The sequence below is a fragment of the Streptomyces sp. NPDC107521 genome, assembly GCF_055598485.1.
On the sequence record NZ_JBVKAT010000011.1, the window covers coordinates 80,041 to 193,084 of the forward strand.

A 113,044-nucleotide genomic window follows, 5' to 3' on the forward strand; every position below is an offset into this window, starting at 1 on the left:
GGGTGCCGGGGGTGCCGGGGGTGCCGGGGGTGCCGGGGGTGCCGGGGGTGCCGGGGGTGCCGGGGGTGCCGGGGGTGCCGGGGGTGCCGGGGGTGCCGGGGGTGCGGCGCGGTGATCGGGTTTCGTGGTCGGGCGGGGGTGGGGGCGAGGGTCGTGCGGGTCCGGCGCGCCCTCCGGCGGCGCGTACGCTCGCGCCGGTCGCCGTCAGGTGGCGTCGGGGTCGTACGGCGTGCCGGTGCGGGCGCCCTCGTCCGGCCCGTTCCCGGCCGCCGGCGCGCCGCCCGGCGGGGTCCCGCCCAGGGAGGCTCCGCCCGGCCGCGTTCCCCCCGTCGGCGCCGTCCCGCCCGTGACGTGCTCCCGGGCCGCGGGGGCCGGTGCGGGCTCGCCGCTCGCCGCCTCCCGCAGGGTGTCCCCGATCTCCGTCAGTTCCCTCCTCGGGTCGAGCGCCTCGCGGACCCCGTCGAGCCCCAGCCGGTCGTCGTCCAGGAGGTGCCTGCGGACGAGGGTGTCGGGCCGCCGCAGGTCCTCGAAGCGGAAGTCCTGGAACTCCGGACCCAGTTCGGCGCGGATGTCCCGCTCGGCCCGGTCGGACATCTCCCGCACCGCGCTCAGGAACCGCCGCACCGTCCGCAGCGAACCCGCCAGCCGCTCGGGGCCGAAGAGGAGCACGGCGAGCGCTCCCAGCGTGACCAGTTCCATCGGACCGACATCGGAGAACACCGTGACACCCTCACTCTCGCCCACCCTCCACCGCGCGCCGCGGATTCCTACACTTTAGAGATTGCGCAAGTGTAGGAATCATTGGGGGTGCCGGAGTGGGGTCGGCCCCGGGGGCCGGCCGGGCGCGGCCCTGGTCAGGAGTTCCGCAGGAGGCCGTCCACGATGCGGTGGACCATGCCGACCACGTCCTCGTCCCCGAGCCGCAGCGCCGAGTTGGCCGCGCACAGGGCGGCGTCGATCTGGAAGACCGCGAGCCCGACGTCGAGTTCCGCGATCTCCCCGGCCGCCACGGCGGTGCGCAGCTCCACCGCGAGGGCCTTGCGCCACTCCCGCTCGTGACGCACCAGGGCGTCCCGGACCGCTCCCCGCCGGCTGTCGAAACGGGCCATGTTGGCGGCGCGGAAGCAGCCGCCCTCGAGCAGCGGGATCCTGGCGTACGCGAGCCAGTGCTCGACCAGGGAGCGCAGCCGCGCGGCGCCGGGGGGCGCGGTCCGCGCCGGACGGACGACCGCGTCGACGAACATGCCGCGCGCGAAGTCGGCCGTGGCGAGCTGGAGCAGTTCCTTGCTCCGGAACAGGGTCTGGATACCGGCCTTGCTCATCCCCGTGTCGATGGCCAGGCGTCCGAAGGTCACGTCGTCCAGCCCGTCGACGGAGGCGATGTCGACGGCGCGCCGCAGTACGGCGCGGCGGGTGCGTGCCCCCCGGAGGAGGCGCTTGTCCGTGGTGTCCGGCGCTTCCCCGTGCGCCGGTCGCTCCCCGTGCGCGGGGGCGGTGCGCGCCTCAGTACCCATACGGCCGATCGTATCCTTTGGGGACGGTCCGGAAGGAGCCGGGCGGGTCCCTCCGGTCCAGGGGGCTCCGGCCCGGGGCGGGCCCCTTCGGCCCCGGGCGGTCCTTTCGGTCCGGTCGGTGCGGCCGGAGGGGCAGGCGGGTGGCGAGCGCCCGGGTCATCTCGCTCGCCAGGACGGCCTGTCCCGACGTGGCGAAACGGGCGCCGTCCGAACTGATCAGGTTCTCGCGGGCGTTGACGGGGTGGTCCCCCATGTCGACCACCACGGCGCCGTGTTCGGCGGCCGCGGCGTGCGTGAGGGCGTTGAGGGCCGTGACGCGCTCGGACCGGTCGGCGAAGACGGGCACCGCAGAGGAGCGGCCCAGGGTGAACGTGGTGAGCAGCGCGCCCGTCGCGGCGGCCCGTCCGTGCAGCGCGCGCAGGTCCCGTTCGATCCCCGCGAAGTCGGGGGAGCGGCGCAGGAGGCCGTTGGCGCCGCAGGGGAGGTGGAGCAGGTCGGGGGCTAACTCCCGCACCGCGTCCATCTGATGGGCGAGGGTGTCGGCCGTGGTGGCGCCCGCGGTCGCCGTGTTCAGCCGGGCCGGATCGGGGCGCACCCGGGTCAGGATCCGGCCGAACCGCTCGGACCAGCCCAGGTCCCCGTACCCGGCGCCGCTGTCGCCGATCCCCGCCGACAGGCCGTCCCCGGCCACGGCGTAGCGCCGCCAGGGCATGCCGAAGAGCAGCGCCGCGGCGTCGAGCGGGGCCAGGCGGTAGGGGTCGGTCTCTTCGGTCGGGGGCGTCGAGGCCACCGGTAAAGCGTGCGGTCGACCGTATGTCTTGTCAGGGGAGCCCGCCCCGTCGGCCGGATCGGGGCCGGACGGTGGGGCGGTGGCGTGGAGTCAGTCCGGGCGCGGGGAGTCCGGGGCCGGGCGGGGGCGGGGGGTGTACCGGGGTTCGCCGCGGCGGACGGAGCCGGGGGCCCGGGCGACGGGGCGCTTCACATGGGCGGCGGACGGCAGTTGCCACGGCACGCTGGTCACCGTGACGCCGGGGATGAAGAGGAGCCTGCTCTTGAGCCAGAGCGCGGAGTGGTTGTGGAGGAGGTTCTCCCACCACCGGCCGACCACGTACTCGGGGACCAGGACGGAGACGACGTCGTGGGCGCCCTCGCGGTGGAGGGAGCGCACGTACTCCACCGCGGGCCGGGTGATCTCGCGGTAGGGCGACCGCAGGATCTTCAGCGGCACCTGGATGCCGAAGTCGTCCCACTGCTCCCGCAGCGCCGCCAGCGACTCCTGGTCGACCGCGACGGTCACCGCCTCCAGCGTGTCGGGCCGGAAGGCGCGGGCGTAGGCCAGGGCGCGCAGGGTCGGCTTGTGGAGGGTGGAGACGAGCACGATCGCGTGGACCCGGGACGGCGGGACGCTCTCGGCGCGGGGGTCGGTCACCGCGAGTTCGGCGGCGGTCCGGTCGTAGTGGCGCCGGATGCCCCGCATCATCAGCCACAGCAGGGCCGCGGCGAGTACGGCGATCCAGGCGCCCTGGGTGAACTTGGTGGCCAGCACGATCACCAGGACCAGGCCGGTGATCACGGCGCCGGTGGCGTTGACGGCTCGGGCCAGCCGGTGGCGGCGGCGCCCGACGGGGTCGGTCCCGGCCCGCAGCACCCGGTTCCAGTGCCGGATCATGCCGGTCTGGGAGAGCGTGAACGAGGTGAAGACGCCGAGGATGTACAGGTGGATCAGGTTGCTGACGTTCGCCCGGAAGCCGTAGAGGAGGAGTCCGGCGACGGTGGCCAGCGCCAGGATGCCGTTGGAGAAGACGAGCCGGTCCCCCCGGTTGTGCAACTGGCGCGGCAGGTAGCGGTTCTCGGCGAGGAAGGAGGCGAGCAGCGGGAAGCCGTTGAAGGCGGTGTTCGCGGCGAGGATCAGGACGAGGGCCGTCGCCGCCTGGATGTAGTAGAAGCCGGGGCTGGTGCTGCCCCCGAAGACGGCCGAGGCGAGCTGGGCGATGACGGTGCGCTGGGTGTGCCCGCCGCAGCCGGCCAGTCCGACGAGTCGGCAGGGGTCGTCCGTGATGTGGACCTCGGCGATGATCGCGAGGGTGGTGATCCCGGCGAACATGGTGACCGCGAGCAGCCCCATCGCGGCCAGTGTGGTCGCGGCGTTCCTCGACTTGGGGCGGCGGAAGGCCGGCACGCCGTTGGAGATGGCCTCCACCCCCGTCAGCGCCGTGCACCCGCTGGAGAAGGCGCGCAGCACCAGCATCACCAGCGCCGCGCCGGCCAGTGACGCGTCCCCCTGCGCGGGGGCGATGCCGTAGCGGGCGCTCTCGGCGACGGGGGCGTCGCCGAGGAGCCAGCGGAGCAGCCCCGTGCCCACCATGATCAGCACACCGCCGGTGAACAGATAGGTGGGGGCGGCGAAGACCCGGCCGGACTCCCGCACGCCGCGCAGGTTCATCGCCGTCAGCAGGGCCACGAACCCCAGCGCCATCAGCACCCGGTACCCCGCCAGCGAGGGCAGCGCCGAGATGACGTTGTCCACCCCGGAGGCCACCGACACCGCCACCGTCATCACGTAGTCGACCAGCAGCGAGGCCCCCACCACCAGCCCCGCCGAGGGGCCGAGGTTGGTCGTGGCGACCGTGTAGGAACCGCCGCCGCTCGGATAGGCGTTGACGACCTGGCGGTACGAGAGCACCACCACGGCCATCAGCAGCACGACCGCGGCCCCGATCCAGGGCGTGAAGTGCAGGTAGGCCAGTCCGCCCAGGGTGAGGACGAGCAGGATCTCCTGGGTCGCGTAGGCGACGGAGGACAACGGGTCGGACGCGAAGATCGGCAGGGCGAGCCGCTTGGGCAGCAGCGTCCCGCTCAGTTCCTCACTGCGCATGGCCCGCCCGATGACCAGGCGTTTCAGCGTTTCGGTCACCCTCGGCACGGCGTGATCGTAGACCGGTGCCATGGGCACCGGGGGCGGCGACGCGCGGTGCGGGCGCCCGGGCGTCCGGTGCCGCCGCACCGCGCCGGACACGGTTTCGTCCGTCGGACACCCGTGCGGTACGGACACCCGTGCGGTACGGGCGCGGGCGACGGGAGGGGCCCGGCGTCCCGGCCCGGGGGCCGGGACGCCGCGGCTCAGTTCCGGGTCATCGCGGCTCCCGGTGCTGGGCGGGAAGGACCGGGCGCGGCGCGGGCACGGCGTCCGTACCGGGGGCGGGGAGCCCGTACTGCGCGGCCTGGGCGGTGAACATGCCCCGGTACACGCCGTCCGGGTGCCGCATCAACTCCTCGTGGGTGCCGTCCTCGACGACCCGTCCGCCGTCCAGGACGTAGATGCGGTCCGCGTTCATCGTCGCGGCCAGCCGGTGCGTGACCAGGACGACCGCGTGCCCCTCCCGGGCCAGCGACCAGAGCCCCTGGAAGGCGGTGATCTCCGCGTGCGGGTCCAGCGCCGAGGTGGGCTCGTCGACCAGCAGCACCGGAGCGCCGCGGTACCGGGTCCGCGCGCTGCCGAGCCGCTGCCACTGCCCGCCGGAGAGCTGGACGCCGCGCTCGTACCCCTTGAACACGATCGAGTTCCAGCCGTGCGGCAGGCCCTCCACCAGATCGAGCACGTCGGAGTCCCGGGCGGCCGCCCGCACGCGGTCCATGTCCCGGGGGCGGTCGCCCGCGCCGATGGCCACGTTGGCCGCGGCCGTCATCTCCCAGCGCGGGAAGTCCTGTCCGAGCAGGCCGACCGCGGCGAAGACCTGCGCCCGGTCGGCCGCGCGGAGTTCGACGGACCCGCCCGAGGCGCCCTCCCACCACACGGAGCCCTCCGTGGGCAGCAGCAGCCCGGCGAGCACCTTGGTCAGCGTGGTCTTCCCCGACCCGTTCGCCCCGACCAGGGCCGTCACCTCGCCCCGGCGCACCCGCACGCTCACCCCGTCGAGCGAGGGGGCGGCCGCGCCCGGATAGGTGTACGACACCCCCTCGGTCCGCACCTCCCGCACCGGCGAGGGCAGCGGTGTGCCCGTCCGGGGGATCGCGTGCCGGGACGCCGTCTCGATGGCGTTCTCCGTGTCGGTGAGGAAGAGCAGTTCCTCGTAGAGCCGGTTGACCTGCTGCACCAGGGAGGTCAGCCGCGAGGTCGAGGTGCGGATCGCGATCACCGCCGTGCCGCCGACCGCCAGCGGGAGGCCGCCCCCGGCGAGCAGCCACCACAGCATCCCGTAGCAGGCCAGCGAGGCCGCACCGGCGAAGCCGCCCGCGACCAGATCGGTGCCGGCCTGGGCGCGGGCCAGTCGCCGCTGTTCCGCCTCCGTCTGCCGGGACATCTCCTCGTAGCCGCTCAGCAGCCTGCTCCCGGCCGCGTGCACCCGGATCTCCCCGGCCGCGTGCGGGCGGGTCAGATAGGCCAGCAACGAGGCGACGGCCCGCCGGTGGTCGACCCAGGTGAGCCGCGACACGTGGTCGCGGCGCGCCGAGCGCACCGCCCCCCAGCCCTTGGGCAGGGCGATGGCCAGCAGCATCGGCAGCAGCGTCCAGTGCAGCGAGGCCAGGACCACGGCGGCCGCGGCCATGCCGATCACCACGTTGCCCACCCCCACGGACAGTCTGAGCATGCTGCGGGCGGAGTCGGTGCCGAACCGCCCCGCCTCCAGGATCCGCTGCACCTCGGGCCGCTCGGTCGCCTCCACCTCGACCCGGGTGACGGCGGTGTAGTACCGCGCGGAGACCGCCCGTTCCACCTGGGGCTCCAGGCGGCCGGACATGGCCGTCGACCAGGCGGCGAGCAGGGCCGTGGCCACGGCGGCCGCCGCCAGGACCGTCAGGGACGGCAGGGCGTCACGGAGCTTGCCGGCGGTCGGACCGTCGGCGAACAGCCGGGCGAGGACGCCGTTGACGGCCACCAGCCCCCATCCCGCCGTCACGCCCTGGCCGAACTGGGCCGCCACGACGCCCAGCAGCGCCCGCCGGTCGGTGCGCAGGCCGGTCCGCAGCACCATCGCCATCATGCGCGGCAGCGCCGCCGCCATGTGCCCGAAGCCGAGGCGGGTCAGCGGGCCCTCGTGCCGGGCGTAGCCCTGGTCGTGGCGGAGCCGGCCGCCGTACAGCTCCCGCTCCGCGTCGGAGATCGCGGCCCCCGCCCCGGCGCGTCCGCCCCGTACCCCCTTCCGCCCGGCGCCCCGCCTCCCACCGCGCGCGGCGCCCCGCTCCGTGTCCCCGCTGTCGTCCCGCGGTCCGTCCTGCTCCGCGTTCTCGTGTGATCCGGGTGAGGTCAACGTCGGCCCTCCGATCGACGGTCGTGATCCGGTCGCCGGGTCCAACGACCCGTCCCGGCTTTCGAACACATGTCTTTCGGTCGCGCCGCGGGCCCGGGGCTGAGCGGTTCGTGAAGGTGCGGCGTACACCGACCCTTGCCCCGTGGGCTCTCCGGGCGTGAGCCCGATGGCCGAAACGCCGAGGGTGGCCGCGGCGGGGGAGCGCCGGGCCCCGGAGCGGCGGCGGACCGGGGACGTGTCGGAGTGAGTGACGTGGCGTCAGATGTGCGGGACCGGCGCCGTCTTCGGGTGTCCACCGGTCCGAGTCCCCGGCCGTACCGGGGGTGTCCGGCGCCGCCGGGTCCGCCGCCCCGGGGAGGCGGGACCGAGCCCCTGGAACGCCGAGCCGGTGAAGACGATGTGACTGTATGTCGGCGACTGCCTTCTCTCGGTGGATCTTCGTCCCGTAACGTGGTGCCGCCTTCCCCGCCTCACTCCCTGGAGTGCCCGCATGCCCGCTCCCGCCGCCCCGCCCGCCCCGGACGGAAGACGTTCCGATGTGAGCGGCAGACTGCCCGCCGTCCTGCTGATGGCCGGAAGCTGTCTGCCGATCCTCGGCGCGGTGCTGCTCGCCCCCGTACTGCCCCGGATGCAGGACCACTTCGACGACGTCGCCGGGAGCGCCGCCCTGGTGCCGCTGGTGCTCACCGTCCCGGCGCTGTCCCTGGCCCTGCTCGCGCCGTTCGCCGGGTTCGTCCTCGACCGCTTCGGCCGCAAGCGCCTGCTGGTCGTGGCCACCGTCCTCTACACCGTGTTCGGCACCGTCCCGCTGTGGATGGGCTCGCTGCACGGCATCCTGGTCAGCCGCGTCCTGCTCGGTGTCACCGAGGCGGCCATCATGACCGCCTGCACCACGCTGATAGGCGACTACTACACCGGCAGGGTCCGCGACCGGTACCTCGCCCTCCAGACCATGTGCTCGGCCGCCTCCGCCACCCTGTTCTTCGTGCTCGGCGGCGCGCTGGGCGCGGCCGGCTGGCGCGTGCCCTTCTGGCTGTACGCGGTGGGCCTGCTGCTCGCCCCCGTGATGGCCAGGGCGCTGCCGGACCCGGCGCCGTCGGCCGCGGCACCCGGTCCTCCGGCCGCCGGGGCGGGGCGGCGGCCCTTCCCGGTGCGCCGCATGGCCGGTGTCTGTCTGCTGACCGTCTTCGGCGCGGTCGTCTTCTACACCGTGCCGGTGGAGATGGCGTACCTCCTCGACGACCTGGGGGTGGAGAACACCGGGGCCATCGGTGCCGTCACCGCCGTCGCCAGCGCCGCCACCGTTGCAGGATCGATTCTCTTCACCCGGCTCACCGGGGGTCCCCGGCGCCGGCTGCCGGCCGTCTTCCTGCTCTGCGGCGCCGGCTTCGTCGTCATGGGGCTGGCCGGGAGCCTGCCGCTGCTGATCGCCGGCGCGGTGCTGAACTGCGTCGGCACGGGTCTGCTGCTGCCGTCGCTGCTGACGCTGGCCATGTCCCGGCTGGAGTTCGCCGACCGGGGCCGCGGCACCGGGCTGTGGATGTCGGCGTTCTTCCTCGGCGAGTTCATCTGCCCGCTGGTCCTCCTCGCGGGCAAGGGCGCGCTCAGCGGCCTGGCCGCGGCCGTGGGCGTGCTCGGCGGGGTGACCGCCCTGCTCGCCGCCGTTTTGCTGCCCCTGGTCCGCCGCACCCCGGAGCCCGGGGACGGGACGGCCCCGGCCGCCGTTCCCGGCGCCGCCGCGCCGCAGGCCGCTCCGGGGACGGCCCCGGTCCCCGGGACCGCTCCGGCCGCCGTCGCCGAACCATCCTGACGGACCGCGGCACGCCGTCGAGGGCCCGCCCCGCCGGGGGCAGGGCCCTCCGCGCCGTCAGGGAGCGGGCCGGGAGGCCGGTGAGAGGGTCGCGTCGCGGCCCGCGCCGAGCCCGATGACGGCCATCAGCACGCAGAGTGCGACGAGCACGGCCAGCGGCACCCCCCAGCCGCCGGTCACCTGGTACAGCACCCCCATCCCGAACGGTCCGGCGGCGGCGAGCGCGTAGCCGATGCCCTGGGACATGCTGGAGAGCCCCGCCGCGCTGTCGCCGTCCCCGGCGCGCAGGCCGATGAGGGTCAGCGCCAGGCTGAAGGCGGCGCCGCCGACGAGGCCGAGGACGAGGGCCCAGAACCAGAGCGTCCACATCGGCGCGAGCACGACCCCGGTCAGCCCGGCGGCGGTGCCGAGGGAGACGGCCACGCAGAAGCCGCGCTGACCGCGCCCGCCCCGGCCGACGAAGAACGGGACGGCCATGGAACCGGCGGCCTGGAGGAAGGTGATCGCCGACATCATGTACCCGGCGGCCTCCTCGCCGAGCCCCCGGTCGACGCAGATCGCGGGCAGCCAGCCGAAGGTCACGTAGGCGAGCAGCGCCTCCAGCCCGACGAAGGCGGTCACGAGCCAGGCCAGCCGGTCGCGGAGCAGCGGGGCGACGGTGGCCCGCCGGACACCGCCGCCCCCGCGCACCCGGTGCCGCCCGTACGGCAGCCAGGCGAGGGCGCCGACGGCGACGGGGACGGCGAGCAGGCCGAGGGAGCCGCGCCAGTCCGTGCCCGCCACGCGCTCCAGCGGGATGACCGCTCCGGCAGCGGCGGCGCCGCCGAAGGTGAGGGCCATGGTGTACGTGGCCATCATCAGCGGCACCCGGTCCGGGAACTCGCGTTTGATCAGGCTCGGCAGGACGACGTTGGCCACCGCGATGGCCCCGCCGATCACCACCGTCCCCCCGTAGAGCAGGGCGGTCGGGGTCGGCAGCCGCAGCAGGATGCCGACGAGCAGCACGGGCAGGCAGCCGAGCAGGACGCGGTCCTCCCCGAACCGGTGCCGCAGGGTGGGCCCGAGGGCGGCGAACGCGCCCAGGCAGAGCACCGGCAGCATGGTGAGCAGGCCGGCGCCGGTGCCCGAGAGCCCGAGGTCCGCCCGGATCTGCGGGAGCAGGGGGCCGAGGCTGGTGATGGCCGGGCGCAGGTTGACGGAGACCAGGATGATCCCGGCGATCAGCCCCGCCCGGCGCAGGCGGTGCGGCGCGGGCGCCGGGCGGGCCGGCGCGAGGTCCGGCGGGGAGCTGGACGGGAGGGCCACCGGGCTTCTTCCTTCTGCTGCGGGCGAGGGCATCAGGGCACTCTGCCACCGCTCCCCGGGGAGCACCACGCCTCCTCCCGGTCCGCTCTGCCGCGCCGGGCGTCCGGACCACGGGTGCCCCCGGGCGGGGCACCCGGCGGCGGAGGACTCAGCGGGGAGTCGCCGCGGCGGTGGTGCGGGCGACCGGAACCACCACCGGGGAGCCGTCGGACGGGGCCGTGAGCACCTCCGCGTCGACCCCGTACAACTCCCGGACCAGGGAGGCGTCGATGGTGTCGCGGGGCGCGCCGCAGGCGACCACGCGGCCGTCCCGCATCGCGACCAGGGAGTCGGCGTACCGGGCGGCGGCGGCGAGATCGTGCACGACCATCACGACCGTACGGCCGTCGGCGGCGATCTCCCGTACCAGATCGAGGACTTCGACGGCGTGGCCGATGTCGAGGGCGCTGGTCGGCTCGTCCAGCAGGAGGACCGGGGTCTCCTGGGCGAGGGCCATCGCGAGCCAGCAGCGCTGCCGCTGGCCGCCGGAGAGTTCGTCCAGGCGCCGCTCGGCCAGGCCGGTGGTGCCGGTGGCCGACAGGGCGCGCTCCACGGCCAGTTCGTCCGCGCGGGACCACTGGCGGAACAGGCCCTGGTGGGGATGGCGTCCGTAGCGGGCCAGCCCGGCCACCGTGACCGCCTCGGGTGCCTGGGGGGACTGGGGGAGCAGGGCGATGCGGTGCGCGGCCTCGCGCTGGCGCATCCGCCAGACGTCCTCCCCGCCGACCAGCACCCGGCCCGCCTCGGGGGCGTGCAGCCGGGCCATCGCGCGCAGCAGCGTGGACTTCCCGCAGCCGTTCGGCCCGACGATCGCGACGACCCGGCCCGAGGGCACGGTCACGTCGACTCCGCTGACGACCGTTCGGCCGGAGTAACCCGCGATGAGCCCTTCGGTGCGCAGTTCCACCTGGACCGTCCTTTCGAAAGTGAGACGATCCCCTTGCCGGACCGGCATGAGGTAAGGCTAACCTTATCCGCAGCAGGGGGGTTGTGAGGCGGCCCGCGGCCGTCGGCGTCCCCCGCCGCCGTCGTACGTCCCCGTGAACCATGGAGTTCCCCATGACCCTGCCCCGTCGTCCCTCCCCCATGCTGCCGCGCCGCGCCGTCCGGACCGCGGCGGCGCTGGGGGCCGCGGCACTGCTGCTGACCGGCTGCGGATCGGACTCCGGCGGCTCGGGGACCAAGGACGCCGAGGGGGCGGGGGACAAGGGGTCCGCCGCCTCGGGCACCCGTACGGTGAAGGACGCCACCGGGCGCGCGGTGGAGGTCCCGGCCGATCCGCAGCGGATCGTGACGCTCACTCAGGAGGACCTGGACATGGTCCTCGCGCTCGGGGTGAAGCCGGTCGGCATCACCAACGGCCAGGGCCTCGACAAGCCCCCGGCCTACCTGGCCGGGAAGGTCGGGGGCATCGAGGTCGTCGGCAACCTGCTCCAGCCGGTGATGGACAAGGTGGTCGCCGCCAGGCCCGACCTGATCCTCGCCGGCGACATGCAGGACGAGCAGGTGCTCAAGCAGTTGCGCGAGATCACCCCGGCCACCCTGGTCACCATGGCACCCACGGACGACTGGAAGCTCTCCTTCCGTGGCATCGGCAACGCCCTGAACAAGCTGGACACCGCCAACAAGGTCATCACCGACCACGAGTCGGCGGCCAGGGCGGCCGGGGAGAAGCTGGGCGCGAACAAGGGCGCCGAGGTGTCCATCGTCCGCTGGAACCCGGACGGCCCGAGCTGGATGGAGAACAAGCAGTTCGCCAGCGGGATCGCCCTGGAGATGGGCCTGAAGCGGCCCAAGAACCAGAACAAGGACGGCAACGCGCACACCCCGTCGCTGAGCCTGGAGAAGATCAACGAGATCGACGGCGACTGGCTGTTCCTGTCGACCCTGACCTCCGACGGCGAGAAGGCGCTCGGGGACGTGCAGTCCAAGCCCGCCTACAAGGAGCTGAACGCGGTCAAGAAGGGCCATGTCGTCACCGTCGAGGGCTCCGTCTGGTCGACGCGCGGCGGCCCGCTCGCCGCCGACGTGGTCATGGACGACATCAGCGAGGCGCTGAAGGGTTCCTGACGCTCCGTTGACCGGCGGCCGGCCGCTCCGGGGTCCTCGGCCCGGACCGGCGGGCCGTCCTCCCGGCCCCCGGGCGCACCGCCGCCCGGACGCGGCCGGGGGCCGGCCGGCGTGTCCGGGCGCGGTGTCCGCCGGGGCAGGCCGGCACCGCGTCCGGACCGCGTGGCCGGACGCGGTCCGGCGGTGATCAGGCGCGCCGGACCCGCGCGAGGTCGGCGGCGGTCCACGCCATCGCCGTCGCGCCGTCGAGCAGCGCGCGCTCCCCGGCCGGGCCCGCGGCGGCCTCGGCGAACGCGGCCTCGTGCGGCCCGCAGGCACCGCCGCTGATGTCCAGCACCGGATGGATCGACGGCACCGCGTGCGAGACGTTCCCCATGTCGGTGCAGGCGAACGGCGGCCGTCCGGCCGGCTCCGGACGCCCGAGCGCCCTGGCGTTGGCCTCCCACAGGGCGGTCAGCGCGGGGTCGCCGCGGAAGTCCAGGTAGTCCGGCTCGGGCCGCTCCAGTGTCACCTCGCACCCGGTCGCCAGGGCGCCCGCGCGGAAGCACGCCTCCACCCGCTCGCGCAGCTCCGCGAGGTCCTCGGACGCCAGGGCGCGCAGTTCGTACTCGGCGCGGGCCCGCTCCGGGATCGCGTTGGGCGCGCTGCCGGCCTCGGTGGTGACGCCGTGCACCCGCCACTGGGGCGGAAGGTGCTGGCGCAGCAGGCCGATCGCCACCTGGGCCACGGTCAGCGCGTCGGCGGCGTTGCGCCCCTCGTGCGGATTGAGGCTCGGGTGAGCGGCGCGGCCGGTGTAGGACACCGACAGGGTGCCGAGCGCGAAGGAGCGGAAGTCGGACATCTCGAACGGGCAGGGATGCACCATCATGGCGGCGTCCACCCCGTCGAAGGCGCCCGCCTCCAGCATCAGCGCCTTGCCGGCGCCCCGTTCCTCCGCCGGTGTGCCCAGGACGCGTACGCGCAGCCCGAGTTCGTCCGCGAACGGGGCGAGGCCCAGCGCCGCCCCGACCCCGGCGGCGGCGATCAGATTGTGCCCGCAGGCGTGCCCCAGATCCGGCAGGGCGTCGTACTCGCACACCATCGCCACCGTCAACGGGCCCCGGCCCAGGGTGGCTTCGAAGGCGGTCTCCAGTCCGTACGCCGGTGCCGTCACCGTGAAGCCCCGCTCGGCCAGCGCTCCGGCGCACCAGGCGGCGGCGCGGTGCTCGGCGAACGCGGTCTCGGGGTGCCCGTGGATGCGGCGGCTGAGGGCGATCAGTGCCCGGGAGTGCCGCTCGATCTCCTCGCGTACACGGGACTTGAGGTCCTCGGGGCCGGGGGCGGTGGGCGCGCCGGTGGCGCGGGCGTCGGTCATCTGCTCCTCTTCCGGTTCGGGGGGCGCGTGGCGGGGGCCGTGTGCGCGAAGTTCACGGTCGGGCACACCCTCGCATGTTTTTTAGCTTAGGCTTGCCTAAGTAATGGCGTCGTGTGTGCGGCCAGGCTTGCACAAACAAGGAGTTGCCCCCAGATGTACGCGCATCCGGACTCGTTCTCCCTGCTCACCTCGCAGAGCGGCATCCACTACGCGCAACAGCTCGATCCCGGCGGCACCGGACACCACACGGCGGACGTCGTGGAGATCGACGGCGCCCTCGACGAGGACCGCTTCGAACGGGCCCTCGCCCGCACCGTCGCCGAGGCCGACACCCTGCGGCTCCGGTTCACCGGGACGGACGGCGTCCCGGCCCAGTTCCCGGACCCCGACGCGGAGTTCACCCTGCGCCGGATCGACCTGCGCGGCCACTCCGCACCCGCCGAGGAGGCCGAGCGCCTGATCCGCGCCGACCTTGCCCGGCCCGCCGACCCCGCCGCCCCCGGCGGCCTGACGGCCCAGATCCTGCTGCGCCTCGGCGGCACGCGGTACTGGTGGTACCAGCGCGTCCACCACATCGCCGTGGACGCCTACGCCCTGACCCTGATCGGCCGCCGCCTCGCCGAGGTCTACACCGCCGGCGACCAGGAGCCGCCCGCCTGCCGCTTCGCCCCCCTCGCCGAACTCGTCGCCGAGGAGCGGGAGTACCTGGCCGGCGAACAGTACGCGGCCGACCGGGAGTTCTGGACCGGGCGGATGCGCGGCGCCGTCCCGGTCACCCTCGCCCCGCCCGGCGCGAGCACCGCCTCCGGTGCCTCCCCGCTGCGGTCCGCCGCCACCCTGCCCCCGGGTTCGCTCACCCGCCTCAGCGGCGCCGCCGAGGCGGTCAGGGCCACCTGGGCCGAACTGGTCGCCGCCGCCACCGCCGTCCACCTGCACCGCCTCACCGGCGCCACCGACGTCGTCCTCGGACTCCCCGTCACCAACCGCCGGAGCCCCGCCGCCCTGCGCACCCCGGCGATGACCGTCAACGTGCTGCCGCTGCGCCTCGCCGTCCATCCCGGCGACAGCGCCGCCGACCTGCTGCGCCGCGTCGTCCTGGAGATCCGCCAGGTCCGCCGCCACCAGCGCTACCCGCAGGCGGACCTGCGCCGCGACCTCCGCCTGACGGCTCCCGCCGCGCCGCTGACCGGCCCCATGGTCAACATCAAGCCGCACGACGGCGGACCGCTGGACCTCGGCGGACTGCCCGGCACCGTCCGCAACCTCGCCGCCGGCCCCGTCGAGGACCTCGCGGTCGGCGTCTGGCCCGGCCCCGGCGACAGCCTCGCCCTCGTCCTGGAGGCCAACCCCGACCGCTACACCGCGGACGTCCTCGACGGCCACCGCACCACCTTCCGGCACTGCCTGGACGCCCTGACCCACCTGCTGCTGACCGACCCGCACCGCCCGCTCGCCGCCATCGACCTGCTCAGCGCCGACGGGATACGCCGCGTCACCACCGGCCGCGCCGAGCCGCCGCCCGCGCTCACCGTCCCCGGCGCCCTCGCCGCGCGGGCCGCCGCCACCCCCCGGGCCACCGCCGTGCGCTGCGGAGAGGAGACGCTCACCTTCGCGGAACTGGACGCCGCCGCCGACCGGCTCGCCCACCACCTCACCGCCCGGGGCGTCGGCCCCGAGACGCCCGTCGCGCTCGCCCTGCCCCGCTCCGCCGGCATGGTCACCGCCCTGTTCGCCGTCCTCAAGGCCGGCGGCGTCTGCCAGCCCCTCGACCCGGGCCACCCGCCCGCCCGCACCCTCGCCGTCCTCGACGACGCCCGCCCCGCCCTCGTCCTCGGCACCACCGCCACCCTGGCGGCGCTGCCCGACCACGGCCGGCCGGTCACCGCCCTGGACAGCCCGGAGACCGCCGGGGCCCTGCGCGACGCCCCCGCCGGACCGCCCGCCACCACCCCCGCGCCCGGCGACGCGGCGTACATCATCCACACCTCCGGCTCCACCGGCCGGCCCAAGGGCGTCGTCGTCACCCACGCCTCCCTCGCCAACCTGTACGCGGGCCACGGCACCGACCACATCGCCCCCGCCGTCGCCCGCACCGGACGCGACCGGCTCCGGGTCGCCCACAGCGCGTCCTTCGCCTTCGACGCCTCCTGGGACCCCCTGCTCTGGATGGTCCACGGCCACGAGCTGCACCTCCTCGACGACGCCACCCACCGCGACCCGGCCGCCCTCACCGCCTACGTCGACACCCACCGCGTCGACTACCTCGACGTCACCCCCTCCTACGCCGAGGCACTCCTCGCCGAGGGGCTCCTCGGCGAGGGCCACCACCGGCCCGCCGTCCTCGTCGTCGGCGGCGAAGCCGTCCCCGCCCCCCTCTGGCGGCGGCTGGCCGCCACCGAGGGCGTCCACCCGGTCAACCTGTACGGCCCCACCGAGACCACCGTCGACGCCTGCCACTGGACCGGCCCGGACGCCACCGGCAGCCCCGTGCGCGCCACCCGCCTCTACGTCCTGGACACCGCCCTGCGCCCGGCCCCCGACGGCGTCCCCGGCGAGCTGTACGTCGCCGGGGCCTGCCTGGCCCGCGGCTACCTCGGCCGCCCCGACCTGACCGCCGAACGGTTCGTCGCCGACCCCTTCGGCGACCTGCACGGTGAACCCGGCGCCCGCATGTACCGCACCGGCGACCTGGTGCGCCGCCGCGCCGACGGCACCGTCGAGTTCCTCGGCCGCACCGACGACCAGGTCAAGATCCGCGGCTTCCGCGTCGAACTCGGCGAGATCCAGGCCGTCCTGGCCGCCCACCCCGACGTGGACCGGGCCGCGGTCATCGCCCGCGACGCCGCCGGCGGCAAGCGTCTCCTCGCCTACGCCGTCCCCCGCCCCGGCACCGCCCCCGCCCAGGCCGCCCTGCGCGACCACCTCGCCGCCGCCCTGCCCACCCACATGGTCCCGGCCGCCGTGACCCTGCTGGACGCCCTCCCGCGCACCGCCAACGACAAGCTCGACCACCGCGCCCTGCCCGACCCCGCGCCCGTGCCGGCCGACCCCGGGGCGGCCGCCGGAACCGGGGACCCGCACACCGCCGTCACCGCCGGACTCTTCGCCGACCTGCTCGGCCTGGACACCGCCCCCGCGCCCGGCACCTCCTTCTTCGAGCTCGGCGGCCACTCCCTGCTCGCCGCCCGGCTCGCCGCGCGGCTGCGCGAGACCTTCGACGTGCCCCTCTCCGTCGCCGACGTCTTCCGCGCCCCCACCCCCGCCGCCGTCGCCGCCCTCGTCCGCGCCCGGCACACCGGCGCCGGGGACAGCGACGCGGGGCCGCTCACCCCGGTGCCCCGCACCGGCGACCTGCCCCTGTCACCCGCCCAGCAGCGGCTCTGGTTCCTGCACCGGCTGGAGGGGCCGAGCCCCACCTACAACATCCCCCTCGTCCTCACCGTCGAGGGCCCCCTCGACGAGGACGCCCTCGACGCCGCCCTGGCCGACCTCACCGACCGCCACGAGACCCTGCGCACCCTCTACCCGGTCCCCGCCGACGGCCCCGACAGCCTGCCCCACCAGCACATCCTCGCCCCCGGCGACCCCGCCGCGCGGCCCTGCGTCCACCGCGCCGCCGACGGCGACGACCTGTGGGCCGCCGCCCGCCACACCTTCGACCTCGCCACCGAGATACCCCTGCGCGCCACCCTGTTCACCGAACACCCCCGCCTGCACACCCTGCTGCTGGTGCTCCACCACATCGCCGGCGACGGAGCCTCCACCACCCCGCTCGCCCGCGACCTCGCCACCGCCTACCGGGCCCGGCTCGACGGCCGCGCCCCCGCCCTCCCCCCGCTCCCCGTCCAGTACGCCGACCACGCCGCCCGTCAGCGTCGGCTCCTGGGCACCCCGGCCGCGCCCACCGCGCTCGCCACCGCCCAACTGGACCACTGGCGCCGGACCCTGGCCGGACTGCCCGACCAGCTCGAACTGCCCACCGACCGGCCCCGCCCGGCCGTCGCCTCCACCGACGGCGACACCGTCCCCTTCGCCCTCACCGCCGACGCCCACCGGGCCCTCGCCCTGCTCGCCCGCACCACCGGCGCCAGCGTCTTCATGGCCGTCCAGGCGGGACTGGCCGCCCTGCTCACCCGGCACGGCTGCGGCACCGACATCCCGCTCGGCACCCCCGTCGCCGGCCGCGACGACGACATCACCGCCGGGCTCGTCGGCTTCTTCACCAACACCGTCGTCCTGCGCACCGACACCTCCGGCGACCCCACCTTCCGCCGCCTGCTGGAACGCGTCCGCACCGGCACCCTCGCCGCGTTCGAACACGACACGCTGCCCTTCGACCACCTCGTCGAGGCCCTCAACCCGGCCCGCTCCCTGGCCCGGCACCCCCTCTTCCAGACCATGCTCGCCTGGCAGTCGGTGCCCGACGCCGCCTTCGCGCTCACCGACGGCACCACCGCCCGGCTCTCCACCATGACCTCCGGCACCGCCAAGTTCGACCTCACCCTCAACGCGGGCGAACTGGACGGGGGCGGCATCGGCGGCTTCCTGGAGTTCCGCACCGACCTCTTCGACCGCTCCACCGCCCAGGCCCTCGCCGACCGCCTCGCCCGGCTGCTCACCGCCGCCGCCGAGGCCCCCGACACCCCCCTCGGCCTGCTGCCGGTGCTCGGCCACGACGAACACCGCCGCGCCCTGGTCGACGGCAACGCCCGGCACCCGCTGACCGGCCGGACCGCCCCGGCCACCCTCGCCGAACGCTACGAGGACACCGCCCGGCGGCACCCCGGCCGGATCGCCGCCACCCACGAGGGCGCCACCCTCACCTACGCCGAACTCTCCGCCCGCGCCCACCGCCTGGCCCGGCTGCTCGCCGCCCGCGGCATCGGCCCCGGCGAGATCGTCGCCCTCGCCCTGCCCCGCTCCCTCGACCTGGTCACCGGCCTGCTCGCGGTCTCCCTCGCGGGCGCCGCCTATCTGCCGCTCGACCCCGACTACCCGGCCGACCGGCTCGCCTACATGCTGGCCGACGCCCGCCCCGCCGCCGTCCTCACCGACACCGCCACCGCGCCCCGGCTGCCCGCCCACGACCTGCCGTGCCTCACCACCGACGGCGGGGCCGCCGACGGACACGCCGACGGGCCGCTCACCCAGGGCGAGCGCACCCGCCCGCTCACCCCCGACGACCCCGCCTACGTCATCTACACCTCGGGCTCCACCGGCCGGCCCAAGGGCGTCGTCGTCACCCAGCACAACGTCACCCGGCTGCTGACCGCCACCGACCACTGGTTCGGCTTCGGACCCGACGACGCCTGGACCCTCTTCCACTCCTACGCCTTCGACTTCTCCGTCTGGGAACTCTGGGGCGCCCTGCTGTACGGCGGCAAGGTCGTCGTCGTCCCCCACCTGACCAGCCGCGACCCCGGCGACTTCCGGCGGCTGCTCGCCCGGGAAGGCGTCACCGTCCTCAACCAGACGCCGTCCGCCTTCTACCAGCTCGCCGCCGCCGACCGGGACCACGAACCCGGCGAACTCGCCCTGCGCTACGTCGTCTTCGGCGGCGAGGCCCTCGAACTGGGCCGTCTGGACGACTGGTACGCCCGCCACCCCGACGACGCGCCCGTCCTCGTCAACATGTACGGGATCACCGAGACCACCGTCCACGTCACCCACTTCCCCCTCGACCGCGCCACCGCCGCCGCCGCGACCTCCTCCACCATCGGCGTCAACATCCCCGACCTGCGCGTCTACGTCCTCGACGAACGCCTCCAGCCCGTACCGCCCGGCGTCACCGGGGAGATGTACGTCGCCGGGCAGGGCGTGGCCGCCGGTTACCTCGGCCGCCCCGACCTCACCGCTACCCGCTTCGTCGCCGACCCGCACGCCCGTCTGTTCGGCGAGGAGGGCGCCCGGATGTACCGCTCCGGGGACCTGGCGCGCCGCCGCGCCGACGGCACCCTGGAGTACTTCGGCCGCGCCGACCACCAGGTCAAGATCCGCGGCTTCCGCATCGAACTCGGGGAGATCGAGGCCGTCCTCGCCGCCCACCCCGGCGTCGCCGACGTCGCCGTCGTCGTCCGCGAGGACACCCCCGGCGACAAGCGCCTCGTCGCCTACGCCGTACCGGCCGCACCGGGGACGGACCCCGCCGCCGACCTGCGCGCCCACGCCACCGGCGAACTGCCCCTGTACATGGTCCCGTCCGCCGTTGTCACGCTCGAACGGCTGCCGCTGACCAGCAACGGCAAGCTCGACCGCGCGGCGCTGCCCGCGCCGGGCCGCCCCGCCGGCCGCGCCGCCTCCCGGGCCCCGCGCACCCCCCGCGAGGAACAGCTCTGCGCCCTCTTCGCGGAGGTCCTCGGCCTGGACCGGGCGGGCGTCGACGACAACTTCTTCGACCTCGGCGGCCATTCGCTGCTCGCCGTGCGCCTCGCCGCCCGCGTCCGGGAGGCACTCGGCAGCGAGGTCTCCATCGGCACCGTCTTCCGCTCGCCGACCCCGGCCGCCCTGGACGCCGCCCTGGAATCCGCCGCCGACGGCCGCCGCGACGACCCGCTGGACGTCCTGCTGCCGCTGCGGCCCGCCCGCGACGGCGACCGCGCGCCCCTGTACTGCGTCCATCCCGCGGGCGGGCTGAGCTGGTGCTACGCCGGACTCATCCGGCACCTGCCGGCCGACGTGCCGATCTACGGCCTCCAGGCGCAGGGCGTCGGGGCCGCCACCGCCGGCCTCCCGCTCCCCGCCACCCTGGAGGAACTGGCCGCGCACTACGTCTCCCGGATCCGCGCGACCCAGCCCGCCGGACCCTACCGGCTGCTCGGCTGGTCCACCGGCGGCATCATCGCCCAGGCCATGGCCACCCACCTCCAGGACCTGGGCGAGCGGGTCGAGCTGCTCGCCGTCCTCGACGCCTATCCGGCCGAGGGCTTCCGCGAACTGCCGGTCCCCGACCACGCCGAGGCCATGGAGTCCCTGCTGGCGATGGGCGGCCACGGACCGGACGCCCTGGAGGGCGAGCCGCTCACCACCGCCAACGTGATCGACGTGCTCCAGCGCGAGGGCAGCCCGCTCGCCGCGCTGAGCGCCGCCACGCTGGAGGCGCTCGCGGAGATCTACCTGAACACCAACCACCTCGTGCGGGGCTACGACCACCGGCGCTTCGACGGCGACGTGCTGTTCTTCCGCGCCACCGTCGACACCATCGACGACGAGCTGACCCCCGACACCTGGACGCCGTACGTGAACGGGCGCATCGACAACACCGACGTCGCCTGCTCGCACAAGGACATGACCCTGCCCGAACCGATCGCGCACATCGCCCGCGTGGTCTCCGACCGCCTGACCGACCTGGAGAAGTGACAGCCCGATGGCCGTGAACAGCGACGCCCCCGTCAACCCCTTCGACGCCGAAGGCGAGTTCCTCGTGCTGGCGAACGCGCGGACGCAGCACTCGCTGTGGCCCGTGTTCGCCGAGGTGCCGGACGGCTGGACGGCCGTCCACGGGCCGTGCCCGCGCCAGGACGCCCTGGACTGGGTCACCGCGCACGACACCGGTCTGCCGGCCCGGTGACCCCGTCCCCCACCCGCGGCTCCGGGCGCGGCCCGCTGATCGGGCCGCGCCGGGCCGTGGTCCTGGTCTACGTGGCCGCCATGTGCATGAACGGTCTGGACTCCACCATCGTCAACCCGGCCCTCTACACCATCGCGGAGGACTTCGGCCGCCCCGTCGCGGCGGCCAACACCGTCGAGACGGCGTTCCTCGTCGCCCTGGCGCTGGCCCTGCCGGTGGCGGGCTGGCTCGGCGACCGGTACGGCACCAAGCGGGTCTTCCTCGGCTCCCTCGCCGTGTTCACCGCCGCCTCCGCGCTGTGCGGCCTGGCCTGGAACCTCCCGGTCCTGGTCGTGGCGCGGGCGGTGCAGGGGCTCGCCGGGGGGCTGCTGACCCCGGTCGGCATGACCCTGCTGTTCCGGGCCTTCCCGCCGGCCGAGCGGATCCGGCTGGGCCGGGTACTGATCGTGCCGACCGCCCTGATGCCCGCCCTCGGCCCGCCGCTCGGCGGACTGCTCACCGAACACCTCTCCTGGCACTGGCTGTTCTTCGTCAACGTGCCCGTCGGCGCGGCCGCCGTGCTGCTCGGCGCGGTGGGGCTGCGCGAGCACGTCGAGGGCACCGGGGGCCCGTTCGACCGGGCCGGCTTCTGGCTGGCCACCCCCGCCCTGGGCCTGCTCACCTACGCGCTGGGCTTCGGCCCCTCGCGCGGCTGGTCCGACCCGGTGATCGCGCTCAGCGCGGCGGCGGGCGCCGTCCTGCTGGTGGCCACCGTGGTCCAGCAACGCCGGGCCGCGGCACCGCTGCTGGGGCTGCGGCTGTTCGCCGACCGCCACTACGGACCGGCGTCCGCGCTGGCCGCGCTGACCGCCGCAGGGCTGATGGGCGTGCTGTTCGTGGTGCCGCTGCTCTTCCAGGCGGCGCTGGGCGGGTCCGCGCTGGACGCGGGGCTGAGCGTCTTCCCGGAGGCCGTCGGGCTGATGCTGGCCTCGCAGGCGGTGGACCGGCTGCTGCCCCGTCTCGGTCCCCGGCGGCTGACCGTGACCGCGCTGCTGCTGGCCGCCCTGGTCTTCGCCGCGCTCGCGGTGCCGGGCACGGCGGAGAACGCGTGGGCGGTGCGGGGCCTGATGTTCGGCATCGGGCTGGTGCTCGGCACCGCCGTGCTCACCGTGCAGATCGCCGGGTTCGAGACGATCCCGCCCCCCGACATGGGGCAGGCGATGGGGCTGTTCCAGATCGTCCGCACCCTCGGCGGCGCGCTCGGCATCGCGCTGTGCGCGGCCCTCGTCGGAGGGGGCGCCCACCCGGGGGGCGGGGCGATGGACGCGGGCCCCTTCCGCACGGCGGTGTGGGCGACCGCCGCCCTGGTCGCCGTCTCCGCCCTGTTCGCCCTGCGGCTGCCCCGCGCCGCCCCGGAGCCGCCGACGGGCACGGCGCCGGACGACGCCGATGACGCCGACGACGCCGACGACGCCGGACCGGCGCGGACCGAGGAGCGTTCGCCGGCTCCCTGACGCCCGGGCCGCCGCCCCCGCGGGCGCCTCCGCGCACACCGCGCGGAGGCGCCCGCGGCCCTTCGGCGGCCGGTCCGGGACCGGGCCCACCGGTCCGGGACCGGGCGCTACCGGTCCTGCCCGGCGCCCAGCAGCCCCGCCAGGGCGTCGGCCAGACCGCCGCGCCAACAGGCGTAGTCATGGCCGCCGTTGAACTCCCGGTAGGTCACGTCGTAGCCGCGGTCGCGCAGGACGCCGTGCAGCCGCCGGTTCTCCGCGAGCAGCATCCACTCCTGGAGCCCGACCTCCAGCCACAGCCGCACCGGGCGCCGTTCCCCGGTGGCGTACTGCCGGGTCAGCCATTCCGGGCCGCGCTCCGGGTCGTCCTCGGGCCACCAGAAGGAGCCCGACTGCGACACCGCCAGCCCGAACCGCTCGGGCCGCCGGTGTGCCGCGTAGGCCGCCGCCAGTCCGCCCGCGCTCTGCCCGGCCACGACCGTCCGGTCCGGCCGCAGCGGAGCGCCGAACTCCCCTGCCGCCCACGGGAGCAGGGTGTCCGCCAGCCAGTCCGTGAAGGCCCCGTCGCACGTCAGGTCGTCCATGCGGCGCCCCATGGTGTCGACGAGGAGGGCGGCCGTCGGCGGCAGCGCCCCGGCGGCGTGCATCCGGTCCAGGGTGCCGCCGACGTCCAGCACCGGCCCCCACATCTCGCCGTCCAGCAGCACGGCCACCGCCTCCGGCACCACGCCCTCACCGGGCGGCAGCCGCACGGTCACCCGGCGGCCGGTCAGCTCGTGCTCGGTGCTGCTGCCGCGCGGCACGGCGGTCCGCCCGGCGTACGGCTGCGGCGGCGCGTCCGGCAGGGACAGCACCGAGGCGGGACGGCGGGCGCCGAGCGACGGCAGCACCGGTGCCGCGCTCAACGGATCGGGCAGCGCGCGGTCCAGGGCGGACCGCCAGGACGACCGGTCGGTGCGCAGCAGCTCCGCACGGGAGCCGTGGCCGGGGAGGAACTGGTACGAGGCGCGGTGGTCGGAGCGCAGCCGGTGCGAGAGCGCCCAGACGGAGGTGCCGGCCACCCGCCGCATCAGGTGCCGGGTGAGGTCGCCGCCGTGCCGGTCGCGGTCGGTGACGGTGTGCACGAGGAGCAGGACATCGGTGGCGGGCCGGTCGGGGTCGTCCCGCCAGAGGAAGGTGACCAGGCGGTGCGCCGGGTCGCCGTCGGGGTCGGCCTCGACCAGGGGGGTGCCGAGGCGTTCGGCGCGCAGCCAGAACTCCGCCTCGGCGCCCGGTACTCCGGCCCGCACCCCGTCACGCAGGGCACACAGCGCGGGGCTGGGGATCGCGGTCACGGGGGTCCGCCTTTCGTCGTGTCGTCAGTCGTCAGTCGTCAGTCATCGGTCATCGGTCGTCGGTCGTCGGCCGTCGTGTCGCCGGGTTGTCGGTCGTGGGGTGGGGAGGGGCCGCCGGGGGAGGGGAGTGGGGCGAGGAGGCGCCGGTGTCCGGGACAGGACCGCGCGGCGCCCGAGGGGCTTCCGGCACCGCCGGGGGCCGTGCCGGGCCCGGCCGCTCCCGGTCCGCCCCCGCGCCGGACACCCGCGTACGGCTCCGGGTCCCGGCAGCGGAGCCGCACGGCAGGCACCCGCGGCCCGACGCACCGTCCCGGGCGGCCCCGCCGCGCGGCGGCGCACCGGCCCGTGCGCGGCCGTGCGCGGGGTCCCGGGCGGGGGAACCCCGTGCGGCCCCGCTCCCGGGACCCGGTCCGTGCCGCGCGCTCACACCCGGGTCGCCGCCGACCGTCCGAGCAGCACCCAGAGCAGGAAGGGGCCGCCGAGGACGGTGGTGACCACGCCGACCGGGAGTTCGGAGCCGGAGAAGACGATCCGTCCGACGGCGTCGGCGGTCACCACCAGCACCGCCCCGGTCAGCATCGAGCCGACCAGCGGCACCCGCAGCGGTCCGGCCAGCCGCGAGGCGATCACCGGGGAGGCCAGGGCGACGAAGGCCACGGGTCCGCACACGCCCACGGCGAGGCCCGCCAGGGCGACGGCGAGCAGCATGCACAGCGTCCGCACCCGGTCCGGGCGCACCCCCACCGACGCGGCGGTCGCGTCGTCGAAGCGCAGCACCCCCAGGTGCCGGGCGACGGCGAGGGCCGCCGGGACGAGGACGCAGAGCCCGATCAGCACCGGCACCGCCACCGAGTACCCGCGGCCGTTGAGGCTGCCGGAGGTCCACACGTACAGCGAACCGGCCGAGCTGAGGGACCGCCGGGCGAGCATGACCTGGGTGATCGCGGAGGCCAGCGCGGACATTGCGAGGCCCACGACGAGGACCCGGTAGCCGCGTTGGCCGAGCCCCCCGGCGACGGTGGTGACGACCAGCACGGCGGCCAGCGCGCCGAGCGGCCCGGCCCACCAGGCGCCGAAGGTGCCGGTGACGCTGACGGAGAGCAGCACCGCGGCGGTGGCACCGTCGTTGACGCCGAGCAGTTCGGGGGTGGCGAGACGGTTGCGGGCGAGGGTCTGGGTCAGGCAGCCGGCGAGTCCGAGGGCGGCCCCTGCGGCGAGCCCGGCGACGATCCGGCCGAGCCGGAACTTCTGCACCAGCAGGACGTCGAAGCGGTCGCCCTGTCCGAACAGCGCGCGGAAGGTGCGGCCCACGTCCATGTCGCTCTGGCCCGCGTACGCCGAGAGGGTCACCGCGAGCAGCCCCAGGGCGGCGAGGCCGGTGGCGGCCAGCGCGGGGCGCCGGTGCACCAGCAGGGAGACGGGGCCGCGCCGCAGGACGACCGTCCCGGCGTGGGAGGCCCGGGCGGGCCTTCGCGTTCCGCCTCCGCGGGCATCGGCGCCGGTGCCGGCGTCGGTGCCGACGCGGGAGCGGCCGAGGAGCGCGGCGAGCCGGGCCGGGACCGGCGTCCGGCGGCGTCGTGGGGGGCCGTCGCCGGTGGCCGGTTCGGTCATGCCCATCGAGGCGAGCCGCCGGGAGCGCACGATGCCGATCAGGACCGGTGCGCCGATCAGCGCGACGATCACCGACACCGGTGCCTCGAACGGCCGGGCCACCACCCGGGCCGCCACGTCGGACAGGGTCAGCACCCCGGCGCCGATCAGCCCCGCGAGCACGATCCGGGCGGCCGGGCCGGCGCCGGTCAGCGCCCGTGCCAGGAACCCGGCGAGCAGACCGAGGAAGGAGATGGGCCCGGCCAGCGCCACCGCGGCGGCGGTGAGCAGGGTGACGGCGACGGCCACCGACGTCCGGATGAGGGAGGGGCGGTGGCCGAGACCGCGCGCCAGGTCGTCGCCGAGGGCGAGCGCGGAGAGCGGCCGGGTGACGAGGAGGGCCACGGCGAAGCCGATGACCAGGACGGGCAGCAGCCGGCCCAGCTCGCCGTAGCCCTCGACCCCGGCGAGGGAGCCCAGCACCCAGAAGCGGAACCGGTCGTAGGTCTCCGCCGAGTTGACCACGATGACGCTGGTGACCCCGCCGAAGGTGGCGCCGAGCGCCGAGCCCGCGAGCACCAGCCGCATGGGGGAGCCGCCGCCCCCGCGTCCGGCGATCAGCAGGACCAGTCCGCTGGCGGCGACCGCGCCCACGAAGGCGCACACCAGATAGGCGTAACCGGAATCCAGGCCGAGCAGGGCGATGCCCGCCACCACGCCCAGCGAGGCACCGGCGTTGACGCCGAGCAGCCCGGTCTCGGCGAGCGGGTTGCGGGTGACCGCCTGGAGCAGGCATCCGGCCACCCCGAGCGCGCCGCCGACGAGGACGGCGGTGAGTGTGCGCGGCAGCCGCAGATCGCCGATGACCAGGGAGAGCCGGCTGTCGGAGCGGGCACCACCCAGATCGAACAGGTAGTCCAGTGCCCCGCCGGGCCCGACCTCGCCCGCGCCGACGCTCAGGGAGAGGCCGGCCAGGAGGACGACGACCGCCGTGAACGCGGTGATGAGCAGCCCGGTGCGGCGGCGCGCGGGAGCGTGTTCCACGTGACCGTCGGCCGGGTCACCGGAAGCCGGGGGCGAGGCGGGCGGAACGGCTTCGGCCGTCAACGTGCCGGATTCACCGGCGTGTTGGGCGTCGGGTCGCGGTACCTGGGAATGCCCTGTCTGCATGTAGTGAGGTTAGCCTAACCAAAAAAGAGGTAAGGCTGACAAGAGGGTCCGGTTCATTCGCCGGACGGGCTGTCGGCCCGCCTAGATAAGGTTAGGCTAGCCTTATGAACTGGGGATCAGTCATGTCCGAGGACCCATCCGGCGCTTCCGCCCTCCCGGCCCCGCCCAGAACCTCCGGTCGCCCCGGCACCACGGGATCGAGCGGCCTGCTGGCCGGGCGCACGGCCCTGGTCACCGGAGCCGGCCAGGGCATCGGCGCGGCCGTCGTCCGCGCGCTCGCCGCACAGGGCGCCACCGTGGCCGCGACCGACCGCGACGCCGAGGGCGTCGGGAAGCTCGCCGCCGAACACGCCGAACACGCCCCGCTCGACGGCGGCACGGGGGAGCCGGCCGCCGGCGCCGTGACCGCGTACGCCATGGACGTCACCGACGCGGAGGCCGTCCGCGCCGTCGTGGACACCGCGGTCGCCCGGCACGGCCCACTGGACATCCTGGTCAACGTGGCCGGGGTGCTGCGCACCGGCCCGTCTGCCGAACTCTCCGACGAGGACTGGGCGGACACCTTCGCCGTGAACACCACCGGTGTCTTCCACACCGCCCGCGCCGTCGCCCCGGCCATGGCGGCCCGCGGCCGCGGCAGCATCGTCACCGTCGGCTCCAACGCCGCCGGCATACCCCGCGTCCGCATGGGCGCCTACGCCGCCTCCAAGGCCGCCGCCGCCATGTACACCCGCTGCCTCGGCCTGGAACTGGCCCGCAGCGGCGTCCGCTGCAACGTGGTCGCCCCCGGTTCCACCGACACCCCGATGCAGCGCGCCCTCTGGCGGGACCCCGACGCCCCCGGCCGGGTCGTCGACGGCGATCCCGCCGCCTACCGCACCGGCATCCCGCTCGGCCGCATCGCGGACCCCGCCGACATCGCCGACGCCGTGGTGTTCCTCGCCTCCGACCTGGCGCGGCACATCACCCTCCAGGAGCTGTACGTCGACGGCGGCGCGACCCTCCGCTGACCGTCCGCCCCGCGCCATCCGCGCACCCCGTCCCCACCCCCGCACACCCGCCCCGCACGCCCGCCCACCGCGGGCACGGGAGAAACGGAGCCATCGTGTCGACGGCACCCCAGGTCGCCGAACCCCACACCCTCGCAGAGCCGGCCCACCCCGCCGTAGGGGTCGCCACGGGACTGCTCAACTCCTACGCCCCGGGGGCCCGTTTCCTCGGCACCCCCACCCGCACCCTGCTGGGCGAGGGCGTGCACAGCGAGGTGCCGCACGACGGGCGGCCCCCCCACCGGCGGGTCGCCGCCGCCCTCGCGGACGCCCGCGCCGCCGGGCACCCCGCACCGGTCGTCCTGGGGGCGATACCCTTCGACCAGGACGCCCCGGCCGCCCTCGCCGTGCCCGCCACCCTGCACACGGCCCCGCCCCTGACTGCCGACCCGCTCGTCGCCCTGCCCGCCGAACCCCCCTCGCCCCAGGACGAACTGACGGTCCACCAGGAACCGGCTCCGGAGGAGTACGCCGCCTCCGTCGCCTCCGTCGTCGACCGCATGTGGCAGGGCGAGTTCAGCAAGGTCGTGCTCGCCCGCACCCTCCGGGTCGACGCCGCCCGCCCCCTCGACGTCCCCGCGATGCTGCAGCGCCTGGCCCGCCGCGACCCCTCGGGCTACACCTTCGCACTGCCCACCGGCCCCGACCGCACCCTCCTCGGCGCCAGCCCCGAACTGCTGGTCTCCCGGCACGGCGACCGGGTGGTCGCCAATCCGCTGGCCGGCTCCGTGGCGCGCAGCACCGATCTGGCCGAGGACGTCCGCCGCGCCGCCGCCCTCCTGGAATCCGCCAAGGACCTGCACGAACACGCCGTCGTGGTCAACGCCGTCGCCGAGAACCTGGCCCGCCACTGCACCGGCCTGACCGTCCCCGACCGGCCCACCCTGGTGCGCACCGCCACCATGTGGCACCTGTCCACCACCGTCACCGGCACCCTGCGCACCCGGGACACCTCCGCCCTCGAACTGGCCTGCGCCCTGCACCCCACCCCCGCCGTCTGCGGCACCCCCACCCCCCTCGCCCGCCGCGTCATCCGCGAGACCGAGCCCTTCGACCGGGGCTTCTTCACCGGCATGGTCGGCTGGGGCGACGCCGACGGCGACGGCGAATGGGTCGTCACCATCCGCTGCGCCGAGGCGGAGCCCACCTCGCTGCGCCTCTACGCCGGTGCCGGGGTCGTCGCCGCCTCCGAACCGGCCGCCGAGACCGCCGAGACCGCCGCCAAGTTCCGCACCTTCCTGAGCGCCGTGGGAGCCCGGCTGTGACCGATCCGACCACCCCCGCCCCGGCCGCCCCCGGCGCCGACGCCCCCACCTGGCCCGCCGGGTTCGCCGAGCGCTACCGCGCCGCGGGCCACTGGAAGGGGCAGACCTTCGGCGGCATGCTCCGCGAGCGGGCCGCCGCCCACCCCGACCGGATCGCCGTCGTCGACCCCGGGGACGGACCGGGGAGCACCCGCCGCTGGACCTACGGCGAACTCGACATCCGGGCCGACCGGCTCGCCGCCGGGCTGCTGGCCCGCGGCATCGGCAGGGGCGACCGGGTGGTCGTCCAACTGCCCAACATCGCCGAGTTCTTCGAGGTCGTCTTCGCCCTGTTCCGGATCGGCGCGCTGCCGGTGTTCGCCCTCCCCGCGCACCGCGAGAGCGAGATCCGCTACTTCTGCGACTTCACCGGCGCCGCCGCCTACGTCATCGCGGGCGAGCACGGCGGCTACGACTACCGCGAGCTCGCCGCCGCCGTCCGCGCCGACGTCCCCGCGCTGAGCCACGTGTTCGTCGCCGGACCGGACGCGGGCGAGTTCGAGTCCCTGGCCGGCCTGAGCACCGACCCCGTCCCCGTCGACGGACCCGCCCCCGGCGACCTGGCCTTCCTCCAGCTCTCCGGCGGCAGCACGGGCATCCCCAAGCTGATCCCCCGCACCCACGACGACTACCTCTACTCGCTGCGCGGCTCCAACGAGATCTGCGCCGTGGACGAGGACAGCGTCTATCTGTGCGCCCTGCCCGCCGCCCACAACTTCCCGCTCTCCTCGCCCGGCACCCTCGGCGCGCTCCACGCGGGCGCCCGGGTCGTGCTCTGTCCGGCACCCGGCCCCGAGACGGCCTTCCCGCTCATCGAGCGCGAGCGGGTCACCATCACCGGACTGGTGCCGCCGCTCGCCCTGGTGTGGACCGAGGCGGCCCCCGGCACCTCCCACGACCTCAGCAGCCTGGAGGTCCTGCTGGTCGGCGGCGCCAAGTTCAGCGAGCAGGCGGCCCGCCGGGTCCGCCCGGCCCTCGGCTGCACCCTCCAGCAGGTCTTCGGCATGGCGGAGGGGCTGGTCAACTACACCCGTCTGGACGACCCCGAGGAGACCGTCGTCACCACCCAGGGGCGGCCCATCTCGCCCGACGACGAGATCCGCGTCGTCGACGACGAGGACGAGGACCTGCCCGTGGGCGCCACCGGCCATCTGCTCACCCGCGGCCCCTACACCATCCGGGGCTACTGGAGGGCGCCCGAGCACAACGCCCGCTCCTTCACCGCGGACGGCTTCTACCGCACCGGCGACATCGTCCGCCTCACCCCCACCGGCCACCTGGTCGTCGAGGGACGGGCCAAGGACCAGATCAACCGGGGCGGCGAGAAGATCGCCGCCGAGGAGGTGGAGAACCACATCCTCGCCCACCCCGCCGTCCACGACGCCAACGTCGTCGGCGAACCCGACCCCTACCTCGGGGAACGCACCTGCGCCTACGTCATCCTGCGGGCCGGTGCCGAGCCCCCGAAGCCGGTCGCCGTCAAGCGGTTCGTCCGCGAACGGGGCCTCGCCGCCTACAAGGTGCCCGACCGGGTCGAGTTCGTCACCGCGTTCCCGCACACCGGCGTCGGCAAGATCTCCAAGAAGGAACTCCGGGCCGCCGCCGAGACGGCCCCCGGCACCGCCCCCGCCCCCCTCACCGAGAGCTGAAGAAACCCCGCACCATGGCCCTGCCCAGGATCACCCCGTACCCCATGCCGGCCGCCGCGGCACTGCCCGCCAACCGGGTCGACTGGAAGGTCGACCCGGACCGAGCGGTCCTGCTCGTGCACGACCTCCAGACGTACTTCCTGTCCGCCTACGACACCGACGCCCCGCCCGTCCCCGAACTCCTGCGCAACGTGCGGGTGCTGAAGGAGCGGGCCGCCCAACTCGGCGTCCCCGTCCTCTACACCGCCCAGCCCGGCGGCCAGAGCGCCGGGGAGCGGGGACTGCAACAGGACTTCTGGGGTTCCGGCCTGCCCGCCGACCCGGCCGCCGAGGCCATCGCGCAGGCGGTGGCGCCCGGACCCGGGGACGAGGTCGTCACCAAGTGGAAGTACAGCGGCTTCGTCCGCACCGACCTCGCCGAGCGGCTGGCCGCGCTCGGCCGCGACCAGCTCGTCATCACCGGCGTCTACGCCCACATCGGCGTGCTGATGACGGCCTGCGACGCCTGGATGCGGGACATCCGCGCCTTCGTCGTCGCGGACGCCGTGGCGGACTTCTCCGCCGAGGAGCACGCGATGGCGCTCCGCTGGGCGGCCGGCCGCTGCGCCGTCGTCACCACCACCGACACCGTTCTCGAAGGGAACTGACCACCGTGGCCCTCACCCTGGAGCAGTTGCGCGCCGACATCGCGGACGTGCTGGGGGAGTCCCCCGAGGACATCCCCGACGACGAGAACCTCGTCGACCACGGCCTGGACTCCGTCCGGCTGATGGTCCTGGCCGGCCGCTGGCGCGACGCCCACGGCCTGGACGTCGCCGTCACCGACCTCGCCGAGCGGCCGGCCGTGGAGGAGTGGGCCGTCCTGCTGGGCGCGACCGGCTGACCCCGGACGGCGGGCGGCCCGGTCCGGGCGGGGGGACGCCCCGGCCGGACCGGGCCGCCCGCCGCCCGGGTCCGCGCTCAGCGCAGCAGCAACTGCGCGATGGCGAAGCTGCCGACGACCACGATGAAGGCCCGCAGGGCGGCCGGCGGCAGCCGCCGGCCGATCCGCGCCCCAATCTGCCCGCCGAGCGCCGAGCCGACGGCGATGAGCAGCACGGCCGTCCAGTCGAAGTCCGCCACGAAGAGGAAGAACGCGGCGGCGATGCCGTTGACGATGGCGGCGAGCACGTTCTTCACGGCGTTCAGGCGCTGGAGGCTGTCGTTCATCAGCATGCCCATGAGGGACAGGTAGATGATCCCCTGGGCCGCCGTGAAGTAGCCGCCGTACACGCTGGACAGCAGCAGCCCGCCGAACAGCACCGGACCGCCGTCGGCCCGCGCGGGCGTGCCCCGGCGCTCGCGGCGCGCCTGGACGGCCCGGGAGATGCGCGGCTGGAGGATCACCAGGACCAGGGCCAGCGCCACCAGGACCGGGACGATCGTCTCGAAGGCGGTCGCCGGGAGGGAGAGCAGCAGCGTCGCCCCGGCGAGCCCGCCGACGGCCGCCGCCGCCCCGAGGCGCAGCACCAGCCGGCGCTGCCCCTTCAGCTCGGCCCGGTAGCCGATGGCGCCGCTGACCGAACCGGGTATCAGCCCGAGGGCGTTGGACACCGTCGCCGTCACCGGCGGCAGGCCGGTGGACAGCAGGACCGGGAACGTGATCAGCGTTCCCGACCCGACGATGGTGTTGATGGTGCCGGCACCGACTCCGGCGGCGAAGATCGCCGATGACTCCCAGATGGACAACGCCATCTCCTCACTTCGGTTCAGACGCCTCCCCGCCCGTGGGGTCGAGGGGCCGTACCGATCATGCACGAAGAGGGGGCCCGCGGTCGACGGGGCGCGGGGTCCGGAACCGGCGCCGCCGTCAGCCGTCCAGGCTGATGAGGAGCAGAGCGATGTCGTCGCCCGGGGTCGGGGCGTGCCGGATGAGGGCGTCCGCCATGGTGTCGAGGTCCCTGGGATCGCCGTGCTCCAGCAGCCCCGCCAGGGCGGCGGTCGCGTCGTCGATGTCGACCCCGGGGGCCTCGACCAGCCCGTCGGTGTACAGGGCGAGCACGGAGCCGGGGGGCACCGTGACGTCGAGCGGCGGACAGCGGGTGTCCGGCTCGACGCCGAGCAGCAGCCCGGGCGGCACCGGCAGCAGCTCGGTCCGGCCGTCGGCGTGCCGGAGCAGGGGCGGCGGATGGCCCGCCGTGGCCATGCGGGCCCGGCGTCCGGCCAGGTCCAGATGGACGTAGAGGCAGCTGGTGAACAGGCCCGGGTCCAGCTCCATGAGCAGCCGGTTGGTGCGGGCCAGCACGTCGTCGGGGGAGGCGCCGGCCATGGCGTGGGCGTGCACGGCGGTGCGCACCTGGCCCATCAGGGCCGCCGCGTCCACGTTGTGGCCCTGGACGTCCCCGATGGCCGCCCCGGCCGTGTCCGCGCCGATGCGGATCAGATCGTAGAAGTCGCCCCCGATACCCAGCCCCCGGGCCGCCGGCAGATAGCGCGCCGCGCACCGCAGTCCGGGGACGCGGGGCAGGGTGTGCGGCAGCAGGGCGGCCTGGAGGCGGTGGGCGAGGTCGTGCTTGGCGTCGTAGAGCCGGGCGCGGTCCAGAGCCTGGCCGATGAGACCGGCCAGCGCGGTCAGCGCGGCGCGCTCACCGGGCGGGAACACCTGCGGACGCCGGTAGGCGAGCACCAGCGAGCCGATGGGGCGGCCGGAGGCGATCAGCGGCAGGAACGCCCAGGAGGCCATGCCGTCCTCGTGCACCGCGTCCGGGTAGGCGCGGCGCAGCTCGGCGAAGTCGGTGAAGAAGTCCGGGACCCCGGTGACGAGGACCTTGCCGCCCGGCATCGGGGCGGCGACGGGTATCGCGTCGTACTCCTCCATGAGTTCGGCCCGGTAGCCCCGGTGGCCGAGGATGCGCAGCCGCCCGTCCTCGGCGCCCATCAGCACGAGCCCCTGCGCGCCCAGCGCGGGCAGCAGCTGGTCGGCGGTCTGCTCGACCACGTCCTGGACGCCCACCGCCTCGGTGAGGGTGGCCGCCAGGTGCATCAGGTGGTGCAGGACCGTGGCACGGGTGGGGCCCGCCGGGATCACCGACGACGGTTCCGAGCCCTCTCCGGACGGCTCGGCGCGGGTGATGCGGACGCTCACCCCGGAGGCGTCCGGGTACAGGCGGAAGGCGAGCCAGGTGTCCGGCGGGCGCAGCACCGTGAAGGTCTGCGGCTCGCGGCTGATCAGCGCGGCCCGGTAGCGGTCCTCGACCTGCGGCACCGCCATCCAGGGCAGCAGGTCCCAGGGCAGGGCGCCCAGCAGGTCGGCGGGGTCGACGCCGACCAGCTCGGCGGCGTCCCGGGTGACGAAGACGACCCGCCCGTGCGGATCGAGGGCGCAGGAGCCGCCCGGCAGCCGGTCCGCGAAGGCGGAGGCCGCCGCCGTCCCTTCGGGCAGCGGGGGCCGCCCGGCCGGGGGCGCCGTGCGGCGCGGGCGGTCGAAGGGACGCAGCGGCGCGCCCCGGTCCAGGGCCCGCTGGAGCAGCCCGCCCAGGCGGCGGCGGCCCGCCTCGACGGCGGCGTGCTCCGCGTCGTCCAGCCCGGACGGCCGGGCGCCGTGCCAGAGCAGCACCAGCCCGCCCCGCGGCACCGTCCCGGACAGGACCGGGGCCGCCGAGAGGGCGAAGTCGTACGGCAGGGCGAGGGCCAGCCGCGGAAAGCGCCGGGCCATCTCCTCCGGGCCGCCGACCCAGACCGGTCGCGTCTCGCGCACGGCGAGCGCCAGCGGCATCGGGTCGTCCAGCGAGATCCGCCGCCAGGGCGCGGCGGTCTCGTGCGGCGCGCCCGTCATCATCACCAGCCACAGGGCGTTCCCGCCCGGCGGCAGGCTGTAGAGCAGCCCGGCGAAGGCACCGGCCTCGCGCACCACGGTGGCCAGCGTGTCGTCCATCAGCGGCCCGCCCCGTACGCCGCCGGGGCCGGACGGGAGGCGCCCGCCCCGGTCCCGCGCCGGCGGCCCGTGACCGCCGGCTCCGGCAGGACCGGGCCGGACCGGCCGCACCGAACATCACGCATATCAGGACAGTACGCCCATACCGGCGTGCGGGCATCCAGATGCCGACCCGCCCCGGTCGGGGGATCCGGACGGGAGCCCGCCCCGGTCGGGGGCCCGTGCGGGAGCGCGCCGATACCGTCGCCCCATGAGCGACGACGACTGCTTCCGGCATCCGCGGCTCGCCGCCGTCCACGACGCGCTCGATCCGGACCGCCGCGACCTCGATGTGTACGTCGCCATGGCCGAGGAGTTCGGGGCCCGCAGCGTGCTGGACGTCGGCTGCGGCACCGGCGTGCTGGCGCTCCTGCCGGCCGGCCGGGGCATCGCGGTCACCGCCGTCGACCCCGCCGGGGCCTCCCTCGACGTGGCCCGGGGCAGGCCCGGCGCCTGGCGGGTGCGCTGGCTTTCGGGCGACGCCACGGTGGTGCCGCCGCTCGGGGCGGACCTGGCGGCCATGACGGCGAACGTCGCCCAGGAGATCACGGACCCCGGGGAGTGGCGGGCCGGCCTGCGCGCGGTGCGGTCCGCGCTGCGGCCGGGCGGACGCCTGGTGTTCGAGACCAGGGATCCGGACCGGAGGGCCTGGGAGGGGTGGACCCGCGAACGGACGCGGCGGGTGACGGAGATCCCCGGCGTCGGCGCGGTGGAGAGCTGGGTGCGGGTGACGGCGGTGGACGGGCCGCTGGTGAGCTTCCGGTGGACCTACGCCTTCGCCGCCGACGGCGCGGTACTGACCTTCGACTCCACCCTGCGCTTCCGTGGCCGCGAGGAGGTCGGGGCGGATCTGGCCGCCGGGGGCTGGCTCCTCGACGAGGTCCGCGACGCCCCCGACCGGCCGGGACGGGAACTGGTCTTCGTCGCCCGCCGCCCGGCCGGGGAGGACCCGGCACCGTAGGCGGTACCGGTGTCGGTCCGGGCCCGTCGTGACGTCCGGGCTCCGTCGTGAGGTCCGGGCCCCGTCGTGAGGTCCGGGCTCCGTCGTGAGGTCCGGGCCCCGCCGTGAGGTCCGGGCCCGGCTGCTCGGCACGCCCGTTCACCATCGCCCATCGCGCCGTTCCCTTCGGCGGGCCTCCGCCGTTCCTCTCGGCGGGCCTCCGCCGTTCCTCTCGGCGGGTCCTCGGCGGGTCCTCGGCGGGTCCTCGGCGGGCCGCGTGGGTCGGCGAGGGCCGCGCCGGGCGGTTCCGTCGCTCCTGGGTCTCCGCCCCGGCGCCGGCCCCCGCGCCCGTCGCCCGTCCGTGTTCCCGCGCGCCCGTGCCGCCTCCGGCCCGCGTCCCCGGCGGCACACCGGGGGCCGAGCCGGGCCGGGCGGCCGCGGTGGACCGGGGCACGGCGGCGGGCCTGGAGGGGACGGGCCTGGAGGGGACGGGGGCCGCGCGCCCCGCCGGGCCGGAGGGCGGCACGGGCCGGGTGTCGGGTCAGACCCGGAAGAGGGAGCCCACGAACTCGGTCATCAGCCGCTCCTTGAGTCGGTCCGGCAGCGCGTCAAGCAGCGCCAGCACCGGTGCTGTCCGCGTCGGCAGCGGCGCCCCGGGCGCGATCCCCGCGAGGGCCAGCACCGCGGCCGCCTCCTCGGGGCCGAGCCGGTCCGGGTCCAGGCCCGCCGCCGCCCCGGCCACCGCCGGATCGACCGCGACCGGGCCCGCCGCGCGGGCCGCCGCCAGCGAGGCGCGGAGGTCGGCCAGCAGCGCGTCCACCCGGTCGCCGGTGGCCGGGGTGAGCGTCAGATGCAGGTTCGGTGGCATCCCCGCGAAGGAGAGCTGCGGCTGGAGGTACCAGCCGCGCTCCCGCATCCCGTCCGCCGTGTGCAGCACCAGGCCGAGGTCCGGGGCGCCGTCCGCCCCCGTCACGGTGAACGCCACCAGACTCCCGGCCGGTTCGCCCAGCACCTCGACGCCCTCCGTGCCGCGCAGCCCCGGCACCAGCCGCTCGGCGGCGGTCGCGACCCGCTCCGCCAGCGCCGTGTACCCGTCGCCGCCGAGGTGCCGCAGCACCGCCCACGCCTGCGCCAGCAGCCCGGCGGACCGGGTGCCCTGCGCGGTGGGGTTGACCACCGGATAGCCCGGCCACCCGGCGTGCGCGAAGTACTGGTGGCGGCGCAGCTCCGCGTCCCGGTACAGCACCACGGAGGCGCCCTTGTCCGCGTAGCCGTACTTGTGCAGGTCCACCGAGAGCGACGTCACCCCCGGCACCGACAGGTCGAACGGCTCGACCGGGCGGCCGGTGCGCCGCAGGAACGGCAGGTACCAGCCGCCGATGCAGGCGTCCACGTGGCACAGCACCCCGTGCTCCGCCGCCACCGCCGCGATGCCGGCCACCGGGTCCATCACCCCGTGCGCGTACGACGGGGCCGAGGCCGCCACCAGGACGGTCCGCGGGGTGAGCGCCGCCGCCACCGCGTCCGGGTCCGCCCGGAACGTCACCGGGTCGACCGGCACCACCACCGGGTCCACGCCCAGGTAGTGCGCCGCCTTGTGGAACGCCGGGTGCGCCGTCGAGGGCAGCACCAGCTCGGGCCGGTCGACACCCCGCTCGGCGCGGGCGTGGTCCCGGGCCGTCTTCACGGCCAGCAGGACGGACTCCGTGCCGCCGCTGGTGAAGGTGCCCTGGGCGCCGGGCGTGCCCAGCACCGCCACCACCGCGCCCACCACGTCGTTCTCCAGCCGGGCCACGCTCGGGAAGACCGTCGGGTCCAGCCCGTTGACGCTCGCGTGGACGGCGTACGCCTCCGCCGCCAGGCCGTCCAGCCCCGGCAGCCCGGCGTCGTACACATAGGCGAAGGTACGGCCGCCCCGGGTCGGCGCGTCGCCCTCGCGCAGGGCGCGCAGCTCGGCCAGCAGGGCGTCGGCGGCCCGCCCCGGCGGCAGCGGACCGGGGGACGCGGAACCGGAACCGGCGGGATCGAGCGGCATGCGGGGGTCCCTTCCCGGGGGGTGAGGCGGGAGGGACGAGCATGGATCAACGGCCGTCCGCGCGGCAAGAGGGCGGCCCGGCCCTTCGGCCCTTCGTCCCCACGTCCCCCCGGCTCCTCGGTACCCGGCCCAGGTGTCGCACAGCTCCGGGTACCGGGGCGGGGCATCCGGGCACCCCACAACAGCCCCCCGGCATCCGTGGCCCACGCTCCCGGGGTCCGGCCCCGTCGCGCGGACCACCGCGCCCGCGTGCCGCGCGCGCACCACCGCGCCCGCCCGGCGGGGTCCCGCCCGGGCGTCCGGCTCAGCCCAGCGGCCGTACGGTGAGCATCTGCTGGGCGTGCCCGACCGGACCGTCGACGTCGTGCAGGACCGTGCTGGTGATGCCCTGGCCGGTGGGGCCGAAGACCACGGTGGTGTCCAGGCCCGTCCAGCCGCCCCGGGGCTGCCGGTGCAGGTGGACGGTCAGGTCGACGTTGGGGAACATCCACTCCGTGGGCGGGCGGCGCACCGCGATGCCGTTGGCCGTGTCGACCAGCGCCAGATAGGAGGCCAGCGGTCCGGAGGCCTCTCCGGCGACCAGGGCGAGCCCCGTGGAGATCCAGGCCGTGGTCCGGCCCGGCCGCGGCGGCGCCACCGGCCGCACGTCCAGCGAGGCGATGTACCCGCCCGGCCAGGTCTCGTCCATCGCCCAGGGCGCGAGCGTCCCGGGGGCGGGCAGCGCGGCGTCCCCGCCGCCCGCGACGGCGGCGGTGTCCAGGGCGGCCAGCCGCCAGGCCCGCGCCCGCACCACCGGGCGGCCCGCGATCAGCACGGTGGCCTCGAGCAGTTCGATGGTGCGCCCCGGGCGCAGCGTCTCCACCCGTATCTCGGTCTCGTCGAGGGCCGGGCGCCCCAGGATGTCGAAGCCGATCCGGCTCAGCAGCAGGCCGTCCCCGGCACCGCCCCCGTCCCGTCCGGCGAGATGGCGCTCGATGGCGTGGACGGTCAGTCCGCCGAGCGGGCTGAAGTGCTGCTCGTCCGCGCTCCACGCGCCGCTCGCGTGCGCGGTGGGCTTGTACCGGTACGCGTCGACGCGTTCGTAGTAGCCGTCCGGACGGGGGGTGCTGGCGTTCAACGGGCGTCTCCAGGGAACGAGGACACGGGCGGGGGAACCGGGCGCCGCCGCCGTGCGCCGTCCGGACACGCCGCCCAGGATAGGTCCGCCGCCGCGCACCGCCGCGGCGGCCCCGAAGGACGATCACGGAAGGGACCGGCACCGATGGACGACCCGTACCGGCGCCCCGGGGGCGTCAGCGACGAGACCGTGGCGGCGCTCGGCTCGCTCTCCAAGGCGCTGGAGACGACCGAGCGGGCCCGCGGCCACCTCTTCGGATTCCACCAGCTCACCGGAACGGCCGATCTGGAGCTGGACCGCGCGGTGCGGCTGCTGCGGGAGGCCGGGCACGGGGAGTGGGCCGACCGCGTCGAGACGGAGATCCTCGGCCGCAACGTCGTCCCCGGGCACTGGACCTTCCAGCTCGTCGAGTCCTACGACCGCACCTACTACCGGATCTTCAAGGACCTGGAGCGCGCGGCGGTGGAGGCCCTCGCGGACGGACGGGACCATCTGCACGAGGCGGAGATGAAGGAGGCCCGCCGCACCCGGGGCCACCCCGACCACACCGCCCGCCCCGACGCCCGCGACACCTCCGACGCCCCCGACGATCCGGGCCGCCGCGGCACCCGCGATGCCCCCGGCATCCGCGACGCCCCCGATGGACCACCCGGTCCCGGCGCGGCGGACACTCCGAACATTTCGGATGTCCCGGACACCCAGGACGCCTCGGACGCCCCGGCCGGTCCGGGCACCCGAGGCGCCCCAGGATCGCCTGGCGTCCCTGGCATCCCTGGCGTCCCTGGCGCCCCGGGCGGCCCCGGGGAGCGTCCGTCCGCCGGGCCCGGCGACTGAGCCGCCGGGCTCACCGCCCGGTCAGTCCCGCCCCCGGGCGTGCTTGAAGCGGGCCAGGCCCTCCGCGAGGTCCACCACCGGATCCGGGTAGGCGTCGTACGCGGCCCGCTCCTCCCCCCGCAGCTTCCACGGCTCGTGCACGAACGGCGCGGCGAGCCCGGCCAGTTCGGGCACCCAGCGGCGCACGTACGCCCCGTCCGGGTCGAACCGCCGTGCCTGGGCGGTGGGGTTGAGGACCCGGTTGGGCCGGGTGTCGGTGCCCGTGCCCGCCACCCACTGCCAGTTGAGCTGGTTGTCGGCCACGTCCCCGTCGACCAGCAGCTCCAGGAAGTGCCGCGCCCCCACCCGCCAGTCCACGTAGAGCGTCTTGGTCAGGAACGACGCGGCCAGCAGCCGCGCCCGGTTGTGCATCCACCCCTCGTGGCGCAGTTGCCGCATCGCCGCGTCCACCACCGGGTAGCCGGTGCGACCCCGCTTCCACGCCTCGACGTCCCGGCGCGCCCCGGGCCCCTCGCGCCAGCGGTCGTGCCGGGTGCGGTAGTCGTCCCGGGCGGTGTGCGGCCGCGCGGCGAGCACCTGGTGGTGGAAGTCCCGCCAGGCCATCTGCCGGACGAACGCCTCCGCCCCCGCGCCGCCCGCCCGGCGCGCCCGGTGGACCACCTCGACGGGGGAGAGGGCGCCGAGGTGCAGGTCGGGCGAGAGCCGGGAGGTCGCGTCGCCGGGCAGATCGTCGTGCCGGTCGTCGTACCGCTCCAGACCGCTCCGCAGCCAGGCCGCCAGCCGGGCCCGGGCCGGGGTCTCGCCGCCCTGCGGCAGCCCCGGGGAGAGCCCGGTCAGCTCGTCCCGGGAGGGCAGCGGGGCCGAGCGGACGCCCTCCGGGACGGGGACCGCGCGCGGCGCGGCCAGCACGTCCCGCACCCGCTCCCGCGACCAGCGCCGGAAGTACGGGGTGAAGACGGCGTAGTGGTCGGAGGCGGCGGGGGTGACGGTGCCCGGGGCCAGCACCGTGGTCACCGCGTCGTGGACGTGCAGCCGGCGGCCAGTCGCAGCCAGGGCGGACCGCAGCCGCTCCTCGCGGCGCTGCGCGTGGGCGCTGACGTCGGCCGCCATGTGCACCTCGTCGGCACCGGTCTCGTCGGCGACCGCGCACACCTCCGCCACGGTGTCGCCCACCCGGTGGACCAGCGCGCCGCCGCGTCCGCGCAGCCCGGCGTCCAGGTCGCGCAGGCAGTCGGCGAGGTGGGCCAGCCGGTTCGGTGCGGCGAACCCGGCGGCGTCGACGGCCCGGTCGCGCACGAACAGCGGCACCACGCCGCGCGCCCCGGACAGGGCGGCGCGCAGCGGCGGATGGTCGTGCAGCCGCAGATCACGGGTGAACAGGACGACCGACACGGTCATGGACGCTCCTCGCGGGCGGGGACGGAAAGGGGCCCGCCGGACGGCGGACGTACGGCGGCGGCCCGGCCCACCCGGTCAGCGGTGCCCGGCGGGTCCGGACGCGACGGGGGACGGGGCATCGGCCTCGCGGGCGGCGGCGCGGGCGATGTTGCGGGCCATGCCGCCGAAGACCACGGCGTGGAAGGGCCACACGCTCCACCAGTACAGGTGTCCCGCCAGCCCGCGCGGATGGAACAGGGCCCGCTGACGGTACCGCGTGCGGCCCTCCCCGTCGGTCTCCACGTACATCTCCAGCCAGGCCGGTCCCGGCAGCCGCATCTCGGCACGCAGCCGCAGCAGACGGCCGGGAACGATCTCCTCCACCCGCCAGAAGTCCAGCGAGTCCCCGGCCCGCAGCCGCGCGGCGTCCCGTCGGCCGCGCCGCAGGCCGACCCCGCCGACCAGCCGGTCCAGCCACCCCCGCACCGCCCAGGCCGGCGGGAAGGAGTACCAGCCGTTGTCGCCGCCGATGCCCTCGACGACCCGCCACAGCGCCTCGGGCGGCGCGTCGACGGTGAGCGTGCGGTGGTCGGTGTAGAGGCTGCCGCCCGCCCAGTCCGGGTCGGTGGGCAGCGGATCGCTGGGCGCGCCGGGCACCGACGCCGACGACCAGCGGGTGGTCACCCTGGCCTCGCGCACCCGGCGCAGGGCCAGCCGGAGCGCCTCGTCGAAGCCCAGCGGGTAGCCGGGCGGCGGCGGTACGAGGCGGGCGATGTCGTTCTCGTGGCACACCACCTCGTACCGCAGCGACTCGGTGAGCGGGCGGGCGATGGACGCCGGGACGGGGGTCACCAGGCCCACCCAGTGGCTCGACAGACCGGGTGTCAGCATCGGCACCGGCAGGATCAGCCGCCGGGGCAGTCCGGCGACCGCGGCGTAGCGCGTCATCATGTCCCGGTAGGTCAGGACGTCGGGGCCGCCGACGTCGAAGGTCCGGTCGACCGTGTCCGGCATCCCCGCGCTGCCGACCAGGGCCCGCAGCACGTCCCGGACGGCGACCGGCTGGATGCGGGTGAGGACCCAGCTCGGGGTCACCATCACCGGCAGCCGCTCGGTGAGATGGCGCAACATTTCGAAGGAGGCGGAACCGGACCCGATGATGACCGCGGCTCTCAGCACCGTCGCCGGGACCCCGCCCGCCAGCAGGATGCGGCCCACCTCCGCACGGGACCGCAGATGCGGCGACAGCTCCCGCTCGGGCACGTCCGCCGGGGTCAGCCCGCCCAGGTAGACGATCCGCCGCACGCCCGCCGCCTCGGCCCCCTCGGCGAAGATCCGCGCGGCCCGCCGGTCGGTCTCCTCGAAGTCCCGGCCGCTGCCGAGCGCGTGCACCAGGTAGTAGGCCACCTCGACGCCCTCCAGGGCGCGGGCGACCGAGGCGGGGTCCAGGACGTCGCCCCGCACCACCTCGACCCGGTCGGCCCACGGGTGGTCGCGCAGTTTCCCGGGCGAACGGGCCAGGCAGCGCACCCGGTGCCCGGCGTCCAGCAGCTCCGGCACCAGCCGGCCGCCGATGTACCCGGTGGCTCCGGTGACCAGGCAGAGGACCCCGTCCCCGCCGCCGTCCCGGCCCGGGCCCGCGGCCCCGCCGGACGCCCCGGCGGTGCCGCCGCCCGCGCCGCCGCCCCCGCCCTCCGCGGCCCGTCCACCGCCGCCTCCCGCGCCCCCGCCCCCGCCGCCCGACGCACCCGCGCCGCCCGCGCAGCCGCCTCCCGCCCCCGGGGGGCCGCCGTCCGGTCCACCCCCGCCGGTACCGCCGGTTCCGCCGCCGCTGCTGGGTCCCTGTCCGTCGCTCATGGTCTCCGTCTCTCCTCGGCCGGGTGGTGGTCCGGGTCCGGGCGGCCCCGGCGGGGCCGTCGGGTCACCCCTTCCCCGTACGGGCCGTCCCGGACGCGGTGGGGCCCGGTACGGTCCGTCTCTATACGCTGATCGCGTGGTGACAGGGAACCGGGGCGCACAGCGCCCGCGTGAACGGCCGAGCGGAACGGCGCCCGAGGCGGACGGCCTCCAGGTCCTCGCCGCACAGCTGCGGCTGCTGAACGGCGGCATCAACCGCCTCGTGCACGGCTTCGCCGCCGCTCACGGGCTGCACGCCACCGACGTCCAGGCCCTCGCGGCGATCCTGGACGCCCGGGAGCCCATGACGCCCAAGGGGCTGCGCGAGCACCTCGGGCTGACCTCCGGCGCGGTGACGGCGTGCGTGGACCGGCTGGAACGCGCCGGGCACGTGCGCCGGGTGCGGGAGAGCACCGACCGCAGGGTCGTCCACCTGCGCTACGTGCCCGACGCGCGGGCGGCGGCCCGCACGTACTTCATGCCCCTGGCCCAGGCCGCCGCGGCGGCGCGGTCCCGCTTCGACGAGGACGAGATCGCGGCCGTGGCCCGCTTCCTGACGGCCCTGAACGAGGAGCTGCGGCTGCTGCCCGGCACCCCGCCGGACCCGCCGGAGGACCGGGACCCGCCGCGGACCCACGGGGCGCCCCGACCGCCCGGAAGGCCCCGGGCCGCCGGGGGACCGGGGGCCGAAGTAGCTCGATGATCGAGATTGTCTAGGATCGAGCCACCCCGCACGGCCCCCGAGACCTGGAGCCCCGACGATGACCGTCACCCACCGGCGAGCCCGCTGGCTCGTCCCCGTCGTGCTGCTCCTGGCCTGGATCGGCATCGGCGGCGCCCTCGGCCCCTACGCCGGGAAGCTGGGCGAGGTCGCCACCAACGACCGGGTCTCCTTCCTGCCCCGCAGCGCCGAGTCCACCCGGGTCGTCGAGGAGCAGAAGGCGTTCCGGACGGGGGAGACCCTGCCCGTCATCGTCGTCTGGACCGCCGACGGCGGTGGCCCGGTCGGCGCGGCCCGGGAGGCGGCCACCCGCGCCGTCGCGGGACTCGAGGGGACGCCCGGCACGGTCGGCGCCGTCTCTCCCGCGCTGCCCTCGCGCGACGGCGAGGCGCTCCAGGCCGTCGTCCAGATCCGCCCCGACCTCGGCGACGGGCTGCCCGACGTGCTCCAGCGGATCGAGGACGCCGCCGACCGGGTGCCCGGGACCGACGCCCAACTCGCCGGGCCCGCGGCGACCCAGGCCGACCTCTCCGACGCCTTCGCGGGCATCGACGGACTGCTCCTCGGCGTCGCGCTGCTCACGGTGCTGGTCATCCTGCTGCTCGTCTACCGCAGCCTCCTGCTCCCCCTGGTCATCATCCTCGGCGCGGTCTTCGCCCTCGGACTGGCCTGCGCCGTCGTCTACGCGCTGGCCCGGCGCGACCTCGTCCGCGTCGACGGCCAGGTGCAGGGCATCCTCTCCATCCTGGTCATCGGCGCCGCCACCGACTACGCCCTGCTGCTCACCGCCCGCTACCGCGAGGAACTCGCCCGGCACGAGGACCGCTTCCGGGCCGTGCGGGCGGCGCTGCGCGAGTCCTGGGGCGCCATCGTCGCCAGTTCCGCCACGGTCGCCCTGGGCCTGCTGGCGCTGCTGCTCAGCGATCTGACGAACAACAGGGCGCTCGGGCCCGTCGGCGCCGTGGGCATCGTCTGCTCGGTGCTGAGCGCGCTCACCTTCCTCCCGGCCGCCCTGGTCCTGCTGGGCCGGGCCGCGTACTGGCCCGCGCGGCCCACCCGCACCACCCGGGCGGACGGCGCCGGTGGCGGCGCGGCGGACGGCGACGGCGGCGCCGCGCACCCCGTGTGGCACCGGATCGCGGACCTGGTGGACCGCGCGCCGCGCCGCATCTGGGCGGTGTCCCTGGCCGCCCTGGTCGCCTGCGCCGCCTTCGCCCCGGCACTGACCTCCAAGGGCGTTCCGCTGGACGAGATCTTCGTCAACGACACCCCGTCGGTGTCCGCCCAGCGGACCCTGGCCCGGCACTTCCCCGGCGGCTCCGGCAACCCGGCCGTCGTGATCGCCGACGCCGACCGGCTGGACGCCGTCCTCGCCGCCGCCCGGGGCACCCGCGGGGTCGCCTCGGCGGAGGCGGTCACCGCCTCCGGGCGTCCCGGCGACGGCCCCCCGAAGACCGTCGACGGCCGGGTCCGCGTCGACGCCACGCTCGACGCCCCCGCCGACAGCGACGCCGCCAAGGACGCCGTCGCGCGGCTGAGGACCGCCGTCCACGCCGTGCCCGGCGCCGACGCGCTCGTCGGCGGCTACACCGCCCAGCAGTACGACACCCAGCGGACCGCCGAGCAGGACCGGACGGTCATCGTGCCGGTGGTCCTCGCCATCATCCTCGTCATCCTGGTCCTGCTGCTGCGCTCGCTGCTGATGCCGGTGCTCCTCGTGGCGACGGTGGCGCTGAACTTCCTCGCCACCCTCGGCGTCTCGGCCCTGGTCTTCCGGCACGTCCTCGGCTTCAGCGGGACCGAGGCCGCCGTCCCGCTGTACGGGTTCGTGTTCCTGGTCGCCCTCGGCGTGGACTACAACATCTTCCTGATGTCCCGGGTGCGGCAGGAGGCGCTGCGCCACGGGGTGCGGGAGGGCATCCGGCGCGGGCTGACCGCCACCGGCGGTGTGATCACCTCGGCCGGTGTGGTGCTGGCCGCCACCTTCGCCGCGCTCGGGGTGATCCCGCTGGCCTTCATGGTCCAGATCGCCTTCATCGTCGCCTTCGGCGTCCTGCTGGACACCCTGGTGGTGCGCTCGCTGCTGGTCCCGGCCCTGGCCCGGGACATCGGCGCGGTCGCCTGGTGGCCGGGCGCCCCCGGCCGCCGGGCGGCGGACGGCAAGGCGGCTCAGTCCGAGGGGCGGACGGTGCCCAGGTAGCGCCGCACACCGATCTCGATGACCACCCGGGCCGGATTGACCCGGGGCCGCCGGTAGCGGGCCTCGTACCGGGCCTCGGCTTCGCGGACCGCCTCCGGGTCGTCCCGCACGGCAGCCGTGCCCTCCAGCGTGGACCAGCGCCGCCCGTCCACCTGGCTCACGGCGACCAGGGGCCGCTCGGCGCGCGCCAGATGGCGCACCTTGGCGCTGTCCCCGCTGGTGATCACCCGGGCGGTGCGGGTGGCGTGGTCGTACGTCACCCCGACCGGCACCAGATGGGGGCTGCCGTCGGCGCGCGGGGTCGCCAGCAGGCACACACGGCGCTCCTGCCAGAAGCGGACGAAGGCGTCGTCGGGGCCGTCGTGCTCGTCGGTGCTCATCGGTGCTCGCCTCTCCTCGGGGTGCGGCGCGGGCCCGTCCGGTGGGGCCCGGCGCACCGCAAGTCTGCGCCGTGGGGACGGCACCGGGTGCGGGCGGGGTCCCGGAGCGGTCCACCGGGACGGACGGGCGGCGGGGCGGAGAACCGCGAGGGGCCGCGGGGAGGCGCCGGAACCGGGGTCGGGCGGCCTCGCGGCGCGTCCCCCGCTCCCGCCCGGCGCGCGCGGCGCGGCGGGAGTCGCCGCCCCCGGGGAGCAGCCGCAGCGGTCGGTGCCGGGCGTGGCGGGCCGGGCCCGCGCCGCCGAACATCCGGTCCTCCAGGACGTCATGGCGCACAGCGGCAGCCCGAGGCCGGGCAGCAGCAGAACGGCAACGATGACCACGCCGCCGCCCCCTCCCTCCTGTCGGTGATGCCCCCACGGGTGCCCCCGGACGCGCCCGGCATGGGCCGGCACGGCGTGAGGACGGCGCGCGGTCCGGTCGAACGGGGGCGAAGCCGCACGTTCCCGGAGCGCGGGTGGGGCCGTCGCGAGGTCATGTTCCGGCCCTGCTTGGGTAGGTGGCCCCGACGGCCGGGCCCGTCCCGGCCCCGGGGCCTCCGGCCGCGTCCGCGACGCGCCCGGGACGCCCCGGACCGTCCCGAGAAACGGAGTACTGGAGCAGATGACGCACACCCCCGCTTCCGGCGGCCCCGCCGCGGGTCCGTACCTCGCGGTCCCGTGGTCGGACTGGATCGGCGAACACACCGCGGCGCTGATCGGGATACCCCTGCGCATCGCGCTCATCGTCGTCGTCCTGCTGGCCGTGCGCGCGGTGGCCAAGCGGGCCATCACCCGCGTCGTCCAGCGGGTCCTGGAGCCCGGCGGCGCGGAACCGGAGCGCGTCCGCGTCCGCCGCCCCGGCCGGGGCGCCACCGTCCTGCACCGCGACCGGGGCCGGGCGAGGCAGCGGCGCGAGCAGCGGGCCCGCACCATCGGCTCGGTGCTCAGCAGCGCCATGACCATCGTGCTGTTCATGCTCGGCGTGGCCATGGTCCTCGACCAGGTGGGCATCGCCCTCGGCCCGCTGCTGGCCAGCGCCGGGGTGGTCGGCCTGGCCATCGGCTTCGGCGCGCAGAGCCTGGTGGCCGACTACCTCTCCGGACTGCTCATCATGATCGAGGACCAGTACGGCGTCGGCGACTCCGTCGACCTGGGCGAGGCGGTGGGCGAGGTCGAGCACGTGGGCCTGCGGCTGACCCATGTGCGCGACCTCAACGGCGGCCTCTGGCACATCCGCAACGGCGAGATCATGCGGGTCCGCAACGACAGCCAGGAGTGGGCGCGCGCCGTCCTGGACGTCACGGTCGGCTACGAGGCCGACCTGGACACCGTCTACCGGGTGCTGGAGGAGGCGGGCCGGACCCTGCGGGAGGACCCCGACTACGAGGACCTGCTCCTGGAGGACGTCGCGGTCTGGGGCGTCCAGTCCCTCGACGCGGAGGGCGTCGTGGTGCGCGTGGCGGTGCGGACGGTGCCGCTCCAGCAGTGGGGCGTCACCCGCGAGTTGCGCCGCAGGGTCAAGGAGGCCCTGGACGCGGCGGACATCGAGATCCCGTTCGCGCGCAACGTCTGGGTGCGCGGGGAATCCCCGGAGCCGGACGCCGGGGGCACCCGGCGCTGACCTCGGGAGGACGGACGACAGCACCGGGAGGCCGGCGCAACGGCGGCCCCTCCGGGCACAGGGCCGGGCCCGGAGGTGTCGGACCGGCGCGACCGCCCGAGGCGTCCGCCCGGACCGCTCACGCGGTGCCCTCCGCCCCGGCCCGGCGGCGGGAGACGGCGGGGAACGCCGCGTGGCCCGGGCAGCGGGGCGCCGGGAGCGGCAGTACGGCACCGGGGTCCACCCGGACCGGCACGAGGCCGTGGTCCGCGTGGCACCTCCCGTGCGGCGGGAGCCGGCGCGCGTGCTCCTCGGCGTCGGCCCTGCGGGACGCCGGCTCATGGCGCTCGTCCGCCCGCGGGCGGGGGTCCTCGCGACGGGCGGCCGGGTCGCCCCGCCGCCGTGACGGGGTCCGGGCGGCCGTGACGGTGCCGCCGGGGCGCGGCCGGGACCTCCCGGCGGCACGCGCGCGGCGGCGGTCCGCCGGTGGTTTGCCGGTTCGGCAAAGGCGTTCGCCGCCGGGGCCCGGCGGGGTGCAGCCTGGACGCGTGGCCGGGCCGCACCGCGCCCGCGCCCGGCCGAGCAGTCGACCCGCCCCGGAGGCACTGATGACCGCCGACACCCCCGCCACCGCCCCCGCCGAGGAGTTCTGGGAGTCCCGCTACCGGGGCGCCGACCGCGTCTGGAGCGGCCGTCCGAACGAACTCCTGGTCCGCGAGGTGGCGGGCCTCGCCCCGGGCACCGCGCTGGACCTGGGATGCGGCGAGGGCGCGGACGCCGTCTGGCTGGCCCGTGAGGGCTGGCGCGTCACCGGCGCGGACATCTCCGCCACGGCCCTCCGGCGCGCCGCCGGACACGCCGCCGACGCCGGGGTCGGCGACCGGACCGGCTGGGAGCGGCACGAACTGGGCCGCACCTTCCCCGAGGGGGTCTTCGACCTGGTGAGCGCCCAGTACCTCCAGTCCCCGGTGGAGCTGGACCGGCGCGCCGTGCTGCGCCGCGCGGCGCGCGCGGTCGCCCCGGGGGGCACTCTGCTCCTGGTGATGCACGCGGCCTGGCCGTCCTGGCAGACCGAGCCGCCGTTCGACGCGGTCTTCCCCGCCCTGGACGAGGTGCTCGCGGAACTCGGCCTCCCCGGGGACGGATGGACCGTCGAGACCGGGGAGACCGTCCGCCGCCCCAGCGCCTCGCCGGACGGCGTCCCGGGCCACCGCGACGACCACGTGTGGCGCCTGCGCAGGGCGTGAGCCCGCACCCGGTGCCGCCCCCGGGCCCGGTGCCGCCCACTCCGCGCCCCGGTACCGTCCGTCGCCGCGCCCCGGTGCCGGGCGCGCCGCCTCGCCGGACCCGGCCGGCACCGGGGCGCCCGGTCAGTCCCGGCCCTCCCGTGAGGCGTCCTCCCGCGGAGCGCCCCGTCGCCCGGCGACCGCCCCGGGGCCCCGCGGCCCGGCGGCCGGAGCCGTGCCCGTAACCGTGGTGTCCCCGGCGGTCCCCGTGTCCCCGGCCGTCCCCGTCCCGGCGGTCGTCAGCGTGAGCCCGAAGGCGTCGAGCAGCGGGTTGACCGGCTGGAAGTACGTGGTCCCGCCCCGGACGCAGTCGCCCGACCCGCCCGAGGTGGTGCCCTGCGCCTGGGTGCCGGAGACGAACGGGCCGCCGGAGTCGCCGGGTTCGGCGCACACCGTCGTCCCGGTCAGCCCGTTCACGGTGCCCTCGGCGTAGCGGACGCTCACGTCCTGGTGCTCGACGGTGCCGCAGTGCCAGCCGGTGGTGGAGCCCGAGCGGCAGACGGAGGCGCCGACCAGCGCCTCCGCCGAGCCGGTGACCTCCACCGTGCCGCCGCTCCCGTCCCGCACCCCGGGTGTGGCGGTCCAGCCGGCGTCCACCCCCACCCACGCCATGTCCGCGCCCGGGAAGACGGACGCCCGGAAGGTGCCCTGGGCGGTGCCGTCGTACCCGGTGGTGCTCGCGCCCGGGGTGCCGCAGTGGCCGGCGGTGGCGAAGCCCGGCTCGCTCCCCCGGGTGACGGAGAAGCCGACGGAGCAGCGGGCCCGGCCGTCGATGACGTACGGGTCGCCGCCGACGAGGTCCTCCAGCAGCCGGGGCCGCTCCGCGGACAGTTCGACGCCCAGCTCCGCCGGGTCCACCCCGGCGGCCTCGGCGAAGGACGCGGCGGCGGCCGGGTCGGCGGCGCGCACCACGACCCGGTTGGTCCGCACGTCCACGGACCACACCGGGGTCCGCGCGGTGTCCAGGCGGAGGGCGGCGGCGTCCAGCCTCGCCCGGACCGCCCGCAGCGGACCGAGCCCCTGCCGCACGATCCGCGCGCGGGCGCCCTCGGCCTCGATCGCGGCCGTGTCCGCCGCGTCGGTGGTGGCGACGGTCAGCTCGGCCGAGGTGGCGCCGCTGAGCCAGGCCCCGCCGAAGCGTTCGCCCAGCGCCTCCCGCAGACGGCCCGCGCGGACACCGGCCTCCGCCTCGTTGGCCAGCCGGGCCGTCGCCCGGTCCGGCGTCAGCCCCAGATCGCGTTCCAGGGCCGCCGGCATCCCGGGCGGCGGCCGGTCGGCGCCCGGGGTCCGGGACACACCGGAGGGGGTGCCCGGCTCGTGCGGTGACGCGGCCGAGGCGGCCGGGGGGAGCGCGGTCACGAGCAGGGCGCCGAGCGCGGCCAGGGCGGCGCGGCGGGGGCCCGGTCCAGGTCTGCCGACCATGCGGGGTGCCTCCTTCGGGGGCGGTGCGGACCGGTGGGGCCGGTGCCCCCGGCACGGGCCGGGGGCACCGGCGGGTGCCGGTGGCGGAGCCACAGTCCTTGCCGCCGGGGCGGCCGGGAATGCCCCGGACGCGTCCCTTTCGCGCGATGGGGGACGCCGGGGGTGCCAAGTGCAGTACGCCCGGCGCGGTCCGCCGCGCCCCGGCCGCCGCGGGCGGTCTCACAGGGGGTTCAGTCCCGGCCGCCCCGCCTCGGTGACGAAGGACGCGGCGGTGGTGACCGGGGCGCCGGGCGTGCTGATCGCGGACACGGTGCGGAAGTCCAGGCGCGCCGTCTTCCGGTCCAGTTCGGCCCGGAGGTAGCCGCGGCGGCCGTCGTAGAAGCGCAGGTGCGGGTTGGCCCGCATGTACGTGTCCCAGTTGGCCGGGCGCTCCGCCCCGTCCCGGCCGCTGGCGACGGAGGTGCAGGTGACCTCGGTGCCCACGGTCCGCGAGCCGGGGTCGTCGAAGTCCTCCTTGACGTCGAAGGCGTAGCCCACGTGCACATCGCCCGTCAGGATCAGCCAGTTGGCGATCCCGGCCGACCGGGCCCCGGCGACCACCCGGTCCCGCGAGGCGCGGTAGCCGTCCCAGGCGTCCATGGAGAGCGGGGCGTCGGTCCCCTCGGCGAACCGGCGCCGCGAGAAGCAGACCTGCTGGGGCATCAGGTTCCACAGCGCGGTGGAACCGCGCCAGCCGTCGAGCAGCCAGCGCTCCTGCGCGGCGCCCGTGATGGTGCGGGCCGGGTCGTCCGCATCGGGTCCCGGGGCGTGCGGCCGGTCGTCGTAGGCCTGGTCGGAGCGGTACTGGCGGGTGTCCAGCAGGTCGAACTGGGCGAGCGAGCCCCAGTGCAGCCGCCGGTAGACGCGGGCGTCCGGGCCCTGCGGCAACTGGGCGGCGCGCAGCGGCTGGTTCTCCCAGCAGGCGCGGTAGGCGGCGGCCCGCCGGACCAGGAACTCGGCGGGCGGGACCGCGTTCTCGGGCCGGTCGGCGGCGTAGTTGTTCTCCACCTCGTGGTCGTCCCAGGTGACCGCGAACGGGTGGGCGGCGTGGGCGGCCCGGAGGTCGGGGTCGCTCTTGTAGAGCGCGTAGCGCAGCCGGTAGTCGGCGAGCGTCACCGTCTCGCGGTCGAAGACGTCGGGCAGGGCGGTCCCGGTGTAGCGGCGCTCCCCGCCCACGGCGTTCACCGCGTACTCGTAGAGGTAGTCGCCGAGATGGAGGACCACGTCCACGTCGTCCTCCGCGACGTGCCGCAGCGCGGTGTAGTAGCCGTCCTGGTACGCCTGGCAGGAGACGGCCGCGAGCCTCAGCGAGGGGGCGGCGGAGCCCGGCGCGGGCGCGGTGCGGGTGCGGCCGGCCGGGCTCAGCCAGCCGCCGGTGCGGAAGCGGTAGTGGTAGACGGTGCCCGGTGCCAGGCCCGCCACCTCGACGTGGAGGCTGTGCGCGTACTCGGGCAGGGCCTGGGCGCTGCCCCGGAACACGACACGGGCGAACCGCTCGTCGAGCGCCACCTCCCACTCCACCGTCACCCGTCGCTGCCCGAGGCCCCCGTCCGCCTCGAACGGCTCCGGCGCCAGCCGGGTCCACAGCAGCGCCGAGTCCGGCATCGGGTCGCCGGAGGCCACCCCGAGGGTGAACGGGTCCCGGTCGATCCGGTTGGCGTCCAGCCGCCGGGGGGCCGACGCGCCCCGGGCCGGAAGGTTGGTGGAGAAGGCCAGCGCGGCGGTGGCCGCGGCGACCGTCAGGAAGCGCCGGCGCCCCGGATGCCGGGCGGCGGCGGCGAGTACGGCGTCGTGCGGGGAGGAGGCGTGTTCGGCCGGTGCGCGGTGACGGCCCGTGGGCGCCATCTGGTGTCCTCTCGTGCGGGCGGAGGGAGGCCGGGGGCGAGCGGCACGGGGCCCTGCGGCCCGGTGCGGTCGTCCCACGCACGCCGGCACGGGTGCTGGGGGCCGCGCGCGCCGGTGTACGCCGTCCACACCCCGTGGCCGCCCTGCTCGGCGGTGCCGGTCCGTGTGACGCGGACTCCGCATGCTTAGCAGGCAATCCCCGCGAAACAGGCAGGACTTGCGGGCCGATCACACGGGAGGCGTACCTCCGTCACCGGCTCCGCCCGCACCCGGCCGCCCGGTCCCGGGTCCGGCGGCGGTCCCGGCGCGCGCCGCGCCGCGGGCCGGGACCACCACCGCGCGCCCCCCTATCCGGGCAGCGGCGCGCGGCCGACCCGGATCTTCGACTGGCCGTGCGGGCGGCTCTCCCAGTCCTCCATGAACCGCGCGTGCAGTCCGTGCCGCTCGGCGAGGGCGAGGAGGGTCTCGGTGCGGTAGTAGAAGTCCTCGCGGAGCACCTGGTGTTCGGTGCCCTCGGTGCGGTCGAAGGTGAAGTCGAAGAACCCGGTGGGGGTGAGGACGCGGCCGACGTGCGCCAGGCACTCGTCGATGACGCCCAGCGGCGAGTGGGAGAACACGCTGTGCGCGTGGATGACGTCGAAGTGGCCGTCGGGCAGGAAGTCCAGCGTGAGGTCGCCGGTGATGGTCAGGTGGGGCAGCTTGGCCTGCAGTCCGCGCTCCGCGAGCGTCGCCTTGGCGGCGATCAGGATGTCGGGGGAGATGTCGATGCCGTAGTAGTGCCCGGCGTCGAGGTGGTCGATGAACCGCCAGCCGCCGCGCAGATTGCCGCAGCCGATGTCGAGCATCCGGTGCCCGGGGCGCAGTCCGTGCTCCACCAGGTAGTCGAACTGCATCCGGCCGAGCGCCAGCCAGCGGTCGTGGGTGCGGCTGCCGACGGCCGCCTCGGGGTTGCGGCGGGTGTCGGAGGCCATGACGGCCCGGTAGTAGCCGACGTGGTCGGGGTGCTTGAGCCGCAGCCAGGCGTCCCGGCCGGCCCGGCGCACATAGGGCCCGACCCGCTCGGGATGGCGCAGCGCGTAGCCGACCTTGTGGGTGAGCGCGGCGCGGTTGCTGCGCAGTTTGGCGGGGGACTTGGCGTCCTCGGGCATGACGGATCGACCTCCGTGACGGGGTGGGGAGAGGGGATGGCGGGGCGGTGGGCGCGGGGTCGCGCGGGTGTCAGAGGCGGCGGCGCAGCAGCAGCGCCGAGGCCGCGACGAGGAGGAGGGCGAGCCCGCCGAGGAGCACCGTGTCGGTCCACTGGAAGGCCCAGTAGTCGCCCGGGGGGTTGGCCCGGTAGAAGCGGGCGGTGTACCCGTGCTCGGTCATGCACGCGCGCAGTTCCCGGCCGGAGGGGAAGGCGCAGCTCAGTACGGAGTCGGCGCGTCCGGAGGCGGTGAGCAGACCGTAGTCGCCGGTGGACCACTTCTCGCCCATCGGCGGCTTGGGCGCCCAGCCCTGGCTGACGTAGCGCCGGGGCGGGACCAGGAGACGGGCCCGGTGGCTCCACTGCACCAGCACCGCGGTCACGGCGGTGGCCAGCAGCGTCCACGCCATCGCGGACAGCACCCGGCGGGCCAGCAGACCGGCGAGGGTGCCCGCCGCCAGGCCGAACAGGGCGGCGGCGACGGCGGCCGGTCCGGAGCCGGTCAGGGCCGTGGCCTCGTACCAGAACACGCCGTAGCTGCGGTCAGCGGCGGGCTCCCGCCACCAGCGGAACAGCAGGACGAGACCGCCCGAGAGGACCGCGGTGCCCACCGCGGCGAGCGCGAACCGGGCGATGAACCACTGCCACCGGCTCACGCCCTGGGCCAGCACCATCCGGTGGGTGCCCAGTTCGCGGTCGCGGCCCAGCAGCGGCGCGCCCCAGAACATGCCGATGAGTACGGGCAGGACCGTGACGAGCGCCCCGAGCAGCCTCAGCGGCGCCACGTCCAGGGTCAGCGGCAGCCCGTCCTCCGGGCGGGTGCAGTGCAGCGGACCCGGGGCGCAGTGGTCGTAGAGGCCGCTGCTCAGGTCGTCCAGCATCGTGGAGCGGTGGTGGGCGGCGAGCAGCGCGGCGGCCGCCAGGACGGCGACGGCGCACAGCACCAGTACCCGCTGCTGGCGCCAGGCCAGCCACAACGAGCCCTTCACGCCGCCTCCTTCGGGTCCCGCGCGCCGGTGGTGCCCGGGGTGCGGTCGGTCGCAGGGGTGTCAGCCCGCAGGCGGGCCAGGAGGATGTCCTCCAGGCCGGGCCGCTCCACCCGCAGCCGGCCCCGGAGCGGACCGCGGGTCCGCACCAGCGCGGTGAGCTGCCGGCCGTGGGTGCTCCGGTGCACGACGGTGTGGCCCGCGAGCGCGGGCTCGTCGTCGATGTGCCCGGTGACCAGGGCGTGGGCGTCGCGGAGCGCGTCGGCGTCCTCGCTGAGCTCGATCCGGCCGTCCCGCAGCAGCAGCACCCAGTCGCAGGTCTGCTCCAGGTCGGGCAGGACGTGGGAGGAGAGCACGATGCTCATCTCGCGCTCGGCCGCCTCGGTCATCAGCGTCGCCATGATCTCGCCGCGCACCACCGGGTCGAGGTCCGCGAGCGGCTCGTCCAGCAGCAGCAGTTCGGGCCGCTTGCCGAGGGCCAGGGCGAGCGCCACCCGGGTGCGCCGGCCCGGCGACAGCTCGCCCACGCGGGCCGTCGGCGGGATGCCGCCCTCGTACGCCACCCGCTCGGCGGTGGCGGAGTCCCACGAGGGGTTCAGCCGGGCGCCCATGCGCAGCGTCCCGGCCACGGTGAGGCGGGGGTACAGGGGCTTCTCCTGGGTCAGCAGGGCGACCCGGGCGCGGGCGTCCGCGGTGTCCGGGACGAGGCCCAGCGACCGTATCTCCCCGCCGGTGGGGCGCAGCAGGCCCCCGGCCAGGTGCAGCAGGGTGCTCTTGCCCGCGCCGTTGCGGCCGACCAGGGCGGCGACACGGCCGCGGGGCACCGTGAGGGCGCAGTCCCGCAGGGCCCAGTCGCCGCGCGGCCGGTACCGGAACCGCAGGTCCCCGGCGCGCAGCGCGGCGGGCTCGTCAGGCCCGGTCATATGTCCTCCTCGCGCCGCGCCGGGCGGCCCGGGTCGTGCTCGTGTCGCTCATCTCGCTGGTGCCGTTCGTCTCGTTCCTGTGTGCCGTGGTGTTCCCCCGGCCGGTGCGGCGCGTCCCCCGACCGTTCGTGCTCGTCCAGGGCCGCGGTGACCAGGGCGAGCACGTCGTCCCGGTCCAGGCCGGTCTCCCGGGCCCTGCCGATCCACCGCGCCAGTTCCGCCCGCAGCGGGGAGTCGTCCTCCGCGCCGGGCCGGGCCAGCGACCGCGTCACGAAGGTGCCGAGCCCGCGCCGGGAGCGGACCAGGCCGGCCTGCTCCAGATCGCGGTAGGCGCGGAACACGGTGTTGGGGTTGATGGCGGTGGCGGCGACGACCTCCTTGGCCGTCGGCAGCTTGTCCCCGACCTGGAGGACACCCATGCGCAGCGCCTGTTCCGTCTGCCGCACGATCTGCACATAGGCCGGTACGCCGCTCCGCCGATCGATCCGGTACTCGACCACGTCACCTTCCATGCTTTCATTAATTCATTAGTACAAGCATGAGGAACTGATCTTCGCCTGTCAAACGACGGCGGGGCCCGGACCGCCGGGGCCGCGCCGTCGATTCGCCGTGCCCGGGGACCCGTCGCGCGAACGGCCGCCGCCCGGGGAGCCGCCGCCGGGGGGAGCCACTGCGCGGGCCCGCCGGCCGGTGTGCGGGCACCGGGGAAGGCCCTCCGCCCGGTCGCCGGGGGAGGGGCCGCGTGGTCAGGGGTGCCCGGCGGCGCCGGGGCCGTGGGCGGTTCCCGGGACGGCCGTCGCCCCGGGGGCCGTTCACACCGGCATCAGCCGGGTCACCAGGGCGCCGAGCTGCCGGGCGTCACGGCACTCGTGCATCTCCACCAGCGCCGCGTACGCCGGTGCCGCCGAGTCGCCGGTGCCCCACCGGGAGCGCGGCTCGGGGTTGAGCCAGTAGACCCGCCGCGCCCGCATCGTGATCCGCCGTACGGCGGCCGTGTTGGGATCGGTCCTGTTGGTCCGGGCGTCACCGAGCACGAACACCGTCGTACGCGGGCCGACCGCATCCCCGAACCGCTCCACGAACTCGCCCAGCGCGAGGCCGTAGTCACTGCTGCCGTGCCGGGAACTGAGCGTCGCCCCCGCCGCGATCCGGGCACCGAGCCCCTCCGGGTCGGCGGCGCCGCGCTCCAGCAGACCGGTCACCTCGTCGGTCCGGTTGACGAAGGCGAACACCCGCACCTTCGCGAACTGCTCGTGCAGCGCCTGTACCAGCAGCATCGTGAAGTCCGAGAACCCGGCCACCGATCCCGACACGTCGCAGAGCAGCACCAGTTCGGGCCGCACCGGCCGCCGCCGTCGCAGCACCGGCCGCATCGGCACCCCGCCCGTCGACAGCGAACCGCGCAGCGTGCGCCGCAGGTCGACGGTGCCCCAGTGCGCCCGGCGGCGGCGGGCCGCCAGCCGGGTGGCGAGCCTGCGGGCCAGCGGCCGCACCGTGCGGCGCAGTTCCTCGAGCTGCGGCCGGCCCGCCTGGAGGAAGTCGACGCGGTCGGGCGTGGGGGCCACCGCGCGGCGGGCGATCCCGTCGGGCCCCCGCCGCTCGGCCGACCGGCGCCGCGCCTCGGCCGCCACCATCCGGCGGAACTCCTCGACGCGGCGCCGGATCTCGTCCTCCAGCAGCCGGTCCGTGAACCCGCCGTCCCCGCCGCGCGCCCGGAGGTCGTCGCGGACCCGGGCGAGCACGGTCTGCGGCCGCACCCGGTCGAGCGTCTGGTGCGAGGACCAGCCGCCCGCGCCCGGGGCGGCGGCACCGCCCCCGCCGCCCGCCCCGCTCGTGCCGCCGGGACTGGGCGCGCCGCCGGGGGCGCCGTAGCCGCCGAACTCCCCGACCGCCCGCGCGGCCAGCCGTTCCAGCAGTGCCCGGTCGTTGTCGGCGAGCGCGGCGGCGAGCCGGTCGCGCAGCGCCTCCCGTCCGCCCGGTCCCGGCTCGGGCCCGGGCGCCGGACCGCCCACCGCGCGCGGGAAGTAGAGGTCGAAGACGGGGTCGAACACCCGCCGCTGCCCGGCGGTGTGCAGCAGCGTCGCCGCCAGCCCCTCCCGCAGCAGCGCCCGGTCCGCCATCCCCAGCTCCGCCACGGCCCGCGCCGCGTCCACGCTCTCCCCGGTGCCGATCCGGAAGCCGTGCGCGCGCAACGCCGCCACCAGGGACGTCAGCCGCCCCGCGACCTCCCCGGCGGGGTTCCCGCCGGCCGCGCCGTCGGTCACAGCGCGTCCAGGTCGAGCCCGGCCGTCGCCCGCACCACGTCCTCCTGGTGCTTGAGGACGACGCCCAGGGTGTCCCGCACGAGGCCCTCGTCGAGCGTTCCGGCGCCGAGCGCCAGGAGGGTGCGGGCCCAGTCGATGGTCTCGGCCACCGACGGCGCCTTCCGCAGGTCCATCGCGCGCAGCGCGCCCACCACCCGCACCAGCGAGGCGGCGAGGGCCCCGTCGAGCCCCGGCACCCGGGTCCGCACGATCCGCCGCTCCAGCTCCTCGTCGGGGAAGTCCAGATGGAGGAAGAGGCAGCGGCGGCGCAGCGCCTCCGACAGCTCGCGGCTCGCGTTGGAGGTGAGCACCACGAAGGGGCGGCGGGTCGCGGTGATCGTGCCCAGCTCCGGGACGGTCACCTGGAAGTCGCCGAGGACCTCCAGCAGCAGCCCCTCCACCTCGATGTCGGCCTTGTCGGTCTCGTCGACCAGCAGGACCTTGGGGTCGTCGCCGCGGATCGCGGTCAGCAGCGGCCGGGCGAGCAGGAACTCCTCGCCGAAGATGTCCGTCCGGGTCTCGTCCCAGCTCTCGTCGCGTCCCGCGCTGATCCGCAGCAACTGCTTGGCGTGGTTCCACTCGTACAGGGCGCGGGACTCGTCGACGCCCTCGTAGCACTGGAGCCGCACCAGCCGGGCGCCGCCGACCTGGGCGACCGCCTTGGCGAGTTCGGTCTTGCCGACCCCGGCCGGTCCCTCCACCAGCAGCGGCTTGCCCAGCCGGGCGGCGAGGAACACGGCCGTGGCGACCGACGGCGAGGCCAGGTACCCGGTCCCGGCGAGCCGGTCGCGGACATCGTCGACGGAAGTGAACACCGGGACCTCCAGCACGGGACGGACTTGCCAACGGGTCCTATCCAAGCGCTTGTTCAGGTCCGCTGTCACGTGGGCGGCGCGGAAGCCCCCACCGCCCGCACCGCCGGGACGCGCAGGGCCCGCCGGGCCGTCACCAGGCTGGTGCCCAGGGTCAGGACCGCCGAGAGCGACACCACGGCCAGCCAGACGCCGGGGAACCGGTCCGGCACCACGCCGTCGGCGCGGACCAGGGTGAACGGCACCACCCCCGCCAGCGCGGCCACCGTCCCCAGCGACACCCCCGTCACGGTGAGCGCGGCGGCCTCGGCGCCGACCGCGGCGAGCACCTGCCCCGGCGTCGCCCCCGCCAGCCGCTGGCCGCCGAACTCGCGGGACCGGTACGACGTCGCCGCGTAGAGCGAGTTCACCAGCATCACGCAGACGAACACCGCGACGACGCCGACCACCGCGAGGTTGAGGGTCCGCAGGCTCCCGGCCTCCGCCGGCCGGACCAGCCCCGAGGCCGCGACGGCGTCGCTCTCCACCGCCTGCATGGTCAGCGTCGCCGTGGACACCGCGGTGAACAGGATCAGCGGCACCAGCACCCCGCCGAGCCCGGCGGACCGCGCCCGCAGGGTGCGCGCCGCCATCCACCCGGCCGCCCCGGTGAACGGCAGCCGGGCGAGCACCGCCGCCGGCAGCCGGGCCGAGAGCAGCGCGAGCCCCGCCGACAGCAGGATCGCCCCGTAGGCGGGCGGGGCCATCAGGGCCTCGGCCGTGGCCGGGAGCAGGAAGGTGGCCGACACCCCCGCACCGCCGCACACCAGCGCGGCGCACGCGAGGGCCCGCCGGGCCCCGGGGCGCTCCCGGCGCCGCCGCGTCACCCGGCGCAGCGCCAGGACCGCCGCGCCCGCCGACGCGGCCACCGTCACGGCCGCGCCGCTGACGAGCGCGGCCGGCCCGAAGACGGGGACGACGGACCGGGACACCTGGCCACCGTCCTGGAACAGCTCCAGCAGCGCCCGCCCGCCGGACACCGCCGGGCCCACCGCCAGCAGCGTCCCCGCCAGCGCCACGGCCACCGCCTCGCCCACCACCATCCGGGTGAGCTGCGCCGGGGTCGCCCCCGAGCAGCGCAGCAGCTCCAGTTCGTCCGCGCGCTGCCGTACGGCGACCGTGAGCGCCGAGGCCACCGCGAGGAACACCAGGAGCGCGCCGTAGCCGCCCACCACCGCGGCCGCGGTGCGCAGCGCCTCGGCGCCGGCCGCGTCGGCGCCGCCCCGCGCCGCGGTGTCCCGCAGCGACTGGAACGCCATGACGACCACCGCGCCGAGGAACGCGGACAGCAGGGTGACGAGGAACCGTCCGGGCCGCTTCCGTACCGACCGCAGAGCCAGTGCGAACACCGCTCACACCCCCGTCGGCACGGCGTCGCCGAGGTGCGTCAGCCGCTCCGCGACCGCCTCCGGGGCCGGCGCGTCCAGCCGCCCGGCGAGCCGCCCGTCGGCCAGGAACACCACCGAGTCCGCCCAGGAGGCGGCGACCGGGTCGTGGGTCACCATCACCACCGTCCGCCCGTGCCCGCGCACCGCCTCCCGCAGCAGCCCGAGCACCTGCCGAGCGCTGCGCGTGTCCAGGGCGCCGGTGGGCTCGTCGGCGAGGACCAGCCGGGGCTCGGTGACCAGCGCCCGGGCGATGGCCACCCGCTGCCGCTGGCCCCCGGAGAGCTGGTCGGGGTAGTGGCCGAGGCGGTCGCCCAGGCCGACGGAGGTCAGGGCGTCGTGGACCCGCCGCCGGTCGGCGCGCCGCCCGGCGAGCCGGAGCGGCAGCACCGTGTTCTGCGCGACCGTCAGCGTGTCCAGCAGGTTGTACTGCTGGAACACGAAGCCGATCCGGCCCCGCCGGAACCGCGTCAGCTCCGCCTCGCCGCCGCCGGTCAGCTCCGCGCCGTCCACGTGCACGGTGCCGGAGTCCGGCCGGTCCAGGCCCGCCGCGCACCGCAGCAGCGTCGACTTGCCCGAGCCCGACGGCCCCATCACCGCGGTGAAGGTGCCCCGGGCCAGGCTCAGGCCCACCCCGTCCAGCGCGGTCACCGCGCCCGCGCCGGTGCCGTGGACCCGGGTCACCCCGGTCAGCCGGAGCGCCTCGGGATGGGGGCCGGGGTCCTGCGGGGACCGGTTCCTGGCGCGCGGCATCGTCATCACCCTCCGTGGCGGCGCCGCCCGGTGCGGCGCCTCGGTTCCGACGCTACGCAGGCCCAGGGCGCCGCACACGGGGCGCGGAACCCGTCCCGGGGGTGGTGCCGGCACCACCCCTCCCGGCCGGAATCCGGGGCTCCGGAGGGCCCGCCGGGGCACCCGCCGGGGGCGGTGCTCCGCACGATCCGCCGTCCCGGCCGTCGGGGGCCGCAGGGCCATGTGCTGAACTGGGACACGCACCGAAGATTCACCCGTACCATCCGTCCCTCCCGGGAGCCCCCTTGAGCGTCAGCTACCGCCAGCCCGGCGTCGTCCTCACCGACCGCCGGTTCACCGTCCCCCTCGACCACGACGACCCCGCCGGGGAGACGATCGAGCTCTTCGCCCGCGAGGTCGTCGCGAGTGACCGGGCGCACCGGGGCGACCTGCCGTGGCTGCTCTACCTCCAGGGCGGCCCAGGCTTCGGGGCGAATCGTTTCGTCGGCCGCCCGGCCTGGCTCGGCCGGGCCCTGGAGGAGTACCGCGTGCTCCTCCTCGACCAGCGCGGCACCGGCGCCTCCACCCCCGCCAACCGGCAGACCCTCCCGCTCCGCGGCGGCCCCGCCGAGCAGGCCGAACACCTCGCCCTCTTCCGCGCCGACTCCATCGTCCGCGACTGCGAGGCCGTCCGTCCCCAGGTGACCGGCGGCGCCCCGTGGACCGTCCTCGGCCAGAGCTTCGGCGGCTTCTGCACCCTCACCTACCTGTCCCTGGCGCCCGAGGGCCTGGAGACCGCCCTGATCACCGGGGGACTGCCCTCCCTGGACGCCCACGCGGACGACGTCTACCGGGCCGCCTACCCGCGCGTCGCCCGCAAGGTCGCCGCGCACTACCACCGCTACCCCCAGGACGTCGAGCGCGCCCGCCGCATCGCGGAACACCTGCTCACCCACGACGTGGTCCTGCCCGGCGGCTACCGGCTCACCGCGGAGGCCTTCCAGTCCCTCGGCCTCATGCTCGGCAGCGGCGACGGCAGCCACCGCCTCCACTTCCTCCTGGAGGACGCCTTCGTGCGCGCCCCCGGGGGCAGTGAGCTGTCCGACTCCTTCCAGGAGCAGGTCCGGGCCCTCCTCTCGTTCGCGGGCAACCCCCTGTACGCCCTCGTCCACGAGGCCATCTACGGCCAGGACTCCCGCCCCACCGCCTGGGCCGCCGAACGGGTCCGCGCCGAGTTCCCCGGCTTCGACGCCGAGCGGACCCTCGCCGGGGACGCACCGCTCCTGTTCACCGGCGAGACCATCCACCCCTGGATGTTCGACTGCGACCCGGCCCTGCGCCCGCTGCGCGAGACCGCCGAACTGCTCGCCGCCCGAACCGGCTGGACCCCCCTGTACGACCCCGCCCGGCTCGCCGCCAACGAGGTGCCCGCCGCCGCGGCCGTCTACCACGACGACATGTACGTCGAGACGTCCCACTCGCTGGCCACCGCCCGCGCCGTGCGGGGGCTGCGCACCTGGGTCACCGACGAGTTCGAGCACGACGGCGTCCGCACCGGCGGCCCCCGCGTCCTGGACCGGCTCCTCGGCCTCGCCCGCGACGAGGTCTGACCCGGCGGCCGGACGGGACCGCCGGACGCGACCGCCGGACGACCACGCCGGGCGCGCCCCGGCGTGGTCCCCCGTCCGGCCCACGGCACCCCCCCGTGGCCGCCCCGGCGGCGAGCTGACCGGGAGCGGTGCCGCGGACACCGGTTACTGTGCGGACATGACCGAGCCGACGCCCCCGCAACTCGATCCCCTGCCCGGCGACTGGCAGCGCGCCCTGGCCGTCGTCGCCCACCCGGACGACCTGGAGTACGGCTGCTCCGCCGCCGTCGCCGCCTGGACCGACGAGGGCCGTGAGGTCTCCTACCTCCTCGTGACCCGCGGCGAGGCGGGCATCGACACCCTCCCGCCCGCCGAGTGCGGCCCCCTGCGCGAGCGCGAGCAGCGGGCCGCCGCCGCCGAGGTCGGCGTGGACCGGGTCGAGTTCCTCGACCACGCGGACGGCGTCGTCGTCTACGGCACGGAGCTGCGCCGCGACATCGCCGCCGCGATCCGCCGGCACCGCCCCGAGCTGGTCCTCACCCTCAACCACCACGACACCTGGGGCGGCGTCGCCTGGAACACCCCGGACCACGTCGCCGTCGGCCGCGCCACGCTCGACGCGGCGGCCGACGCCGGCAACCGCTGGATCTTCCCCGAGCTGGCCGAGCGGGGCCTCGACCCGTGGGACGGGGTCCGCTGGGTCGCCGTCGCGGGCTCCGGCGCCCCCACGCACGCCGTGGACGCGAGCCGGGGCCTGGAGCGCGGCGTGCGCTCCCTGCTGGCGCACCGCACCTACCTCGAGGTGCTGACCGACGAGGACCCGGAGACGTACGTCCGCGGCTTCCTCCTGGGCGCCACCGAGGAGGCCGGACGGCGCTTCGGCGGACGGCCCGCGGTCTCCTTCGAACTCTTCCCCCGGTGACCGCCGTGAGCGACGAGACCCTGCTCGCGGAGCGCTTCGAGGAGCACCGCGGACGGCTCCGGGCGGTCGCCCACCGCATGCTCGGCTCGCCCTCGGAGGCGGAGGACGCCGTCCAGGAGGCGTGGCTGCGGCTGCGCCGCACGGACACCGCCGCCCTTGTCGGCCTCGGCGCCTGGCTCACCACCGTCACCGGCCGGATCTGCCTGGACCTGCTGCGCTCGCGCGCCGCCCGCCGCGAGCAGCCGATCGACGACACCTTCGTGCCCGACCCCGTGCTCCGGCCCCTCGTCCCCGCCGACCCGGAGCAGGAGGCCCTGCGCAACGACTCGGTGGGCGTCGCGCTGCTCGTCGTGCTGGAGAGCCTGACCCCCGACGAACGGCTCGCCTTCGTCCTGCACGACATGTTCGCCGTGCCCTTCGACGACATCGCCCCCGTCGTGGAGCGCACCCCGGCCGCCACCCGGCAACTGGCCTCGCGCGCCCGCCGCCGGGTCCGGGACGCCGGCCCGCCGCCCGACCCGGACCTCGGCCGCCAGCGCCGGGCCCTCGACGCCTTCCAGGCCGCCGCGCGCACCGGTGACTTCGAGGCGCTGGTCGCCGTCCTCCACCCCGACGTGGTGCTGCGGGCCGACGCGGGCGCCCTGGTCAGGGGCGCGGCCGGGTCCAAGACGCTGCGCGGCGCGCGGACCGTGGCCGGATCGGCACTGCTGTTCGCCCGCTACAACGCGGTGGCCCGCCAGATCGTGGTCAACGACTCGCTGGGCCTGCTCAGCCTCGTCGACGGCCGGATCGGATCGGTCCTCACCCTCACCGTCACCGACGACCTCATCACCGGCATATACATCCTCGCCGACCCGGACCGCCTGGCCCGCCTGGCGGTGCCCGCCGACCGCGGCTGAACCGGCTGCCGGGCACGGGCGGCCCCCGTGCCCGGGACCGGCCCGCCGTTCCCTATGCTGAACGCCATGGGAGAACAGGGGGCCGCCCCGGCGGAACTGCGCGGCGACTGCGCCCGGTGCTTCGGACTGTGCTGCGTGGCGCTGCCGTTCGCCGCCTCGGCCGACTTCGCGGTGGACAAGGCGGCCGGGACACCCTGCCGCAACCTGCGCGCGGACAGCCGCTGCGGCATCCACACCGTGCTGCGCCGCGAGGGCTTCAGCGGCTGCACCGTCTACGACTGCTTCGGCGCCGGGCAGCGGGTCTCGCGCGAGACCTTCGGCGGACAGGACTGGCGCACCGGCCCGCCCGGACACGCCCGCGGCATGTTCGACGTCTTCCCCGTCGTCCGCCAACTGCACGAACTGCTCTGGTACCTGACCGAGGCACTGGCCGTGCCCGCCGCCCGGTCCCTCCACGCCGAACTGCGCGGCCTGCGGGACGACACCGAGCGGCTCGCCGCCGGGACCCCCGCGGAACTGACCGCCCTGGACGTGCCCGCGCACCGGCAGCGGGTCAACGTGCTGCTCCTGCGCACCAGCGAGCTGGCCCGGCCGGACGCGCGGGGCAGGAAGAAGAACCGCCGCCACGCCGATCTGCTGGGCGCCCGTCTCAGAGGTGCCGATCTGCGGGGCGCCGACCTGCGCGGCGCCTGCCTGATCGCCGCCGACCTCACCGGCGCCGATCTGCGGGGCGCCGATCTGATCGGCGCGGACCTGCGCGACACCGATCTGACCGACGCCGATCTGACCGGCGCGCTCTTCCTGACCCAGCCGCAGGTCACCGCCGCCCGGGGCGGCGCGGGGACCCGGCTGCCCGGGGCGGTCGAGCGCCCCGCCCACTGGACCGGGCGCCCCTGACCCGGGTCCGGCTCCCTGCGCCCGGTTCCCCGGGACCTTGGACCACCGCCCCGGGCCCCGGGCCCCCGTCCCGGCCTCCCGCTCCTGCTCGGGCCTCCCGCTCCCGCCCCGGCCCCGCGTGGTGTCCCGGCCGGGTGCCGGACCGGCCCCGACGGGCCCGTGACGGGCGGTGTCCGGTCCGTTCGCCGGCCGGTTCCCGGTCGGTCCCCGTGCCCGCCCCGCCGGGCCCTCCTCGTGGTGACCCGCCGTCATGCGCCGTCCGACGCGCACGCGCAGTGCCGCCGTGCGCCCCTCCACGCGTCGAAAGACCCCTCCGGGATCACCGGTTCCGGTTGGCGCGCACCGCGATCTCCGCTAAGTTAGGCAAGCCTTACCTAAAGAACTTGACGACGGAGGTTGGGGATGGGCGAGAACGACACCTGGACGGCCGCGCCCGCCGCGGCGGAGCAGGCCCGCTCCGTGCTCGCCGCCGCGTGGTCCTGTGCGGTGACCGCCGAGTGCGGCCGCGAGGAGTTCGTCGGCGCGCACACCGTGGCCGACGACGGCCGGGTGCTGCTGCGGGTGCCGGAGGACAGCCCCCTCGTGGCCGCCGCGATCTGCGCCCCGCGCGGGGAGCCGTCCGCCGTGCTGGAGTTCGCCGACGTGGCCCCCGTCCCGGTGCGGCGCCGGGTCCGGGCCCGGCTCTGGCTGGTCGGGTGGCTGGCGGCCGAGGACGGGCACCTCGCCTTCCGGACGACCCGGGTGGTGCTGCGCCGGGCCTCCGGCGCCGTGGTGGTCGACGCCGACGAGTTCGCCGCCGCCGAGCCCGACCCCCTCGCCCTGGCCGAGGCCGGGCTGCTGACCCATCTCGCCGACTGCCACGGCGAGGCGGTGGAGCGGCTCAGCCGGCTGGTCGACGCCCGCAGCCTGCACGGGGCGGTGCGGGTCCGTCCGCTCGCCGTCGACCGGCACGGGCTGACACTGCGCATCGAACGCGCCCGCGCCCACGGCGACGTACGGCTCCCCTTCCACGCCCCCGCCGACAGCGCCGCCCAGCTCACCGAGCGGATGCACGTACTGCTCACCCAGGCGGACGCCGCCTCCTGCCACCGCGCCCGGCAGCACCACCGCCCCGAGCGCGGGCACCGCTGACCCCGCCGGGAGCCGCCCCGCCCCGGCCGCGCCCGCCCGGGCCTACCAGTCGCCGTCCTCCACCGGGGAGCCGGGGGCCTTGAGCCGGTGCACCTGGTGCGGCGCGGGCGGCTGCCAGGGCTGGTGGTCGTCGCCGAGCCAGTCCCCGACCGGCCGGACGTCCGTGAGCGGCCCGGCCGGGGAGAGGTCCCGGGCGTCCTCGTCGTCGTAGGCGTACCAGGGCAGTCCGGCCCGGGTGTACGCCGCGCGGTCCACGGGGGAGGGCGGCGGCACCTCGCCGGTGATCCGCCGCCACTGCGGGGGCGTCACCAGATGGACGAAGACCCGGCCCACCGGGGTGTCCGCCCAGTGCTCGGCGGGGCGCTCGTCCCGGTACACCTCCTGGCGCATGCTGCCCCCGACGCCCAGCCCCATCGCGGGCACGGCCGGGCCGCCACCGGACGGCGGCGGCGAACCCGGCGCGGCGGGGGCCGGCATCGGCGCGGTGCCCGGGGGCGGGGGCCCGGCGGCGAGGGCGCCGCGGCCGCGCGGCGCCATGGCCAGGCGGCGCTGCGCGGCGCGCCAGCGCTCCCGCGCCTCCTCGCCGAGCGCGAAGGACTGCACCTGCACGCCGCCCCACACCTCCTCGCCGGTCACCTGGCCCTCGACGGTCGCCCCCAGGCCCAGCGGCACCGCCACGAACTGGCGGACCGTGCCCCTCCCGGAGTTGATGCCGTCCAGCCAGGGCTGCCGGGGGAGGACGACGTAGTTCTGCGGATCGCGGCGGAGCCGGTCGCTCCAGGGGCGGCCCGAGACCGCGCACACCTTGCCCACCCCGACCTGGAGCGCGGCCGGTTCCGTCGTGCCGGCGAAACTCAGCCACATCGCCTCGCGCAGATACATCGGCACCATCACCCCGCCGCGCGCTCGCCACTCCGGCGGCACGGTGTCGGCGTGATCCGCGACCCGGCGGACCGGGAACTCGCCCAGTCCCGGCGGCAGCGCGTGCGTGCCGGTCTCGGGCAGCCGCAGTGTGCGGATGAACCGCACCGACACCCCTCCCGGCAGGCGCAGCCCGTTCCCCTCGATCCGTACCGTGCTGTCGCTCATCCCTCTGGCCCCCTGTGGTTCCGTTCCCACCGTCCGTACCGGACGCGCCGTGCCCACCGTGCCGCACCGGACGCGCCGTCCGGCACCCGTGCGTCCGGACCGGGCGCACGGGGACGTGTCCGCGGCGGGACGGCCCGCCGGTCGTGCCACCCTTGCCGCGGCACGCTTCCTCACCGAGAACGCGAACGCCGGGTGCCGCGGTTCCCCCTCCGCAGCAGACGGTCGCGCAGACGGGTCAGCCGGGGCCGCCGTTCGCGCTGCTCGCGGGTGTGCCGGTCCAGCTCCTCCAGCAGACGGCGCGAGCGGTGCTCGGTGTCCATCTCGTCGATGATCCGGTCCACCTCGGCCAGCACCGCGCCCTGCAACTGCCACTGGCGCGGCTCGCGCCGGATCTCCGCCAGCAGCATCCGCTCCAGCCGGTTCCGGGTGGCCGTGGCCTGCCGCAGCTCGGCGGCGAGCCGGTCCTCCGCGGACTCGGCGTTGGCGCTGGCGCTGCTGGTCACCAGCACCGAGAAGCTGACCACGGCGTCCGCGACCTCCGAGAGCAGCCGCTCGATGACGGCGCCCGTCTCCCGGGGGAACAGCGGCTCCGGCTCGCGCTCGCGGGCCAGGTCGGTCAGGCTCCGGGCCAGGACGCGCAGCACGACGGTGCAGATCTCCAGGGTGTCCAGCCCGGTGCGCAGCACGACCCGGTTCAGCAGCCCCTCGCGGACCCGGGGGTTGAGACGGAGGCTGTCCTCGGCCTGCCGCAGGTCCTCGTCGACCTGCGCGATGTCGTGGTCCAGCCGCCGCGCCTCGTGCAGCCGTGCGGCGGCCTCGTGGTGCGCGGTGCGGCCGGCCGCCTGCTCGCCCATCCGCAGCAGCAGCTGCCGTACTCTCCGGGCGAGTTCCCCGATGGAACCGGCGGCCTGGTCCACCCAGACCGGAGGGGCGAGGACGAGGTTGAAGGTCAGCCCGACGGCCGCTCCGATCAGCGTCTCCACCACCCGCGCCCAGGCCAGCGTCCCGTGCGCGGTCACGCCGAGCACCAGCATCGCGCTGATCGCCACCTCGGCGACGAACTCGTCCGCCCGCACCAGATGGCCCACGCCCAGCGAGGCCACGATCACCAGGGCGAGGCTCCACCAGCTCAGCCCCACCACCACGCTGAACGCGATCGCCACCAGGACCCCGGCGACGACGGCGTTGACCCGGCGGATGCCGGTCTTGAGCGTGGCGTACAGGGTGACCTGCACGACCAGGAGCGCGGTGAGGGGAGCGGTCAGCGGCGCCGCCTCGGGGCTGATCCGCAGCGCGATCACATAGGCGATGGACGCGGCGGCGGCCGAGCGCAGCGCCTGGACGACCGTGGGGTCCCGGTGCCAGGCGACCAGGCGTGCGGCGGACGCGGCGGCCCGGCGTACATCCAGCATCCTCGGGCAGTTCCCTTCCCCCGGCGCGTCGAACACATCCGGACAGGAAGGTATCCGGCCGGGGGCGGCGGGGACCGCTCACGCGCCGCACGGCGCCGGACGTGTCGTGACCCGGCACCCGGGACGGCCGGTGCCGGAAGGACGGAGCGCCCGGCGGGAGGACCGCCCCCGTACGGGGGCGCGGGGTGCCGGGAGCGGCGGGGCGGGCGCCTCGGCCGTCAGGCGGTGACCTTGGCGAGGAAGGCGGAGAGGTTCTCCGTCGCGCGGGCGACCTGCTCGTCCAGGGTGAGGCTCTCCTCGTAGCGGGCACCGCTCTGCGAGGTCTTCTTGCCCCGCAGATACAAGGAGCAGGCCAGGTCGGTGCACATGTAGAGGCCGACCGAGTTGCCCTCGCGCCCGGCCGGGCCCGCCCTGCGGGCCGTCATCAGCGAGACGCCGCCCCGGGGATGGCCGGTCAGGCACAGGGAGCACAGGCTGCGCTGGAAGAATCCGCGCTGCCCCTGCTGGAAGCGCATCGTCACACCGGTCAGGGTGTCCCCGAGCTCGGTGACCAGATAGCTGCGGTCCGGTGCCCCCGGATCGCGCCAGCCCAGGAAGTCCAGGTCGTCCCACGGCAGTCCGTCCAGGTCGCGGGGGATCGCGACGCGCTTGGCCTCGCCCTTCGAGCAGTTGACGAAGGAGGCGCGGATCTCCTGCTCGGTGAGTGTTCTCATGGGGGACTCCGGTGGTGCGGCCGGCGCCGGAGGGAGCCGTCGCCGGAACTCAGGCTGCCTGGGTTCCTGCGTAGCGTAGGGACCCGGCCGGTGGCGGGGCCAACGGTTTTTCCGGCGCGGGCCGGTGCGGGCCGGTGCGGGCCGCGGCGGGGGCTCCGGCGGTGCGTCCCGGGGGCCGTTCCGGCGTCCCGGCCCCGGCCTCCCCGGCCCGGCAATCCCCGCGCGAGCGCCCCGTAGGTGGCTCATTCCATGGATTAAGGACAAAGGGAAGTCGCACATGACGGCCCGTCGGATGTATGTTTCAGCCCGGGACCCTACGGAGGAGCTACATGGCGGGGCGGAACGGGCGCACGGTACGCGACCTCAGAAGGGCCAACCGTACGGCCGTACTGCAACGGCTCTACTTCGACGGGCCGCTCAGCCGCTTCGAACTGGGCCCGGCGACCGGGCTCAGCTCCGGCTCCGTGAGCAACGTCGTCGCCGACCTGATCGCGGACGACCTGGTCGAGGAGGCCGGCAGCGTCGACTCCGACGGCGGCAGACCCCGCACCCTGCTGAGGGTGGCACCGGGCAGCGGCCACATGATCGGCGTGGACATCGGCGAGACCCGGGTGCGCGTCGAGCTCTTCGACCTCACCCTGACCGAACTCGCCCGGGCCGAACGCCCGGTGCCCCAGCACCGCCACGACGTGGCCGCCACCATCGGCCATGTCGACGACGGCATCCGCGAGGTGCTGCGCACCGCCGGACTCCCGCCCGAGCGGCTGCTCGGCGTGGGGATCGGCGTGCCCGGCATCGTCGAGCGGACCCCGGACCGCGGTGCCGTCGTCCACGGGCAGACCATCGGCTGGGACGCGGTCCCGCTGGAGTCCCTGCTGCGCGCCCGCTCGGCGCTGCCCGACTCCGTCCCGTACCTGATGGACAACGGCGTCCGGACCGTCGGGCAGGCCGAGATGTGGTTCGGCGCCGGGCGCGGCGCCCGCAACGCGGCCGTCGTCCTGCTCGGCTCCGGCCTCGGCGCCTCCCTCGTCACCCCCGAGGTCGAGGAGGGCCGGGCGGTCGAGTGGGGGCACCTGACGGTGCGGGTCAGGGGCCGCCGCTGCCGCTGCGGCGCGCTCGGCTGCCTGGAGGCGTACGCGGGCGCCGCCTCGCTGCTGGCCCGCTGGCGGGAGGCGGGCGGCCCGGTGCCCGAGGGCGCCGACGAGGAGACCGCCCTGGACGCCCTGCTCGCCGCGGCCCACCCGGACGACGACCGCCCGGCCGACCCCGTCGCGCTCGCCGTCCTGGAGGAGACCGCCGAGTACCTGGGCGCCGGCCTGTCCGACCTGGTCAACCTCTTCCAGCCGGAGCGCATCCTGATCGGCGGCTGGGCCGGGCTGCGGCTCGGCGCCCGTCTCCTGCCCGCCGTGCGCCGCCACGCCGTCTCCTACGCGCTGCGCCACCCCGCCGGGAACGTCACGGTGGACCTGGGGCGGCTCGGCCCCGACGCCGTCACCGTCGGCGCGGCGATCCTGCCGCTGGCCGAGTTCTTCGCCCGGGGCGGCAGGCGCCCCGAGCCCGCGCCGGAGAGCCCGCTCCCGGCCTGGCGCACCGCCCTGGAGGAGCGCACCCCCCGCTGAGGCGCGGCGGACACCGCGCGGCCGGGTTTCGCGGGACGGCGCGCGGGCTACCCGGTTCCGTCGGACACCCGGCAGGAGCGCGGAAGGAGAGCGCCGTGAACGATCACCGTGCCGGAGGCACCGGACGGCGGGGCGCGCCCGGAAGGCGCGGTGCCCCCGTCCCCCGGGACATGCCCGACCAGCAGGCCGACGGCCCCGAGGACCCGTGGGACGTCCCCCCGGTCCGCACGTCCCGTGGCGGGGGACCCGGCGGGGGGCCGCGGAGGGACGGCGGCGGGAGCGGGGGCGCCGGCCGCGGGGGCTCCGGCGCGGAGCGCGGCCGGGGCCGCGCGGAGGACGGGACGGGTCCGGCGGACGACGTTCCCGACACCGACGAGGCGGGCACCGGCCGCCGGGGCGCGCCCCGGTCCGGTGCCGCGGGCCCCGGGCACCCGGTCCCCGACGAGTCCCCCGGCTGAGCGCTCGGCGGGCCCGCGCGGGCGTCGTGGTGCGTTGACGCCCGCTCCGGTGGGCTGCGGGCCGCACCGTGGTGCCCCGGCACGCGCATACCTCCGGCCGGACGGCACATGTATCCCCGAACCGGAGCTCCGAAGGCTCCGTCGGGTGCCCGACGGAGTGTTCCAGCGGTGCCCGGCTCGCACCCGGCGGGGCCGGCGGGGTGCCGCCGGGCGGGTGCGGGCCCCCGCGTGACCGCGACGGCTCCTCGCGGGCGAGGACGGCGCCACGAGCCGACTCGGAGCAGGTCCCGTCGGGCGTTCCCTCTTCCCTCCGCCCGTCCGGCGGTGAAGCGCCGGGCACCCCGTGCCGGCGGGGCGGGACGTACGCGGGGCGGGGCAGGGGAAAGCCCCCGGCGGGGCGGGGGCTTTCAGGGGAGCCCCGGCCGGACGGGGGGATCACGGCCGGGGCGGTCTTCGGGTGGACGCGAAGGGCGGTCGCCTCTCGGCGGGGGGCTCCACGGGGCTTCAGCCGAACGATCGTCCCCGTGGGCGGAAGATGTGGCCCGAGGTCACAGTTCCCTCCGCGCCCACGTCCTGTTCAACGGTGCGGCACCGGCCGGTGTTCCACCCTCTGCCATGTTTTGCGGTGATGCGCGTCACTGGCCCGGTTTCACCCCGTCCGGCCGGTGGACCGGGGGCCCTCCGCCGGCACGGTGCGCCGGCACGCGGCGGTCCGGCCCGTCACGCATCAGGCCCCGTCGGAACTACGGCCCTGGCTCCGGTCACGGGTCGGTCCCGGCGCCCGCGACGGAGGCGGGCGCCGACGGCGGCGCCGACGGCCGGAGTGTGCGGCCCTGCGTGGCGGTTCGCTCGGCTCCGGCTCCGGCTCCGGCGTTCGGCTCCGGCGTTCCAGCGGTCGGCCGCCCCGGGCCGGGGATCCGCGTCGGCCCACCTCTGCCCGGCGGGACGGGCAGGCCGGTCGGCGTACGGCCGAGGCGTGCGCCGTACGGCCCTGCGGGTGCCCGGCGGTGACGGCGGCCGGCCGCCTGTGCCGGTCGCGGCCGAGGAGGGCAGCCGCCTGACCGGGCGCCGCATGACGGCCCCACGGCCCCACGGCCCGCCGGACGGCGCACTCCGGCGCACCCCGGCGTGCCCCGACCGGCGCCGGACCGTGCGGCGCGAGGGTGCCGGGCGGGGGAGCGGCCCCGGTCAGCCGCCGGTCACCCGTGCCGGAAGCCGCCCCTCGCGCGTCCAGGCGAGCAACTCCGGTGCCGTCCAGGTGGTCACCACCCGCCCGGCGGGGACGCCGCACTCCTCGGCCCGGGCGCACCCCAGTGGCTGCCAGTCGAGCTGGCCCGGCGCGTGGGCGTCGGTGTCGACGGAGAAGAGCACCCCCGCCGCCACCGCCCGGCGCAGCAGCCGCCGGGGCGGGTCCAGCCGCTCGGGCCTGCTGTTGATCTCCACGGCGGTGCCCGACTCCGCGCAGGCCGCGAACACGGCGTCCGCGTCGAACCGCGACTCCGGCCGCTCCCGCCCGGACAGCAGCCGCCCGGTGCAGTGCCCGAGGACGTCCGCGTGCGGATCGCGTACGGCCGCCACCATGCGGCGGGTCATCGCCGCCGCGTCCATCCGCAGCTTGGAGTGGACGGAGACGACGACCACGTCGAGCCGTTCCAGCAGCCCGGGCTCCTGGTCGAGCGAACCGTCGTCGAGGATGTCGCACTCGATGCCGGTCAGCAGCCGGAACGGCGCCCAGGTCTCGTTCAGCCGCGCCACCACGTCCAACTGCTCGCGGAGCCGCTCGGGCGACAGCCCGCGGGCCACCGTCAGCCGGGGCGAGTGGTCGGTCAGCGCCGCCCACTCGTGCCCCAGCGCCGCCGCGGCGCGTCCCATCTCCTCGATCGGGCTCCCCCCGTCGGACCAGTCGGAGTGCAGGTGGCAGTCGCCGCGCAGCAGCGCCCGCAGCTCTTCGCCGCCCTCCGCGAGCGGGTCGGCGGTCTCCTCGCGCAGCCGCTCCAGATAGCCGGGGACCCGCCCCTCCAGGGCCTCGTGCGCCACCCGCGCCGTCTTGGGGCCGACGCCCCGCAGCGCCTCCAGGTGTCCGCCGTCCGCCCGGCGCCGCAGCTCGCCCTCGGGCAGGGCCGCCAGCACCCGGGCGGCGGTGCGGAACGCCTTGACGCGGTAGGTCGGCGCCCGCGACCGCTCCAGCAGGAAGGCGATCCGCTCCAGCGCCTCGACGGGGTCCATCGGCGCCTCCTCCTCGCGGTCGGGCCCCTCCAGGGTTCCCCAGGGCCCGGGTGGCCGCACGACGGACCCGGACGCGGACGGCCCGGAAGGACGATCCGGCCCCCGGGTACCCTCCGCGAGCCCCACGCCGTCCGGCACCGGCACCCGGAGGGCATTCGCCGGGCCGGGGGCGGGGGTCGCGGCCTACCCTCGATGCATGACCGAAATCGCGAGCCCGCACATCAACAGTCCGCGGATTCTCGTGCTCGGGGTGCAGCCGGGCACACCGCCGTTCCGGATCGTGGAGATCGACGGAGAGGTGGTCGGCGAGGCCAGGACCGTGATCGACGTCCTGGAGGCCGCGGCGGCGTTCGGGATCAGGGTCCACGACCTCGACGACCCGGCCGTGGTCCGCTGGGTCGGCGGGGACAAGTTCACCTGGACACCGCGCTAGGGCCTCTCGTTCGGATCATGCCGGGCTCGCGGGCCCTGGCGCCGCACCTCGCCGCGTTGTCGTCGGTCGCCGGGGCTCCGCCCCGACTCCCTCCCCCGCCTCGCGACGCACGGCGCCGGACCCCGCTCCCCGATCCGGCCCGACCCAAACGAAAGACCCTGGTCCCGCGCTTCCGGAGCGTGCCCGGGGGCGCGGGGGACCGGCGCGCGGGTCCGCGACGCCGCCGCTGCCCGCTGACGCTCCGCGTCGGAGCCTCCTCGGCCGCCCGCACGTCCTCGTCCACCGGCTCCCGCCCGGACGGCCCGGAACGCACCGCACCGCCGTCGAGCCCGGCCGGATCGGAGTGGGGGCCGGGCCGGTGCCCCGCGCGTCCGCCGGAGCCGTGCCACCCGCGCGCGCCGGGGCGCTCCGGGCCGGTGCCCGGCGCGTCCGCCGTGCCCGCCGTGCACCGGCCGGAGTCCCGTACCGCGCGGGCGGAGTCCCGTACCGCGGTGACGGGCCCGGGGCGCGGAGGCGTGGGACACGTGCCGGTTCCCGTCCGGCCGGGTGCCGGGCGTGCGCCCCGGGCGCGGGAGTGACGGATGGGCGCCGTCCGCCGCCCGCCCGTGGTCCGGTGCCCCGCCCTCACCGGCGGACCCGCCGCGCGTGCACCGCCCGGCTCATCCGCCGTCCGAGGAGCAGATAGCCGAGCAGCGCCCCGGCGCTGTTGAGGATCACGTCGTCGATGTCGAAGGCGCGCCCGGTGATCAGCACCCCCTGGGCGCACTCCACCAGCAGCATCACCCCGGTGGTCAGCAGCAGCACCCGCAGCGTGCCCCGGGTCCGGGGCGCCACGACGGGCGTCAGCACCCCGAACGGCACCCCCAGCAGCAGATTGCCGCCGATCTGCTTGACGGCGTCCCGCAGCGCGGGCTGGTCCAGATAGGCCCGCAGGGAGGCGCCCGGACGCAGATTGGTGTGCGTCAGGGCCTCCGAGGCGGGGGAGGGCCGCAGCGTCAACTGCGCCAGCACCACGGCGAACGCCACCATGAAGGCGAGCGCGCACACCACGGCCAGCAGGCGCAGCGGCAGCGGCAGCGGACGCCGTCCGGCGTGCGGTGCCGGGTCGGCCGGGCGGGCGCGGCGGGCGCGCAGGGGGTGGGGCAGCGAGAGGGGGCGTAAGGCGGCACGAGCCATGGGATCGGTCCTCCGGTCGTCGGCTTCCCCGCGTGAGGAGGCGCTTACCCCGCGAACCGTCCGGGATGCCGCACGCCCGTGCCCACCCCGCCCCGGACCGCCCCGTACCCCGCCCGCAGGCCCGGCGACGTACCCCGCCCCCGTACCCCGCCCGCACCCCGCCCGCGCGGACGTGCCCTTGCGACCGGTACGGGGCGCGGAGGAGTCGCGGTCGCGAACGGGGCCGTTCGCCCGGTGGCGGCCGGAGCGCGTGACACGGCCGGCCGGTGCCGCTCAGCGCGCCGGGCGGCCGTCCTCCGCACCGAGCGCGTCGAGGGCGTCCCGGCGGGTGGGCAGCGGTGGCAGCAGCCGCGTCAGTCCGGTGATCCGCAGCATGCGCAGCGTCAGCGGGTGCGCGCACACCAGCGCCACCCGGCCGCCCCGGTCCAGCACCCGGCGGCGGGCCCGGTAGAGCAGCCGCAGCCCGGAGCAGTCGAAGAATTCGACGCCGCCGAGATCGATCACGACGAGCGCGCCGGGGCGCCCCGTCTCCCGGTCCAGGTACGGACCTATTTCGGTCGCGGTCGAAATGTCGATCTCGCCACGCAGCGCCAGCACGATGTGTCCGCCGTCACGGCAGACCGTCAAATGCCGGGTGAGCGACACGGAATCCTGCCGCACTGCGCCATCGCCTCCAGCCGGTGACCCGTCGCGGACGGCGGGTCGCGGGCATCCCGAGGAGGCCCCAACACCCGCTGCGCTTCAGCAAGTTACCCCCGAAGTACAGAATCCGAGCATGGTCGGGCGGCATGTGTCACCGAACTCTCACAGCCGGTCCCGAGGGGGGTCGGCGGGGGCGACCCAGAGTGACGGGATACTTACTTGTCCCGGACCCCGCATTTGATCTTTTCGACTGTGCAACCGATAAGCTCCGGGAAGGCGCCGCGAGTTGGTACGGCCTTGCCGGGCCGATCCGCGGCGCGTACTCATGAGTGCGAATCCGTTCACACCCCCGTCCGATCGTTCGCTTCGAAGGATGCACATGGAACTCGCCACTCCGCCATCGGCGGCGCGGCCCCCTGTCGCCTGGTACAGCTGGTGGCTCATGCCACTGGGTATGGGAGGCGGGACGGTCGCCGCCACGTTCATGAGCGCGGAACGGATAACCACCGCCGTCGCGGGTGCCGCGGTCACGGTGACCGGGGCGCTCTGCGTGCGCCTGCTGCTCCGCACCCGCGCCCAGCTCAGCCGGGTCGAGGACGGGCACCGCTCCGGCCAGGCCGAGCACGCCCAGCAGTGGCAGCAGCACGTCTCCGGTCTGGAACGCACGTTCGCCGCCGAGCGCGCCGCGCTGGAGGCCCAGCTCGCCGAGCGGACCGAGACCCTGGAGGGCCGGCTCGCCGAGCGCGCGCAGACCCACGAGAACCAGCTCGCCCAGCACACCCGCACCTGCGAGGAGCGGCTGACCGAGCAGTCCGCGGCCTACGAGGCCCGGCTCGCCGAGCAGGCCGAGGCGTGGCAGGAGCAGCTGAACCGGCAGCTCGCCGCCGTGTCCCGGCTCGCCGACGAGCAACTGCCCGAGGCCATGCGGCAGCTGCGCGAGGGCGACGCGATCGACGACATCCTGCCCCTGCTGGAGCACAGCGCCGGGGTCGGCGCCGAACTCCAGGCCGGACTGCGCAGGGTCCTCAGGACGGCGCTCATCGGCATCGAGGCCGAACTCGACCGCTCCACCTCCGCGGAACAGGCCGTCATCGGCGTCGGCAACCGCATCCACGTCCTCACCAGCAAGCTGCGCGGCCGACTGCACGAGATGCAGGGCGAGCACGGCCGGCTGCCCGCCGTCGCCCAGGGACTGATGGAACTCGACCAGGCCATCGGCCCCGCCGACTGCCTCGCCGCCAGCATCGGCGTGCTCGGCGGCTCGGACCGGCCCGGCCGACAGTGGCAGGAGCCGCAGCGGCTGCTCAGCGTGGCCCGCGGCGGCATCGGCCGCATCAAGGACTTCCACCGCGTCCAGCTCCGCCACCTGCCCGAACTCGGCGTCGACGGCGGTCTGGTGGACCACCTCACGCTGATCTTCGCCCACCTCCTGGACAACGCGGCCCGCTACTCGCCGCCGACCGAGCCGGTGATCGTCTCCGGCAAGGAGGTGCCCAACGGCGTCGGCATCGAGATCCAGGACTCCGGCAAGGGCCTGAGCGAGGAGAAGAAGCGCGAGGCCGAGCACGCCCTCGCGGGCACCTCGCCCGGCGCGGGCCTCGGCGGCATCTCCGAGGACGCCAACATCGGTCTGCGGGTGGTCGGCATCCTGGCCCGCCGCTACGGCATCCGCGTCACCTTCGCCGACTCGCCCTGGCTCGGCACCTCCGTGGTGGTCGTCGTGCCGCACAAGTACTTCAGTCCGCTGGCGTCCTCGGCCACCGCCCCGGCCGCCACCGAGAGCCCGGCGGTCGCCGCCGCCCTGGCCGCGACGGAGATCCCGTCGGTGCCGCTCGCGCGACACGCCGCCGTCCCCGTCCAGGAGGCACCGGCCGTGCCGGCCCAGGCCGCCCCGGAACCCGTCCCGGCCATCGCCGGGGAGGCCGGGGAGACCACTCGGGGCGGACTGCCCCGCCGCCGCAGCAGGCGCGCGGATCAGGACACCGGCAGCGGGACCGGCCGCCCGGCCGGGGAGAGCCGCAGGCCGGCCGTCCCCGCCGTGCCGCCGGACGCCTCCTTCGCCGGTCTCGCCGCCTTCGCCACCGCGGGGCGCGAGCCCGGCGGGGCGGCCGGCCCCTCCACGACGCCCGGGGCCGGCGACGACCGCGACCCGACCACCGGTGGCCCCTCCACCGAGCACCGCACTGAAGAAGGCGACTAGTCCCCATGACGACGCACCAGGGAACCGACGTGAGCTGGGCGCTCCGCGACCTTGTGGAGAGCATCCAGGAGATCCGCTTCGCGCTCGTGGCCTCCAGCGACGGCAAGGCCATCACCGCCTACGGCGCCGAGGACCCCGACGACGTGGACCGCTTCGCCGCCGTGGTGGCGGGACTGCAGGCGCTGGCCCAGCCGGTCGCGGAGCAGTTCCCCCAGCACGCGGGGCAACTGCGGCTGGCGATGATCGAGGTCGACGGCGGTCACCTCTTCGTCGTCCGCGCGGGCGTCGAGACCTATCTGGGCGTGCTCGCCCGGGAGGGCCTCGACCAGGGCCTGCTCGGCCACCAGATGCGCGACCTGGCCCGGCGCATGGGCGAACTGCTCGGCACCACGCCGCGCCTCGACGAGACCTCTGGATGAACAACCCCCGCCGACCGTCCGACCCGTCCGGTCTCGAGCGCTACTACGTCCTCACCGGAGGACGCAGCGGACCGGGCGGCGCGGCCTCCACCCTCGACGTGGCGACCCTGGTGGTCGCCCGCGTCGTCCCTTTACCGGGCATGCAGCACGAGCACGAGGAAATCCTCCGGCGCTGCCGCGAACCGCTGTCGGTGGCCGAGCTCGGCGCGCACCTCCACCTGCCGTTCAACATTCTCGCGGTGCTGCTGTCCGACCTGCTCCAGGCGGGCCGTGTGGAAGCCCGTGACCCCATCCCGGCCCACGACGCCGGACGCGGGCCCGACCTCGCGCTCCTTGAGGAGGTACTCAGTGGACTTCAAAGGCTTTGACCGCCCCGGGCAGCCGGCGTCCGGGGCGACCCGGTCGGTGAAAGTGATGATCGCCGGCGGGTTCGGCACGGGGAAGACGACCATGGTCCGCTCGGTCAGCGACATCCGGCCGCTGACCACGGAGGAGACCCTCACCCAGGCCAGCGCCGGCGACGACCGGCTGATCGGCGTCGCCGACAAGACGCAGACCACCGTCAGCCTCGACTTCGGCAAGATCAGCCTCAACGACTCGCTGATGCTCTACCTGTTCGGCACCCCGGGCCAGGAGCGCTTCTGGTTCCTGTGGAACGGCCTGTTCAAGGGTGCCCTCGGCGCCATCGTCCTGGTGGACACCCGGCGGCTGGCCTCCAGCTTCCGGGCCATCGAGGAGATGGAGCGGCAGAAGGTCCCCTTCGTGATAGCGCTCAACGTCTTCCCCGACTCCCAGGAGTACCCGGTGGACGAGATCCGCGATGCCCTGGACATCTCCCCCCACACCCCCGTCGTCTCCTTCGACGCCCGTGACCGGGCCGCCAGCCGCGATGTGCTGGTCACCCTGATCAAGCATCTGAAGGACCGCTCGGCCGTCGCCCTGGAGACCCGATGAACGAGCAGAACGCGCAGCCCGCGCCCGGCGGCTGCCCCGTCGCGCACGGTGAGGCGGCCTTCCGGCTCTACGGCCCCGACGTGGCGACCGACCCGTACGAGGTCTACGCCCGGCTGCGCAAGGAGCACGGCGCCGTCGCGCCGATCCGGCTGGAGGGCGACGTACCCGCCTGGCTGGTGCTCGGCTACCGGGAGAACCGGCGGGTGCTGGACAACCCCCGCCAGTTCAGCCGGGACGCCCGGATCTGGCGGGACTGGCGGGAGGGCCGCATCGCGGACACCTCGCCGCTGGTCCCGATGCTGGCCTGGCGCCCCGACTGCGTCTCGCAGGACGGCGAACCCCACCGCAGGCTGCGCGGCGCCGTCACCGACGGGCTGCTCGCCGCGACCGGACGCGGGGTGCGGCGCCACGCCACCCACTTCGCCAACCGGCAGATCGACGCCTTCGCCGCCACCGGCCGCGCCGATCTCGTCGCCCAGTACACCGAGTACCTGCCGATGCTCGTCCTCACCCGCATCCTGGGCCTGCCCGCGGCCGAGGGCCGCCGCCTGGTCGAGTCCAGCGCGCAGGTCCTGCGCGGCGGCGAGGACGCCGTCGAGCACAACGACCGGATCGTGCGCATCCTCGGCGACCTGGCCGAGCGCAAGCGCGCCGAGCCGGGGCCCGACTTCACCACCGCCCTGATCCAGCACCCCGCCGGACTCGACGCCGACGAGGTCGTCAGCCATCTGCGCCTGGTGCTGATCGCCGCCCACACCACCACCAGCAACGTGCTGGCCCGGGTGCTGCAACTGGTCCTCACCGACACCGACCGGCTCTCCGGCCTGATCAGCGGGGAACTGAACGTCACGGGCGTGGTGGCGGAGGTCATGTGGGACTCGCCGCCGCTGGCCGTCATGCCCGGCCGGTTCGCCACCGGTGACCTGGAACTGGGCGGCCGGCGCATCCAGGAGGGCGACCTGCTCGTCCTCGGCCTGGCCCCCGGCAACCACGATCCCGAGGTCCGCCCCGACGCCTCCGCGGCCCTCCAGGGCAACTCCTCGCACCTGGCCTTCAGCGCGGGGCCCCACGAGTGCCCCGGGCAGAACATCGGCCAGGCCATCATCGAGACCGGCGTCGACGTCCTGCTGCACCGGCTGCCCGGCCTGCGGCTGGCCGTCCCCCCGGCCGACCTCACCTCCACCGCCTCCACCTGGGAGTCGCGGCTGGACCGCCTCCCGGTCGAGTTCCCGGTCTAGGATCCTTCCCTCCGCGCGGGGGAGTCCGCGGGGGCCGTGGCGCGTGCCGTCGCCGCCACCCGGCGGCGCTCCGCGTCGGCCCCTTCCCGGCCCGCGCGTCCCCGTCCCGCTCCGGCGGGCCGGGACGCGCGGTCGCCGGACGCGGGGTCTTCCGGCCCGGCCGGCCGAGCCCGGTCACCCGAGGCCCGGTGTCGGAGGCGCGGTATCCGAGGCCCGGTGTCGGAGGCGTGGGGCCCGGCGCCCGCGGGGCGGTCGCGGGCGCGGCGCCCGGACGGCGGTCGGACCGTCCGGGCACAGCCGCGCAGGACCCCGGGGCCGCTCTCCGGTCCGGGTGCGGCGGCGCCCCCCGGGCGCCGCCGCACGGCGCCGGTGTCAGACCGTCAGCAGGTCGTCCACCGAACCCCGCCCGGCCAGCTCCGCCGTCGCGACCGGACCCTCCTTGGCCGCCGCGTAGCGGCCGGTGGTCAGCGCCCACTCGTAATTGCCGTTGATCCAGCCCCGGATGGCCTCCACCCCCATCCACACCCGCTCCCGCTGCCCCGCGTCGAGACCCAGCTCGTCGCACATCGCCGGCACCCGGGCCTCCAGCTCCATGTACTCGTCGAGGCACGCCGCCGTCATGCGGTACGCCTGGTCCGCGGCCTCCTGCCAGGAGCAGCCCCGCTCCCGGTGCAGCACGGCGATCAGGTTGTGGCCGTCGCCCCGGCGCCGCTCGCGCTCGAAGGAGTGGATGTCGTTCATGAAGCCGATGGTGTCCGCGGCCAGGTCCCGCATCCGCTCCATCAGCGGGTGCGCCATCGCGGCGGGCGGCACCTCGAAGCGGCGGCTGCGCTCACCCGCGTCGATGCTGTGGTGGATGCCCACCGTGCGCCGGCGGAACCCGGTGTAGGCGGCGAGCCCCAGCGTCCCCTCCAGGCCCCGCGCCGCGAGATCCACCTCCTCGCAGTGCGCCACCAGGAACCGGCCCCAGGAGGCCGCGAACCGGGTCTGCCAGGTCAGCGACATGCCCTCCGCGAGCCCCGCCCAGACCTCCACCCAGGCCAGCGTGATCGGGCAGACCACCCGGGGCGGCGTCCCCGCCGGGCGCAGCGGTGTGGCGATCAGCTCCCGGGCCACCTCGGCTATCCGCTCCGCGCGGTCCGGGCGCCCGGCGTCGAACTGGTCGTCGAAGAGGAAGGCGAGGGAGAACCAGTTCATGAGAACGACCATGTCGTCCGCCGACGCGTGCGGATAGGTGCGCGCGGCGGCCTCGGAGAGGTCCCAGGAGCGGTACTCCTCGAACCCGGCCTCGCTGCGCACCAGTCCCCGCTCCCACACCCACCGCAGATGGCGCTCCCGCGCGTACTCCAGATGCGGGCTGACCGGCGTGTCGAACGGTATGTCGAACAGGACGTCCTGAGGCATGTGCTTCCTTCCGGGAGACGAACGCAGAGTCCCCCCGCCCTGCGAGCGGACGGCCGCCCGGCCGTCCGCACACTCGAACCGCGCCCCGGTCCATGGTCAGGGGACCGGGAGGCGGTAGCAGACTGCCCAGGCCGGAAACGATCTACACGAGTCACTTTCGTGATCTCCGTTACTGACGGCACCTCAGGAGCCGCGTACACTCCCTCGCTTTGCGTCGACCCGCCGTGACCGAGTGAAACCGGCGAGCCGGGATATCCGCAGGGGGAGAGGACCGGGACGCCGACGCCCGGACCCGGACCTTCGGAGGAGACATGGCACTGGTGGACGCGGGCGTCGTGGTGCTCGACTGCGCGGACCCCGAGGCGCTCGCCGCGTTCTACACGGAGCTGCTGGGCGCCCGGGAGACCGGAGTGAGCCCCAACCGTGTCGAGATCAGGGGGGCGGACGGCTTCCGGATGGCCTTCCGGCGGGACGTCAACGCCACCCCGCCGAGCTGGCCCCGCCCCGAGAACTCCCTCCAGACGCACCTGGAGTTCGTGGTCACGGACCTGGACGAGGCGGAGCGCGGCATCGTCGGCCTGGGCGGGCGGCCCGTGGAGGCCAAGGACGGACCGGGCCCGCACGAGGAGCGCGGCTTCAGCGACCCGGCGGGCCACCCCTTCACCCTGCGCCGCCCGGTCGTCCCGACGGCCCCCAAGCAGGGCTGAGCCCGGCGCCCGGCCCGTCCCGGCGCCCCGCCCGGCCGCCGGGGCGGGAGGCCGGGGCGGCCCCGCGCCGCGGGTGGCCGCCCGCCGGGAGCCGGGTCACCCCTCCCCGCCGCGGTCCTTCGCCGGCCAACTGCCCGTGGACCGCTGGATCGCCTTGGCGCCGGCGCGGTCCACGGCGCTGCGCACCACCGCGAGGATGGCGCCCTGCACCGCCGCGGCCACCAGGACCTCGCCCCAGCCCCGGTCCTCGTCCAGCGCGCCGGGCGCGTGGTCCTCGTGCCGGAGCAGCTTCCAGGTCCGCCGGAAGGCCAGCCCCGCCAGCGCGCCGCCCGCCCAGCCCAGGACGAATCCGAGGGGCTGGTAGACGAGGGGGAGTTTCCGCTTCGCCGTGCCCACGTGTGTCTCCTTCCGTCGTTCCCGGCGGGACGGGGCCGCTCACGGCCGGCCGGCCGCCGGGATCTCCTCGCCCGCCGGCACCGGGCCGGGCGGCGTGCCGTCGCCGAACGGCCGGCCGCCCAGCTCCTCGCGGTGGTGCGGGGCGAGCCAGCCGGCCGGGTCGGGGCCGACGGGCACGATGCCGGTCGGGTTGATGCCCGTGTGCACCCGGTAGTAGTGGCGCTTGATGTGGTCGAAGTCGACCGTGTCCCCGAATCCGGGCGTCTGGAACAGATCGCGCGCGTACGCCCACAGCACCGGGTTCTCCGCCAGCTTCCAGCGGTTGCACTTGAAGTGGCCGTGGTAGACGGCGTCGAACCGCACCAGTGTGGTGAACAGCCGGATGTCCGCCTCGGTGATCGTCTCCCCGACCAGGTACCGCTGCCGCGCCAGCCGGGGCTCCAGCAGCTCCAGGCGCCGGAAGACGCCCTCGCAGGCCGCCTCGTACTCCTCCTGGCCGGTGGCGAAGCCCGCCCGGTACACCCCGTTGTTGACGTCCTCGTAGACGCCGTCCATGACCTCGTCGATCTCGTCGCGCAGGGCGTACGGGTACAGGTCGGGGGCGCCGGGCCGGTGCAGGGCTGTCCACTCGGTCGCGAGGTCCAGGGTGATCCGCTGGTAGTCGTTGGTCACCAGCGCTCCGCTGGGCACGTCCACGACCGCCGGCACGCTCACCCCGCCGGGATACCCGGTCTCCCGACGGTCGTAGGCCTCGCTGAGGTGGCGGATGCCGAGCACCGGGTCGCGGCCGTCCGGGTCCAGGGTGAAGCGCCAGCTCCGGTCGTCCTGGATCGGGTCCGCGACCGCCAGCGAGAGGGCGTCCTCCAGCCCCAGCAGCCGCCGCGACACCAGGGAGCGGCTCGCCCACGGACAGGCACGGCTGACCACCAGGCGGTAGCGCCCCGCCTCCACCGGCCAGCCGTCCCGGCCGTCCGCGGTGATCCGGTCGGCGAAGTGGCTGCGGGACCGCTTGAACGCCTTCCTGCCGTACGCGCTGTTGCCGGGCGCCCGCCCGTCACCGCCGCTCATGGGGCCGCCTCCCTGTCATCCGCGTGTCTCCTGGAGGACGCGTTCCCCTTTTCCGGCCACCGGCACGGACCCGTCCGGACGGATCCGCCCCGGCGGGTCCGCCGGGGCGGGGACCTCCCGCGGCGCGCGGGGCCGTCCGGACCCGGTCCCGCAGGACTGCCCGGCCGACCCCCGGGGCATGGGGAGGCCCCGCCGCGACGGGGGAACGCGGCGGGGCCCGGACGTCCGGGTACCCTCCCCGCGCGGGAACACACGCACGGGGAGGGACGCGCCGGTCAGCCGCCGTCGACGGGCTCCAGCACGAGGACCGGGATCTCGCGGTCCGTCTTCTCCTGGTACTCCGCGTACGGCGGGAACGCGGCCACCGCGCGCTCCCACCAGCGGGCCTTCTCCTCACCGGTGACCTCACGGGCCGTCATGTCCCGCTTGACCGGGCCGTCCTGGAGCTCCACCAGCGGCTCGGCCGTCGCGTTGAAGTACCAGACCGGGTGCTTGGGCGCGCCGCCCTGCGAGGCCACCACGGCGTAGCTGCCGTCGTGCTCGACCCGCATCAGCGGCGTCTTGCGGATCTTTCCACTGCGCGCGCCCCGGGTGGTCAGCACGATCACGGGCATCCCCGTGTCCAGCAGCGTCGTGCCCTCGGTGCCGCCGGAGCTCTCGTACAGCTCGACCTGCTCACGCACCCACCGCGTCGGGCTGGGTTCGTACTCGCCGTCCAGAGGCATGGCTTCCGTCCCATCGTCACGTCGTACGGCCGCCACCGTCACCGGCGGCGGCCGGGTCGTCGGACCATCCATACCGCATGCCGTACCCCGGCGACCGGCACTCCCGCCATTACCCCGCGCGTCATCGCGCCGTCGGCGCACCCGGGGCACAGTCGAACCGGCCGCACCCCCGACCGCGAAGGAGCCCCGCCATGACCACCGCCACCGAGGAGACCACCCGCGCCGTGGTGGAGGAACTGCTGCGCCGGATCGCGCGCGGCGGTCCCGAGCACATCGCGGAACTGTACGACGCCTCCTGCGACTGGCTGCTGGCCTGGCCCGAGGACGAGCACGGCGGCCCCGACCTGCCCTGGCCGCGCCACCCCGGTCCCCGCACCGCCGCCGCCCACTACCGGGAGCTGGCCGCCCACCACGTCCCCGCAGCGGCGGACACCCGGATCGGGACGGTCCTCGTCGACGGCGAGGACGCCGTGGTGCTCGGCGAGATCCGGCAGACCGCCGCCCCCACCGGACGCGCCTACCGCGCCGGGGTCGCCCTGCGGCTGACCGTCCGCGACGGCCTGATCGTCCGCCACCACGTCTACGAGGACTCGCTCAGCGTGTACCGCGCCTTCACCGGCTGACGGGCCGTCCGCGTGGACCGGCGGACGGCCCGCGCGGACGGCGCACGGGACCCGGTGTCCCGCGGCCCCCGGCGGGAGGGGGCGGCCGGGAGTCGGCCTTCGAGCGCGCTCCAGCACGTACGCTCGGCCCCGGACCACCGGTCGCGAAGGCGGGAGCAGCCGAATGCAGTACGTGAAGCTCGGATCGACGGGCCTGGACGTGTCGCGGATCTGTCTGGGATGCATGACCTACGGCGTGCCCGACCGGGGCACGCACGAGTGGACCCTCGACGAGGAGGCCTCGCGCCCGCTGATCAGGCAGGCGCTGGAGGCCGGGATCACCTTCTTCGACACCGCGAACATCTACTCCGACGGCACCAGCGAGGAGATCGTCGGCAGGGCGCTGCGGGACTTCGCCTCCCGGGACGAGATCGTGCTCGCCACCAAGGTGCACGGCCGGATGCGCCCGGGACCCAACGGCGCCGGTCTCTCCCGCAAGGCGATCATGACCGAGATCGACCACAGCCTGCGCCGCCTGGGCACCGACTACGTCGACCTCTACCAGATCCACCGCTTCGACCCGTACACCCCGGTCGAGGAGACCATGGAGGCGCTGCACGACCTGGTGAAGGCCGGCAAGACGCGCTACATCGGGGCCAGTTCCATGTACGCCTGGCAGTTCTCCAAGATGCAGTACACCGCCGAGCGGCACGGCTGGACGGCCTTCGCCTCCATGCAGAACCACTACAACCTCCTCTACCGCGAGGAGGAGCGCGAGATGCTGCCGCTCTGCGCCGACCGGGGCACCGGCGTCCTGCCCTGGAGCCCGCTCGCCCGGGGGCGGCTCACCCGGGACTGGGACACCGCCACCGCCCGCAGCGCCACGGACGCCTTCGGCGTGACCCTCTACCAGGAGGGCGACCGCGCCATCGTGGACGCCGTCGGACGGGTGGCGAAGGACCGGGGGGTGTCCCGCGCCCAGGTCGGCCTGGCCTGGCTGCTGGGCCGGGACACGGTCACCGCCCCGATCATCGGCGCCTCCCGGCCGGGGCATCTGGCGGACGCCGTGGCCGCCGTGGACCTGGTGCTCGACGAGGAGGAGAACGAGGCGCTGGACCGGCCCTACACCCCGCACCCGGTCTCCGGTCACTGAACCGCCGACGCGGCTTCCGGCTCCCGTCCCCGGACCGTGGCGCCCGGGGCCCGGCGCGGATCCGGGCGCCGGGCCCGGGCCACGCGCCGTGCCGCCCGCCCCGCGGGGGGCGCGTCCGCGGGGGCGCGTCCCCTGCGGTCCGGGGCGGCGCGGCGGCTCAGGGACCGGTGCCCGGCTCCAGCACCGTCAGGGCCACCGACGAGGCGTTGCCGCCCACCGGGACCTCCCCCGCGGTCCACGCCACCCGGAGGGAGTCCCGCTCGTCGGGCGGGGTCACCAGCAGCGCCGCCGGGGTCGCCGTTCGGGCCTCGGTGATCTCCGGGCTGGAGAAGGACAGCCCCGCCCAGGCGCTGCGGCCCGGTGCCAGCGAGAGGGCCCGGGGCGATCCGGCGGTGCGCCGGGGGTCGGGACCGAGCTGCTTGCCGGCCGTGTCCACGAAGGCGGCGCCCGGATAGCCGCGCAGCGTGCAGGTGTGCCCGGAGGCGTTGGTGAGCACGACCGGGAAGTTGCGCTGGCCGGCGCCCGGATCGTCCCGGCCGACGGAGGCGCGCAGTTCGGAGGTGTGGCAGCGGGTCGAGGCCACCGGCGAACCGGCGCCGTCGCGGGGCGGGGAGGTGCCCGGCGAGGTGCTCCCGGCGCCGCCCTCGTCGCCGGGGGTGCTCTCCGCGCCCGGCGGGTCCGCGGTGCCGGAGGCGGTTCCGGCGGCCGAGGGCGCCGAGGGTGCCGTGTCCGAGGACCGGCTCGCGCTCGCCGCGCCGTCCTCCGCGCCGCACGCGGTCAGCAGCCCGAACACGACCAGCGCGCCCACCAGGACCGCCGCCCGGCGCGGCGGCCTCGGTCCCGGGCCCGGCGCGGGGACCCGCCCGGCACCGTCGCCCGAAGCGGGGGGACCGGCCGGGGCCGCGGCGTCCGCCGTGCCGCCAGAGATCACCGACGCCCCGCGGCCGCCCCCGCCGCGCGCCCGCGCGCCCGTCGCTCCGCGCGGCCCGGCCCGCAGGCCCCGCCCCGCTCCGCCGCTCCGGTCCGCACGCCGGTCCCTGGTCGCCATGGCTCCTCCGCCCTCCCGCACGTCGTCGTACGGGCGCCCGGTCCTCGCGGGGACCGCACACCCTGCTGAGACGAGTGTCCCGGCGCGGGGGCGCGGAAACGGGGGTTCACCCCTCGTCCAACAGTCCCAGTTCCGCCCAGATCGTCTTGCCCTCGGTGGTGTGCCTGCTGCCCCAGCGCTGGGTGAGCTGGGCGACCAGCAGCAGACCGCGCCCGCCCTCGTCCCAGGTCCTGGCCCGGCGCAGATGCGGGGCGGTGTGGCTGGAGTCGGAGACCTCGCAGATCAGGATCGTCCCGTCGTGGATCAGTCGCAGCCGGATCGGCGGCGCGCCGTACCGGATGGCGTTGGTGACCAGCTCGCTGACGACCAGTTCGGCGGTGAACGACGCCTCAGTCAGCCGCCAGGCGGCCAGCCGGTCGACGGCCTGCTTGCGGACGGGCGCCACCAGCGCCGGATCGGCGGGGATGTCCCAGGCTGCCACCCGGTCCGGCGGCAGCCCCCGGGTCCGCGCCAGCAGCAGGGCCACGTCGTCGGCCGCGCCGCCGGTCGGCAGCAGGGCGTCCATCACCCGGTCGCAGGCGGCGTCCAGCGAGTCGGTCCCGGCCGCCAGCGCCTCGACCAGCAGCGTCCGCCCGGCGTCGGCGTCCCGCTCCCGGCTCTCCACCAGACCGTCGGTGAAGAAGGCGAGGACACTGCCCTCGGCCAGCTCCAGTTCGGTCGACTCGAAGGGCAGCCCGCCCACGCCCAGCGGCGGACCCGAGGGCAGCTCGACGGTCCGGGGCGGACCGTCCGGCGGGATCAGCACCGGCGGCGGATGCCCGGCCCGCGCCATCGCGCAGCGCCGCGACACCGGGTCGTACACCGCGTACAGGCAGGTCGCGCCGACCTCGCCCGCGCCGTCGTCGCCGGACTCGTCGGACAGCCGGACGACCAGGTCGTCGAGGTGGGTCAGCAACTCGTCGGGGGTGAGGTCGATGTCGGCCAGGGTGCGCACGGCGGTGCGCAGCCGCCCCATGGTGGCCGAGGCCTGGATGCCGTGGCCGACCACGTCGCCGACGACCATGGCGACCCGCATCCCGGACAGCGGGACCACGTCGAACCAGTCACCGCCCACGCCGGAGCGCGCCGCCGGGAGGTAGCGGGAGGCCGCCTGCACCGCGGCCGTCGGCGGCAGCCGCCGGGGCAGCAGGCTGCGCTGCAGGGCCAGGGTGGTCTCCCGCTCCCTGGAGTAGCGGCGGGCGTTGTCGACGCAGACGGCGGCGCGGGCGCTGACCTCCTCGGCCAGCAGCACGTCGTCGTGGGTGAACGCGAAGGGGCGCCGGAACCGGCTGAAGACCGCCACGCCGAGCGTGGTCCCCCGGGCCTGGAGGGGCACGCACAGCATCGAGTGGACGCCGTACTCCATGAACCGGCGCACCCGCTGCGGGTCCTCCTCCCGCCACCGTTCGAAGGGGGCGGAGGGCACCTCGGTCACGATGGCGTGCCCGGCGGCCAGGCACTCCGCCTGGGGCGAGGCGGCCGGGAAGTGGTGCAGGTGCCCCGGCTCGGTGAGGGCCTCGGGGCAGCCCGGGTTCACCGACTGGTGCGCGGTGCGGCGCAGGGCGACCGGCGGCGCGGACGCCGGGGCGGGATCGGCGCCGGGCTCCTGCTGGTCGAGCAGCTCCACGCTGACGAAGTCCGCGAGCGTCGGCACACAGACGTCGGCCAGCTCCTGCGCGGTGCGGGTGACGTCGAGGGTGCTGCCGATGCGCACGCTCGCCTCGTTGACCAACTGGAGCCGCTCGCGGGCCAGATGCTGCTCGGTGAAGTCGTGGGCGCTGACGCAGACGCCCCGCACCCGGCCGTCCGCGTCGGTGAGCGGCGCGATCCGGGCCAGCCACGCGTGGGCGCGGCTCTCGCCGGGTGCCTTGAAGTGCGTGTGCATGTCGTAGCGGTGGCCGGTGGCGAGCACCCGCGTCATGTGGGCCTCCAGCTCCACCGTCTGCGGGCGGCTGCCCAGATCGGTGGGGCGCAGCCCCCGGACGAGGTCCGGGGGGAGCCCGACCAGATCGGCCATCGCGTTGTTGACGCCGCGCAGCCGCAACTGGTCGTCGACGATGAGCGTCGCGCAGGGGGACTGCGTCAGGGCCGCCCTGACCAGCGGGTCGTCGGGCTGTTCGGGGCCGCGCTCCAGGGGGGTGACGACCAGCCAGGGGCCCGGTCCGCCGCCCGTAGGCGGCCTGCGGTGGGCCAGCGCCCGCACGCGCACGGTGTGCCCGTCCCGGTGGCGCAGCGCGAGCGTGCCCTGCCAGTGCCGCTCGCCGGGCCCGGGGAGGCGCTCGGTGGCCGCTCCGGCGAGCAGATCGGCCGCGGGGCGTCCGACGACGGCGGCGGCCGGGTGGCCCAGCAGCCGGCGCGCGCCCTCGTTCCACTCCCGCAGCGTCCCGGAGCTGTCGACGAGGACGCGGGCGGTAGCGGCATCGTCGGACGGGTTGACCGGACTCATCGTCGCCACTCCATTGCGCACACTCGCAGCGATCAGGCGCGTCGCTGGGGGGCCAGCCTAGTGCGTCCCGGCCCGTGGCGGACCCGTATCGCGGTGGCTCCGGCCGCCCCGCCGCACGGTCACCGCCCGGCGGGGCGGAAGGGGACATCCGTTCCCGTTCCGTCCCGGCGCTCGCGTCCCGCCGGGACGGGTCACCGGGGAGGGTGCCGGTGCGGCCGGGCGTGACGCCGCGCGTTCCTCCCGGGCCGCCCCCGCCCGCCGGGAGCTGCGGGACGGCGGCTGGCTGCGGCGTCCCGCGGCTCCCGGCGCGCGGGGGCGGGCCCGGCTCCGGTGTCCCGCCGGCTTCCTCTCGGCGCGGGGCGGTCCCGGGATGGCGTCGCCCGGTGCCACCGCGTCGACGGCATCCGGCCGGGCGCCCCGCCGGACACCCGCCCCGCCGGACACCCGCCGCCCGGAACACGGCACCCGCCCGCCCGGCCTCCTCCGCGACCGGGCGGGCCGGGAGGGTCGGCCGGGCCGGGGGCCGACCGGGACGGACGGAGCCGGTCCGTGCCGGGCGCACCCCCACGCTCCCGGCGCCCGCCCTGTCCCGGCCGCCCCCGAACTTCTCGCGGTACCGCTGACGCACCGCTTTGAGCTGGGGCTATTTACGGTTCAGTACCCGAGCGGTACCGTGGGGCCATGCCAGCTCTGAACGTGGAGTTCAGCGACCGCGAACTTGAGGACCTGCGGCAGATCGCCAAGGAGCGCGGTACGTCGATGAAGGCCCTCGTGCGGGCGGCCGCCGCCGCCGACATAGCCCGGCACCGGGCGCTCCAGGAGGGTGCGGAGGCGTTCCGCCAGTTCTTCTCGGCCCACGCCGACGAGTTCGCCGCCGCCTTCCCCGACGACGAACCGCCCTCCCGGGGCGAGGGGCGGGCCGCCTGACCCATGACCCCCGCCCCCGCCCTGCACATCGACGTCCCCTGGCTGCTCCAGCGCCACGAGGAGGTGCTCCCGGAGCAGCCCACCATCAACGACTTCTCCGCGCTGGTCGCCGCCGTCGCCCGGCACCGCGTCGACCCGCCCCGCCTCGGTGTCAACTCCGACTCCGCCTGGCGGGCCGCGGCCCTGCTGCACACCCTCGCCGTGCTCCGGCCGCTGCCCTCCGCCAACGCCCGGTTCGCCTGCGCCACGGCCGTGGCGTACATGTACGCCAGCGGCGCCGGGATCGATCCGCCCTACGGCGCCCTCGTCGATCTCGCGCGCGACCTCATGGCCGGCGACACCGATGTCTACGGCGCCGCCGACCGGCTGCGCTCCTGGCAGATCTGACCGGGGCCGGGGGTGCCGCCATCCGGGCGGCGCCCCCGGCGGCCCCCGCCGTCGCCGCACAACGCCGCGGAGGCGGGCGGGGGCGGCGTCAGGGGTGTGTTTCCGGCCCATTGCCGAACGCATGGATCACGCCATTCCGCTGGTCGGCGCGCCCGTCGGGCACCGGGTTACGGGCTTGATGTGTTCGGAGTCCGTGACTTCCCGCCACTGCTTGAATACGCAAGGTTACCGAAAGTGGTGGGGTGGGGGTGAGTTTCGGCGGCCGACTCGGCAGACTCGCCTTCGCCAGCCCGGCGCTCCCACGGGGCCGGGACCTGGCATGCCCTCGACCGAGCGGAAGGACGCGCACGATGGGGAACACCGCGTGCCGGACCGTGGCTCCCGGGCCGGGCGGTACCACCGCCGGGCACGGACCCGGTGACATCCTTCCGCGCCTCCCCGGTCACCGCCTCCGCGTCGCGCCGCGCCCCCTCGGGGCGCCCGCGCGCGGTGGCGCGGCGCGGCCCGCCGGACGCCCGGCGTCCGGTGCCGCCGCCCAGGACCGGTACCGGGGGCGCGGGCCCGCCGGGGGCGTCCGTACCCAGGGGCGTGCCGCGCACGGGCGCGCCCCCTTCGACGAGTGCGTGAGATCCGCCCGCGGTGCGAGCGGCCCCACGTACTGAAGGGCCGGGGCCGTCGCGGTCCGTGCGGTGTGATCCGGTGGCTCGTCGCTGGGGAGTGCGAGCCACCGCCGTACGGCAGCGCGGTTCCGCACCGGGGGCGGCGGGCGGAGTGGGGCCGCCCGCCGCCCCCGGAATCACGTTCACCGGCCGCCGTCGGCCGGACCGCCGTCGACGCGGTGACCGCCGCCGTCCCGCCGCGACCGCCGCCGTCGTCAGGCCCCGGGATTCCCGTCACCGCCGCGACCGGCACGGTCCCGCCCGGGAGGCCCGTCCCCGCCGCGACCGCGGCCGCCGTCCGGCCCGGGGTCCCCGTCCCCGCCGGGACGCCTCCGGGCACCGGGCCCCTCGCCGTCCGGGTCGTCGCCGTCGTCGCCGGGTCCACCGCCGGGGCCGTCGTCGCGGGGCCCGCCGGACGGCGACCGGGTGCGGTGGCTGGTGTCGCACCAGGGGAAGCGGCGACTGCGCCGGCAGGTGCACAGGGCCACCCGGACCCGGTCGGAGCGGACCACCGCCCCGTCCTCCAGCTCGACCTCCACCGGGCCCTCCACCAGCAGTGGGCCCCGGCGGCGGGCCACGATCCTGCGGGGCTCCTCAGAGCGGGAGTTCGGCACGGACCACCACCAGCTCCTCCTCCGTCCCGGCCCGCGGCAGCAGCCCGCGCTGCCGCAGCCAGCCCTCCCGGCCGCGCACCACCGGACCGAACGCGATCCTGCGCCGCCGGGTCACCGCCGCCTTCAGTCCCGCCTCGCACAGCAGCCCCACGGTCCGTCCCGGGTCGCTCAGCGACGACTGCACCAGCAGCAGCACACCGCCGGGCCGCAGCAGCGCCGGCGCCTCGCGGCAGATCCGGTCCAGCACCAGGCGCCCGTCGTGCCCCGCGTCCCAGGCGCGGGCCGCGCCGCGCGGACGCCGGGCGCCGCCGTCGGGCGCGGGGACGTACGGCGGATTGGCCAGCACCAGGTCGAACCACTCGCCCCGCACCGGCGCGAACAGGTTGCCGCGCCGCACCCGGACCCGCAGCCCGGCCCGCCCCGCGTTGACCCTGGCGGCCCACACCGCCCGCCGCGACAGGTCCACCGCGGTCACCCGGGCGCCCCGCCGGGCCGCCGCCAGGGCCAGCGCCCCGGAGCCGGTCCCCACGTCGAGAACGGACGCGCCGGACGGCAGCGGCTCCTCGGACAGGGCCCCGGCCAGCAGGGCGGTGTCCTCCTGGGGGGCGTAGACCCCCGGCAGCACCAAGAAGTTCACCGGCCCCAGGTACCCCCGCCGCCGCGGAGTAGCCTCACGGCCCCTCGGACGGACCGGACACGGGACCGTCCCCGGGCAGCGGGGTCCGCAGCGACGAGCGGCCCGCGCGCCAGTCGGCCAGCAGCCGCGCCCCGAAGCGGTCCTCCAGATGACCGGTGGCGTCCAGCCCGAACACCACGTCCGGCGCCAGCCACGGCTCCTCGTCCAGCAGACCGCCGATCACCTCGTGCCGCACGATCTGCTCGTGCACCGCGTCGGCTTCCACGTGCTCGTCGTAGAAGCGCTCGGCGGCGGGGCCCGCTCCGGTGCGGCGCATCGCCCGCGCGAGCCGCCGGGAACCGGGCGACGAGGTGATCTCCACCGCCGCGAAGTGTCCGACCAGGGCGCCGCGCAGGGAGCGGTGCAGCCCGCACAGGGACATCAGGTTCACCGTGGCCAGGCACTCCGCGGAGGCCGCGTCCAGGTACCGCCCGTACGCCGGGTCCAGGTCCAGGTCCGCCATCAGCTCCGCGAACAGCCGGGCGTGCACCCGCTCGGCCCGGCCCCCGCCGTACTCGTCGAACTCCACCGCCGCCATCCCGGCCTTCGCCCGGCCCCGCAGCCGGGGCAGCACCCAGGCGTGCGGATCGGCCTCCTTGAGGTGGTACAGCGACCGCTGGGCCGCGTACTCCCGCACCTGCCACCGCTCGCCCCCGTCGCTCAGGAAGCGGCTGACGCCGGTGCCGTCGGCGGGCTCCGTCAGGAGATCGCCGACCGCGTCAGCCACCTCCCCGTGCACCCGCACGTCGGCCCGCAGCGCGGACAGGAACCGGTCCTCCAGCGCCGCCCGGAACAGCAGCAGCGCCGGGTCCCACTCCAGGGCGGGGGCGACCCCGGCGAATCCCCGGTAGTGCGGCTCGTAGCACAGGTACAAGGCGAGCTGGAGGTCGTCGCCGTAGGCCGGGGCGGCGCCGACGGTACCGGGCGCCGGGGGCAGGCCCGTGCCGAGCAGATACGCGGCAACGGCCGCCGAGAGCGGGCCCCGGGGCGTGGGCAGCGGTGGTCCTTCGCGCTCGATGTCCATGCCGCCGCGAGTACCCGGCCGTCCCGCGCCCGCACCCGCGCCCCCGGGAGCCCGGCCCCGCGCGGGCGCGGGTGTTTCGGCGGGGGAGCGCCGGGGACCCGCCCCGCGAGGTCACCCGGACACGGAAGGAAGATGATGCCTCGTGACCGCGGACTCCCGTGACACGCCCGCCGCCCGTCCGCCCGAGTCGGGCTGGTCCAAGGCCCGCCATCCGCGCGACCGGGGTGCCCCGCGCACCTGGGTGCCTGCCGTCGACGACGGCGACGCCCCGCGTGCCCGGCGCCGCGGCGCGGAGTCGCACATCGTGAGGGGCGAGGACTGAGCCGCCCCGCGCGCGGGGGCACGGGCGGGTCCCGGTCCCGAAACCGGCGCCCGCCCCGTGCCCCCGCTCCCGCCGCACACTCGGGCTCCCCGGGGCCCGGGTCGGCGGGACATCCCACCGGCCCCCGGAGGTCGATGCGGCGGAACATCCCGTACGGCCTCCGAGAGGACGGCGCGGATCGTGACCGACCCCGTCCGCGGCATGCCCGCCGGGGCCCGGTCGTCCCCCGGCGCTCTCGGCCCCGCGCGACGACGGTGACCGGACCGTGCCCCGTCGTTCCCCCGGCGCCGTTCCGCCCGTCGCTACGCTGCCCCCGTGCGGCTGCTGCTGATGTCCGACCCCCCTGTGCCCGCCCGCGCCCGGCACCTGCCCGCCCCGCTGCCGGCGGAGGTGGACCGCGCGGGCGTCGTCGTCCACGCCGGGGACCGGGTGGACACCACCCTCCTGACCTGCTGGAGCGCCGCGGCCGGGCCCTCGTCGCCCTGTGCGGCAACAACGACGGCCCCGGGTCGCGGGCCAGGCTCCCCGAGGTGCCCCGCGCCGACCTCGACGGTCCGCGCCCCGGGGTGGTCCACGAGACCGGCGCCGCCCGGGGCCGCGAGGCACGCTGCGCCGCTCGCTTCCCCGGCCCGGACGTCCTGGTCCCCGGGCACAGCCACATCCCCCGGGACACCACGGCCCCGGGCGGGCCGCGGCCGCTCAACCCCGGTTCCCCGACCGCCGCCGCCGGCCGCACCCACACGTACACGACGGCCGCCGCCGACGGCGGGCGGCTGCGGGACGTCGTCCCGCACCGGCTGCCGCCCCGGACGTAGCCCGGGGGAGGGCGGGACGCCACTGCCCGCGGACGGGAAGGGGCGGGCCGGGCGGGGGCTATTCGTCCCAGGCCTGGATCATGGTCTGCTCGGTGATCTTCCCGTCCCGCAGCGTCATCATCGACTCCGCCAGGACCCTGACCCCGTCCGGGTACTCGCAGGACTCGCTGTAGGCGACCCGGTCGCCCTGCACGACGCACTCTTCCAGCCGGTGGGTCATGTCCCGGCCGTACACGTCGTCGAGCATCGCCGCGATCTCGTCGTGGCCCCGCAGGACCTTGGGGCTGCTGGGCTGGGTGGAGCGGTCCACGACGCGGATCTCGGCGTCGTCCGCGTACAGCGACAGCAGATCCGCCGCCGTCCTGCCCTCGATGCCCCGGCGCAGCGCCTCGGTGTCGAACGCGGGGGCTGTGGTGGTGTCCATGACGACCTCCTCCAAGGCCGCGGCCCGGAGGGAGTCGGGCCGTCGACGGCCTCTCCTTCGAGGCTCCTACGCTCCGGCGCCCGCGGCAAGGCCGGTCCCGGAACTCCTCCTGACGAGTGACCCCCGGTGGCCGCCCGTGTCCGCCACCGGCCGCCCCGCGTTGCCGGAGCATGATCTCAACACGACGCATCGCAGTCGCCGTCGGTCTCGCCGCCGGTGTCACCGGCCTCGTCGCCCCGATGGCGAACGCGGCCGGGGGAGCGGCGGCCGGCGGCGGGCTCAGCCCGATGCGGGCCCTCGACTCGCTCGCCATGGGCGACCTGCCCGCCGAGGGGCGGGCCCAGCTCCCCCGCCCCTCCGCCCAGCTCCACCGGCTCAACGACGTCAACCAGCTCCGGCAGGTCACCGGCCTGGTCTCGCCGGTGTTCGGTGTCGTCCCCGCCGTCGGGACCTGACCCCCGCCACACCCCGGCGGAGCGGGGCGGGGGCGCCGCGGGCGTGTCCCCGCCCCCTCCCCGGCCCGGCGGCGATCACGTGCGCGTAGGGTCGGGAGGAACGTTCCGTGGCGGAAGATAGGGGCCAGCACCATGGCGCAGGAAGTACGCGGCGTGATCGCACCGGGCAAGGACGAACCGGTGCGCGTCGAGACGATCGTCGTCCCCGACCCGGGACCGGGCGAGGCCGTGGTGCGCGTCCAGGCCTGCGGGGTGTGCCACACCGACCTGCACTACAAGCAGGGCGGCATCAGCGACGACTTCCCCTTCCTGCTCGGCCACGAGGCCGCGGGCGTCGTGGAGTCCGTCGGCGAGGGCGTCACCGACGTGGCCCCCGGCGACTTCGTGATCCTCAACTGGCGCGCGGTGTGCGGCACGTGCCGGGCCTGTCTGCGCGGACGCCCCTGGTACTGCTTCGACACCCACAACGCCCGGCAGCGGATGACCCTCGCCTCCACCGGGCAGGAGCTGTCCCCGGCCCTCGGTATCGGCGCCTTCGCGGAGAAGACCCTGGTCGCCGCCGGGCAGTGCACCAAGGTCGACCCGGCCGTCTCCCCGCAGGTCGCCGGGTTGCTGGGCTGCGGTGTGATGGCCGGCATCGGCGCCGCGATCAACACCGGTGAGGTCGGGCGCGGCGACAGCGTCGCCGTCATCGGCTGCGGTGGGGTGGGCGACGCGGCCATCGCCGGTTCGCGCCTGGCCGGGGCGTCCCGGATCATCGCCGTGGACATCGACGACCGCAAGCTGGAGACCGCCCGCGCCATGGGCGCCACCCACACCGTCAACTCCCGCACCGCCGACCCGGTCGAGGCGATCCGCGAGCTGACCGGCGGCTTCGGCGCCGACGTCGTCATCGACGCGGTGGGCCGCCCGGAGACGTACCGCCAGGCGTTCTACGCCCGCGACCTGGCCGGGACCGTCGTCCTGGTCGGGGTGCCCACCCCCGAGATGAAGCTCGAACTGCCGCTGCTGGACTTCTTCGGCCGCGGCGGCTCCCTCAAGTCCTCCTGGTACGGCGACTGCCTGCCCTCCCGGGACTTCCCCATGCTGATCGACCTGCACCTCCAGGGCCGCCTGGACCTGGGCGCGTTCGTCAGCGAGACCATCCGGCTCGACGGGATCGAGCAGGCCTTCGAGCGGATGCACGCGGGCGACGTCCTGCGCTCGGTGGTGGTGCTGTGATGTCCGCCCGTATCGAACGCGTCGTCACCTCCGGGCAGTTCAGCCTCGACGGAGGGACCTGGGACGTCGACAACAACGTCTGGCTCGTCGGCGACGACCACGAGGTCGTCGTCATCGACGCCGCCCATGACGCCGACGCCATCGCGGAGGCCGTCGGGGACCGCAGGCTGACCGCCATCGTGTGCACCCACGCCCACAACGACCATGTGAACGCGGCCCCCGCCCTCGCGGACCGCACCGGCGCCCTGATCTGGCTGCACCCCGACGACCTGCCGCTCTGGAAGCTGACCCACCCCGACCGCGACCCCGACGCCTGGCTGGCCGACGGGCAGGTCATCGAGGCGGCCGGGGCCGACCTCACCGTCCTGCACACCCCCGGGCACGCCCCCGGCGCCGTCTGCCTGTACGACCCGGGCCTCGGCACCGTCTTCACCGGTGACACCCTCTTCCAGGGCGGTCCGGGAGCCACCGGGCGCTCCTACTCGCACTTCCCGACGATCATCGAGTCGATCCGGGGCAAGCTGCTCACCCTGCCGCCCGCGACCGTCGTCCGCACCGGCCACGGCGACTCCACCACCATCGGCGCCGAGGCCCCGCACCTGGACGAGTGGATCGGCCGGGGCGGCGGCTGACGGACAGCGCCCGAATACCGCCCCGGACTGCTGACCGGCGGCCGACGACGCACTACGGTCGGCCCATGACGCACACCAAGCGGTTCGAGGGACACGGCATTCTCATCACCGGCGCCGCGCGCGGCATCGGTGCCGCCACCGCGAGACGGCTCGCGGAGGAGGGGGCGGGAGTGCTGGTGACCGACGTGGACCCGCCGGCGGCCGAGAGGACCGCGGCGGGTCTGCGCGAGCGGGGGCTGAACGCCGAGGCGTTCCCCTGCGACGTGGCCGACCGGGCCTCCGTCGAGGCCGCCGTGGACCGGGCCGTGGACGTCTTCGGAAGCCTCGACGTCCTGGTCAACAACGCCTACTCCTGCTCCCGGGACGCCTCGCTCTTCGAGGACGACGCGGACGAGACCTGGGCGCGCGACCTCGACATCACCCTCACCGGGGCCTACCGCTGCTCCCGCGCCGCCCTTCCCCACCTGGCCGCCTCCGGCCGCGGCGCCATCGTGAGCATCGGCTCCGTCAACGGCATCCAGGACTTCGGCAACCACGCCTACAGCGCCGCCAAGGCGGGTCTGGCCTCGCTGACCCGCACCCTCGCCGGGCACGGGGGGCCGCGCGGGGTGCGGGCCAACCTGGTGGCGCCGGGCACCGTGCGCACCACGGCCTGGGAGGGACGGGACGCCGACCTGGAGGCGCTGCGCCCCCGCTACCCGCTGGGCAGGATCGGGGAGCCCGAGGACATCGCGGCGGCCGTCGCCTTCCTCGCCTCCCGCGACGCCGCCTGGGTCACCGGCACCACCCTGGTCGTCGACGGCGGCCTGACCTCGGTGAACACCGGATTCCGGCAGACCCTCGGCGAGGTGGCCGGGGCCCGCTGACGGCCCCCGTGCCCGGCACGGAGGTCACCGTTCGGTCGCGGTGGGCCGGTGAGGGCAACCGAAGCCGCCGCGCACCGGTCTACCAGGCGGACCCGCACCACGGCGGGCCCGCCCATCCTTCGACCGCGAAAGGCTGACCGGCCATGGGGGACATACGCCGACGGGGAACCGTCGTACTCGGGGTCACCGCGCTGGTGGCACCGCTCACCATCGCGCTGGGCAGCACGCCGGCCCAGGCCGCGAGCTGCACCACACAGACCGGCCCCTACCAGAAGAAGGTGGAGAAGTTCCTGGGCCGCCCGGTCGACGGCAAGCAGTCCGCCGCCGACTGCAAGGCGATCCGCGCCTTCCAGAGCAAGCACGGCATCACCCCGACCATCGGCTACGCCGGTCCCGTCACCTGGGGGGCGATGGACCTGATGACGAAGCAGAAGGCCGTCGGCAAGAACCCCAACAAGGCGGGCAAGTGCCCCGTCAACAAGGGCCGCATCGCCTGTGTGAACCTCACCCTCCAGCTCAGCTGGATCCAGGACGGCAAGAAGCTCGTGTACGGGCCCGTCCCGGTGCGCACCGGCCGCGACGGCTACGAGACCCGCACCGGCCTGAAGAAGATCTACTGGCGGAACATCGACCACGTCTCGACGATCTACAACGTGCCGATGCCCTACAGCCAGTTCTTCGACGGCGGCCAGGCCTTCCACTCGGCCGGGGTCAGCATGTGGAACCCGCCGGGCTCGCACGGCTGCGTCAACATGACCAAGGCGGACGCCAAGAAGTACTGGTCCCTGCTGAAGAACGGCGACGACGTCTACGTGTACGGCCGCAAGCCGGGCACCTGACCCCCGCACCGCCCGCCGGGAGAACACGTTCCGGAAACGAACTCACCGGTGGACCTTGACAGATGAGAAGATCGACGTGACCAGGGACACGGTCCACTATGTCCGGTTCCGGCGTGATTGCTCACAGCGCCTTCACGCCGGGCACCGTATGCTTCACACCATGTCCACCACTGTTGAGCCTTCCTCCGAGCGATCGGCTGACGAGGTCAACGAGGAGATCCGGGCCCTGTGGCTCCGGTCGGGCGGGACACTGAGCGTCGAGCAGCGCGCGGAGTACCAGCGGCTCGTCATGGAGTGGGCCACCGCGGCCCCGGAGCGGAAGACCGCCGCCTGACGGGCCCGGCCCTCCCGGCGCTCGGGCCCCACCCGCACCGCCGCCCTCCTCACGACCCCGCGGCCCACGGCCCCCCGCCGAGCCCCGTCCGCCGGACCCCGCGCCGGCCGCCGGAACACCCCGCCCGCCCCGTTTTCCGGACCCGGTCCCGCCGCCTATCTTGGGCCCCATGACCAGGACTTCGCAGGACCCCGCCGGCGAACCCGACCCCCTGCGCGCGCTCGGCCTCGACCGGCTGCGCCGCCGCACCAGCATGAAGTGGCGCACCTACCCCGAGGACGTGCTGCCGCTGTGGGTGGCCGAGATGGACGTGCCGCTCGCCCGCCCCGTCGTCCGCGCCGTCACCGAGGCCCTGGAGCTCGGCGACACCGGTTACGCCGCCGGGACCGCCTACGCCGAGGCCCTGGCCGGGTTCGCCCGGCGGCGCTGGGGCTGGGAGGGCCCCGCCGTGGAGCGCGTCGCGCTGGTGCCCGACGTGATGCTCGGCGTCGTCGAGATGCTCAAGCTGGTCACCGGACCCGGCGACCCGGTGATCGTCAACCCCCCGGTCTACCCGCCGTTCCACCAGTTCGTCGCGCACATGGACCGGCGCGTGGTCGAGGCCCCGCTCGGCGGCGACCTGCGGCTCGACCTCGATGTACTGGAGGACGCCTTCCGCCGGTCGGCGAAGGGGGGCGGCCGGGTCGCCTACCTGCTGTGCAGCCCGCACAACCCCACCGGCACCGTGCACACCGCCGGGGAGCTGGCCGCCGTCGCCGCCCTCGCGGAGCGCCACGGCGTCCGGGTCGTCGCCGACGAGATCCACGCCCCCGTCGTCACCGGAGGGGCCCGGTTCGTCCCGTACCTCACCGTGCCCGGAGCCGACCGCGGCCTTGCGCTGGCCTCCGCCTCCAAGGGCTGGAACCTGGCGGGGCTGAAGGCGGCGCTCGCCTGCGCCGGTCCGGGAGCGGCGGCCGACCTGGCCCGGATGCCGGAGGAGGTCGGCCACGGGGCGAGCCATGTCGGCGTCATCGCCCACACCGCCGCCCTGCGCGACGGCACCGCGTGGCTCGACGCCCTGCTGCCCGGACTGGAGGGGAACCGCCGGCTGCTCACCTCCCTCCTGGCCGAGCACCTGCCGGGCGTCGTCCACCACCCGGGCGAGGCCACCTGTCTGGCCTGGCTCGACTGCCGCGCCCTGGGCCTGGGCGACGACCCCGCCCGGGTCTTCCTGGACCGGGGGCGGGTGGCGGTGAACTCGGGCCTCCCCTTCGGCAGCGGGGGAGCGGGGCACGTCCGGTTCAACCTGGCCACCTCGCCCGAGGTGATCGAGGAGGCCGTCCGCCGCATGGCGTCGGCCCTGCCCTGAGGCCTAGCCGAGGCCGCGCCGTGGCCGTCCCGAGGCGGCGGGGCCGCGTCCACGGGGCGTCATCGGGCCGGGAACCGCCCTGCGCGCCGGGACACAGCCCCTAGACTGCCCCACCATGGACGACGACGCCACGCTCGGCCGGCTCGGCTCGGGCAAGTACCTGCTGGTCACCAGTTACCGCAAGAACGGCACCACGGTCGCCACCCCGGTCTGGGTGGTCCGGGACGGGCGGACGCTCGGCGTCTGGACGCGCGCCGACTCCTGGAAGGTCAAGCGCATCCGCAAGCGGCCGGACGTCCTGGTCGCCCCCTGCGACGTGCGCGGCAACCCCACGGGCGACCCGGTCCCCGCGACGGCCGAGATCGGCGACGCCGCCCTCGCCGGGCGCTACCGGCGGCTGATCGTGGACAAGTACGGCGTCCTCGGCCGGCTCGCCCTCGCCGGGAGCCGGCTGCGCCGGGGGGCCCACGGCACCGTGGCCATCGCCATCACCCTCACGGCGTGAGGCCGCGCGGTCCCGGAGCGCCGCCGCTCCCGGGGCCGCCCGCCCTCGTTGTCCCGTGCGCCGGGCGGGGACGCGCCCGGTCCGGCGCGCGGACGCCGTCCGGTCCGGGGCCGGTGCGCGGCGCGCTCAGGTCCAGGGCCGGTACGGGTCGTCGGTCAACTGGAAGACCGGCTCGCCGCGTACCGGGTCCTTGGCCATGGACAGCCGTACCCGGTCCCCGCACTGAATGCCTATCAGCGGCCCCATGACCCGGCCGCGCAGCACGAAGCCCTCGGCCATCTCGACCAGCGAGACGTTGCGCGCGGAGGGCGTGTTGCGGTTCACCACCGTGGAGTGCCGCACCGTGCCCAGGCCCTCGCTGCGCTCCGTGCGCAGGTCGCTGCCGCGACAGGCCGGGCACAGCACCCGGTGGTAGACGGCGGTGCCGCACCAGGTGCAGCGCTGGAAGAACACGGCGTCCGGGGCGGTGGTGTCGAGGACTCCCGTCGTGGAGCCGGGTGTCCGCTGAACGACGCTCCCTGAGAGGTGCTGCACGCTGCTCAACTCCCTGCACTCGGGCCGGAATCCACGCGCGGGGTGTCGCGGGCACGCGAAGGCGCGGTGCGCGGCCATCCGCACGGCCCACAGGCTATGGCACTCAGTGCCAGGCGTAAAGGCACTCCGTACCGCGGATTTCGGCCGTCCGCTCCCGGACCCCGGACCGTCCGCCCCCGGCGGCCCCCTCGGCAACCGCCGCCCGCGGATCTCCCGGGCTCCCCGGGGGCCTTCGGCGGGCCTTCGGCGGGCCTTCGGTTCAGGGCCGTCCGAGCGCGCTCTCGACCTCGCGGACCACCCGCCAGAGCGGTGCGCCTCGCCGGGCGACGACGACCACCACGTCCTGCGGATGGCCCTCCTGCGGGTGGCCCTCCCTCGGCGGCCCGGCGGGCCCGGGAGCGGGTGGTTGCTCGGGCGCGGGTCCGGACACCGGCCCGGCCCGGAGCGCGGCCTCCCGGGCCGGGGGCGCGGCCGTTGCCGGGAGGGCGGCCTCCCCGGCCGGGAAGGCCGCCCGCACCAGGCCGAGCGCCTCGTCCACCGCCCGGCCCGCGTCGCCCCGGCCGCCCGAACGCAGCCAGGAGCGCAGGGCGTTGTTGTGGGCGGCGACCACCGCGGCGGCGATCACGTCGGCCCGCAGCGCGCCGCCCGGGTCACCGGCGAACCGGGCGCGCAGATGGTCCGCGAGGGCGCGCTGGTAGCGCCACACCACCGACAGCTCATGGGCGCGCAGCCCCGGGACGCTCTTCGTCAGACGGTGGCGCCGCACCGAGAAGTCCGGATCGCGGGTGTACATGAGCAGTACCGACCGGGCGGCGTCGCACACCTGCCGCACCGGGTCGCCGCCCTCGGGGGAGGCGGCCAGGAAGGCCGTCATGCGGGCCAGGCACCGTTCGTGGTCGGGGAAGACCACGTCCTCCTTGGAGGGGAAGTAGCGGAAGAACGACCGCCGTCCGACTCCGGCCAGCGCCACGATGTCGTCGACGGTGGTCCGCTCGTAGCCCCGCTCCAGGAACAGCCGGAAGGCCGCCGCGACGAGGGCCTCCCGCATGGGCGGCCCCGCCTCCGCCGCGTCCCGCGCGCTCCCGCCGCGGGGCTCCGCGTTCTGGCAGCTCATGGGGGTGAACGTAGCAGCAGGAGGGCCGGGCGCGGCACTCGGTGCTGCGACCGGAGGGAACCCGGTTCCCTCCCGGGGTGCGCCGTCGTCCCCAGGGCCTACGATCACTTTCCGCCATCACCCAGGAGGCCCGCATGCCGTCCGCCCGCTGCCCCCGCGTCCTCTACGTCACCGACCTGGCCTATCCGGCCCGGGGCCGGCGCTACTGCGACGAGGACATCCTCCTCACCTCGCGGCTGCGCGCCCACTTCGACCTCGCCCTGTGCCACCCCCGCGACGCGGCGGCGCTGCTGGACTCCTTCGACGCCGCCGTCGTCCGCAACAGCGGCCCCGTCCTCGGATACCGCGAGGCGTACGACGCCTTCCGGGAGCGGGCGACCGCGCTCGGCACCCCCGTCTACAACCAGCTCACCGGCAGGGCGGACATGGCCGGAAAGCAGTACCTCCTCGACCTGACCGCGCAGGGGCGGCCGGTCATCCCCACCGTCGGCCGCGCCGAGGACCTGCACCTGCTGCCCGAGGCGGCCGAGTACGTCGTCAAGCCCCGGCTCGGCGCCGACTCGATAGGGCTGCGCGTGGTGCCCGCGGGGCGGGTCCGCGAGGAACTCGACGGGACGGAGGAGGAGCTGCTCGTCCAGCCGCTCGTCGACTTCGCCCACGAGATCTCCTTCTACTTCGTCGACCACGGCTTCCAGTACGCCCTGTACGCGCCGGACCCCGGGCGGCGCTGGCGGCTCGAACGGTACGAACCCACCGCCGAGGACCTCGCCTTCGCCCGGTGGTTCGTCGAGTGGAACGGCATCGACCACGGCATCCAGCGGGTGGACGCCTGCCGCGCGCCCGGCGGTGAGCTGCTGCTGGTCGAACTGGAGGACCTGAACCCCTATCTGTCCCTCGACGCCCTCGACGACGAGGGCCGGGACGCCTTCGTCACCGCCCTGACACGGGCCCTGCGCCGACTGCTGGACGCCCCGCGCCCGCGCCCGGCCGACCGGCCCTGAAGCCGCTCCCCGCCGCTCGGCCCTGACGCCCGGTGTCCGCCGTCCGGTCAGCGGCCGGCGGGCGGGCGGTGGGCCAGGGCCTCGGTGACGGCCCGTACGCTGCGCGCGATGTGCTGCAACTGCCGCAGCTCCGCCGCGTACAGCTTGATCGTGTGCTCGATGACGGACTCGGGCAGTCCGAGCCGGGGCAGGTCCGAGCGGGCGGTCTGCAGGGCGGTGCGGGCCACCCGGATCTCCTGCTGCACCTGGAGGTGCGCGTGGCGGGCGAGCAGCACGGGGTGGCGGAGCATCGTGGGGTAGCCGCCGTAGCGGGCCGGCACCAGGTCGCGCAGCCACCTGACGGCCGAGCGCTCCCAGTCGTAGCTGCCGGGGGCCTTGACCTGGCACGGCCAGTCCGGGCCGGGCCGTATGGACGTCAGGGACATGATCATCGCTTCCGGGAGTGCGGCGTCGTCGGGACGGGGGCGACGGGAGGGGCGGACCCGGTCCAGGGGATGACCGGGACCGCCGCGGGCGCTCGGGTCGGCGCGCCCGACGGGACACCCCCGGCGCGCCGGAGCGGGTGGGAGCCGGCGGCCGGAAAGGGTTCACGCAGACGAGGGACGCGTTCCGGACAGCCGGGACGCGACCCGTGAGCAGTATTTATATATGCCATCAGCTTTGCAAGACGTATGAAAACATTCATGTCCGCGTCGGCGGGGACGGCCGCGCTCCGGTCCGCCGCGCGGGCCGGAGGCACCGCCGTCCGCGCGGGGGCGCCGCCGGTGCCGCGAACCGCCCGGGGTCAGTCGCGGAGGAAGAACTGGTGCTGGTCGGCGACCTGTTCGTACCCTTCCAGGCGCGCGTGGGTGCGCTCGGGGTCGGCGTCCGTCATCGCCTGGAGCAGCGCCGCGCACATCACCCCCGGCGCCGCGTAGGAGTCGAAGACCAGCCGCGAGCCGGTGCCCGTCGCGAACGTGACGTCGGCGGCGTCGGCCACCGGGCCGAGCGCCAGGTCGGTGATGAGGGCGACCCGCAGCCCGGCGCCGCGCGCCACCCGCACCGCGTCGAGCGTCTCGTGGGCGTGCCGGGGCAGCGAGAAGGCCAGCACCCAGGAGCCGCCCGCCGCGCGGGACTGGAGCAGGGCGTCGCAGGCGACCGTGCCGCCCCGGGTCACCAGGCGCACATCGGGATGCACCCGGCGGGCCGCGTAGGCGAAGTACTCGGCGAGCGACCCCGAGATGCGCAGCCCGAGCACCGTCAGCGGCGTCGACGCCGCCAGGGCGCGGCCGGTCGTGATCACCCGGTCGGCGTCGGCGAGGTCGTGCCGCAGGTTCGTGAGGTTCGCTATCTCCGCGTCCACGGCCGCCTGGAGCTCGTTGCCCCGGTGCTCCTCGGCCGGGGCGGTGCCGCGCCCGCCCAGCGCGATCGACTGGAGCCGCTCCCGCAGCGCGGGGTAGCCGCCGAAGCCGACCGCGGCCGCGAAGCGGGTCACCGAGGGCTGGCTCACGCCGACCCGGTCGGCGAGGTCCGTGATCGACAGGAAGGCCGCCTCGGGCAGGTGCTCGATCAGGTACTGGGCGATCCGCCGCTGCCCCGGGGAGAGCCGGGGCCGGTCGAACAGGTCCCGGAGCTGGCAGGTGGGGGAGGGCCGCGCGTCGGGGACCGACCGCCCCGAGGTGATCGCGGACGCCCGGGCACGTGCCTGCTGAGGCGATGGCGCGGACGCCCCTCCTGTGTCTCCCACGGGGGCCAACATAGCTCACCGACCGTGTGCGTCCGCTCGCCCTGGGCGTCTTCCGGTTCCCGGCCGCCGCCGGGGGGGATAGCCGGGGGCGGTCCGGGAACCCGGCGTTCCGGAGAACCCCGGCAACGATCAGGAGGAGCCGTCACCATGACCGTCCCGGAGGAGCATCGGCCCGGCACCGGGCCCGCCGACGAGGCCGACGACACCGGCGGCCGGGGCACGGAGACCCCGCCCCGGCCGGCCGGCGGCACCGGCCGGACCCTGCGCGAGGCGCTGGAGGAGGCGCGGGTGCGGCCCGACGACTTCGCCGACAAGTGACCCCGCCACGGCCCCGCCCCCGGCCACCCCGGCCGCTCCCGGGCCACGGCTCCCGGGCCCCGCCGGGCTCCCTGCCCCGCCCCGCGCACGACCGGGACCGCCGCCACGACACGGCCCGGCCCGCACGCCCGGATGGCCGCCCGGGCGCCCAAGTCCCGTCCCGCACGGGCCGTTCGACCGGCCCGGGGGCCGGACCGCACGGGCCGCCCGGCCGGTCCGGGACCCGGACCGCCACGGCCCGCCCGGCTCGTGCACGGTCCTGCCGCACCCCCTCACGGGCCAGGCCGCGCCCGCCGCACACGGCGCCCGCCGCACACGGCGCCCGCCGCACACGGCGCCCGGCCGTCCGCCCGCCCCCGGACCCCGACCCCGATTCCCGGCAGGTGACAACACGTGAGTGCCCTCGGCACCCTGGAGAAGGCCCTGGAGAACCGTTGGGACGCCCTGATGGCACGCGTCCTCGGACGGGAGCGCGTCGAACTCCTCGACGCCCTGCTCCGGGAGTGCGACAGCAAGGCCGTGGTCAGCCCCCAGGGCAGGGTCATGGTCCCCAACGCCTACGACGTCGCCCTCGCCGACGCCGTCCACGAGGAGTTGACGCGCCGTGGCGGGCGGGTCGGACAGTTCCTCACCGACAGCCTCGTCCGCCACGCCGAACGCAAGGGATACGCCTGGCCCGGACCGCCCACGGTGCACATCACCCGCCGCTCGGACGTGCCCAACGGGCGCTACCGGGTGGCCAGCGGGGTGATGCCGCACGTCAGCGCCGGAGGGTTCCCGCTCGCCCCGGGCGCCCGCTGACCCCGGGCCGCGGCCCCCACCCCCGTGGCCGGTCCGTGCCCCTGTGGCGCGGACCACCCGATGGGACGCGCCCCGGCGGGGAACTGTGTCGGGTATGACGACGCAGCTCGGACTCCCCGACGACATCCAGGCCTGCCTCTTCGACCTCGACGGGGTCGTCACCCGGACGGCGGTGGTGCACGCCGCCGCCTGGAAGGAGACCTTCGACGACTTCCTGCGAGACCGGGACGGAGCGGGGTTCCTGCCCTTCGCCGACTCCGACTACGACCGGTTCGTCGACGGCCTCCCCCGCGCCGACGGAGTGCGCGCCTTCCTCGCCTCGCGCGGCATCGTCCTGGAGGAGGGCGGCCCCGACGACCCGCCCGGCGCCGACACCGTCAACGGCGTCGGCAACCGGAAGAACGTGCTCGTCCTGGAGAAGATCCGCACCGAGGGCGTCGAGGCGTACGAGAGCACGCTGCGCTACATCGGGGCGGTCCGGGCGGCCGGGCTGCGCACCGCCGTCGTCTCCTCCAGCGCCAACACCGTGGACGTTCTGCGCGCCATCGACGCCGAGCGGCTCTTCGACACCCGTGTCGACGGCGTCGTCGCCCGGGAACGGGGCCTGCCCGGCAAACCGCGCCCCGACACCTTCCTGGCCGCCGCCCGCGACCTCGGCGTCGAACCGTCCCGCGCCGCCGTCTTCGAGGACGCGCTCGCGGGCATGGACGCGGGCCGATCGGGGCACTTCGGCTATGTCGTCGGCATCGACCGCGCCGGTCAGCGCGAGGCCCTGTACGCCCACGGCGCCGACCGCGTGGTGGCGGACCTCGCGGAGCTGGGAGGCCACGAGTGATCACCAACCGGACGTACACCGTCGAGCCCTGGTCCGTGCGCGAGACCGCGCTCAACCTCGACCTCCTCGCGCAGAGCGAGTCCGTGTTCGCCCTGTCCAACGGGCACGTCGGCTGGCGCGGCAATCTCGACGAGGGCGAACCGCACGGCCTGCCCGGCACCTACCTCAACGGCGTCCACGAGCTGCACCCGCTGCCGTACGCCGAGGCGGGCTACGGCTACCCCGAGTCCGGGCAGACCGTCATCAACGTCACCAACGGCAAGCTGCTGCGGCTGCTGGTCGACGACGAGCCCTTCGACCTGCGCTACGGACGCCTCGTCAAGCACGAGCGCACCCTCGACCTGCGCCGGGGCCTCCTGGAGCGGGTCTGCGAATGGACCTCCCCGGCCGGTTCGACGGTCCGGGTGCGCTCCACCCGGCTGGTCTCCCTCACCCAGCGGGCCATCGCCGCCGTCCAGTACGAGGTCGAGCCCGTCGACGACAGCACCCGGGTGGTCATCCAGTCCGAGCTGGTCGCCAACGAGAGCCTGCCCGACCCCGACGGCGACCCCCGCACCGCCAGGGCGCTCCAGTCCCCGCTGGAACCCGAGGAGCACACGGCCGCCGGGCCCCGGCTGCGCCTGGTCCACCGCACCCGGCGCAGCGGACTGCGGGTCGCGGTGGCCGCCGACCACGTGGTGGACGGCCCCGACGAGACGACCATGGCCAGCGAGAGCAACGTGGACGTGGCCCGCTTCACCATCACCGCCGTCCTCGAACCGGGCCAGCGGCTGCGGGTGCGCAAGACCGTCGCCCACGGCTGGTCGAGCACCCGCTCCCGGCCCGCGATGGGCGACCAGGTCGAGGCCGCCCTGGCCGCCGCCGCGCACAGCGGCTGGGACGGACTGGTCGAGGAGCAGCGCTCCTACCTGGACGACTTCTGGGCCCGCGCCGACGTCGAGGTGCACGGCGACGAGGAGATCCAGCAGGCGGTCCGCTTCGCCCTCTTCCACGTCCTGCAGGCCGGTGCCCGCGCCGAGCAGCGCGCGATCCCCGCCAAGGGGCTCACCGGCTCCGGCTACGACGGGCACGCCTTCTGGGACACCGAGATGTTCGTGCTGCCCGTGCTCACCTACACCGAGCCCCGGGCCGTCGCCGAGGTGCTGCGCTGGCGCCGCGACACCCTGCCCGCCGCCCGGGACCGCGCCGCCCAGCTCGGACTGCGCGGCGCCGCCTTCCCCTGGCGCACCATCGACGGCTCCGAGGGCTCCGCCTACTGGCCCGCCGGCACCGCCGCCTTCCACGTGACCGCCGACATCGCGCACGCCGCCGTCCGGTACGCGGCGGCCACCGGGGACACCGAGTTCGAACGCGACACCGGCCTGGAACTCCTGGTCGAGTCCGCCCGGCTGTGGCGCTCCCTCGGCCACCACGACCACCACGGCGTCTTCCACATCGACGGCGTCACCGGCCCCGACGAGTACAGCGCCATCGTGGACGACAACACCTACACCAACCTCATGGCCCGCTCGAACCTGCTGTCGGCGGCCGACGCCTGCGAACGCTTTCCGGACGAGGCCGCCCGGCTCGGCGTCGACGAGGAGGAGAGCGCCACCTGGCGGGACGCCGCCGAGGCCGTCCACATCCCGTACAACGACGAACTGGGCGTCCACGAGCAGGACTCCGGCTACACCCGCCACCAGCGCTGGGACTTCGCCACCACCGGCGCCGACCAGTACCCGCTGATGCTGCACTTCCCCTACTTCGACCTCTACCGCAAGCAGGTCGTCAAGCAGTCCGACCTCGTCCTCGCCATGTACACCTGCGGCGGCTGGTTCGACGAGCACTGCGACGAGGAGCAGATCGCCCGGAACTTCGCCTACTACGAGCCGCTGACCGTGCGGGACTCCTCCCTGTCGGCCTGCTGCCAGGCCGTCATGGCCGCCCAGACCGGGCATCTTCGGCTGGCCTACGACTACGCCGCCGAGGCCGCCCTGATGGACCTGGCCGACCTGGAGCACAACACCCGCGACGGGCTGCACATCGCCTCCCTGGCCGGTACCTGGATGGCGCTGGTCGCCGGCTTCGGCGGCACCCGCCGCGACGGCGAGAGCCTGCGGTTCGCGCCGCGGCTGCCCGAGAAGTTCAGCCGCCTCGCCTTCCGGCTCCAGTTCCGCGGCCGGTGCCTGCGGGTGGAGATCGAGGCCGACAAGGCGACGTACACCCTGCTCAACGGCGCCCCGGTGACGATCCACCACCACGGCGAGCCGCTGCGGATGAACGGTGACGGCCCCGTGGTCCGCTCCGTCCCCGCGCCCCCGCGCCGTACCGCCCCCGAACAGCCCCCGCACCGCCGCCCGAACGTCCGCTGAACCGCCCCCGCGCGGGGCGGGAGGGGGCCTGCGGACGGCCGTGCCCGCCCTGCGCGGCCCGGGGACCCGGGGTAGTTTGACCCTGTTTGCGGGCCTTCGCGGAGGCGCGGACTTCCGCGGGCCGCGGGAGCGGGACGCCGGCGGTGGGACGACCGCGGCCGGACGCGGTCCGCGATCGCCGCCGTCCGTACGGAGCCGTAGCCGGGGATCGGGCCGGGCGCGCCGCGCTCGGCCCGTGACGTCCCGGAGCCCCCGGGCGGGCGAGGAGCGAAGGGTGCGCCATGGGTGACGGCACGAACGCCACCGCCGTCGCCGGCCGGCGGCGCGACCGCGCGACGTTCCGCCCCGGCACGCCGCGCCGCCCCACCGGCCGCCGCCCCCTCGCCGCCGTCGCCGCCCTCTTCACCCTCGCCCAGCTCCTCGTGGCCGCCCCCGGGCTGGGCCTCGGCTGGGACGAGATCGTCTACGTCAGCCAGGTGACCACCCACCACCCGGCCGCCTTCTTCAGCGCCCCCCGCTCCCGGGGCGTCTCCCTGCTGGTCGCGCCGGTCGCCTCCTGGTCGCCCTCCACCGCGCTGCTGCGCGCCTATCTCGCCCTCCTCTCCGGGCTCGGCCTCTACGCGGCGTTGCGGGCCTGGCGGGGGCTGTTCCCGGCGCGGGTGCTCGCCACCGCCGGGGCGCTCTTCGCCACCCTCTGGGTCACCCTCTTCTACGGTCCCCAGGCCATGCCCAACCTCTGGGTCGCCCTGGGCGCCCTGCTCTGCGTCGGCTCCCTGCTGCGCGCCCTGCCGGACCGGCCCGACCGGTCACCGCCCTCCCCGGGGCCGCCACGGCCCGCCGGGTCCCGGTGGCCCGTGCCGTCCGTCCCGGTCCCGCTCGGCGGGGTGATGGGCGGGGCCGCGCTGATGGCCTGGATGCGTCCGGCCGACGCCGTCTGGGTGAGCGCGCCGCTGCTCGTGCTGGTCCTGGCTCGCCGCCACCTGCCGCTGGCGGCCGCCCTCGTGGGCGGGCTCTCCGCCGGGGCGGCGGAGTGGGTGGCCGAGGCGTACGACCGCTACGGGGGACTCGGGGAACGGCTCGCGGAGGCCTCCCGCATCCAGGGCGGACTGGGCCTGCACCCGGCCTTCGCCGACCAGCTCCGGGCCCTCGGCGGGCGCGGGCTGTGCCGCCCGTGCGCCGGAGCCCTTCCCAGCCCGGCGCTCACCTGGTGGTGGTTCGCCCTGCCGCCGCTCGCCGCGCTCGCCCTGGCCGTCGCGGTCCGGGCCGGGCGCACCCTGCCGACCGCGGTCCCGCTGGCCTGCGCCGCCACGGCCGCCGCGCCCTACCTGCTCACCATCGACTACGCCGCGCCCCGCTTCCTCCAGCCCGCCTACGCGCTGCTCGCCCCGCCCGTCGCCGACGCCCTGGGGCACCTGGCGCGCACCCCCCGCGGCCGGTGGCGGGCGGCGGCCACGACGCTGCTCGCCCTCGCCGCCACCGCCCATCTCGCGGCACAACTGGCCGTCCTCACCCATGTGACCGCCGGGCAGAGCGCCGCCCGCCGCGACTGGGCCCGCGCCGCCGGAACCCTGCACACCCTCGGCGTCCGCCCGCCCTGCCTGCTCACCGGGTACGAGTCCATCCCCCTCGGCTACTACACCGGCTGCTCCTCGGGCGACACCAGCGGCCACAACGCCAACACCACGCCCGCCGCCATCGGGGCCGCCGCCCGCCGCGTCCCGGTCGCCGCCGTCACCGCCCCCGGCGCCGCCCCGCCTCCCTACGCCCGTGGCTGGACCCCGCACCGCGTCGGCGGCCTCACCGTTCTGCTCGCGCCCCCGCCGGACGGCCGCCCGGCGGCCACCGGCCGCTGAACGGCGCCCCGGCGGCCGGAGCCGGACGGCGGCACCGGGATTGGAGCGCGCGCGGCGGGAAACGCGGCAGGCGTACCGGCGTACCGGCGCACACGGGCGCCATGACCGGCGAGCCCGCGCAAGGGCCGCGGCGTCGGCGGGCCGGGGCGCGCTGAACGAGGTACGCGGAACGAGCGGTCGAGAGCGACGAGAGGGAGGCGGCGATGGGCACCGACCCGATGGCCGACGACGTCCACCAGCCCACCGGGACCAACGAGGAGCAGGGGGACGCCGCGCCGCTCGACCCGGAGAACGTCCTGGGGGGACGCGGCTACG

At 76.1% G+C, this 113,044-nt stretch carries 93 protein-coding genes and 4 pseudogenes (1 of these 97 cut by a window edge); 50 read left to right on the forward strand and 47 right to left on the reverse strand.

What is annotated here, in order from left to right; translation table 11 throughout:
- Window positions 1–204 precede the first annotated feature (204 nt).
- The 5 genes from ACZ7LB_RS18250 to ACZ7LB_RS18270 form a co-directional block, all read right to left on the reverse strand.
- Entirely contained in the window at window positions 205–720 is a 516-nt protein-coding gene (locus tag ACZ7LB_RS18250) for a twin-arginine translocase TatA/TatE family subunit (protein ID WP_471469337.1), read from the reverse strand.
- Window positions 721–854: 134 nt separating this feature from the next.
- On the reverse strand, window positions 855–1,514 hold the full coding sequence (locus ACZ7LB_RS18255; protein WP_471469339.1) for a TetR/AcrR family transcriptional regulator: 660 nt from the start codon (window positions 1,512–1,514) through the stop codon (window positions 855–857).
- A complete protein-coding gene (locus ACZ7LB_RS18260; protein ID WP_471469340.1) occupies window positions 1,504–2,304 on the reverse strand; it encodes a GDSL-type esterase/lipase family protein in 801 nt (266 codons plus the stop codon). Before ACZ7LB_RS18260 ends, ACZ7LB_RS18255 begins: the two co-directional genes overlap by 11 nt.
- A 90-nt stretch (window positions 2,305–2,394) precedes the next feature.
- A complete protein-coding gene (locus tag ACZ7LB_RS18265) occupies window positions 2,395–4,389 on the reverse strand; it encodes an APC family permease (RefSeq protein WP_471469539.1) in 1,995 nt (664 codons plus the stop codon).
- Between the two features lie 256 nt (window positions 4,390–4,645).
- The gene (locus tag ACZ7LB_RS18270; RefSeq protein WP_471469541.1) at window positions 4,646–6,616 is read right to left on the reverse strand and encodes an ATP-binding cassette domain-containing protein; all 1,971 of its coding nucleotides are present in this window, start codon (window positions 6,614–6,616) and stop codon (window positions 4,646–4,648) included.
- Window positions 6,617–7,253: 637 nt separating this feature from the next.
- Between ACZ7LB_RS18270 and ACZ7LB_RS18275 the strand changes: the two genes are divergently transcribed.
- Window positions 7,254–8,573, forward strand: a complete 1,320-nt coding sequence (locus ACZ7LB_RS18275; protein WP_471469342.1) for an MFS transporter — start codon at window positions 7,254–7,256, stop codon at window positions 8,571–8,573.
- Between the two features lie 57 nt (window positions 8,574–8,630).
- Here ACZ7LB_RS18275 and ACZ7LB_RS18280 read toward each other — a convergent pair whose 3' ends face one another.
- Both ACZ7LB_RS18280 and ACZ7LB_RS18285 read right to left on the reverse strand, forming a co-directional pair.
- Entirely contained in the window at window positions 8,631–9,878 is a 1,248-nt protein-coding gene (locus ACZ7LB_RS18280) for a CynX/NimT family MFS transporter (protein WP_471469343.1), read from the reverse strand.
- Between the two features lie 148 nt (window positions 9,879–10,026).
- The gene (locus ACZ7LB_RS18285) at window positions 10,027–10,824 is read right to left on the reverse strand and encodes an ABC transporter ATP-binding protein (RefSeq protein WP_471469344.1); all 798 of its coding nucleotides are present in this window, start codon (window positions 10,822–10,824) and stop codon (window positions 10,027–10,029) included.
- A 152-nt stretch (window positions 10,825–10,976) separates the two neighbouring features.
- Between ACZ7LB_RS18285 and ACZ7LB_RS18290 the strand changes: the two genes are divergently transcribed.
- Window positions 10,977–11,987, forward strand: a complete 1,011-nt coding sequence (locus ACZ7LB_RS18290; protein ID WP_471469346.1) for an ABC transporter substrate-binding protein — start codon at window positions 10,977–10,979, stop codon at window positions 11,985–11,987.
- Window positions 11,988–12,174: 187 nt separating this feature from the next.
- On the opposite strand, the gene ACZ7LB_RS18295 is transcribed toward ACZ7LB_RS18290, so the two are convergent.
- Window positions 12,175–13,341 (reverse strand): amidohydrolase, encoded by a 1,167-nt coding sequence (locus ACZ7LB_RS18295; protein ID WP_471469348.1) that lies wholly within the window; start codon window positions 13,339–13,341, stop codon window positions 12,175–12,177.
- Between the two features lie 153 nt (window positions 13,342–13,494).
- On the opposite strand from ACZ7LB_RS18295, the gene ACZ7LB_RS18300 reads away from it, so the two are divergent.
- From ACZ7LB_RS18300 to ACZ7LB_RS18310, 3 genes are read left to right on the forward strand one after another with little or no spacing between them, the layout of a single operon-like run.
- Window positions 13,495–20,697, forward strand: a complete 7,203-nt coding sequence (locus tag ACZ7LB_RS18300; protein ID WP_471469350.1) for an amino acid adenylation domain-containing protein — start codon at window positions 13,495–13,497, stop codon at window positions 20,695–20,697.
- A 7-nt stretch (window positions 20,698–20,704) separates the two neighbouring features.
- Window positions 20,705–20,908, forward strand: coding sequence for an MbtH family protein (locus tag ACZ7LB_RS18305; protein WP_161224184.1), 204 nt, complete (start codon window positions 20,705–20,707; stop codon window positions 20,906–20,908).
- Complete coding sequence (locus ACZ7LB_RS18310; RefSeq protein ID WP_471469351.1) at window positions 20,905–22,401, forward strand: DHA2 family efflux MFS transporter permease subunit; 1,497 nt, start codon at window positions 20,905–20,907, stop codon at window positions 22,399–22,401. The genes ACZ7LB_RS18305 and ACZ7LB_RS18310 overlap by 4 nt, the downstream gene beginning before the upstream one ends.
- 107 nt (window positions 22,402–22,508) lie before the next feature.
- Here ACZ7LB_RS18310 and fes read toward each other — a convergent pair whose 3' ends face one another.
- Both fes and fhuB read right to left on the reverse strand, forming a co-directional pair.
- Window positions 22,509–23,732: an enterochelin esterase gene (gene fes, locus ACZ7LB_RS18315; RefSeq protein WP_471469352.1), complete on the reverse strand. Its 1,224-nt coding sequence runs from the start codon at window positions 23,730–23,732 to the stop codon at window positions 22,509–22,511.
- 423 nt (window positions 23,733–24,155) lie between these two features.
- Window positions 24,156–26,492 carry a Fe(3+)-hydroxamate ABC transporter permease FhuB gene (gene fhuB / locus ACZ7LB_RS18320; protein ID WP_471469353.1) on the reverse strand — a complete coding sequence of 779 codons (2,337 nt, stop codon included), beginning with the start codon at window positions 26,490–26,492 and terminating at the stop codon, window positions 24,156–24,158.
- 122 nt (window positions 26,493–26,614) lie between these two features.
- Between fhuB and ACZ7LB_RS18325 the strand changes: the two genes are divergently transcribed.
- From ACZ7LB_RS18325 to ACZ7LB_RS18345, 5 genes are all read left to right on the forward strand, one after another.
- On the forward strand, window positions 26,615–27,502 hold the full coding sequence (locus ACZ7LB_RS18325) for a 2,3-dihydro-2,3-dihydroxybenzoate dehydrogenase (RefSeq protein WP_471469354.1): 888 nt from the start codon (window positions 26,615–26,617) through the stop codon (window positions 27,500–27,502).
- A 95-nt stretch (window positions 27,503–27,597) separates the two neighbouring features.
- Window positions 27,598–28,806, forward strand: a complete 1,209-nt coding sequence (locus tag ACZ7LB_RS18330; protein WP_471469355.1) for an isochorismate synthase — start codon at window positions 27,598–27,600, stop codon at window positions 28,804–28,806.
- Window positions 28,803–30,494, forward strand: a complete 1,692-nt coding sequence (locus ACZ7LB_RS18335; protein ID WP_471469357.1) for a (2,3-dihydroxybenzoyl)adenylate synthase — start codon at window positions 28,803–28,805, stop codon at window positions 30,492–30,494. Before ACZ7LB_RS18330 ends, ACZ7LB_RS18335 begins: the two co-directional genes overlap by 4 nt.
- Window positions 30,495–30,508: 14 nt before the next feature.
- A complete protein-coding gene (locus ACZ7LB_RS18340; protein ID WP_471469359.1) occupies window positions 30,509–31,141 on the forward strand; it encodes an isochorismatase family protein in 633 nt (210 codons plus the stop codon).
- A gap of 5 nt (window positions 31,142–31,146) precedes the next feature.
- Window positions 31,147–31,377 (forward strand): phosphopantetheine-binding protein, encoded by a 231-nt coding sequence (locus ACZ7LB_RS18345; protein ID WP_471469360.1) that lies wholly within the window; start codon window positions 31,147–31,149, stop codon window positions 31,375–31,377.
- Between the two features lie 77 nt (window positions 31,378–31,454).
- Here the strand turns inward: ACZ7LB_RS18345 and ACZ7LB_RS18350 are convergent, their stop codons facing one another.
- Both ACZ7LB_RS18350 and ACZ7LB_RS18355 read right to left on the reverse strand, forming a co-directional pair.
- A complete protein-coding gene (locus tag ACZ7LB_RS18350; protein WP_202548975.1) occupies window positions 31,455–32,228 on the reverse strand; it encodes a sulfite exporter TauE/SafE family protein in 774 nt (257 codons plus the stop codon).
- Between the two features lie 115 nt (window positions 32,229–32,343).
- A complete protein-coding gene (locus ACZ7LB_RS18355; protein WP_471469362.1) occupies window positions 32,344–34,407 on the reverse strand; it encodes a SpoIIE family protein phosphatase in 2,064 nt (687 codons plus the stop codon).
- Between the two features lie 250 nt (window positions 34,408–34,657).
- On the opposite strand from ACZ7LB_RS18355, the gene ACZ7LB_RS18360 reads away from it, so the two are divergent.
- Window positions 34,658–35,407: a class I SAM-dependent methyltransferase gene (locus ACZ7LB_RS18360; protein ID WP_471469364.1), complete on the forward strand. Its 750-nt coding sequence runs from the start codon at window positions 34,658–34,660 to the stop codon at window positions 35,405–35,407.
- Between the two features lie 520 nt (window positions 35,408–35,927).
- On the opposite strand, the gene ACZ7LB_RS18365 is transcribed toward ACZ7LB_RS18360, so the two are convergent.
- Window positions 35,928–37,421 (reverse strand): pyridoxal phosphate-dependent decarboxylase family protein, encoded by a 1,494-nt coding sequence (locus tag ACZ7LB_RS18365; RefSeq protein WP_471469366.1) that lies wholly within the window; start codon window positions 37,419–37,421, stop codon window positions 35,928–35,930.
- A 304-nt stretch (window positions 37,422–37,725) separates the two neighbouring features.
- Window positions 37,726–38,538 (reverse strand): thioesterase family protein, encoded by an 813-nt coding sequence (locus ACZ7LB_RS18370; protein WP_471469368.1) that lies wholly within the window; start codon window positions 38,536–38,538, stop codon window positions 37,726–37,728.
- A 144-nt stretch (window positions 38,539–38,682) separates the two neighbouring features.
- On the opposite strand from ACZ7LB_RS18370, the pseudogene ACZ7LB_RS18375 reads away from it, so the two are divergent.
- Window positions 38,683–39,111: pseudogene (locus ACZ7LB_RS18375) on the forward strand (hypothetical protein); the annotation flags it as partial.
- 282 nt (window positions 39,112–39,393) lie between these two features.
- Here the strand turns inward: ACZ7LB_RS18375 and ACZ7LB_RS18380 are convergent.
- Both ACZ7LB_RS18380 and ACZ7LB_RS18385 read right to left on the reverse strand, forming a co-directional pair.
- Window positions 39,394–40,770 carry a cryptochrome/photolyase family protein gene (locus tag ACZ7LB_RS18380; protein ID WP_471469370.1) on the reverse strand — a complete coding sequence of 459 codons (1,377 nt, stop codon included), beginning with the start codon at window positions 40,768–40,770 and terminating at the stop codon, window positions 39,394–39,396.
- A gap of 75 nt (window positions 40,771–40,845) precedes the next feature.
- A complete protein-coding gene (locus ACZ7LB_RS18385; protein WP_471469372.1) occupies window positions 40,846–42,606 on the reverse strand; it encodes an SDR family oxidoreductase in 1,761 nt (586 codons plus the stop codon).
- A gap of 136 nt (window positions 42,607–42,742) precedes the next feature.
- On the opposite strand from ACZ7LB_RS18385, the pseudogene ACZ7LB_RS18390 reads away from it, so the two are divergent.
- A pseudogene (locus tag ACZ7LB_RS18390) lies at window positions 42,743–43,228 on the forward strand (MarR family winged helix-turn-helix transcriptional regulator); the annotation flags it as partial.
- A gap of 178 nt (window positions 43,229–43,406) precedes the next feature.
- Window positions 43,407–45,566: an MMPL family transporter gene (locus ACZ7LB_RS18395; RefSeq protein ID WP_471469373.1), complete on the forward strand. Its 2,160-nt coding sequence runs from the start codon at window positions 43,407–43,409 to the stop codon at window positions 45,564–45,566.
- On the opposite strand, the gene ACZ7LB_RS18400 is transcribed toward ACZ7LB_RS18395, so the two are convergent.
- Window positions 45,536–45,946, reverse strand: a complete 411-nt coding sequence (locus tag ACZ7LB_RS18400) for a TIGR03618 family F420-dependent PPOX class oxidoreductase (protein WP_471469374.1) — start codon at window positions 45,944–45,946, stop codon at window positions 45,536–45,538. The two genes, ACZ7LB_RS18395 and ACZ7LB_RS18400, sit on opposite strands and share 31 nt — an antisense overlap.
- Window positions 45,947–46,607: 661 nt before the next feature.
- Between ACZ7LB_RS18400 and ACZ7LB_RS18405 the strand changes: the two genes are divergently transcribed.
- Complete coding sequence (locus tag ACZ7LB_RS18405; protein WP_471469376.1) at window positions 46,608–47,606, forward strand: mechanosensitive ion channel family protein; 999 nt, start codon at window positions 46,608–46,610, stop codon at window positions 47,604–47,606.
- 587 nt (window positions 47,607–48,193) lie between these two features.
- A complete protein-coding gene (locus tag ACZ7LB_RS18410) occupies window positions 48,194–48,832 on the forward strand; it encodes a class I SAM-dependent methyltransferase (RefSeq protein ID WP_471469377.1) in 639 nt (212 codons plus the stop codon).
- A 123-nt stretch (window positions 48,833–48,955) separates the two neighbouring features.
- Here the strand turns inward: ACZ7LB_RS18410 and ACZ7LB_RS18415 are convergent, their stop codons facing one another.
- From ACZ7LB_RS18415 to ACZ7LB_RS18460, 10 genes are all read right to left on the reverse strand, one after another.
- The gene (locus tag ACZ7LB_RS18415; protein ID WP_471469378.1) at window positions 48,956–50,293 is read right to left on the reverse strand and encodes a S1 family peptidase; all 1,338 of its coding nucleotides are present in this window, start codon (window positions 50,291–50,293) and stop codon (window positions 48,956–48,958) included.
- Between the two features lie 219 nt (window positions 50,294–50,512).
- Window positions 50,513–52,177 (reverse strand): alkaline phosphatase D family protein, encoded by a 1,665-nt coding sequence (locus ACZ7LB_RS18420; RefSeq protein ID WP_471469380.1) that lies wholly within the window; start codon window positions 52,175–52,177, stop codon window positions 50,513–50,515.
- Window positions 52,178–52,524: 347 nt separating this feature from the next.
- A complete protein-coding gene (locus ACZ7LB_RS18425) occupies window positions 52,525–53,325 on the reverse strand; it encodes a class I SAM-dependent DNA methyltransferase (protein ID WP_471469381.1) in 801 nt (266 codons plus the stop codon).
- A gap of 70 nt (window positions 53,326–53,395) precedes the next feature.
- Window positions 53,396–54,352: a transporter gene (locus ACZ7LB_RS18430; protein ID WP_471469382.1), complete on the reverse strand. Its 957-nt coding sequence runs from the start codon at window positions 54,350–54,352 to the stop codon at window positions 53,396–53,398.
- Window positions 54,349–55,272, reverse strand: a complete 924-nt coding sequence (locus tag ACZ7LB_RS18435) for an ATP-binding cassette domain-containing protein (RefSeq protein ID WP_471469383.1) — start codon at window positions 55,270–55,272, stop codon at window positions 54,349–54,351. Before ACZ7LB_RS18435 ends, ACZ7LB_RS18430 begins: the two co-directional genes overlap by 4 nt.
- The gene (locus ACZ7LB_RS18440) at window positions 55,269–55,784 is read right to left on the reverse strand and encodes a GntR family transcriptional regulator (RefSeq protein ID WP_471469384.1); all 516 of its coding nucleotides are present in this window, start codon (window positions 55,782–55,784) and stop codon (window positions 55,269–55,271) included. The genes ACZ7LB_RS18435 and ACZ7LB_RS18440 overlap by 4 nt, the downstream gene beginning before the upstream one ends.
- A 300-nt stretch (window positions 55,785–56,084) precedes the next feature.
- Complete coding sequence (locus tag ACZ7LB_RS18445; protein WP_471469386.1) at window positions 56,085–57,536, reverse strand: VWA domain-containing protein; 1,452 nt, start codon at window positions 57,534–57,536, stop codon at window positions 56,085–56,087.
- Entirely contained in the window at window positions 57,533–58,390 is an 858-nt protein-coding gene (locus ACZ7LB_RS18450; protein WP_471469387.1) for an AAA family ATPase, read from the reverse strand. Before ACZ7LB_RS18450 ends, ACZ7LB_RS18445 begins: the two co-directional genes overlap by 4 nt.
- Before the next feature lie 65 nt (window positions 58,391–58,455).
- Window positions 58,456–59,775, reverse strand: a complete 1,320-nt coding sequence (locus tag ACZ7LB_RS18455) for an FtsX-like permease family protein (RefSeq protein ID WP_471469389.1) — start codon at window positions 59,773–59,775, stop codon at window positions 58,456–58,458.
- Between the two features lie 3 nt (window positions 59,776–59,778).
- Window positions 59,779–60,570, reverse strand: coding sequence for an ABC transporter ATP-binding protein (locus tag ACZ7LB_RS18460; RefSeq protein WP_471469391.1), 792 nt, complete (start codon window positions 60,568–60,570; stop codon window positions 59,779–59,781).
- A gap of 278 nt (window positions 60,571–60,848) precedes the next feature.
- Between ACZ7LB_RS18460 and ACZ7LB_RS18465 the strand changes: the two genes are divergently transcribed.
- From ACZ7LB_RS18465 to ACZ7LB_RS18485, 5 genes are all read left to right on the forward strand, one after another.
- Window positions 60,849–62,153: an alpha/beta fold hydrolase gene (locus ACZ7LB_RS18465; RefSeq protein ID WP_471469393.1), complete on the forward strand. Its 1,305-nt coding sequence runs from the start codon at window positions 60,849–60,851 to the stop codon at window positions 62,151–62,153.
- A gap of 157 nt (window positions 62,154–62,310) precedes the next feature.
- The gene (locus ACZ7LB_RS18470; RefSeq protein WP_471469394.1) at window positions 62,311–63,054 is read left to right on the forward strand and encodes a PIG-L deacetylase family protein; all 744 of its coding nucleotides are present in this window, start codon (window positions 62,311–62,313) and stop codon (window positions 63,052–63,054) included.
- A gap of 5 nt (window positions 63,055–63,059) precedes the next feature.
- Window positions 63,060–63,953, forward strand: a complete 894-nt coding sequence (locus ACZ7LB_RS18475; RefSeq protein WP_471469543.1) for a sigma-70 family RNA polymerase sigma factor — start codon at window positions 63,060–63,062, stop codon at window positions 63,951–63,953.
- Between the two features lie 54 nt (window positions 63,954–64,007).
- Window positions 64,008–64,850: a pentapeptide repeat-containing protein gene (locus ACZ7LB_RS18480; RefSeq protein ID WP_471469395.1), complete on the forward strand. Its 843-nt coding sequence runs from the start codon at window positions 64,008–64,010 to the stop codon at window positions 64,848–64,850.
- Window positions 64,851–65,252: 402 nt separating this feature from the next.
- Entirely contained in the window at window positions 65,253–65,981 is a 729-nt protein-coding gene (locus ACZ7LB_RS18485) for a DUF2470 domain-containing protein (protein ID WP_471469397.1), read from the forward strand.
- A 42-nt stretch (window positions 65,982–66,023) separates the two neighbouring features.
- Here ACZ7LB_RS18485 and ACZ7LB_RS18490 read toward each other — a convergent pair whose 3' ends face one another.
- The 3 genes from ACZ7LB_RS18490 to ACZ7LB_RS18500 all read right to left on the reverse strand — a co-directional run bounded on the left by ACZ7LB_RS18490 (window position 66,024) and on the right by ACZ7LB_RS18500 (window position 69,195).
- Entirely contained in the window at window positions 66,024–67,070 is a 1,047-nt protein-coding gene (locus ACZ7LB_RS18490; RefSeq protein WP_471469399.1) for a hypothetical protein, read from the reverse strand.
- A gap of 170 nt (window positions 67,071–67,240) precedes the next feature.
- A complete protein-coding gene (locus tag ACZ7LB_RS18495; RefSeq protein WP_471469400.1) occupies window positions 67,241–68,482 on the reverse strand; it encodes an FUSC family protein in 1,242 nt (413 codons plus the stop codon).
- Between the two features lie 218 nt (window positions 68,483–68,700).
- Window positions 68,701–69,195: an FBP domain-containing protein gene (locus ACZ7LB_RS18500; protein ID WP_471469402.1), complete on the reverse strand. Its 495-nt coding sequence runs from the start codon at window positions 69,193–69,195 to the stop codon at window positions 68,701–68,703.
- A 329-nt stretch (window positions 69,196–69,524) separates the two neighbouring features.
- Between ACZ7LB_RS18500 and ACZ7LB_RS18505 the strand changes: the two genes are divergently transcribed.
- Complete coding sequence (locus tag ACZ7LB_RS18505; protein WP_471469404.1) at window positions 69,525–70,814, forward strand: ROK family protein; 1,290 nt, start codon at window positions 69,525–69,527, stop codon at window positions 70,812–70,814.
- Window positions 70,815–72,460: 1,646 nt separating this feature from the next.
- Here ACZ7LB_RS18505 and ACZ7LB_RS18510 read toward each other — a convergent pair.
- On the reverse strand, window positions 72,461–73,498 hold the full coding sequence (locus ACZ7LB_RS18510) for a PHP domain-containing protein (protein WP_471469406.1): 1,038 nt from the start codon (window positions 73,496–73,498) through the stop codon (window positions 72,461–72,463).
- A gap of 196 nt (window positions 73,499–73,694) precedes the next feature.
- Here ACZ7LB_RS18510 and ACZ7LB_RS18515 point away from each other — a divergent pair, with 196 nt between their 5' ends.
- Window positions 73,695–73,931 carry a hypothetical protein gene (locus ACZ7LB_RS18515; protein WP_161224218.1) on the forward strand — a complete coding sequence of 79 codons (237 nt, stop codon included), beginning with the start codon at window positions 73,695–73,697 and terminating at the stop codon, window positions 73,929–73,931.
- Between the two features lie 624 nt (window positions 73,932–74,555).
- Here ACZ7LB_RS18515 and ACZ7LB_RS18520 read toward each other — a convergent pair.
- On the reverse strand, window positions 74,556–75,107 hold the full coding sequence (locus tag ACZ7LB_RS18520) for a VanZ family protein (RefSeq protein WP_471469408.1): 552 nt from the start codon (window positions 75,105–75,107) through the stop codon (window positions 74,556–74,558).
- Between the two features lie 273 nt (window positions 75,108–75,380).
- The gene (locus ACZ7LB_RS18525; protein ID WP_471469410.1) at window positions 75,381–75,767 is read right to left on the reverse strand and encodes an anti-sigma factor antagonist; all 387 of its coding nucleotides are present in this window, start codon (window positions 75,765–75,767) and stop codon (window positions 75,381–75,383) included.
- A gap of 361 nt (window positions 75,768–76,128) precedes the next feature.
- Here ACZ7LB_RS18525 and ACZ7LB_RS18530 point away from each other — a divergent pair, with 361 nt between their 5' ends.
- Genes ACZ7LB_RS18530 through ACZ7LB_RS18550 form a run of 5 tightly spaced genes read left to right on the forward strand, consistent with a single transcriptional unit; the run spans window position 76,129 to window position 80,560 of the window.
- Window positions 76,129–77,949, forward strand: a complete 1,821-nt coding sequence (locus tag ACZ7LB_RS18530; RefSeq protein WP_471469412.1) for an ATP-binding protein — start codon at window positions 76,129–76,131, stop codon at window positions 77,947–77,949.
- Between the two features lie 5 nt (window positions 77,950–77,954).
- Window positions 77,955–78,368, forward strand: coding sequence for a roadblock/LC7 domain-containing protein (locus ACZ7LB_RS18535; protein WP_471469414.1), 414 nt, complete (start codon window positions 77,955–77,957; stop codon window positions 78,366–78,368).
- Entirely contained in the window at window positions 78,365–78,736 is a 372-nt protein-coding gene (locus tag ACZ7LB_RS18540; protein ID WP_471469415.1) for a DUF742 domain-containing protein, read from the forward strand. The genes ACZ7LB_RS18535 and ACZ7LB_RS18540 overlap by 4 nt, the downstream gene beginning before the upstream one ends.
- Window positions 78,717–79,322, forward strand: a complete 606-nt coding sequence (locus tag ACZ7LB_RS18545) for a GTP-binding protein (RefSeq protein ID WP_471469417.1) — start codon at window positions 78,717–78,719, stop codon at window positions 79,320–79,322. The genes ACZ7LB_RS18540 and ACZ7LB_RS18545 overlap by 20 nt, the downstream gene beginning before the upstream one ends.
- On the forward strand, window positions 79,319–80,560 hold the full coding sequence (locus ACZ7LB_RS18550; RefSeq protein ID WP_161224225.1) for a cytochrome P450: 1,242 nt from the start codon (window positions 79,319–79,321) through the stop codon (window positions 80,558–80,560). The genes ACZ7LB_RS18545 and ACZ7LB_RS18550 overlap by 4 nt, the downstream gene beginning before the upstream one ends.
- 372 nt (window positions 80,561–80,932) lie before the next feature.
- On the opposite strand, the gene ACZ7LB_RS18555 is transcribed toward ACZ7LB_RS18550, so the two are convergent.
- Window positions 80,933–81,964, reverse strand: coding sequence for a 7-epi-alpha-eudesmol synthase (locus ACZ7LB_RS18555; RefSeq protein WP_471469420.1), 1,032 nt, complete (start codon window positions 81,962–81,964; stop codon window positions 80,933–80,935).
- 311 nt (window positions 81,965–82,275) lie between these two features.
- Between ACZ7LB_RS18555 and ACZ7LB_RS18560 the strand changes: the two genes are divergently transcribed.
- On the forward strand, window positions 82,276–82,671 hold the full coding sequence (locus tag ACZ7LB_RS18560) for a VOC family protein (protein WP_471469422.1): 396 nt from the start codon (window positions 82,276–82,278) through the stop codon (window positions 82,669–82,671).
- A gap of 96 nt (window positions 82,672–82,767) precedes the next feature.
- On the opposite strand, the gene ACZ7LB_RS18565 is transcribed toward ACZ7LB_RS18560, so the two are convergent.
- The 3 genes from ACZ7LB_RS18565 to ACZ7LB_RS18575 all read right to left on the reverse strand — a co-directional run bounded on the left by ACZ7LB_RS18565 (window position 82,768) and on the right by ACZ7LB_RS18575 (window position 84,860).
- Window positions 82,768–83,067: a DUF4235 domain-containing protein gene (locus ACZ7LB_RS18565; RefSeq protein ID WP_471469423.1), complete on the reverse strand. Its 300-nt coding sequence runs from the start codon at window positions 83,065–83,067 to the stop codon at window positions 82,768–82,770.
- 39 nt (window positions 83,068–83,106) lie between these two features.
- Window positions 83,107–84,135 carry a glutathione S-transferase family protein gene (locus ACZ7LB_RS18570; RefSeq protein WP_471469425.1) on the reverse strand — a complete coding sequence of 343 codons (1,029 nt, stop codon included), beginning with the start codon at window positions 84,133–84,135 and terminating at the stop codon, window positions 83,107–83,109.
- A 275-nt stretch (window positions 84,136–84,410) separates the two neighbouring features.
- Window positions 84,411–84,860 carry a nitroreductase family deazaflavin-dependent oxidoreductase gene (locus tag ACZ7LB_RS18575; RefSeq protein WP_471469426.1) on the reverse strand — a complete coding sequence of 150 codons (450 nt, stop codon included), beginning with the start codon at window positions 84,858–84,860 and terminating at the stop codon, window positions 84,411–84,413.
- Between the two features lie 191 nt (window positions 84,861–85,051).
- Here ACZ7LB_RS18575 and ACZ7LB_RS18580 point away from each other — a divergent pair, with 191 nt between their 5' ends.
- Entirely contained in the window at window positions 85,052–85,483 is a 432-nt protein-coding gene (locus ACZ7LB_RS18580; RefSeq protein WP_471469428.1) for a nuclear transport factor 2 family protein, read from the forward strand.
- A gap of 163 nt (window positions 85,484–85,646) precedes the next feature.
- The gene (locus ACZ7LB_RS18585; protein WP_471469430.1) at window positions 85,647–86,615 is read left to right on the forward strand and encodes an aldo/keto reductase; all 969 of its coding nucleotides are present in this window, start codon (window positions 85,647–85,649) and stop codon (window positions 86,613–86,615) included.
- 157 nt (window positions 86,616–86,772) lie between these two features.
- On the opposite strand, the gene ACZ7LB_RS18590 is transcribed toward ACZ7LB_RS18585, so the two are convergent.
- Together ACZ7LB_RS18590 and ACZ7LB_RS18595 are read right to left on the reverse strand one after the other, a co-directional pair.
- A complete protein-coding gene (locus tag ACZ7LB_RS18590) occupies window positions 86,773–87,423 on the reverse strand; it encodes a DUF4232 domain-containing protein (protein ID WP_471469432.1) in 651 nt (216 codons plus the stop codon).
- A 346-nt stretch (window positions 87,424–87,769) separates the two neighbouring features.
- The gene (locus tag ACZ7LB_RS18595) at window positions 87,770–90,148 is read right to left on the reverse strand and encodes a SpoIIE family protein phosphatase (protein ID WP_471469433.1); all 2,379 of its coding nucleotides are present in this window, start codon (window positions 90,146–90,148) and stop codon (window positions 87,770–87,772) included.
- A 681-nt stretch (window positions 90,149–90,829) separates the two neighbouring features.
- On the opposite strand from ACZ7LB_RS18595, the gene ACZ7LB_RS18600 reads away from it, so the two are divergent.
- Together ACZ7LB_RS18600 and ACZ7LB_RS18605 are read left to right on the forward strand one after the other, a co-directional pair.
- Window positions 90,830–91,075 (forward strand): hypothetical protein, encoded by a 246-nt coding sequence (locus ACZ7LB_RS18600; RefSeq protein WP_265291885.1) that lies wholly within the window; start codon window positions 90,830–90,832, stop codon window positions 91,073–91,075.
- A gap of 3 nt (window positions 91,076–91,078) precedes the next feature.
- Window positions 91,079–91,462 (forward strand): toxin Doc, encoded by a 384-nt coding sequence (locus ACZ7LB_RS18605; protein ID WP_471469436.1) that lies wholly within the window; start codon window positions 91,079–91,081, stop codon window positions 91,460–91,462.
- A 1,078-nt stretch (window positions 91,463–92,540) separates the two neighbouring features.
- Here ACZ7LB_RS18605 and ACZ7LB_RS18610 read toward each other — a convergent pair.
- The 3 genes and pseudogenes from ACZ7LB_RS18610 to ACZ7LB_RS18620 form a co-directional block, all read right to left on the reverse strand.
- A pseudogene (locus ACZ7LB_RS18610) lies at window positions 92,541–92,735 on the reverse strand (CDGSH iron-sulfur domain-containing protein); the annotation flags it as partial.
- A complete protein-coding gene (locus ACZ7LB_RS18615; RefSeq protein ID WP_471469545.1) occupies window positions 92,716–93,381 on the reverse strand; it encodes a HemK2/MTQ2 family protein methyltransferase in 666 nt (221 codons plus the stop codon). The pseudogene ACZ7LB_RS18610 and the gene ACZ7LB_RS18615, both read right to left, overlap by 20 nt.
- Window positions 93,382–93,406: 25 nt before the next feature.
- Window positions 93,407–94,435, reverse strand: coding sequence for an iron-containing redox enzyme family protein (locus tag ACZ7LB_RS18620; RefSeq protein ID WP_471469438.1), 1,029 nt, complete (start codon window positions 94,433–94,435; stop codon window positions 93,407–93,409).
- A 142-nt stretch (window positions 94,436–94,577) separates the two neighbouring features.
- Here ACZ7LB_RS18620 and ACZ7LB_RS18625 point away from each other — a divergent pair, with 142 nt between their 5' ends.
- A complete protein-coding gene (locus ACZ7LB_RS18625; RefSeq protein ID WP_471469440.1) occupies window positions 94,578–94,757 on the forward strand; it encodes a hypothetical protein in 180 nt (59 codons plus the stop codon).
- A gap of 315 nt (window positions 94,758–95,072) precedes the next feature.
- A pseudogene (locus ACZ7LB_RS18630) lies at window positions 95,073–95,572 on the forward strand (metallophosphoesterase family protein).
- Between the two features lie 58 nt (window positions 95,573–95,630).
- Here ACZ7LB_RS18630 and ACZ7LB_RS18635 read toward each other — a convergent pair.
- Window positions 95,631–95,996 carry a nuclear transport factor 2 family protein gene (locus tag ACZ7LB_RS18635; protein WP_471469441.1) on the reverse strand — a complete coding sequence of 122 codons (366 nt, stop codon included), beginning with the start codon at window positions 95,994–95,996 and terminating at the stop codon, window positions 95,631–95,633.
- 170 nt (window positions 95,997–96,166) lie between these two features.
- Here ACZ7LB_RS18635 and ACZ7LB_RS18640 point away from each other — a divergent pair, with 170 nt between their 5' ends.
- The 8 genes from ACZ7LB_RS18640 (at window position 96,167) to ACZ7LB_RS18675 (ending at window position 102,196) form a co-directional block, all read left to right on the forward strand.
- Window positions 96,167–96,451: a hypothetical protein gene (locus ACZ7LB_RS18640; protein ID WP_471469443.1), complete on the forward strand. Its 285-nt coding sequence runs from the start codon at window positions 96,167–96,169 to the stop codon at window positions 96,449–96,451.
- Between the two features lie 132 nt (window positions 96,452–96,583).
- Window positions 96,584–97,672 carry an S-(hydroxymethyl)mycothiol dehydrogenase gene (locus ACZ7LB_RS18645; protein ID WP_471469444.1) on the forward strand — a complete coding sequence of 363 codons (1,089 nt, stop codon included), beginning with the start codon at window positions 96,584–96,586 and terminating at the stop codon, window positions 97,670–97,672.
- A complete protein-coding gene (locus ACZ7LB_RS18650) occupies window positions 97,672–98,304 on the forward strand; it encodes an MBL fold metallo-hydrolase (protein ID WP_471469446.1) in 633 nt (210 codons plus the stop codon). The genes ACZ7LB_RS18645 and ACZ7LB_RS18650 overlap by 1 nt, the downstream gene beginning before the upstream one ends.
- A gap of 65 nt (window positions 98,305–98,369) precedes the next feature.
- Complete coding sequence (locus tag ACZ7LB_RS18655) at window positions 98,370–99,170, forward strand: SDR family NAD(P)-dependent oxidoreductase (RefSeq protein WP_471469448.1); 801 nt, start codon at window positions 98,370–98,372, stop codon at window positions 99,168–99,170.
- Window positions 99,171–99,313: 143 nt separating this feature from the next.
- A complete protein-coding gene (locus ACZ7LB_RS18660) occupies window positions 99,314–100,009 on the forward strand; it encodes a L,D-transpeptidase family protein (RefSeq protein WP_471469450.1) in 696 nt (231 codons plus the stop codon).
- 148 nt (window positions 100,010–100,157) lie between these two features.
- Window positions 100,158–100,343: a hypothetical protein gene (locus ACZ7LB_RS18665; protein WP_161224245.1), complete on the forward strand. Its 186-nt coding sequence runs from the start codon at window positions 100,158–100,160 to the stop codon at window positions 100,341–100,343.
- A 169-nt stretch (window positions 100,344–100,512) separates the two neighbouring features.
- On the forward strand, window positions 100,513–101,691 hold the full coding sequence (locus tag ACZ7LB_RS18670; protein ID WP_471469452.1) for a MalY/PatB family protein: 1,179 nt from the start codon (window positions 100,513–100,515) through the stop codon (window positions 101,689–101,691).
- A gap of 115 nt (window positions 101,692–101,806) precedes the next feature.
- The gene (locus ACZ7LB_RS18675) at window positions 101,807–102,196 is read left to right on the forward strand and encodes a PPOX class F420-dependent oxidoreductase (RefSeq protein ID WP_471469453.1); all 390 of its coding nucleotides are present in this window, start codon (window positions 101,807–101,809) and stop codon (window positions 102,194–102,196) included.
- 126 nt (window positions 102,197–102,322) lie between these two features.
- On the opposite strand, the gene ACZ7LB_RS18680 is transcribed toward ACZ7LB_RS18675, so the two are convergent.
- The gene (locus ACZ7LB_RS18680; protein WP_471469454.1) at window positions 102,323–102,730 is read right to left on the reverse strand and encodes a Zn-ribbon domain-containing OB-fold protein; all 408 of its coding nucleotides are present in this window, start codon (window positions 102,728–102,730) and stop codon (window positions 102,323–102,325) included.
- Between the two features lie 259 nt (window positions 102,731–102,989).
- A complete protein-coding gene (locus tag ACZ7LB_RS18685) occupies window positions 102,990–103,844 on the reverse strand; it encodes a TetR family transcriptional regulator (protein WP_471469456.1) in 855 nt (284 codons plus the stop codon).
- Window positions 103,845–103,978: 134 nt separating this feature from the next.
- Here ACZ7LB_RS18685 and ACZ7LB_RS18690 point away from each other — a divergent pair, with 134 nt between their 5' ends.
- Complete coding sequence (locus tag ACZ7LB_RS18690) at window positions 103,979–104,845, forward strand: ATP-grasp domain-containing protein (protein WP_471469458.1); 867 nt, start codon at window positions 103,979–103,981, stop codon at window positions 104,843–104,845.
- Between the two features lie 47 nt (window positions 104,846–104,892).
- On the opposite strand, the gene ACZ7LB_RS18695 is transcribed toward ACZ7LB_RS18690, so the two are convergent.
- Both ACZ7LB_RS18695 and ACZ7LB_RS18700 read right to left on the reverse strand, forming a co-directional pair.
- Window positions 104,893–105,276 carry a hypothetical protein gene (locus tag ACZ7LB_RS18695; RefSeq protein WP_471469459.1) on the reverse strand — a complete coding sequence of 128 codons (384 nt, stop codon included), beginning with the start codon at window positions 105,274–105,276 and terminating at the stop codon, window positions 104,893–104,895.
- A gap of 353 nt (window positions 105,277–105,629) precedes the next feature.
- The gene (locus ACZ7LB_RS18700) at window positions 105,630–106,571 is read right to left on the reverse strand and encodes a MurR/RpiR family transcriptional regulator (RefSeq protein ID WP_471469461.1); all 942 of its coding nucleotides are present in this window, start codon (window positions 106,569–106,571) and stop codon (window positions 105,630–105,632) included.
- 147 nt (window positions 106,572–106,718) lie between these two features.
- On the opposite strand from ACZ7LB_RS18700, the gene ACZ7LB_RS18705 reads away from it, so the two are divergent.
- From ACZ7LB_RS18705 to ACZ7LB_RS18730, 6 genes are all read left to right on the forward strand, one after another.
- Entirely contained in the window at window positions 106,719–106,889 is a 171-nt protein-coding gene (locus ACZ7LB_RS18705; protein WP_471469462.1) for a hypothetical protein, read from the forward strand.
- A 393-nt stretch (window positions 106,890–107,282) separates the two neighbouring features.
- Window positions 107,283–107,690, forward strand: a complete 408-nt coding sequence (locus ACZ7LB_RS18710; protein ID WP_471469463.1) for a DUF3662 domain-containing protein — start codon at window positions 107,283–107,285, stop codon at window positions 107,688–107,690.
- A gap of 94 nt (window positions 107,691–107,784) precedes the next feature.
- Window positions 107,785–108,525 (forward strand): beta-phosphoglucomutase family hydrolase, encoded by a 741-nt coding sequence (locus ACZ7LB_RS18715; RefSeq protein WP_471469464.1) that lies wholly within the window; start codon window positions 107,785–107,787, stop codon window positions 108,523–108,525.
- Window positions 108,522–110,876 (forward strand): glycoside hydrolase family 65 protein, encoded by a 2,355-nt coding sequence (locus tag ACZ7LB_RS18720; RefSeq protein WP_471469466.1) that lies wholly within the window; start codon window positions 108,522–108,524, stop codon window positions 110,874–110,876. The genes ACZ7LB_RS18715 and ACZ7LB_RS18720 overlap by 4 nt, the downstream gene beginning before the upstream one ends.
- 281 nt (window positions 110,877–111,157) lie before the next feature.
- Entirely contained in the window at window positions 111,158–112,729 is a 1,572-nt protein-coding gene (locus ACZ7LB_RS18725) for a hypothetical protein (RefSeq protein WP_471469467.1), read from the forward strand.
- Window positions 112,730–112,932: 203 nt separating this feature from the next.
- Window positions 112,933–113,044 carry the 5' portion of a DUF5709 domain-containing protein gene (locus ACZ7LB_RS18730; RefSeq protein WP_471469468.1) on the forward strand. 413 nt of this gene lie beyond the right edge of the window, so the window shows 112 of its 525 coding nt (coding positions 1–112); it begins with the start codon at window positions 112,933–112,935; its stop codon lies off the right edge, out of view.

Excerpts from the sequence above, each read along its gene's own strand:
- ACZ7LB_RS18675 (WP_471469453.1), top strand. The coding sequence starts at position 101,807 with ATGGACGACGACGCCACGCTCGGCCGGCTCGGCTCGGGCAAGTACCTG.
- ACZ7LB_RS18725 (WP_471469467.1), top strand. The coding sequence starts at position 111,158 with ATGGGTGACGGCACGAACGCCACCGCCGTCGCCGGCCGGCGGCGCGAC.
- ACZ7LB_RS18500 (WP_471469402.1), bottom strand. The coding sequence starts at position 69,195 with ATGAGAACACTCACCGAGCAGGAGATCCGCGCCTCCTTCGTCAACTGC.
- ACZ7LB_RS18275 (WP_471469342.1), top strand. The coding sequence starts at position 7,254 with ATGCCCGCTCCCGCCGCCCCGCCCGCCCCGGACGGAAGACGTTCCGAT.
- ACZ7LB_RS18380 (WP_471469370.1), bottom strand. The coding sequence starts at position 40,770 with ATGACCGTGTCGGTCGTCCTGTTCACCCGTGATCTGCGGCTGCACGAC.
- ACZ7LB_RS18440 (WP_471469384.1), bottom strand. The coding sequence starts at position 55,784 with ATGGAAGGTGACGTGGTCGAGTACCGGATCGATCGGCGGAGCGGCGTA.
- ACZ7LB_RS18295 (WP_471469348.1), bottom strand. The coding sequence starts at position 13,341 with ATGACCGACGCCCGCGCCACCGGCGCGCCCACCGCCCCCGGCCCCGAG.
- ACZ7LB_RS18560 (WP_471469422.1), top strand. The coding sequence starts at position 82,276 with ATGGCACTGGTGGACGCGGGCGTCGTGGTGCTCGACTGCGCGGACCCC.
- ACZ7LB_RS18660 (WP_471469450.1), top strand. The coding sequence starts at position 99,314 with ATGGGGGACATACGCCGACGGGGAACCGTCGTACTCGGGGTCACCGCG.
- ACZ7LB_RS18485 (WP_471469397.1), top strand. The coding sequence starts at position 65,253 with ATGGGCGAGAACGACACCTGGACGGCCGCGCCCGCCGCGGCGGAGCAG.
- ACZ7LB_RS18325 (WP_471469354.1), top strand. The coding sequence starts at position 26,615 with ATGTCCGAGGACCCATCCGGCGCTTCCGCCCTCCCGGCCCCGCCCAGA.
- ACZ7LB_RS18650 (WP_471469446.1), top strand. The coding sequence starts at position 97,672 with ATGTCCGCCCGTATCGAACGCGTCGTCACCTCCGGGCAGTTCAGCCTC.
- ACZ7LB_RS18425 (WP_471469381.1), bottom strand. The coding sequence starts at position 53,325 with ATGCCCGAGGACGCCAAGTCCCCCGCCAAACTGCGCAGCAACCGCGCC.
- ACZ7LB_RS18655 (WP_471469448.1), top strand. The coding sequence starts at position 98,370 with ATGACGCACACCAAGCGGTTCGAGGGACACGGCATTCTCATCACCGGC.
- ACZ7LB_RS18505 (WP_471469404.1), top strand. The coding sequence starts at position 69,525 with ATGGCGGGGCGGAACGGGCGCACGGTACGCGACCTCAGAAGGGCCAAC.
- ACZ7LB_RS18305 (WP_161224184.1), top strand. The coding sequence starts at position 20,705 with ATGGCCGTGAACAGCGACGCCCCCGTCAACCCCTTCGACGCCGAAGGC.
- ACZ7LB_RS18665 (WP_161224245.1), top strand. The coding sequence starts at position 100,158 with ATGCTTCACACCATGTCCACCACTGTTGAGCCTTCCTCCGAGCGATCG.
- ACZ7LB_RS18360 (WP_471469364.1), top strand. The coding sequence starts at position 34,658 with ATGAGCGACGACGACTGCTTCCGGCATCCGCGGCTCGCCGCCGTCCAC.
- ACZ7LB_RS18595 (WP_471469433.1), bottom strand. The coding sequence starts at position 90,148 with ATGAGTCCGGTCAACCCGTCCGACGATGCCGCTACCGCCCGCGTCCTC.
- ACZ7LB_RS18495 (WP_471469400.1), bottom strand. The coding sequence starts at position 68,482 with ATGCTGGATGTACGCCGGGCCGCCGCGTCCGCCGCACGCCTGGTCGCC.
- ACZ7LB_RS18520 (WP_471469408.1), bottom strand. The coding sequence starts at position 75,107 with ATGGCTCGTGCCGCCTTACGCCCCCTCTCGCTGCCCCACCCCCTGCGC.
- ACZ7LB_RS18575 (WP_471469426.1), bottom strand. The coding sequence starts at position 84,860 with ATGCCTCTGGACGGCGAGTACGAACCCAGCCCGACGCGGTGGGTGCGT.
- ACZ7LB_RS18540 (WP_471469415.1), top strand. The coding sequence starts at position 78,365 with ATGAACAACCCCCGCCGACCGTCCGACCCGTCCGGTCTCGAGCGCTAC.
- ACZ7LB_RS18605 (WP_471469436.1), top strand. The coding sequence starts at position 91,079 with ATGACCCCCGCCCCCGCCCTGCACATCGACGTCCCCTGGCTGCTCCAG.
- fhuB (WP_471469353.1), bottom strand. The coding sequence starts at position 26,492 with ATGCAGACAGGGCATTCCCAGGTACCGCGACCCGACGCCCAACACGCC.
- ACZ7LB_RS18385 (WP_471469372.1), bottom strand. The coding sequence starts at position 42,606 with ATGAGCGACGGACAGGGACCCAGCAGCGGCGGCGGAACCGGCGGTACC.
- ACZ7LB_RS18600 (WP_265291885.1), top strand. The coding sequence starts at position 90,830 with ATGCCAGCTCTGAACGTGGAGTTCAGCGACCGCGAACTTGAGGACCTG.
- ACZ7LB_RS18410 (WP_471469377.1), top strand. The coding sequence starts at position 48,194 with ATGACCGCCGACACCCCCGCCACCGCCCCCGCCGAGGAGTTCTGGGAG.
- ACZ7LB_RS18400 (WP_471469374.1), bottom strand. The coding sequence starts at position 45,946 with ATGAGCACCGACGAGCACGACGGCCCCGACGACGCCTTCGTCCGCTTC.
- ACZ7LB_RS18685 (WP_471469456.1), bottom strand. The coding sequence starts at position 103,844 with ATGAGCTGCCAGAACGCGGAGCCCCGCGGCGGGAGCGCGCGGGACGCG.
- ACZ7LB_RS18480 (WP_471469395.1), top strand. The coding sequence starts at position 64,008 with ATGCTGAACGCCATGGGAGAACAGGGGGCCGCCCCGGCGGAACTGCGC.
- ACZ7LB_RS18405 (WP_471469376.1), top strand. The coding sequence starts at position 46,608 with ATGACGCACACCCCCGCTTCCGGCGGCCCCGCCGCGGGTCCGTACCTC.
- ACZ7LB_RS18255 (WP_471469339.1), bottom strand. The coding sequence starts at position 1,514 with ATGGGTACTGAGGCGCGCACCGCCCCCGCGCACGGGGAGCGACCGGCG.
- ACZ7LB_RS18570 (WP_471469425.1), bottom strand. The coding sequence starts at position 84,135 with ATGAGCGGCGGTGACGGGCGGGCGCCCGGCAACAGCGCGTACGGCAGG.
- ACZ7LB_RS18620 (WP_471469438.1), bottom strand. The coding sequence starts at position 94,435 with ATGGACATCGAGCGCGAAGGACCACCGCTGCCCACGCCCCGGGGCCCG.
- ACZ7LB_RS18340 (WP_471469359.1), top strand. The coding sequence starts at position 30,509 with ATGGCCCTGCCCAGGATCACCCCGTACCCCATGCCGGCCGCCGCGGCA.
- ACZ7LB_RS18365 (WP_471469366.1), bottom strand. The coding sequence starts at position 37,421 with ATGCCGCTCGATCCCGCCGGTTCCGGTTCCGCGTCCCCCGGTCCGCTG.
- ACZ7LB_RS18415 (WP_471469378.1), bottom strand. The coding sequence starts at position 50,293 with ATGGTCGGCAGACCTGGACCGGGCCCCCGCCGCGCCGCCCTGGCCGCG.
- ACZ7LB_RS18580 (WP_471469428.1), top strand. The coding sequence starts at position 85,052 with ATGACCACCGCCACCGAGGAGACCACCCGCGCCGTGGTGGAGGAACTG.
- ACZ7LB_RS18530 (WP_471469412.1), top strand. The coding sequence starts at position 76,129 with ATGGAACTCGCCACTCCGCCATCGGCGGCGCGGCCCCCTGTCGCCTGG.
- ACZ7LB_RS18490 (WP_471469399.1), bottom strand. The coding sequence starts at position 67,070 with ATGAGCGACAGCACGGTACGGATCGAGGGGAACGGGCTGCGCCTGCCG.
- ACZ7LB_RS18395 (WP_471469373.1), top strand. The coding sequence starts at position 43,407 with ATGACCGTCACCCACCGGCGAGCCCGCTGGCTCGTCCCCGTCGTGCTG.
- ACZ7LB_RS18420 (WP_471469380.1), bottom strand. The coding sequence starts at position 52,177 with ATGGCGCCCACGGGCCGTCACCGCGCACCGGCCGAACACGCCTCCTCC.
- ACZ7LB_RS18715 (WP_471469464.1), top strand. The coding sequence starts at position 107,785 with ATGACGACGCAGCTCGGACTCCCCGACGACATCCAGGCCTGCCTCTTC.
- ACZ7LB_RS18645 (WP_471469444.1), top strand. The coding sequence starts at position 96,584 with ATGGCGCAGGAAGTACGCGGCGTGATCGCACCGGGCAAGGACGAACCG.
- ACZ7LB_RS18355 (WP_471469362.1), bottom strand. The coding sequence starts at position 34,407 with ATGGACGACACGCTGGCCACCGTGGTGCGCGAGGCCGGTGCCTTCGCC.
- ACZ7LB_RS18585 (WP_471469430.1), top strand. The coding sequence starts at position 85,647 with ATGCAGTACGTGAAGCTCGGATCGACGGGCCTGGACGTGTCGCGGATC.
- ACZ7LB_RS18515 (WP_161224218.1), top strand. The coding sequence starts at position 73,695 with ATGACCGAAATCGCGAGCCCGCACATCAACAGTCCGCGGATTCTCGTG.
- ACZ7LB_RS18470 (WP_471469394.1), top strand. The coding sequence starts at position 62,311 with ATGACCGAGCCGACGCCCCCGCAACTCGATCCCCTGCCCGGCGACTGG.
- ACZ7LB_RS18510 (WP_471469406.1), bottom strand. The coding sequence starts at position 73,498 with ATGGACCCCGTCGAGGCGCTGGAGCGGATCGCCTTCCTGCTGGAGCGG.
- ACZ7LB_RS18435 (WP_471469383.1), bottom strand. The coding sequence starts at position 55,272 with ATGACCGGGCCTGACGAGCCCGCCGCGCTGCGCGCCGGGGACCTGCGG.
- ACZ7LB_RS18695 (WP_471469459.1), bottom strand. The coding sequence starts at position 105,276 with ATGATCATGTCCCTGACGTCCATACGGCCCGGCCCGGACTGGCCGTGC.
- ACZ7LB_RS18290 (WP_471469346.1), top strand. The coding sequence starts at position 10,977 with ATGACCCTGCCCCGTCGTCCCTCCCCCATGCTGCCGCGCCGCGCCGTC.
- ACZ7LB_RS18690 (WP_471469458.1), top strand. The coding sequence starts at position 103,979 with ATGCCGTCCGCCCGCTGCCCCCGCGTCCTCTACGTCACCGACCTGGCC.
- ACZ7LB_RS18550 (WP_161224225.1), top strand. The coding sequence starts at position 79,319 with ATGAACGAGCAGAACGCGCAGCCCGCGCCCGGCGGCTGCCCCGTCGCG.
- ACZ7LB_RS18670 (WP_471469452.1), top strand. The coding sequence starts at position 100,513 with ATGACCAGGACTTCGCAGGACCCCGCCGGCGAACCCGACCCCCTGCGC.
- ACZ7LB_RS18265 (WP_471469539.1), bottom strand. The coding sequence starts at position 4,389 with ATGCGCAGTGAGGAACTGAGCGGGACGCTGCTGCCCAAGCGGCTCGCC.
- ACZ7LB_RS18460 (WP_471469391.1), bottom strand. The coding sequence starts at position 60,570 with ATGACGATGCCGCGCGCCAGGAACCGGTCCCCGCAGGACCCCGGCCCC.
- ACZ7LB_RS18640 (WP_471469443.1), top strand. The coding sequence starts at position 96,167 with ATGATCTCAACACGACGCATCGCAGTCGCCGTCGGTCTCGCCGCCGGT.
- ACZ7LB_RS18705 (WP_471469462.1), top strand. The coding sequence starts at position 106,719 with ATGACCGTCCCGGAGGAGCATCGGCCCGGCACCGGGCCCGCCGACGAG.
- ACZ7LB_RS18535 (WP_471469414.1), top strand. The coding sequence starts at position 77,955 with ATGACGACGCACCAGGGAACCGACGTGAGCTGGGCGCTCCGCGACCTT.
- ACZ7LB_RS18555 (WP_471469420.1), bottom strand. The coding sequence starts at position 81,964 with ATGCCTCAGGACGTCCTGTTCGACATACCGTTCGACACGCCGGTCAGC.
- ACZ7LB_RS18300 (WP_471469350.1), top strand. The coding sequence starts at position 13,495 with ATGTACGCGCATCCGGACTCGTTCTCCCTGCTCACCTCGCAGAGCGGC.
- ACZ7LB_RS18635 (WP_471469441.1), bottom strand. The coding sequence starts at position 95,996 with ATGGACACCACCACAGCCCCCGCGTTCGACACCGAGGCGCTGCGCCGG.
- ACZ7LB_RS18350 (WP_202548975.1), bottom strand. The coding sequence starts at position 32,228 with ATGGCGTTGTCCATCTGGGAGTCATCGGCGATCTTCGCCGCCGGAGTC.